This is a genomic window from Kineococcus sp. GCM10028916, assembly GCF_042674865.1.
Taxonomy (GTDB): Bacteria; Actinomycetota; Actinomycetes; order Actinomycetales; family Kineococcaceae; genus Kineococcus.
Genome location: NZ_JBHTFM010000006.1, coordinates 343,720 through 456,857, shown reverse-complemented (window position 1 = coordinate 456,857; position 113,138 = coordinate 343,720). Strand labels below are relative to the sequence as shown.

Annotated in this window: 106 protein-coding genes, 1 tRNA gene and 4 riboswitches (1 of these 111 running past the window's edge); of the genes, 57 read left to right on the top strand and 50 right to left on the bottom strand. The window is 73.5% G+C overall.

Going from position 1 to position 113,138, the window contains the following annotated elements; genetic code table 11:
* Positions 1–77: 77 nt before the first annotated feature.
* Genes ACFQ46_RS09325 through ACFQ46_RS09315 form a run of 3 tightly spaced genes read right to left on the bottom strand, consistent with a single transcriptional unit; the run spans position 78 to position 3,798 of the window.
* Entirely contained in the window at positions 78–857 is a 780-nt protein-coding gene (locus ACFQ46_RS09325) for an amino acid ABC transporter ATP-binding protein (protein WP_380259217.1), read from the bottom strand.
* Positions 854–1,810 carry an amino acid ABC transporter permease gene (locus tag ACFQ46_RS09320; protein ID WP_380259216.1) on the bottom strand — a complete coding sequence of 319 codons (957 nt, stop codon included), beginning with the start codon at positions 1,808–1,810 and terminating at the stop codon, positions 854–856. The genes ACFQ46_RS09325 and ACFQ46_RS09320 overlap by 4 nt, the downstream gene beginning before the upstream one ends.
* Positions 1,807–3,798, bottom strand: coding sequence for an FAD/NAD(P)-binding protein (locus ACFQ46_RS09315; protein ID WP_380259215.1), 1,992 nt, complete (start codon positions 3,796–3,798; stop codon positions 1,807–1,809). Before ACFQ46_RS09315 ends, ACFQ46_RS09320 begins: the two co-directional genes overlap by 4 nt.
* Positions 3,799–3,962: 164 nt before the next feature.
* Positions 3,963–4,057: riboswitch (SAM riboswitch) on the bottom strand.
* 62 nt (positions 4,058–4,119) lie between these two features.
* Between ACFQ46_RS09315 and ACFQ46_RS09310 the strand changes: the two genes are divergently transcribed.
* Complete coding sequence (locus ACFQ46_RS09310; RefSeq protein WP_380259214.1) at positions 4,120–5,046, top strand: RimK family alpha-L-glutamate ligase; 927 nt, start codon at positions 4,120–4,122, stop codon at positions 5,044–5,046.
* On the opposite strand, the gene ACFQ46_RS09305 is transcribed toward ACFQ46_RS09310, so the two are convergent.
* Both ACFQ46_RS09305 and ACFQ46_RS09300 read right to left on the bottom strand, forming a co-directional pair.
* Positions 5,030–6,349: an NtaA/DmoA family FMN-dependent monooxygenase gene (locus tag ACFQ46_RS09305; RefSeq protein WP_380259213.1), complete on the bottom strand. Its 1,320-nt coding sequence runs from the start codon at positions 6,347–6,349 to the stop codon at positions 5,030–5,032. The two genes, ACFQ46_RS09310 and ACFQ46_RS09305, sit on opposite strands and share 17 nt — an antisense overlap.
* Positions 6,350–6,357: 8 nt before the next feature.
* Entirely contained in the window at positions 6,358–7,401 is a 1,044-nt protein-coding gene (locus tag ACFQ46_RS09300; protein ID WP_380259212.1) for an LLM class flavin-dependent oxidoreductase, read from the bottom strand.
* Positions 7,402–7,478: 77 nt separating this feature from the next.
* On the opposite strand from ACFQ46_RS09300, the gene ACFQ46_RS09295 reads away from it, so the two are divergent.
* Positions 7,479–7,712 (top strand): hypothetical protein, encoded by a 234-nt coding sequence (locus ACFQ46_RS09295; RefSeq protein WP_328292737.1) that lies wholly within the window; start codon positions 7,479–7,481, stop codon positions 7,710–7,712.
* 42 nt (positions 7,713–7,754) lie between these two features.
* Here the strand turns inward: ACFQ46_RS09295 and ACFQ46_RS09290 are convergent, their stop codons facing one another.
* Positions 7,755–8,129, bottom strand: a complete 375-nt coding sequence (locus ACFQ46_RS09290) for a rhodanese-like domain-containing protein (RefSeq protein WP_380259211.1) — start codon at positions 8,127–8,129, stop codon at positions 7,755–7,757.
* A gap of 83 nt (positions 8,130–8,212) precedes the next feature.
* On the bottom strand, positions 8,213–9,559 hold the full coding sequence (locus ACFQ46_RS09285; RefSeq protein WP_380259210.1) for an aminotransferase class V-fold PLP-dependent enzyme: 1,347 nt from the start codon (positions 9,557–9,559) through the stop codon (positions 8,213–8,215).
* A 55-nt stretch (positions 9,560–9,614) separates the two neighbouring features.
* A riboswitch (SAM riboswitch) is annotated at positions 9,615–9,729 on the bottom strand.
* A gap of 160 nt (positions 9,730–9,889) precedes the next feature.
* Positions 9,890–9,981: riboswitch (SAM riboswitch) on the top strand.
* 61 nt (positions 9,982–10,042) lie between these two features.
* Here ACFQ46_RS09285 and ACFQ46_RS09280 point away from each other — a divergent pair.
* From ACFQ46_RS09280 to ACFQ46_RS09245, 8 genes are all read left to right on the top strand, one after another.
* A complete protein-coding gene (locus ACFQ46_RS09280) occupies positions 10,043–10,984 on the top strand; it encodes a methylenetetrahydrofolate reductase (protein ID WP_380259209.1) in 942 nt (313 codons plus the stop codon).
* Positions 10,981–13,320 (top strand): 5-methyltetrahydropteroyltriglutamate--homocysteine S-methyltransferase, encoded by a 2,340-nt coding sequence (gene metE, locus ACFQ46_RS09275; protein WP_380259208.1) that lies wholly within the window; start codon positions 10,981–10,983, stop codon positions 13,318–13,320. Before ACFQ46_RS09280 ends, metE begins: the two co-directional genes overlap by 4 nt.
* A 148-nt stretch (positions 13,321–13,468) precedes the next feature.
* Positions 13,469–13,561, top strand: a riboswitch (SAM riboswitch).
* Between the two features lie 179 nt (positions 13,562–13,740).
* A complete protein-coding gene (locus tag ACFQ46_RS09270; RefSeq protein WP_380259207.1) occupies positions 13,741–15,336 on the top strand; it encodes an ABC transporter substrate-binding protein in 1,596 nt (531 codons plus the stop codon).
* Entirely contained in the window at positions 15,333–16,352 is a 1,020-nt protein-coding gene (locus ACFQ46_RS09265; RefSeq protein ID WP_380259206.1) for an ABC transporter permease, read from the top strand. The genes ACFQ46_RS09270 and ACFQ46_RS09265 overlap by 4 nt, the downstream gene beginning before the upstream one ends.
* A gap of 38 nt (positions 16,353–16,390) precedes the next feature.
* Complete coding sequence (locus tag ACFQ46_RS09260) at positions 16,391–17,239, top strand: ABC transporter permease (protein WP_380259239.1); 849 nt, start codon at positions 16,391–16,393, stop codon at positions 17,237–17,239.
* Positions 17,236–18,873 (top strand): dipeptide ABC transporter ATP-binding protein, encoded by a 1,638-nt coding sequence (locus ACFQ46_RS09255; RefSeq protein ID WP_380259205.1) that lies wholly within the window; start codon positions 17,236–17,238, stop codon positions 18,871–18,873. The genes ACFQ46_RS09260 and ACFQ46_RS09255 overlap by 4 nt, the downstream gene beginning before the upstream one ends.
* Positions 18,870–19,367, top strand: a complete 498-nt coding sequence (locus tag ACFQ46_RS09250; protein ID WP_380259204.1) for a GNAT family N-acetyltransferase — start codon at positions 18,870–18,872, stop codon at positions 19,365–19,367. Before ACFQ46_RS09255 ends, ACFQ46_RS09250 begins: the two co-directional genes overlap by 4 nt.
* Positions 19,364–20,503: an LLM class flavin-dependent oxidoreductase gene (locus ACFQ46_RS09245; RefSeq protein ID WP_380259203.1), complete on the top strand. Its 1,140-nt coding sequence runs from the start codon at positions 19,364–19,366 to the stop codon at positions 20,501–20,503. Before ACFQ46_RS09250 ends, ACFQ46_RS09245 begins: the two co-directional genes overlap by 4 nt.
* A gap of 11 nt (positions 20,504–20,514) precedes the next feature.
* Here ACFQ46_RS09245 and ACFQ46_RS09240 read toward each other — a convergent pair whose 3' ends face one another.
* The gene (locus ACFQ46_RS09240; RefSeq protein ID WP_380259202.1) at positions 20,515–21,420 is read right to left on the bottom strand and encodes a neutral zinc metallopeptidase; all 906 of its coding nucleotides are present in this window, start codon (positions 21,418–21,420) and stop codon (positions 20,515–20,517) included.
* Positions 21,421–21,755: 335 nt separating this feature from the next.
* Positions 21,756–22,940, bottom strand: coding sequence for an aminotransferase class I/II-fold pyridoxal phosphate-dependent enzyme (locus ACFQ46_RS09235; RefSeq protein WP_380259201.1), 1,185 nt, complete (start codon positions 22,938–22,940; stop codon positions 21,756–21,758).
* 117 nt (positions 22,941–23,057) lie between these two features.
* Between ACFQ46_RS09235 and ACFQ46_RS09230 the strand changes: the two genes are divergently transcribed.
* The 4 genes from ACFQ46_RS09230 to ACFQ46_RS09215 are packed head-to-tail and all read left to right on the top strand — an operon-like array spanning position 23,058 to position 26,753.
* Positions 23,058–23,705 (top strand): hypothetical protein, encoded by a 648-nt coding sequence (locus ACFQ46_RS09230; RefSeq protein ID WP_380259200.1) that lies wholly within the window; start codon positions 23,058–23,060, stop codon positions 23,703–23,705.
* A gap of 41 nt (positions 23,706–23,746) precedes the next feature.
* Positions 23,747–24,823, top strand: a complete 1,077-nt coding sequence (locus ACFQ46_RS09225) for a glycosyltransferase family 1 protein (protein WP_380259199.1) — start codon at positions 23,747–23,749, stop codon at positions 24,821–24,823.
* Positions 24,820–25,800: a hypothetical protein gene (locus ACFQ46_RS09220; RefSeq protein ID WP_380259198.1), complete on the top strand. Its 981-nt coding sequence runs from the start codon at positions 24,820–24,822 to the stop codon at positions 25,798–25,800. Before ACFQ46_RS09225 ends, ACFQ46_RS09220 begins: the two co-directional genes overlap by 4 nt.
* Complete coding sequence (locus ACFQ46_RS09215) at positions 25,797–26,753, top strand: glycosyltransferase family 2 protein (protein ID WP_380259197.1); 957 nt, start codon at positions 25,797–25,799, stop codon at positions 26,751–26,753. Before ACFQ46_RS09220 ends, ACFQ46_RS09215 begins: the two co-directional genes overlap by 4 nt.
* Here ACFQ46_RS09215 and ACFQ46_RS09210 read toward each other — a convergent pair.
* The gene (locus tag ACFQ46_RS09210; RefSeq protein WP_380259196.1) at positions 26,639–27,784 is read right to left on the bottom strand and encodes a glycosyltransferase; all 1,146 of its coding nucleotides are present in this window, start codon (positions 27,782–27,784) and stop codon (positions 26,639–26,641) included. The two genes, ACFQ46_RS09215 and ACFQ46_RS09210, sit on opposite strands and share 115 nt — an antisense overlap.
* Before the next feature lie 185 nt (positions 27,785–27,969).
* On the opposite strand from ACFQ46_RS09210, the gene ACFQ46_RS09205 reads away from it, so the two are divergent.
* From ACFQ46_RS09205 to ACFQ46_RS09195, 3 genes are read left to right on the top strand one after another with little or no spacing between them, the layout of a single operon-like run.
* On the top strand, positions 27,970–28,866 hold the full coding sequence (locus ACFQ46_RS09205; protein WP_380259195.1) for a WcbI family polysaccharide biosynthesis putative acetyltransferase: 897 nt from the start codon (positions 27,970–27,972) through the stop codon (positions 28,864–28,866).
* A 28-nt stretch (positions 28,867–28,894) separates the two neighbouring features.
* A complete protein-coding gene (locus ACFQ46_RS09200) occupies positions 28,895–29,887 on the top strand; it encodes a hypothetical protein (RefSeq protein WP_380259194.1) in 993 nt (330 codons plus the stop codon).
* Positions 29,884–31,155 (top strand): glycosyltransferase, encoded by a 1,272-nt coding sequence (locus ACFQ46_RS09195; RefSeq protein WP_380259193.1) that lies wholly within the window; start codon positions 29,884–29,886, stop codon positions 31,153–31,155. The genes ACFQ46_RS09200 and ACFQ46_RS09195 overlap by 4 nt, the downstream gene beginning before the upstream one ends.
* Here the strand turns inward: ACFQ46_RS09195 and ACFQ46_RS09190 are convergent.
* Positions 31,098–31,970: an FkbM family methyltransferase gene (locus ACFQ46_RS09190; RefSeq protein WP_380259192.1), complete on the bottom strand. Its 873-nt coding sequence runs from the start codon at positions 31,968–31,970 to the stop codon at positions 31,098–31,100. The genes ACFQ46_RS09195 and ACFQ46_RS09190 overlap by 58 nt on opposite strands.
* A 152-nt stretch (positions 31,971–32,122) precedes the next feature.
* On the bottom strand, positions 32,123–32,362 hold the full coding sequence (locus tag ACFQ46_RS09185; RefSeq protein WP_328292713.1) for a hypothetical protein: 240 nt from the start codon (positions 32,360–32,362) through the stop codon (positions 32,123–32,125).
* 197 nt (positions 32,363–32,559) lie between these two features.
* On the opposite strand from ACFQ46_RS09185, the gene ACFQ46_RS09180 reads away from it, so the two are divergent.
* From ACFQ46_RS09180 to ACFQ46_RS09170, 3 genes are read left to right on the top strand one after another with little or no spacing between them, the layout of a single operon-like run.
* Positions 32,560–33,873 carry an ABC transporter substrate-binding protein gene (locus tag ACFQ46_RS09180; protein ID WP_380259191.1) on the top strand — a complete coding sequence of 438 codons (1,314 nt, stop codon included), beginning with the start codon at positions 32,560–32,562 and terminating at the stop codon, positions 33,871–33,873.
* Complete coding sequence (locus tag ACFQ46_RS09175; protein ID WP_380259190.1) at positions 33,870–34,793, top strand: carbohydrate ABC transporter permease; 924 nt, start codon at positions 33,870–33,872, stop codon at positions 34,791–34,793. Before ACFQ46_RS09180 ends, ACFQ46_RS09175 begins: the two co-directional genes overlap by 4 nt.
* Positions 34,790–35,665 carry a carbohydrate ABC transporter permease gene (locus ACFQ46_RS09170; RefSeq protein WP_380259189.1) on the top strand — a complete coding sequence of 292 codons (876 nt, stop codon included), beginning with the start codon at positions 34,790–34,792 and terminating at the stop codon, positions 35,663–35,665. The genes ACFQ46_RS09175 and ACFQ46_RS09170 overlap by 4 nt, the downstream gene beginning before the upstream one ends.
* A 29-nt stretch (positions 35,666–35,694) precedes the next feature.
* Here the strand turns inward: ACFQ46_RS09170 and ACFQ46_RS09165 are convergent, their stop codons facing one another.
* Together ACFQ46_RS09165 and ACFQ46_RS09160 are read right to left on the bottom strand one after the other, a co-directional pair.
* Positions 35,695–36,705 (bottom strand): polysaccharide deacetylase family protein, encoded by a 1,011-nt coding sequence (locus ACFQ46_RS09165; RefSeq protein WP_380259188.1) that lies wholly within the window; start codon positions 36,703–36,705, stop codon positions 35,695–35,697.
* 24 nt (positions 36,706–36,729) lie between these two features.
* Positions 36,730–37,128, bottom strand: a complete 399-nt coding sequence (locus ACFQ46_RS09160) for an OsmC family protein (protein ID WP_380259187.1) — start codon at positions 37,126–37,128, stop codon at positions 36,730–36,732.
* Positions 37,129–37,212: 84 nt separating this feature from the next.
* Here ACFQ46_RS09160 and ACFQ46_RS09155 point away from each other — a divergent pair, with 84 nt between their 5' ends.
* A complete protein-coding gene (locus tag ACFQ46_RS09155; protein ID WP_380259186.1) occupies positions 37,213–37,386 on the top strand; it encodes a hypothetical protein in 174 nt (57 codons plus the stop codon).
* A 58-nt stretch (positions 37,387–37,444) separates the two neighbouring features.
* Here ACFQ46_RS09155 and ACFQ46_RS09150 read toward each other — a convergent pair whose 3' ends face one another.
* Positions 37,445–38,491 carry an NAD(P)-dependent alcohol dehydrogenase gene (locus ACFQ46_RS09150; protein WP_380259185.1) on the bottom strand — a complete coding sequence of 349 codons (1,047 nt, stop codon included), beginning with the start codon at positions 38,489–38,491 and terminating at the stop codon, positions 37,445–37,447.
* Between the two features lie 223 nt (positions 38,492–38,714).
* On the opposite strand from ACFQ46_RS09150, the gene ACFQ46_RS09145 reads away from it, so the two are divergent.
* Entirely contained in the window at positions 38,715–40,880 is a 2,166-nt protein-coding gene (locus ACFQ46_RS09145) for a SpoIIE family protein phosphatase (protein WP_380259184.1), read from the top strand.
* 25 nt (positions 40,881–40,905) lie between these two features.
* Here ACFQ46_RS09145 and ACFQ46_RS09140 read toward each other — a convergent pair whose 3' ends face one another.
* Both ACFQ46_RS09140 and ACFQ46_RS09135 read right to left on the bottom strand, forming a co-directional pair.
* On the bottom strand, positions 40,906–41,316 hold the full coding sequence (locus ACFQ46_RS09140; protein ID WP_380259183.1) for an ATP-binding protein: 411 nt from the start codon (positions 41,314–41,316) through the stop codon (positions 40,906–40,908).
* A 140-nt stretch (positions 41,317–41,456) separates the two neighbouring features.
* Entirely contained in the window at positions 41,457–42,545 is a 1,089-nt protein-coding gene (locus ACFQ46_RS09135) for a fatty acid desaturase family protein (protein ID WP_380259182.1), read from the bottom strand.
* Positions 42,546–42,824: 279 nt separating this feature from the next.
* Here ACFQ46_RS09135 and ACFQ46_RS09130 point away from each other — a divergent pair, with 279 nt between their 5' ends.
* Positions 42,825–45,101, top strand: coding sequence for a putative bifunctional diguanylate cyclase/phosphodiesterase (locus ACFQ46_RS09130; protein WP_380259181.1), 2,277 nt, complete (start codon positions 42,825–42,827; stop codon positions 45,099–45,101).
* On the opposite strand, the gene ACFQ46_RS09125 is transcribed toward ACFQ46_RS09130, so the two are convergent.
* Together ACFQ46_RS09125 and ACFQ46_RS09120 are read right to left on the bottom strand one after the other, a co-directional pair.
* Positions 45,064–46,935, bottom strand: a complete 1,872-nt coding sequence (locus tag ACFQ46_RS09125; protein ID WP_380259180.1) for a putative bifunctional diguanylate cyclase/phosphodiesterase — start codon at positions 46,933–46,935, stop codon at positions 45,064–45,066. The genes ACFQ46_RS09130 and ACFQ46_RS09125 overlap by 38 nt on opposite strands.
* Positions 46,932–47,297, bottom strand: coding sequence for an STAS domain-containing protein (locus ACFQ46_RS09120; protein WP_380259179.1), 366 nt, complete (start codon positions 47,295–47,297; stop codon positions 46,932–46,934). The genes ACFQ46_RS09125 and ACFQ46_RS09120 overlap by 4 nt, the downstream gene beginning before the upstream one ends.
* A 276-nt stretch (positions 47,298–47,573) precedes the next feature.
* Here ACFQ46_RS09120 and ACFQ46_RS09115 point away from each other — a divergent pair, with 276 nt between their 5' ends.
* Complete coding sequence (locus ACFQ46_RS09115; RefSeq protein ID WP_380259178.1) at positions 47,574–48,320, top strand: GAF and ANTAR domain-containing protein; 747 nt, start codon at positions 47,574–47,576, stop codon at positions 48,318–48,320.
* 15 nt (positions 48,321–48,335) lie between these two features.
* Here ACFQ46_RS09115 and ACFQ46_RS09110 read toward each other — a convergent pair whose 3' ends face one another.
* The gene (locus tag ACFQ46_RS09110; protein ID WP_380259177.1) at positions 48,336–48,629 is read right to left on the bottom strand and encodes a hypothetical protein; all 294 of its coding nucleotides are present in this window, start codon (positions 48,627–48,629) and stop codon (positions 48,336–48,338) included.
* 159 nt (positions 48,630–48,788) lie between these two features.
* Between ACFQ46_RS09110 and ACFQ46_RS09105 the strand changes: the two genes are divergently transcribed.
* Complete coding sequence (locus tag ACFQ46_RS09105; protein ID WP_380259176.1) at positions 48,789–51,383, top strand: SpoIIE family protein phosphatase; 2,595 nt, start codon at positions 48,789–48,791, stop codon at positions 51,381–51,383.
* Between the two features lie 53 nt (positions 51,384–51,436).
* Positions 51,437–52,981 carry a glucose-6-phosphate dehydrogenase gene (locus tag ACFQ46_RS09100; RefSeq protein WP_380259175.1) on the top strand — a complete coding sequence of 515 codons (1,545 nt, stop codon included), beginning with the start codon at positions 51,437–51,439 and terminating at the stop codon, positions 52,979–52,981.
* 12 nt (positions 52,982–52,993) lie between these two features.
* On the opposite strand, the gene ACFQ46_RS09095 is transcribed toward ACFQ46_RS09100, so the two are convergent.
* Together ACFQ46_RS09095 and ACFQ46_RS09090 are read right to left on the bottom strand one after the other, a co-directional pair.
* A complete protein-coding gene (locus ACFQ46_RS09095) occupies positions 52,994–53,197 on the bottom strand; it encodes a hypothetical protein (RefSeq protein WP_380259174.1) in 204 nt (67 codons plus the stop codon).
* A gap of 63 nt (positions 53,198–53,260) precedes the next feature.
* Positions 53,261–53,545 (bottom strand): hypothetical protein, encoded by a 285-nt coding sequence (locus tag ACFQ46_RS09090; RefSeq protein ID WP_380259173.1) that lies wholly within the window; start codon positions 53,543–53,545, stop codon positions 53,261–53,263.
* Between the two features lie 195 nt (positions 53,546–53,740).
* On the opposite strand from ACFQ46_RS09090, the gene ACFQ46_RS09085 reads away from it, so the two are divergent.
* Complete coding sequence (locus ACFQ46_RS09085; protein ID WP_380259172.1) at positions 53,741–54,490, top strand: GAF domain-containing protein; 750 nt, start codon at positions 53,741–53,743, stop codon at positions 54,488–54,490.
* Between the two features lie 47 nt (positions 54,491–54,537).
* Here the strand turns inward: ACFQ46_RS09085 and ACFQ46_RS09080 are convergent, their stop codons facing one another.
* Positions 54,538–55,419, bottom strand: coding sequence for an SDR family oxidoreductase (locus tag ACFQ46_RS09080; RefSeq protein WP_380259171.1), 882 nt, complete (start codon positions 55,417–55,419; stop codon positions 54,538–54,540).
* A 179-nt stretch (positions 55,420–55,598) separates the two neighbouring features.
* Between ACFQ46_RS09080 and ACFQ46_RS09075 the strand changes: the two genes are divergently transcribed.
* Together ACFQ46_RS09075 and ACFQ46_RS09070 are read left to right on the top strand one after the other, a co-directional pair.
* Positions 55,599–55,952, top strand: coding sequence for a VOC family protein (locus ACFQ46_RS09075; protein WP_380259170.1), 354 nt, complete (start codon positions 55,599–55,601; stop codon positions 55,950–55,952).
* A gap of 81 nt (positions 55,953–56,033) precedes the next feature.
* Entirely contained in the window at positions 56,034–56,180 is a 147-nt protein-coding gene (locus tag ACFQ46_RS09070; protein ID WP_328292689.1) for an antitoxin, read from the top strand.
* A gap of 61 nt (positions 56,181–56,241) precedes the next feature.
* On the opposite strand, the gene ACFQ46_RS09065 is transcribed toward ACFQ46_RS09070, so the two are convergent.
* Positions 56,242–56,835 (bottom strand): helix-turn-helix domain-containing protein, encoded by a 594-nt coding sequence (locus ACFQ46_RS09065; RefSeq protein WP_380259169.1) that lies wholly within the window; start codon positions 56,833–56,835, stop codon positions 56,242–56,244.
* A gap of 16 nt (positions 56,836–56,851) precedes the next feature.
* Between ACFQ46_RS09065 and ACFQ46_RS09060 the strand changes: the two genes are divergently transcribed.
* Complete coding sequence (locus tag ACFQ46_RS09060) at positions 56,852–57,979, top strand: NAD-dependent epimerase/dehydratase family protein (protein WP_380259168.1); 1,128 nt, start codon at positions 56,852–56,854, stop codon at positions 57,977–57,979.
* A 4-nt stretch (positions 57,980–57,983) separates the two neighbouring features.
* Here the strand turns inward: ACFQ46_RS09060 and ACFQ46_RS09055 are convergent, their stop codons facing one another.
* Entirely contained in the window at positions 57,984–58,865 is an 882-nt protein-coding gene (locus tag ACFQ46_RS09055; protein ID WP_380259167.1) for an SDR family oxidoreductase, read from the bottom strand.
* Between the two features lie 84 nt (positions 58,866–58,949).
* Here ACFQ46_RS09055 and ACFQ46_RS09050 point away from each other — a divergent pair, with 84 nt between their 5' ends.
* Both ACFQ46_RS09050 and ACFQ46_RS09045 read left to right on the top strand, forming a co-directional pair.
* Complete coding sequence (locus tag ACFQ46_RS09050; RefSeq protein ID WP_380259166.1) at positions 58,950–59,528, top strand: TetR/AcrR family transcriptional regulator; 579 nt, start codon at positions 58,950–58,952, stop codon at positions 59,526–59,528.
* A 43-nt stretch (positions 59,529–59,571) separates the two neighbouring features.
* Positions 59,572–59,880, top strand: a complete 309-nt coding sequence (locus ACFQ46_RS09045) for a hypothetical protein (protein ID WP_380259165.1) — start codon at positions 59,572–59,574, stop codon at positions 59,878–59,880.
* 28 nt (positions 59,881–59,908) lie between these two features.
* On the opposite strand, the gene ACFQ46_RS09040 is transcribed toward ACFQ46_RS09045, so the two are convergent.
* Positions 59,909–60,286, bottom strand: a complete 378-nt coding sequence (locus ACFQ46_RS09040) for a hypothetical protein (RefSeq protein ID WP_380259164.1) — start codon at positions 60,284–60,286, stop codon at positions 59,909–59,911.
* Positions 60,229–61,389: a DHA2 family efflux MFS transporter permease subunit gene (locus tag ACFQ46_RS09035; protein ID WP_380259163.1), complete on the bottom strand. Its 1,161-nt coding sequence runs from the start codon at positions 61,387–61,389 to the stop codon at positions 60,229–60,231. The genes ACFQ46_RS09040 and ACFQ46_RS09035 overlap by 58 nt, the downstream gene beginning before the upstream one ends.
* A gap of 140 nt (positions 61,390–61,529) precedes the next feature.
* Here ACFQ46_RS09035 and ACFQ46_RS09030 point away from each other — a divergent pair, with 140 nt between their 5' ends.
* The 6 genes from ACFQ46_RS09030 (at position 61,530) to ACFQ46_RS09005 (ending at position 69,092) form a co-directional block, all read left to right on the top strand.
* Complete coding sequence (locus ACFQ46_RS09030; RefSeq protein WP_380259162.1) at positions 61,530–62,804, top strand: PP2C family protein-serine/threonine phosphatase; 1,275 nt, start codon at positions 61,530–61,532, stop codon at positions 62,802–62,804.
* 41 nt (positions 62,805–62,845) lie between these two features.
* Positions 62,846–63,688 carry an EamA family transporter gene (locus tag ACFQ46_RS09025; RefSeq protein ID WP_380259161.1) on the top strand — a complete coding sequence of 281 codons (843 nt, stop codon included), beginning with the start codon at positions 62,846–62,848 and terminating at the stop codon, positions 63,686–63,688.
* A gap of 83 nt (positions 63,689–63,771) precedes the next feature.
* A complete protein-coding gene (locus ACFQ46_RS09020; protein ID WP_380259160.1) occupies positions 63,772–66,096 on the top strand; it encodes a putative bifunctional diguanylate cyclase/phosphodiesterase in 2,325 nt (774 codons plus the stop codon).
* A complete protein-coding gene (locus ACFQ46_RS09015) occupies positions 66,093–67,091 on the top strand; it encodes a GNAT family N-acetyltransferase (protein WP_380259159.1) in 999 nt (332 codons plus the stop codon). The genes ACFQ46_RS09020 and ACFQ46_RS09015 overlap by 4 nt, the downstream gene beginning before the upstream one ends.
* Before the next feature lie 49 nt (positions 67,092–67,140).
* Positions 67,141–68,130: an aldo/keto reductase gene (locus ACFQ46_RS09010; RefSeq protein WP_380259158.1), complete on the top strand. Its 990-nt coding sequence runs from the start codon at positions 67,141–67,143 to the stop codon at positions 68,128–68,130.
* Positions 68,131–68,159: 29 nt separating this feature from the next.
* Positions 68,160–69,092 carry a DMT family transporter gene (locus ACFQ46_RS09005; protein WP_380259157.1) on the top strand — a complete coding sequence of 311 codons (933 nt, stop codon included), beginning with the start codon at positions 68,160–68,162 and terminating at the stop codon, positions 69,090–69,092.
* Positions 69,093–69,095: 3 nt separating this feature from the next.
* Here the strand turns inward: ACFQ46_RS09005 and ACFQ46_RS09000 are convergent, their stop codons facing one another.
* Complete coding sequence (locus tag ACFQ46_RS09000) at positions 69,096–70,118, bottom strand: Atu2307/SP_0267 family LLM class monooxygenase (protein WP_380259156.1); 1,023 nt, start codon at positions 70,116–70,118, stop codon at positions 69,096–69,098.
* A 55-nt stretch (positions 70,119–70,173) separates the two neighbouring features.
* Positions 70,174–71,148, bottom strand: a complete 975-nt coding sequence (locus tag ACFQ46_RS08995) for an oxygenase MpaB family protein (protein WP_380259155.1) — start codon at positions 71,146–71,148, stop codon at positions 70,174–70,176.
* 99 nt (positions 71,149–71,247) lie between these two features.
* On the opposite strand from ACFQ46_RS08995, the gene ACFQ46_RS08990 reads away from it, so the two are divergent.
* The 3 genes from ACFQ46_RS08990 to ACFQ46_RS08980 all read left to right on the top strand — a co-directional run bounded on the left by ACFQ46_RS08990 (position 71,248) and on the right by ACFQ46_RS08980 (position 73,342).
* Positions 71,248–72,240, top strand: a complete 993-nt coding sequence (locus ACFQ46_RS08990; RefSeq protein ID WP_380259154.1) for an ATP-binding protein — start codon at positions 71,248–71,250, stop codon at positions 72,238–72,240.
* A gap of 51 nt (positions 72,241–72,291) precedes the next feature.
* Positions 72,292–72,364 (top strand) — tRNA-Thr (locus ACFQ46_RS08985).
* Between the two features lie 24 nt (positions 72,365–72,388).
* Positions 72,389–73,342, top strand: a complete 954-nt coding sequence (locus tag ACFQ46_RS08980) for an N-acetylmuramic acid 6-phosphate etherase (protein WP_380259153.1) — start codon at positions 72,389–72,391, stop codon at positions 73,340–73,342.
* Here ACFQ46_RS08980 and murF read toward each other — a convergent pair.
* On the bottom strand, positions 73,292–74,581 hold the full coding sequence (gene murF / locus ACFQ46_RS08975) for a UDP-N-acetylmuramoyl-tripeptide--D-alanyl-D-alanine ligase (protein WP_380259238.1): 1,290 nt from the start codon (positions 74,579–74,581) through the stop codon (positions 73,292–73,294). The two genes, ACFQ46_RS08980 and murF, sit on opposite strands and share 51 nt — an antisense overlap.
* 119 nt (positions 74,582–74,700) lie before the next feature.
* Here murF and ACFQ46_RS08970 point away from each other — a divergent pair, with 119 nt between their 5' ends.
* From ACFQ46_RS08970 to ACFQ46_RS08950, 5 genes are read left to right on the top strand one after another with little or no spacing between them, the layout of a single operon-like run.
* Positions 74,701–75,324: a M15 family metallopeptidase gene (locus tag ACFQ46_RS08970; protein ID WP_380259237.1), complete on the top strand. Its 624-nt coding sequence runs from the start codon at positions 74,701–74,703 to the stop codon at positions 75,322–75,324.
* Positions 75,321–76,436, top strand: a complete 1,116-nt coding sequence (gene alr / locus ACFQ46_RS08965) for an alanine racemase (protein ID WP_380259152.1) — start codon at positions 75,321–75,323, stop codon at positions 76,434–76,436. The genes ACFQ46_RS08970 and alr overlap by 4 nt, the downstream gene beginning before the upstream one ends.
* Positions 76,437–76,477: 41 nt before the next feature.
* Positions 76,478–77,455 (top strand): D-alanine--D-alanine ligase, encoded by a 978-nt coding sequence (locus tag ACFQ46_RS08960; RefSeq protein ID WP_380259151.1) that lies wholly within the window; start codon positions 76,478–76,480, stop codon positions 77,453–77,455.
* A gap of 26 nt (positions 77,456–77,481) precedes the next feature.
* Complete coding sequence (locus ACFQ46_RS08955) at positions 77,482–78,702, top strand: sensor histidine kinase (protein ID WP_380259150.1); 1,221 nt, start codon at positions 77,482–77,484, stop codon at positions 78,700–78,702.
* The gene (locus ACFQ46_RS08950) at positions 78,699–79,355 is read left to right on the top strand and encodes a response regulator (protein WP_380259149.1); all 657 of its coding nucleotides are present in this window, start codon (positions 78,699–78,701) and stop codon (positions 79,353–79,355) included. The genes ACFQ46_RS08955 and ACFQ46_RS08950 overlap by 4 nt, the downstream gene beginning before the upstream one ends.
* Before the next feature lie 3 nt (positions 79,356–79,358).
* On the opposite strand, the gene ACFQ46_RS08945 is transcribed toward ACFQ46_RS08950, so the two are convergent.
* Positions 79,359–81,530, bottom strand: a complete 2,172-nt coding sequence (locus ACFQ46_RS08945) for a putative bifunctional diguanylate cyclase/phosphodiesterase (RefSeq protein WP_380259148.1) — start codon at positions 81,528–81,530, stop codon at positions 79,359–79,361.
* Between the two features lie 131 nt (positions 81,531–81,661).
* Between ACFQ46_RS08945 and ACFQ46_RS08940 the strand changes: the two genes are divergently transcribed.
* Complete coding sequence (locus tag ACFQ46_RS08940) at positions 81,662–81,997, top strand: hypothetical protein (RefSeq protein WP_380259147.1); 336 nt, start codon at positions 81,662–81,664, stop codon at positions 81,995–81,997.
* 49 nt (positions 81,998–82,046) lie between these two features.
* Complete coding sequence (locus ACFQ46_RS08935; RefSeq protein ID WP_380259146.1) at positions 82,047–82,907, top strand: NAD-dependent epimerase/dehydratase family protein; 861 nt, start codon at positions 82,047–82,049, stop codon at positions 82,905–82,907.
* A gap of 32 nt (positions 82,908–82,939) precedes the next feature.
* Here ACFQ46_RS08935 and ACFQ46_RS08930 read toward each other — a convergent pair whose 3' ends face one another.
* A complete protein-coding gene (locus ACFQ46_RS08930) occupies positions 82,940–83,152 on the bottom strand; it encodes a hypothetical protein (protein WP_380259145.1) in 213 nt (70 codons plus the stop codon).
* Positions 83,153–83,179: 27 nt separating this feature from the next.
* Here ACFQ46_RS08930 and ACFQ46_RS08925 point away from each other — a divergent pair, with 27 nt between their 5' ends.
* Entirely contained in the window at positions 83,180–83,941 is a 762-nt protein-coding gene (locus ACFQ46_RS08925; RefSeq protein ID WP_380259144.1) for a GNAT family N-acetyltransferase, read from the top strand.
* A gap of 80 nt (positions 83,942–84,021) precedes the next feature.
* Complete coding sequence (locus tag ACFQ46_RS08920; RefSeq protein ID WP_380259143.1) at positions 84,022–85,173, top strand: hypothetical protein; 1,152 nt, start codon at positions 84,022–84,024, stop codon at positions 85,171–85,173.
* An 81-nt stretch (positions 85,174–85,254) separates the two neighbouring features.
* On the opposite strand, the gene ACFQ46_RS08915 is transcribed toward ACFQ46_RS08920, so the two are convergent.
* The 7 genes from ACFQ46_RS08915 to ACFQ46_RS08885 all read right to left on the bottom strand — a co-directional run bounded on the left by ACFQ46_RS08915 (position 85,255) and on the right by ACFQ46_RS08885 (position 89,874).
* A complete protein-coding gene (locus ACFQ46_RS08915; protein ID WP_380259142.1) occupies positions 85,255–85,908 on the bottom strand; it encodes a DUF3618 domain-containing protein in 654 nt (217 codons plus the stop codon).
* The gene (locus ACFQ46_RS08910) at positions 85,884–86,318 is read right to left on the bottom strand and encodes a phage holin family protein (RefSeq protein ID WP_380259141.1); all 435 of its coding nucleotides are present in this window, start codon (positions 86,316–86,318) and stop codon (positions 85,884–85,886) included. The genes ACFQ46_RS08915 and ACFQ46_RS08910 overlap by 25 nt, the downstream gene beginning before the upstream one ends.
* On the bottom strand, positions 86,315–87,190 hold the full coding sequence (locus ACFQ46_RS08905; protein WP_380259140.1) for a hypothetical protein: 876 nt from the start codon (positions 87,188–87,190) through the stop codon (positions 86,315–86,317). The genes ACFQ46_RS08910 and ACFQ46_RS08905 overlap by 4 nt, the downstream gene beginning before the upstream one ends.
* A gap of 94 nt (positions 87,191–87,284) precedes the next feature.
* Complete coding sequence (locus tag ACFQ46_RS08900) at positions 87,285–88,007, bottom strand: hypothetical protein (protein WP_380259139.1); 723 nt, start codon at positions 88,005–88,007, stop codon at positions 87,285–87,287.
* A 111-nt stretch (positions 88,008–88,118) separates the two neighbouring features.
* Entirely contained in the window at positions 88,119–88,544 is a 426-nt protein-coding gene (locus ACFQ46_RS08895) for a YsnF/AvaK domain-containing protein (RefSeq protein WP_380259138.1), read from the bottom strand.
* A gap of 40 nt (positions 88,545–88,584) precedes the next feature.
* On the bottom strand, positions 88,585–89,493 hold the full coding sequence (locus tag ACFQ46_RS08890) for a DUF2382 domain-containing protein (RefSeq protein ID WP_380259137.1): 909 nt from the start codon (positions 89,491–89,493) through the stop codon (positions 88,585–88,587).
* 231 nt (positions 89,494–89,724) lie between these two features.
* Entirely contained in the window at positions 89,725–89,874 is a 150-nt protein-coding gene (locus ACFQ46_RS08885) for a hypothetical protein (protein WP_380259136.1), read from the bottom strand.
* Between the two features lie 367 nt (positions 89,875–90,241).
* Here ACFQ46_RS08885 and ACFQ46_RS08880 point away from each other — a divergent pair, with 367 nt between their 5' ends.
* Positions 90,242–91,843 carry a methyl-accepting chemotaxis protein gene (locus ACFQ46_RS08880; protein ID WP_380259135.1) on the top strand — a complete coding sequence of 534 codons (1,602 nt, stop codon included), beginning with the start codon at positions 90,242–90,244 and terminating at the stop codon, positions 91,841–91,843.
* Between the two features lie 101 nt (positions 91,844–91,944).
* Here the strand turns inward: ACFQ46_RS08880 and ACFQ46_RS08875 are convergent, their stop codons facing one another.
* From ACFQ46_RS08875 to ACFQ46_RS08865, 3 genes are all read right to left on the bottom strand, one after another.
* On the bottom strand, positions 91,945–95,172 hold the full coding sequence (locus ACFQ46_RS08875; protein WP_380259134.1) for a GAF domain-containing protein: 3,228 nt from the start codon (positions 95,170–95,172) through the stop codon (positions 91,945–91,947).
* Between the two features lie 195 nt (positions 95,173–95,367).
* Positions 95,368–97,080, bottom strand: a complete 1,713-nt coding sequence (locus ACFQ46_RS08870) for a CHAD domain-containing protein (protein WP_380259133.1) — start codon at positions 97,078–97,080, stop codon at positions 95,368–95,370.
* A 174-nt stretch (positions 97,081–97,254) separates the two neighbouring features.
* Positions 97,255–98,784 carry a GAF domain-containing protein gene (locus ACFQ46_RS08865; RefSeq protein ID WP_380259132.1) on the bottom strand — a complete coding sequence of 510 codons (1,530 nt, stop codon included), beginning with the start codon at positions 98,782–98,784 and terminating at the stop codon, positions 97,255–97,257.
* A gap of 383 nt (positions 98,785–99,167) precedes the next feature.
* On the opposite strand from ACFQ46_RS08865, the gene ACFQ46_RS08860 reads away from it, so the two are divergent.
* Entirely contained in the window at positions 99,168–99,674 is a 507-nt protein-coding gene (locus ACFQ46_RS08860) for a MarR family winged helix-turn-helix transcriptional regulator (protein ID WP_380259131.1), read from the top strand.
* 176 nt (positions 99,675–99,850) lie between these two features.
* Here the strand turns inward: ACFQ46_RS08860 and ACFQ46_RS08855 are convergent, their stop codons facing one another.
* The 4 genes from ACFQ46_RS08855 to ACFQ46_RS08840 all read right to left on the bottom strand — a co-directional run bounded on the left by ACFQ46_RS08855 (position 99,851) and on the right by ACFQ46_RS08840 (position 105,078).
* The gene (locus ACFQ46_RS08855) at positions 99,851–101,491 is read right to left on the bottom strand and encodes an alkaline phosphatase D family protein (RefSeq protein ID WP_380259130.1); all 1,641 of its coding nucleotides are present in this window, start codon (positions 101,489–101,491) and stop codon (positions 99,851–99,853) included.
* 147 nt (positions 101,492–101,638) lie between these two features.
* Positions 101,639–103,480 (bottom strand): putative bifunctional diguanylate cyclase/phosphodiesterase, encoded by a 1,842-nt coding sequence (locus ACFQ46_RS08850; RefSeq protein ID WP_380259129.1) that lies wholly within the window; start codon positions 103,478–103,480, stop codon positions 101,639–101,641.
* A 112-nt stretch (positions 103,481–103,592) separates the two neighbouring features.
* Entirely contained in the window at positions 103,593–104,249 is a 657-nt protein-coding gene (locus ACFQ46_RS08845) for a heme utilization protein (protein WP_380259128.1), read from the bottom strand.
* Positions 104,250–104,286: 37 nt separating this feature from the next.
* A complete protein-coding gene (locus tag ACFQ46_RS08840) occupies positions 104,287–105,078 on the bottom strand; it encodes a helix-turn-helix domain-containing protein (protein ID WP_380259127.1) in 792 nt (263 codons plus the stop codon).
* Positions 105,079–105,165: 87 nt separating this feature from the next.
* Here ACFQ46_RS08840 and ACFQ46_RS08835 point away from each other — a divergent pair, with 87 nt between their 5' ends.
* From ACFQ46_RS08835 to ACFQ46_RS08815, 5 genes are all read left to right on the top strand, one after another.
* Positions 105,166–105,675 carry a VOC family protein gene (locus tag ACFQ46_RS08835; protein ID WP_380259126.1) on the top strand — a complete coding sequence of 170 codons (510 nt, stop codon included), beginning with the start codon at positions 105,166–105,168 and terminating at the stop codon, positions 105,673–105,675.
* 93 nt (positions 105,676–105,768) lie between these two features.
* Complete coding sequence (locus ACFQ46_RS08830; RefSeq protein WP_380259125.1) at positions 105,769–107,403, top strand: diguanylate cyclase; 1,635 nt, start codon at positions 105,769–105,771, stop codon at positions 107,401–107,403.
* A 154-nt stretch (positions 107,404–107,557) separates the two neighbouring features.
* Positions 107,558–108,034, top strand: coding sequence for a DUF1992 domain-containing protein (locus ACFQ46_RS08825; protein ID WP_380259124.1), 477 nt, complete (start codon positions 107,558–107,560; stop codon positions 108,032–108,034).
* 160 nt (positions 108,035–108,194) lie between these two features.
* Complete coding sequence (locus ACFQ46_RS08820) at positions 108,195–108,362, top strand: hypothetical protein (RefSeq protein ID WP_380259123.1); 168 nt, start codon at positions 108,195–108,197, stop codon at positions 108,360–108,362.
* A 22-nt stretch (positions 108,363–108,384) separates the two neighbouring features.
* Positions 108,385–109,233 carry an LLM class flavin-dependent oxidoreductase gene (locus ACFQ46_RS08815; protein ID WP_380259122.1) on the top strand — a complete coding sequence of 283 codons (849 nt, stop codon included), beginning with the start codon at positions 108,385–108,387 and terminating at the stop codon, positions 109,231–109,233.
* 63 nt (positions 109,234–109,296) lie between these two features.
* Here the strand turns inward: ACFQ46_RS08815 and ACFQ46_RS08810 are convergent, their stop codons facing one another.
* The 4 genes in view from ACFQ46_RS08810 to ACFQ46_RS08795 are tightly spaced (at most 55 nt apart) and all read right to left on the bottom strand, a layout consistent with a single transcriptional unit that may run on beyond the window.
* Positions 109,297–110,829, bottom strand: a complete 1,533-nt coding sequence (locus ACFQ46_RS08810) for an alpha-N-arabinofuranosidase (protein WP_380259121.1) — start codon at positions 110,827–110,829, stop codon at positions 109,297–109,299.
* Positions 110,830–110,836: 7 nt separating this feature from the next.
* On the bottom strand, positions 110,837–111,733 hold the full coding sequence (locus ACFQ46_RS08805) for a carbohydrate ABC transporter permease (protein ID WP_380259120.1): 897 nt from the start codon (positions 111,731–111,733) through the stop codon (positions 110,837–110,839).
* 1 nt (position 111,734) lies between these two features.
* Positions 111,735–112,676 carry a carbohydrate ABC transporter permease gene (locus ACFQ46_RS08800; RefSeq protein ID WP_380259119.1) on the bottom strand — a complete coding sequence of 314 codons (942 nt, stop codon included), beginning with the start codon at positions 112,674–112,676 and terminating at the stop codon, positions 111,735–111,737.
* A 55-nt stretch (positions 112,677–112,731) separates the two neighbouring features.
* Positions 112,732–113,138 carry the 3' end of an extracellular solute-binding protein gene (locus ACFQ46_RS08795; protein WP_380259118.1) on the bottom strand. It continues 958 nt past the right edge of the window, so 407 of the gene's 1,365 nt are visible here — the last part of the coding sequence; its start codon lies beyond the right edge, outside the window — the gene reads right to left on this strand; the stop codon is at positions 112,732–112,734.

Sequence of the window (113,138 nt, the reverse complement as noted above, 5' to 3'; positions counted from 1 at the left end):
GGGGTGGGACGGGGTGGGACGGGGTGGGACGGGGTGGGACGGGGTGGGACGGGGTGGGACGGGGTGGGACGGGGTGGTCAGAGGACCTTCGCGAGGAAGGAACGGGTCCGTTCGTGACGGGGGTGGTCGAACACCTCGGTGGGAGTTCCCTCCTCGAGGACGACGCCGTCGTGCATGAACAGCACGCGGTCGGCGACCTCGCGGGCGAAACCGATCTCGTGGGTGACCACGACCATCGTGGTTCCCGAGGCCGCCAGGTCGCGGATGACGTCGAGGACCTCGCCGACGAGTTCGGGGTCGAGGGCCGACGTCGGTTCGTCGAACAGCACCAGGGAGGGTTCGAGGGCCAGAGCACGGGCGATCGCGACCCGCTGCTGCTGACCGCCGGACAACCGCCGGGGGTACTCGTCGGCCTTGTCGGCGAGTCCGACGCGGGCGAGGAGGGCCCGGGCCTCGACCTCGACGGCGGACCGGCGGCGCTTCTGGGCCGAGACCGGCGCCTCCACGACGTTCTCCAGCACCGTCAGGTGCGGGAAGAGGTTGAAGTGCTGGAAGACGAACCCGATGTGCGAACGCCGGCGCAGCACCTCGCGCTCGTGGAGTTCGCGCAGGTGGTTCCCGGCCCGCTCGTAGCCGATCAGTTCACCGTTGACCTCGACGATGCCCGAGTCCACCTTCTCCAGGTGGTTGATGGTCCGCAGCAGCGTCGACTTGCCGGACCCGGACGCACCGAGCACCACGGTGACGGTGCCGGCGGCGACGGAGAGGTCGACGCCGCGCAGCACCTCGAGCGCGCCGAACCGCTTGTGGACCCCCTCGAGCCGGACGACGGGACGGGGCGGGGTGGACGTGCTCATCGCGAGGCCTCCAGGCGGCGGGCGCGGGCACCGCGGACGAGGCGGACGAGCACCACCAGGGGGAGGTCGTCCTGCGAGCGGGAACTGCCCCGTCCGTAGTGGCGTTCCACGAACCACTGCAGCACCGAGAGGGCACTGGTCAGGACGAAGTACCAGACCGCGGCCACCACGAGCAGCGGGATGACCCTGCCGGTCCGGGAGTACACGACCTGCACCTGGTAGAAGAGCTCGGGCAGCGCCATGACGTAGACGACCGAGGTCCCCTTGAGCAGCCCGATGATCTCGTTCCCGGTGGTGGGGACGATGATGCGCAACGCCTGCGGCAACTGGATCCGCCAGAACTGCCGCCCCTGGGGGATCCCCAGCGCGGCCGCGGCCTCCCGCTGACCGGGGTCGACGGCGAGGAACCCGGACCGGACGATCTCGGCGAAGTACGCGGCCTGGTGCAACCCGAGCCCGAGGCAGGCGGCGGTCACCGGGCCGATGAGGTCCTGGGTCCCGATCGACCAGAACTGCGGGCCGAACGGGATCCCGACGCCGATCCGCTCGTAGAGGATCGCGAGGTTGTACCAGAAGAGCAGTTGCAGGATCAGCGGCACCGAGCGGAAGACGCTGATGTAGGTGAAGCTGACCCCGGTGAGCAGCGGGTTGTCGGACATGCGCATGAGGGCCAGCACGGTCCCCAGGACCAGGCCGATCGCCGTCCCCACGAGCGTCAGCTCCACCGTGAACCACAGCGATCGCAGGATCGTGGCGGAGAACAGGAACCGACCCACCGTGGGCCACTCCCAGACGGGGTTCGCGACCAGCGCGTGGACCGCCATCGCGGCGAGCACCGCCACGACGGCGGTGGCGACCCAGCGCCAGGGGTGACGGGCGGGCAGGACCCTGACCGCGGGCGGAACGGTCAGCACGGGCGCCGGTGCCCGGGTCGGTCGGGTGGTCTCGCTCATCGTCCTCGTTCTCCAGGGAGTTCGCTGCGGATCTCGACAGGTCGTCGTGCGGTCGGGACGGAACCCGCAGCACGGAGCAGTTCCGCGGCCAGGCGGTCGCTGCGTCGGAAGAGTTCGGCGTTCGATCGTGGTCGGGCGAAGGCAGCGGCAGCCGCCTCACCGGCCACCCAGGCGCCGGTCGCGAAACGGCGGGGGTGGACGGAGTCGTCCGTCTGCACCAGGCGTCCGCCTCCGTCGACGACGAGGCGCCCGTTGGACCACCGCACCTCGCCGTCCACCAGTTCGTGGGCCCGGACCTCACCGCGCTCGCGCAACCGGGTGAGCAGGACGTCGGAGGTCCGCTCCAGGTCCGGCACCGGCAACCGGGCCTCGACGAGACCCCGTGCCCGCACCTCGTGCGGACCACTGGCCGAGGAGGCGACGAACACGCCGGCCTCCGGGTCCGGCTCGACGTGCACGTCGGCCCCGAGGAACCTCAGGACCCCCGCGCGGGCCAGGGCCGACATCTGCCGCAACCGCTCCGGCGGGGGACCGCTGGCCACGTAGCTGAAGAACCCGTGCCACCAGCCGTCGAGGTCGAGCGCCGTGGATCGTGCGTTCAACCGGCCCGCGGAGTGCAGGCCGAGGGTCACCACGTACGCGGACAGCAGCGCGGCCAGGACGGCCGCGTCCGGGGAGTGCGCCGGGTCGGCCCGTCGTTCCCGGTCGTCCTCGAGGTGGCGCAGGACGCGTTCGTGGACCTCGTCCCCCGACGTCCCCCACCAGCCCTCGAGCGGCCGGTCCAGTGCGGTCACGTCGAACCGGTCGCGCGGGTCGGGTACGGCGCGTTCCACCAGGTGGTCCAGTTCCGCGCTGCCCCAGGGCGACCGGGCGAAGCGGGCGTCGAACTCGGCGGGCGCCAGGACGGTCCGTTCCCGGTGGGTGCGGAACAGTTCCCGGTAGTGCGCCCCGGCCATCTCCTTGACGATCAACGGCCAGAGGTCCGAGCGCAGGTCGAGTTCCGCGCTCCCGAACCGCTCCTCGACGACCCTCGCGCTGTAGTGGTGGGGCAGACCCAGGCCCGTCGGCGCCGGGTACCCGATCTTCGAGCGGTAGGGAACCCCCCGACGCGAACCGGCGAAGAGGCGCGGTTCCGCTCCGCTGGGGTGGTACCGGAGGTGGCCGTCGGGGAGTTCCTCGAACCGGCCCCCGCGGCCCTCGGTGAGCAGCACCACCAGGTCGACGAAGGCGAGACCCATCCCCACGACGACGACGTCGGCGCCCGGGCGCAGCACGTCCAGGTCCTGGTCGGTCGTGTAGCCGGGACGGACGTAGGCGAGACCGTGGCTGCGGGCGAACGTCTCCAGCTTCCGCTCGCGGGGACCCGGGCGGACGTCCAGGTGTCCCTGGACGAGCAGCACGACGTCGACGGTCAGCGGTTCCCCGAGGCCGGCGAGCTGCACCCGCTGACGTCCGTCGTCCGCGTCGTCCGCGTCGTCCCCGTCGAGGACGTCGAGGACCGTGCGGGCGTGGCGGTGGACCCGCAGGTTCGGGGGCAGGCCGTCGAGCGTGCGTCGCCACGCCGCACCGAGGTAGCGGCTCGCGAGCCGGCGGGAGACGAAGGAACCCGGCCCGCTGCGCAGGACCTCCTCGCGCAGCAGGTCCTCACCGGCGGCCGCGGCGTCGTGGACCAGTCCGGCCCGGTTCTCCTGGATCCAGTCCGCCAGCGACGGCCCCCGGGTGACGGGTCCGGTCAGCCCGGTGACGGAGTCGTCCGGGAGCACCGTGATGTCGGCGGCCCGGGAGTTCATCCACAGCAGGGGGTCCTGGGCCTCCCGCCAGGTGCGACCGGCGCCGGAGTCGAAGGGATCGACGACGTGCACGTCGAGGTCCTCGGGGCCGACGTGCGCACCGAGGCGTTGCAGCAGGACGAGGGTGCGAGGACCCGCGCCGACGACGCACAGGCTGCGGACGCGGGTGGGGGTGGGGATGGGGATGGAGAAGGGCACAGGGGAACTCCAATGATCACGTCGACGACGACGCCGGGTTCCGTCCGCGGGATCACCGCAGCGGACGGGGGATCAGGATCCCGCGCACACCGCGGACTGCAGTCGACCGAGGTCGACGTGGCGACGACGTGTGAAGCGCTTCTCGGGTACCTTCACGGCGCGAACTCCCATCGGTCCTGGCGGAAGCACCCGCGCCCGAAGGTTCAGGGGGTTGCTGCGACGTCGACGAGCCAGGTCTCTCGGTCGCTCTGGATGGACGGTGTGAAACTATCGCACGAGGAGACCCGTTGCCAAACTCTTCACGAACCCAGGAGGAAGAGCATGACCATCCCCACCGAGCCGCGCGTCCACGTGGTGCACGAGAACCCCGAGTGGTTCCCGCCCTTCGAGGCCGCCCTGCGCGCCGAGGGCGTCCCCTTCGAGGAGGTCCTGCTGACCGACGGGTCCCTGGACCTCGACGCCGAACCGGCGCCGGGCGTCTACTGGTCGCGGCTCAGTGCGTCCGCGCACACCCGCGGTCACGGGCAGACCAAGGAGTTCACCCGGGCCCTCTTCGCCTGGCTCGAGGGCTGGGGCCGCCGGGTCGTCGGGGGGACCCACGTCGTCGAGCTCGAGGTGAGCAAGGTCGCCCAGCACGCGCTGTTGCGCCGCAACGGGTTCGACGTACCCCGGACCGTGGCCGTCTTCGGCCGCGGGGACCTGGCGGCACGCTCCCGGGAACTACCGGTGCCGTTCATCACCAAGCACAACCAGGGCGGCAAGGGCCTCGGCGTCCGGCGCTTCGACTCCCACGAGGACTTCGACGCCCACGTCGCCTCGCCGGAGTTCGAGGAACCGGTCGACGGGATCACCCTGCTCCAGGAGTTCCTCCGCTCGGCCGAACCGTTCGTCACCCGGGCCGAGTTCGTGGGCGGGCGCTTCGTCTACGCGGTGCGCGTGGACACCTCCGCGGGCAGCTTCGAACTGTGCCCCGCCGACGCGTGCGAGGTGCCGGGCGTGGTCCCGTTCGCGCTGCGGACGGAGATCACCGGAGACCACCCGCTCGTCCGCCGCTACGAGGAACTGCTGCGGACGGCCGGCGTCGAGATCGCCGGCATCGAGTTCCTCGAGACGGCGGACGGGCGGACGGTCACCTACGACATCAACACCAACACCAACTACAACCCCGCGGTCGAGGCCGTCGCCCCCGTGTCGGGTCCCGGCGCCATCGCCCGCTACCTCGGCGGGCTCCTCAGCGGCGACGCGTGAGCGGAGGTCGCAGACCCAGGTGCTCGCGCAGCGTGGTCCCGACGTACGCGGTCGGATAGGCGCCCCGTTCCTGCAGGGCCGGGACGAGCTGGTCCACGATGTCGTCCAGGCCGCCGGGGACGAGGAACGGCGTGATGTTGAACCCGCTGCTGGCGCCGCTGCGCACCCAGAGGGTCAGCTCGTCGGCCAACTGCGAGGCCGTACCGGCGAAACCGCGCCGGGTCGAGGTGTGCAGCACGAGTTCGCGCAGCGAGAACTTGTTCTCCTCCGCCACCCGGCGCCACTCCTGGGCGATCGCCCGGGGGTCGTGACCCTGTCGCGCGGCGCCCCGGGTCCCGTCGATGTCCGCGATGACGGGATCGTGCGCGGGCAACGGGCCGTCGGGGTCGTGGCCCGACAGGTCCTCGCCCCACACCTGACCCACCAGCGAGAGCGCGGTCGCGGGGGTCACCTGCTGCTCCAGGACCCAACGGGCCTTCTCCTCCACCTCGCCCTCGGTGTCGGCGACGACGATCTGGGTCCCCGGGAAGGTGAGGACGTCGTCCTCGGGGCGACCCGCCGCCACGACGCGGCGGCGGATGTCGTCGGCGAACGCCAGCGCGTCGTGGCGGTCGCTCCCGTGTGCGGAGAAGATCACGTCGGCCGAGCGGGCGGCGAAGTCGCGGCCGGTGGGTGAGTCGCCCGCCTGGAAGATCACGGGATGACCCTGCGGGCTGCGGGGGACGGTGGGGGCGATCTCGACGTCGAAGAAGCGGTCGTCGGAGTCCACGGGGGCGAACTCCGACCCGTCCCAGCTGTCCCAGACCCGTCGGGCCAGGTCCACGAAGCGTTCGGCCCGCTCGTAGCGGTCGGCGTGGTCGAGGTAGCCGCCCCGGCGGAAGTTCGCCCCGGTCCAGGCGTTGTCCGTCGTGACGACGTTCCACGCGGCGCGACCACCGGAGAGGACGTCCAGGGACGCGAGGCGGCGGGCCAGGTCGGCGGGGTCGTTGTAGGTGGTGTTCTGGGTGGCGACCAGACCGATGCGGTCGGTCAGACCCGCCAGCGTGGCGAGTTCGGTCAACGCGTCGGGTCGCCCGACGACGTCGAGGTCGTGGATCCTGCCCCGCTGTTCGCGCAGGCGGAGGCCCTCGCCGAGGAAGAACGCGTCGAACAGTCCGCGTTCGGCGGTCCGGATCAACTGCGTGAAGGTCGAGTGGTGCATCTGGGAACCGCTGCGGGGGTCCGACCAGATGGTGCTGTGGTTGACGCCCTGGAAGAAGACGCCGAAGTGGACGACGGCGTTCGGGTAGCGCAGGTCGGTCACGGGACTCCTCAGGCCGTCGCGAACTGGTTGACCGGCCGGGGACGGCCGAGGGTGGTGCGCAACGTCGCACCGGCGGCGGGCGGTTGCAGCAGCCGGGCGACGCGCAGGGCGGGGAAGGTGGTGCGCAGCAGCGTGCGGAGGTCCTCGTCGAGGACGGCGGCGTGCAGCCGGACACCGTCGACGGAACCCGCGAGACCGGAGAGGTACCGCGCGAAGCCCTCACCGGACCCCGTCCAGCGCAGCCGGTCCCGTGCAGGAGCCGGGGCGTCGGCGTCGAGCGCCTCGACCCGCTGCGCACCCGAGGCGGCCGCGGTGTCGAGGGCGAACTCGACCTCGAGCACGACCAGCGGACCACCGGCGCTGCGCCGGGTCCGCTCGCTGCCCGTGAGGACGACGTCGACCACGCCCGGGTCGAGGAGGTCGCGTTCGTGGGCGGCCACGACCGGCTGCCCCTGCGGGGGACGGGGCACGGTGAGCGGGCCCTTGACCGAGAAGTTGGTGGCGACGACGTCGACGTGGTGCAACCGGTCGCGGTCGACGTAGCGTCCCGTGGCGACGTCGCGGACCACCGCGTCGTCCTCCCAGGAGTCCCACAACCTCCGCACGGCCCCGACCACGTCGGTGAGTTCCGCCTGCGGGTCGTCGAGCACGGGGAGGTCCACCGTCCGGGCCACGGCGGGGGTGGACGTCGTCGCGATCCAGCCGGCGCGGCCGGCGCTGGAGTGGTCCAGCGACGCGATCTGCGCCGCCACGTGGAACGGTTCGGAGTAGGTGGTCGCGGCGACCGGTAGCAGACCGATCGTGTCGGTGGTCCCGGCGAGGAAGGCCGCCCGCTGCACCGCGTCCAGGTGCCCGCGGGGATTGCGGGGATCCGGCAGCGTGGAGTCCTCGAAGGTGAGTCCCGTGAGGCCCTGGGCCTGCGCGGTGACGGCGAACTCCTTCAGCCGCGCGGGGGAGAACACGGCGTCGGGGGAGACCCGGGAGCGACGCCAGGCCGCGGGGTGCCACCCGCCGCCGTCGACGTCGAGGAACACGTGGAAGGGGGTCGGCATGGAAATCTCCTGAGTGGTGGGTACGGCAGCCGTCGTCTGTGTCACAGTGCTCTCCACCGATCGACGAGGAGGCGACCATGCGTGACCGGGTACGAGAACTGTTGGCGCACTGGGTGTCGTCGATCGTGGCCGGACTGGCCATCGCGGGGCAGGGGCAGTGGGGGTACGCCTGGTCGCCGCTCGACGACGAGCCGGCCCCCGGCGAGCTGAGCTGGCCGCAGTTCGAGGGGGAGCTGCGCGCGCTCTTCGCCGAGGCCGAACGTGGCGGGATCGGCGACGGGTCCCGGCCCAGCAGCGAGCCGATGCCCTGACGTCCCGCCCCGTCGACCGGGGTGGATGTCGACCGGGGTGGATCAGGTCTGAGCCGGTTCGCCCACGGTCAGCCCCGCGGCCTTCCAGGCCGGGAACCCGCCGTCGACCTGCACGACGTCGGTGAAGCCGGCCGCCAGCAGTTCGGCGGTGACGGGGCCGGAGCCCGCGGGAGAACCGCAGATCACGACGATCTCCTGGTCCTTCCCGGTGAGTTCCGCCAGCGCGGTGTCGGAACCGAGGGCGAACTTCTCCGCCACCTCGGTCTTGGCCACGACGACGGCCTGCGGCAGGTCGCCGGCGGCGGCCCGCCCGGCGTCGCTGCGGACGTCGACGAACAGCGCACCGGCGGCGACGGCGCGTCCGGCGGTCTCGGCGTCGACGAGCGGTGCCTGGGGTGCTGCGGTGGTGTCGCTCACGTCGTGTCTCCTCGGTTCGTGCGGTCGGCCCCGGCGATCGCGCGAGGCCGTCGTCCCTGCGGGCTGAGGCGTCGGGGACGAGGTCACCCCAGGTCCGCGCCGGCGCCGGGCGCGGGCAGGAAGGACGCGGGTTCCGGGCGAGCGTCGGTCGTGGGACCCCAGTGCCCCTCGACGATCCCGTACTCGAGCTCCGGCCCGGCACCGACGAACTGCTCGACCGCGGCCAGCAGCCGTTCGACCTCGGCCGATCCCGTCCCGACCCCGGTGGAGACCCTCAGCCCGCCGTCGGCCAGACCGAGGGAGTCGGCGAACCGGTGGGCGCAGAACCGTCCGTCGCGCACACCGATCCCGTGCTCGGCCGAGAGGAAGGCCGCGACCTCGGAGACCGAGCGACCGGGGACGGTGAAGGTCACGACCCCCACGGCGTCGTCGGGGTGCGGGCGCACGACCTCGACGCCCGTCAGGGCCGTCAGCCCGCCGACGAGCCGTTCGCGCAACGCCTCCTCGTGCGCCTCGAGCGCTCCGGGGGCCAGCGTCGCGAGCGTGCTGCAGGCCTGGGCGAGGGCGACGGCGCCGAGCACGTTCGGGGAACCCGCCTCGTGGCGGTCGGGCCCGGTGGCCCACCGCACCGCGTCGTGGCGCACGTCGAGGGTGGCGCCCCCACCCGCGAGGTAGGGATCGGCGGCGTCGAGCCAGTCGCGACGACCGACGAGCGCGCCCGCCCCGTAGGGGGCGTAGAGCTTGTGCCCGGACAGCGCGATCCAGTCGATCCCGTCGCGACCGAGGTCCACCCTGCGGTGGGGGAGCAGCTGCGCCCCGTCGACGGCGATGCGGGCGCCGGCCGCGTGCGCGGCCCGGGCCAGCCGGCGCAGCGGCAGGACCTCACCGGTCACGTTGGAGGCACCGGCGACGGCCAGCAGCGCGTACCCGCCGCGGGCGAGCTCGGCCTCCAGCAGCGTCGCGGTCTCCTCCGCGTCCGACCCGCCGCGCAGGACCGTGGTCAGGGCTGAGCGCTGCCAGGACAACAGGTTCGCGTGGTGCTCGACGTCGGCCACCAGGACCCTGGAGCCCTGCGGGACGGCCCGGGCGAGCAGGTCGAGCGCGTCGGTCGTGCTCCGGGTGAAGACGACGACGTCGTCGGGGCGCGCCCCCAGGAAGGTCCCGACCTCGGCCCGGGCCTGCTCGAACAGGGCGGTGGAGACGCGCGAGAGGTACCCGGCGCCGCGGTGGACGCTGGCGTAGTGGGGGAGGACCTGGGCGACGCGGGTGGCGACCGAGACGAGGGCGGGCGCGCTCGCGGCGTTGTCCAGGTTCGCGTAGGTGGTCGACCCGCCCTGGGCGAGCGGGACGCGGGTGTCCCTGCCGACCACGGGCAGCAGCGGCGCGACGGGCGCCGGGCATCGGAGGGGGGAGAGGGTGCTGAGCGTCACGAGAGTCTCCTGGAGGAACTGGACCCTGCCGGGAGGACCGGGATCACCCCGGCGAGGTCCGCGCTTGCCGGCGCCACTGCGGCGTCGACCAGGTCGTCACCCGGGGCACCCCGCCGCGGAGGGAGGGTTGCCGGCCAGCGAGCCGGGGCTTGTCGCTGGCGCTCATGACCTGCGGTGAGGTTGCCACGTCGGACCCCGCTGAGCAAGATCGGCGTGTCGCGAACCCGTCGGAACTCCCTCCAGAACCCCACGTGTCGGGTGGTTCCCCCGTTCGGGGGAACCCCGGAACAGCACTTGTGGATCGCATCGACCCCGGTCTACATTCGGTGAACACCATCCAGAGCGGCCGAGAGTCCTGGCTCGACGACGCCGCAGCAACCCCCCGAGCCCGGGCGAGGGTGCTAAAGCCAGGCCGATGGAGTTCGTGATGCGCCCCACCGATGTCCCTGACGCGTACCCGGTTCCGGACCGGGGCCGGCCGCGATGACGCTGGCTCCCCTCGTCGCCGCCGCGACCGGGAGGCCCACCGTCAGTTTCGAACTCTTCCCGCCCCGTTCCGAGAACGGGCGGGAGTCGCTGTGGCGCAGGCTCTCCGATCTCCTCGACACGCACCCCGACTTCGTCTCGGTCACCTTCGGGGCGGCCGGCGCGACGAAGGGACCGAGTCGGGAGCTGCTGGCCCACGTCCTGGGTTCGACGGCCGTGCCGGCGATGGCCCACCTGACGTGCGTGGGGTCCTCGCGACGTGAGGTCGTGGAAATCGCCGGCGAGTTCCTCGACGCCGGCGTCCGCAACGTCCTCGCGCTGCGGGGCGACCCGCCGGTCGGGAGCACGGACTGGACCCCGCACCCCGACGGTCTGGCGACCGCGCGGGACCTGGTCGAACTGCTCCAGGTCGCCGACCGGCGGCGCTCCGCGCTGCGGGGCGGTCGCGTCCCCGTCGACGAGGGTCCCCTGACCCTCGCCGTGGCGGCCTTCCCCCGCGGTCGCGACGCGGAACTGGCGGCCCTGCGCGCCAAGCAGGACGCCGGTGCGCACTTCGCGATCTGCCAGGTGACGTTCTCGGCCGACGAGTACGCCACCTTCGTGCGCCGGGCGCGCGCCGCCGGGGTGAGCATCCCGCTGCTGCCGGGCATCGCCGTGACGGACGACGCCCGCCGGCTGCAGCGCATCGGCGACCTGGCCGGCGTCCCGGCCCCGGAGCAGCTGCTCGCGGCGCTCGACACCGACGACACCGCCCAGCGCCGCCGGGCGTCGACCGCGTTCTCGTCGGGACTCGCGGCGGGACTGCTCGACGCCGGTGCCCCCGGACTGCACCTCTACACGTTCAACGCGGCGGAACCCGCGCTCGACCTGCTCGACCACCTGAACCTGCCCCGATCCACCCAGAGCCGCATCGCTGCGGTAGGAGGTCCCACCCCGTGAGCACCGAGAACTTCCCCACCTGGACCGCCACCGTCCTCGGCTACCCGCGCATCGGCGCCGACCGCGAGGCCAAGAAGGCCCTCGAGGCCCTGTGGGCCGGTCGCGCCGACCTCGCCACCACCGAGGCCGCCCTGGCCGGGGTCCGTGCCGCCACGGTCCGCCGCCTGAACGCCCTCGGCCTGCCGGCGCACGACGCGTCGATCCCGTCCGCGTTCTCGGCCTACGACCAGGTGCTCGACGCCGCCGTCGCCCTCGGCGCCGTACCGCCGCGCTTCGCCGACGTCGTGGGCGAGGACGGCCGCGTCGACCTCGTGGGGTACTCCACGATCGCCCGCGGTCGCGGTGCGGACGCCCCGCTGGAGATGACGAAGTGGTTCGACACCAACTACCACTACCTCGTCCCCGAGATCTCCCCGTCGACGACCTTCCGGTTCGCCGACGACCGCGGGGTGCGGGAGTTCGCCGAGGCGCTCTCCGACGGGTTCCTGACCCGTCCCGTCGTGGTCGGCCCGGTGACGTTCCTGCTGCTGGCCAAGGCGGCCGACGACGCCCCGGAGGGTTTCGCCCCGATCTCCCGGCTCGACGACCTGCTGGCCGCCTACGAGGAACTGCTGACCGCCTACGCGGCAGCGGGTGCGGAGTGGGTGCAGCTGGACGAACCGGCGCTGGTCAGCGACTCCGCGACGAACGGCGTCGAGGGTCTCGCCGACCTCGTCCGTCGCGCCTACGACCGCCTCGCGGCGCTCGAGGGCCGTCCGCGCCTGCTGGTCGCGACGCCCTACGGCGACCCGGGTGACCTCCTGGAACCCCTGGCCGCCACGGCGGTCGAGGGTCTGGCCCTCGACCTCGTCCGGGGCGCGACGCCGGCGCGTCCGGAACTGCTGCACGGCAAGACGGTCGTCGGCGGGGTCGTGGACGGGCACAACGTCTGGCGGGTCGACCTCGTCGAGGCGCTGGCCCGGCTGCGGACCCTCGAGGGTTCCGCCGCCCACGTCGTCGCGGGGACGTCCACCTCGCTGCTGCACGTCCCGCACGACGTGACCCGCGAGACCACCCTCGACGAGCGCCTGCGCGGCTGGCTCGCCTTCGCCGACCAGAAGGTCGCCGAGGTCGTCGTCCTGGGCAAGGCGCTGGGGGACGCCGCGGCGGTGCAGGAAGAACTGACCGCGTCGGCGCAGGCCCGGGCCGACCGACTCGGCGCCCCCGGCGTGGTCCGTCCCGAGGTGCGCGACCGGCTCGCGGCGCTCACCCCGGAGGCCTTCGGGCGCAGCGACTACGCCGTGCGCCGCCTCGCCCAGGAACAGGCACTGGGTCTGCCGGCGCTGCCGACGACGACCATCGGCTCGTTCCCGCAGACGAACGAGATCCGCAGGGCCCGGGCCGCCTGGACGCGGGGGGACCTCGCGACGGCCGCCTACGAGGAGTTCCTCAAGGCGGAGATCGACCGCGTCGTGGACCTGCAGGAGGAACTGGGCCTCGACGTCGTCGTGCACGGGGAACCCGAGCGCAACGACATGGTCCAGTACTTCGCCGAGCAGCTCGACGGGTTCGCCGTCACCGCCCACGGCTGGGTCCAGTCCTACGGGTCGCGGTGCGTGCGCCCGCCCATCCTCTGGGGCGACGTCGTGCGCCCGGCGCCGATCACGGTGCCCTGGAGCCGGTACACGAGGACGCGCACGGCGAAGCCCGTCAAGGGCATGCTGACCGGCCCGGTGACGATCCTCGCCTGGTCCTTCGTCCGCGACGACCAGCCGCTGGGCGACACCGCCCGCCAGGTCGCCCTGGCGCTGCGCGACGAGGTCAGCGACCTCGAGGCCGCCGGCATCGGGATCGTCCAGGTCGACGAACCCGCTCTGCGCGAGCTGCTGCCCCTGCGCACCCAGGACCAGCCCGCCTACCTGGACTGGTCGGTGAACTCGTTCCGCCTGGCGACGGCCGGTGCCGCCGACGCGACGCAGATCCACACCCACCTCTGCTACTCGGAGTTCGGCGAGGTCATCGACGCGATCGACGGCCTCGACGCGGACGTCACGAGCATCGAGGCGGCACGGTCGCGCATGGAGGTCCTCGGCGACATCGCGCGTGCCGGTTTCGCGCGGGGCATCGGGCCGGGGGTCTACGACATCCACTCGCCGCGCGTTCCCTCGACCGAGGAGGTCGTCGGGTTGCTGCGCGCCGCCGTCGCCGCGGTCCCGGCCCGCCAGGTCTGGGTGAACCCGGACTGCGGCCTCAAGACCCGTGGCTACGCCGAGACCACCGAGTCGCTGCGCAACCTCGTCGAGGCCGCCCGCACCGTCCGCGCGGAACTCCCCGCGCACGCCGTCGCGACGAGCTGAGGCCCCCGCCCGACCGGATCCCCGCTGGACGAGCGCCGCCCTCCTGACCCCCCGAGGTCAGGAGGGCGGCGCTCGTTCGGCCCGGGTTCCCACCGACCCGCCCGGCCGGGTTGAGATTCCGGCAGGGGGTCCCTATGATTCCTGCAGAACACCATCCAGAGCGGCTGAGAGACCTGGCTCGACGACGTCGCAGCAACCCCCCGGCAACGGGCGCGGGTGCTTCCGCCAGGAACGATGGAGGAGCGCAGTGAACAAGACGTCCCACGTCGCCGTCCTGAGGCGCATCGTCGACTTCTGCCTCACCGGTTCCACCGGCTGTCGCTGACCCAGCACCCCCGCTGACCGGGAACGTACCGGTCACCCCGCGTCCCCGCCGCAGGCCGGACGTGTCGTCGACGTACCCCTCAGCCTGGAGAACCCTTGCGCACCCGCACGCCCTTGTCCGCCGTCGCCCTCGTCGCGTTGTTCGCCCTCACCGCCTGCGGTGGCGGGAGCCAGGACGACGGCAGTGCCGCCGCCGACGGTGAGCCCGTCGCCGGCGGGAACCTCACCTTCGCCATCCAGGTCGACTCCGGGTGCATCGACCCGCAGCAGGTCGGCAACAACGACGCCCTGAACGTCGGTCGCCAGCTCGTCGACTCCCTCACGGTCCAGGACCTCGACGGTCAGGTCCAGCCGTGGCTGGCCCAGAGCTGGGAGGTCAGCCCCGACGCGAGGACGTTCACGTTCCACCTGCGTGAGGGCGCCACGTTCTCCGACGGGACGCCGCTCGACTCCGCGGCGGTCAAGGCGAACCTCGACGGCATCGTCGCGCTCGGGGCGAAGGCGTCGTTGGCCTCGGCCTACCTCGCGGGCTACACCGGGACGCAGACGCCGGACGCGCGGACGGCCGTCGTGACGTTCTCGCAGCCGAGCGCGCAGTTCCTGCAGGCGACGTCGACGATGAGCCTCGGTCTGCTCTCCGTCGCGACGACCACCGCTGATCCCGCGACCCGTTGCGATGGAACGACTCTCGTCGGATCCGGTCCCTTCGTGGTCGGGAAGTACACGAAGGACAGCGAGGTCGTGCTGAAGAAGCGCACCGGGTACGCCTGGGCCCCGACGGGTTCGAAGCACAGTGGTGACGCCTACCTCGACACGATCACCTACCAGGTGGTCCCCGAGGCGAGCGTGCGCACCGGGTCGCTGCAGTCGGGTCAGATCGACGCGACGACGGCGATCTCCGCGCAGGACCTCCCGCAGTTCGACGGCGGCGGTTTCTGGACCGAACGTCGCGCGAACCCGGGCATCCCCTACAACTTCTTCCCCAACGAGTCGCGGCCGGTCTTCCAGGACGAACGCGTCCGCCAGGCCCTGTCCAAGGCCATCGACCGCGAACAACTGGCGAGCATCCTCAACCCGGGTGACGTGGCCGTGACGTCGGCGCTCTCGGCGTCCACCCCGGACGCACCCGACGACTCCGACGTCCTCGCCCACGACGTCGCCGGGGCCAACGCCCTCCTCGACGAGGCCGGCTGGACGAAGGGTGCGGACGGGATCCGCGCGAAGGACGGCCAGAAGCTCTCCTTCACGATCACCTTCTGGCAGCCCACCTCGGCGGTGCTGGAACTCGTGCAGCAGCAGGTGCGCGAGGTCGGGATCGACCTGCAGTTGAAGCAGGGCACGACGGCCGAGACGACGGCCCAGCAGAACTCCGGCGACTACGACGCGATCTTCTACAACCTGACCCGCTCCGACCCGGACGTCGCCCGCACGATCTTCTCCACCGAGGCGCGCAACGTGAACCACCGCGCGCACAGCGAGGTGGACGACCTGCTGACCCGGCAGGCCGCGACGACCGACCCCGCGCAGCGCGCGGACCTCGTGGCCCAGGCGTCGAAGCTCCTCCTGACCCAGGCCCACTCGATCCCGCTCGTCGAACTCTCCACCGTCATCGCCGCGAGCGACCACGTGCACGACCTGCAGTTCGAGGGTTCCTCCCGGTTGTGGTTCTACGACGCCTGGAAGACCTCGTGAACCTCGGGCTCGCGGGCTACGTGGGCCGCCGTCTCGGTCAGGCCGTGCTGGTCCTGTGGGCGGCGTTCACCGTGACGTTCGTCATCCTCTACCTGCTCCCGAGCGACCCGGTCTCGATCATGCTCGCCGGTGGTCAGGGCGGGGAGCAGGCCGCGGTCGACCCCGCCCAGGCGGCGGCGTTGCGCGCCGAGTACGGACTCGACGACCCGTTGCCCGTGCAGTACGTCCACGCGCTCTGGCGCACGCTGCACCTGGACCTCGGGAACTCGATCCAGAACGGCGCACCGGTGTCGACGTCGATCGCGGACGCGTTGCCGCAGACGGCCCTGCTCGCCGCCTCGGCCTTCGTGGTCGCCCTCGTCCTGGGGGTCGGGATCGCCTTCCTCTCGACGTGGACGCGCTGGGGCTGGGTGCGGACGCTGCTGCTCGCCCTGCCCCCGCTGGGGGTCTCGCTGCCGACGTTCTGGGTCGGGCTGCTGCTCATCCAGGTGTTCTCGTTCCGGATCCCGGTCTTCCCCGCGCTGGGCAACCGGGGGGTCTCCAGCCTCGTCCTGCCGGCCGTCACGCTGGCGATCCCGGTCTCGGCCTCCATCGCGCAGGTCCTCGCCCGGGGTCTGCGGACGGCCCTGGCCGAACCGTACGTCGAGACCGCCCGGGCCAAGGGTGCGTCCCGGGCCCGGGTGCACCTGCGCCACGCGTTCCGCAACGCCACCATCCCGGCGCTCACCATCGGCGGGGTCGTCGTGGGGAACCTGCTCGCGGGGGCCGTCGTGGTCGAGACCGTGTTCTCCCGGGTCGGGATCGGGCGGCTGACGGTGACCGCCGTCAACGGTCAGGACATCCCGCTCGTGCAGGGCCTGGTCCTGCTGGCCGCGACGGTGTTCGTGGTCACCAACCTGGTCGTCGACCTCCTCTACCCGGTGCTCGACCCGCGCATCCGGGTGATCGGTGCCGCGCGCGCCTCGAAGCGCCGGGACCGCAGCGCGGACCGCGTCGTCGTGGGGGCCGGCGCGTGAGCCGGCCCGCACCCGAGGACGTCCTCGACGTCCTCGACATCGACGTCCGCTACCGCAGGCCGGTCAGACCCCGGCGCGGTGTCCCGAGCCGGCTGCGCCGTCCCGACGTGGTGCTCGCCGGCCTGGTCCTCCTGCTGGTGCTGCTCTGGGCGGTGGTCCCGGACCTCTTCACCTCGCAGAGCCCGATCGACGGCGTTCCCGCCGACCGGTTGCAGGGACCCTCCGCGGCCCACCTGTTCGGCACCGACCACCTCGGCCGGGACCTGTTCTCCCGGGTCGTCCACGGCGCGCGGTTGACGTTGCAGGCGACGGTGCTGGCCGTCCTCATCGGGCTCCTCGTCGGCACGCTGGTCGGGCTGGTCTCGGGTTTCGTGCGCGGTGTCGTCGACGACGTGCTCATGCGGGTCATGGACGTGCTGCTGTCCATCCCGGCGCTGCTGCTGTCGATGGCCCTCATCACCGCGCTGGGTTTCGGCACGACCAAGGTGGCGATCGCCGTGGGCATCGGGACGGTCGCGAACTTCGCCCGGGTCATGCGCTCGGAGGTGCTGAAGGTCAGCTCCGCGGTCTACGTCGAGGCGGCCCGGGCCAATGGCGTCCGCACGACGGGTGTGCTCTTCCGGCACGTGCTGCCCAACGCGGCGGGCCCCGTCCTGGCGCTGTCGGCGCTCGAGTTCGGGGTCGCTGTCCTCGCCGTCTCGTCGCTGAGCTTCCTGGGGTTCGGGGCGCCCCCACCCGCCCCCGAGTGGGGTTCGCTCGTGTCCGGCGGGCGCGACTACCTGGCGACCTCGTGGTGGCTGACGACGTTGCCCGGTCTGGTGGTGGCGGCCGTCGTGCTGTCCGCCAACCGCATCGCCCGGGCCCTGGAGAAGGGAAACGCCGCGTGAACGCTCCGCTGCTGCAGGTGCAGGACCTCCGGATCTCCTACACCGGCCGGGCCGGGAGGAAGGAGGTCGTGCACGGCGTCTCGTTCGACGTCCACCCCGGTGAGGTCGTCGCGGTCGTGGGGGAGTCCGGGTCCGGCAAGAGCACCACGGCGCACGCCGTCGTGGGGCTGCTGGCGGGCAACGGGTCGGTCGACGCCGGTTCCGTCCTGCTCGAGGGTGACGAACTCGTGGGTCTGAGCGACACCGCCTGGCGTCGGGTCCGCGGCGCGCGCATCGGCCTGGTCCCGCAGGACCCGACGCTGTCGCTGAACCCCGTGAAACGCATCGGCGACCAGGTCGCCGAGGCGCTGCACGTGCACGGGCTGGCCAGGGGGGCCGCCGCCCGGGCGCGCGCGGTGGACCTGCTGACCGCGGCCGGCCTGCCCGACGCCGCGCTCCGCGCGAGGCAGTACCCGAGCGAACTCTCCGGCGGGATGCGCCAGCGCGTCCTCATCGCGATCGGGCTCGCGGCCGGGCCCCGGTTGCTCGTCGCCGACGAACCCACCAGCGCCCTCGACGTCACCGTCCAGCGACACGTCCTCGACCACCTCGAGGACCTCACCCGCGAGGCCGGCACCGCCGTGCTGTTCATCACCCACGACCTGGCGGTGGCCGCCGACCGGGCCACGCGCGTCGTGGTGATGTCCGAGGGCGAGGTCGTCGAGGTCGGGACCGCCCACCAGGTGCTCACCCGACCGCGGCACGCCTACACCCGGCAGTTGCTCGCCAGCGCACCCAGCCTGTCCAGCGCCCGGATCACCGCCCGACCCCGCGAGCGCACCGCACCGCCGGCACCGCGACCGGCGGAACCGCTCGTCCGGGTGCGGAACCTGGTGAAGGAGTTCCCGCTGCCGGGCCGGGGCAACGCCCAGACCGCCGTCTCCGACGTCAGCTTCGACGTCGGCCGGGGTGAGACGGTCGGGCTGGTCGGGGAGTCCGGCTCCGGCAAGACCACCACCGCCCGCCTCGTCCTGGGTCTGGAACGTCCCACGACGGGCGAGGTCCTGTTCGACGGGAGGCCGACCGTCGGTCTGCGGGGCTCGGCCTGGCGCGAGCTGCGACGGCGGATGCAGCTCGTCTACCAGAACCCCTACGCCTCGCTCGATCCTCGCGTCGCCGTGGGGGAGACCGTCGCGGAGCCGTTGCGCGCGTTCGGCATCGGGAACGGGACCTCGCGACGACGACGGGCGGTGGAGCTGCTCGACCAGGTGCGGTTGCCGGCGGACGCCCTCGAACGGCGGCCCGCGGAACTCTCCGGCGGGCAGCGGCAGCGCGTCGCCATCGCGCGGGCCCTCGCGCTGGAGCCGGAGTTCGTGGTGTGCGACGAACCCGTCTCCGCGCTCGACGTCTCCGTCCAGGCGCAGATCCTGGAACTCCTCGTGCAGTTGCAGGCCGACCACGGGCTGAGCTACCTGTTCATCTCCCACGACCTGGCCGTCGTCCGCCAGGTCTGCGACCGGGTCGGGGTGATGCGCCGGGGTGAACTCGTCGAGTTCGCCCCCTCCGAGGAGGTGTTCTCCGCGCCGCGGCACCCGTACACGGTCGAACTGCTGGAGGCCATCCCCGGCCGACGGGCCCTGGAGGACGTGTCGTGACCGCCGAACCCGTGGACCTGCTGGTCCGGGTCGTCGGACCGCGTGACGACCTCGCGCGTCCGCTGTTCGACGACCTGGCCCGGGAGTACGGGACCCGCTACGGCGGGACCCCCGACCAGGTCCGGCAGGAGCTCGAGCGCTACCCGGCGCACGAGTTCGAGGAACCCCACGGCGTCCTGCTCCTGCTGCTCGAGGACGGCGATCCCGTCGCCGGCGGTGCCTACCGCCGTTACGACGATCGGACCGCCGAGCTCAAGCGGATCTGGACCCACCCGGACCACCGTCGGCGGGGACTCGCCCGCCGGGTCCTCGTGGAACTCGAACGCCGGGCTGTCGCGGCGGGCTACCGCCGCACCTACCTCACGACCGGACCGCGCCAGCCCGAGGCGAAGCACCTGTACCTGACCACGGGCTACCGGCCGCTGTTCGACGTCGCGGTGGACCCCGAGACCATCGGCCCCCTGGCCTTCGAGAAGGATCTGAGCACCCCGTGAAGTTCCTCGTGATGTCCCTCATCGGCACCAGCGGTGACGCGGCCGGTGGGAGGTCCACCTCGCCGCGCCAGCGCTTCCGCGAGGTGGTCGAGACCGCGGAGTTCACCGAGCAGCTCGGCCTCGACGCCTTCGGGGTGGGGGAGCGGCACTCCCCGGAGTTCCTGTCCTCCGCCCCGACCGTCGTGCTGGCCCACCTGGCGGCCCGGACGTCCAGCATCCGGCTCTTCACCACGGTGACCGTCCTGAGCCTGCTCGACCCCGTCCGGGTCGCGGAGGACTACGCCACCCTCGACCACCTCTCCGACGGGCGGTTCGAGATGATCATCGGCAAGGGCAACGACGCCCACCAGTCGGAGCTGTTCGGGTTCGAGCTCGCCGACCAGTGGGACCGCAACCGGGAGAACTACGAGCTCCTGCACCGGTTGTGGCGCGAGGAGGGGGTCGACTGGTCGGGGCGCTACCGTCCGGACCTGCGCGGGGCGACGACCTACCCGCGGCCCCTCGACGGGCCGCTGCGGGTCTGGCACGGTTCGGCGTCCAGCCGGGAGTCCACCGAACTTGCGGCCCGCTTCGGCGAACCGCTGTTCTCGGCCAACGCCTTCCACCCGCAGGCCAGGTACGCCGACCTCATCGCGCACTACCGGCAGCGCTTCGCCGAGCACGGTCACGATCCCGCCCGCGCCCTCGTCGGCGCCGGTTCGGGGGGCGTGCACCTGGCCAGGACCTCCCAGGAGGCCCTCGAGCGGTTCCGGCCCCTGTGGGAGGGGTACATGGCCACCCCCGCGGCGGCGCACAACAGGTCCCCGTTCACCTCCCTCGAGGACGCGGTCGAGCGCGGGCCGAACCTCGTCGGATCCCCGGAGCAGGTCGTCGACAAGATCGGGAACTACCACGGGGCGTTCGGTCACGAACTCCTCGCGATCGGGGTGGACGGCCAGGGCCTGCCGGTCGCCGAGCAGCGGGCGACGTTGGAACTCTTCGCGACCGAGGTCGCCCCGGTGGTGCGCCGCGACTTCCCCAGCCGGGCCTGGGCGGACTTCCCGCGGCCCGCGGGCGGCACCGTGCGAGTCCTCGCCGAACACGGACACGAGCACGAGGAGACGGACCTCGTGGGAGCCGCCGCCCTCCCCGGGTGAGGCCCCTCAGCTCAGAGCGTCGACGCGGCGAACGTGTCGCACTGCGCCGGGTCCCCACCCCGGAACCCCGTGGTGAACCAGCGTTGCCGCTGCTCCGAGGTGCCGTGCGTGTAGGAGCCGGGGTCGGTGCTGCCGTCGCCGAGGTTCGTCTGGATGAAGTCGTCGCCGATGCGTCCCGCCGTGTCCAGGGCGCGGGCGATGTCGTCGTCGGTGAGTTCCTCGATGAGCGGGCCGCCCGAGTCGTCCGGCACCGTCGTCGCGTGGTTCGCCCACGTCCCCGCGTAGCAGTCCGCCTGCAGCTCCAGCCGGACGCTGCCGCTGTCCGGCCCGCTCACCCCGGCCTGGACGGAGTCGCTGGTGCCCAGCAGGTCCTGCACGTGGTGCCCGTACTCGTGCGCGAGGACGTAGGCGTTCACGAACGTCCCGCCCTCGGCGCCGAACCGGGTCCGCAGCTCGTCGAAGAAGGACAGGTCCACGTAGACGAGCCGGTCGGCCGGGCAGTAGAACGGACCGGTCCCCGACGAGGCCGCCCCGCAGCCCGTCGAGACGGACCCGGAGAAGAACACGGTGTCGGTCTCGGTGTAGCTGCCGCCCAGCACCCCGCCCCAGTACGTCTGGATCGAGTCGATGTCGGCGACGAGGGCGCACTCCTCCTTCTGGTTCGCGTCCTCGCCGGTGCGGCAGGACGCCGCGAGCTCGGACCCGTCGGCGCTCTGGCCCGACCCGAGCCCGTCCAGCACGCCCCCGAACTGCGACGTCGAGCCGCCCTGCCCGCCGAGCACCTGGAACAGGACGAGGACGAGGACGCCCACGATCCCCAGCCCACCACCGCCGAGGGCGACGGCCCGCCCGCCCCCGCCGCCGCGGCGGTCCTGCACGTTGCCGGTGTCGAGGCGGGCGTCGCCGCGGTACCTCACGGGAGCATCACAGGGTTCGTCACGGGATCGAGCATGCTGTGCCCCCGCGCGGCGCACCACTCCAGAGGTGTTCGTCGCCCTCCGTGACCGGGCTGGTACGTAGGAGCGTTCGGCCTGCGGCAGAGCCGAAGTCGTCCTACCGTTCGGTGACCACGCCCGACCGCACCTGTGGAGAACGATGCTGACGATCCCGCCCCCGCCGGACCCCGGGAGGGCCGTGCGGCGTGCGTTGCTCCTCGCCGAACGCGAGGCGGCAGCCCGGCGACGTCGGGTGCGCGGGACCCAGCCCCGGCGGTTCCCGGTCCCGCCCCTCGGCAGGGGTCTGGACCCGGTGGTCAGGAGGCGTCGCCGAGGAGACCCAGGAACCGTCCCAGTCGGCTGATGCCCTCGCGGAGTTCTTCGCGCGAGGCGGCGTAGGACAACCGGACGTGGGTCTCGGCGGTCGCCTCCCCGAAGTCGCGACCCGGCGTCAGCGCGACGTGCGCCCGCTGCAGGGCCTGCTCGCAGAACTCCCAGGCGCCCAGGCCGGTCCCGCTGACGTCGAAGTAGACGTAGAACGCGCCGTCGGGTTCGACGGGGACGGGGAGCCCGATCCCGGCCAGTCCGGTCAGCACGATCCGGCGGCGTTCCGCGAGTTCGAGGCGTCGCTCCTCGCACAGGGCCAGGGTCTCCGGGGTGAAGCAGGCGAGCGCCGCCTGCTGCGCGGGTGCGGAGGCGCAGAGGAAGTAGTTCATCGCGAGCTTCTCGACCGCGGGGACGAGCCCGGCCGGCAGGACCGCCCAGCCCAGCCGCCAACCGGTCATGCCGAAGTACTTGGAGAAGCTGTTGACGACGATCGCGTCCGGGTCGACCGCGAGCACCGTCCGCGGCGCCGCGCCGTCGGGTGCGGGGTCGGAGAGGTCGAGGTAGATCTCGTCGACGATCCGCCAGGCCCCCCGGGCCCGCGCCTGCCCGCAGATCTCGGTCAACTGCGCGAACGGGATCGACGTCCCCGTCGGGTTGGACGGTGTGGCGACCATGACGCTGCGGGTGCGCTCGGTCCACGCCCGCTCGACGCCGCCCGGGTCGAGCTGGTAGCGCGACGCCGCGGTGGTGGGCACCGTGACGACGACCCCGCCGAAGGTCTCCACCATCTGCCGGTTGCAGGGGTAGGACGGGTCGGCCATCACGACCTCGGACCCCGGGTCGGTCGTCGCGGCCAGCACCAGCAGCAGGGCGCTGGACGCGCCGGAGGTGACGACGATCCGCGCGGGGTCCACCTCGACGCCGTGCCGGTCCCGGTAGAAGTCCGCGATCGCCCGCCGCAGCGCGGGAGAACCCATCGACGGGGTGTAGGGGAGAGGACGGCCGTCCATCACCTGCCGCATGGCCTCGCGCACGGCCGGCGGGGCCCCGAAGTCCGGTTCCCCGATGCTGAGCCGCACCACGTGGTGGCCCTGCGCCTCGAGGACCGCCGCCTGCTCACCGAAGGCCAGGGCGTGGAACGGCTGGACGGTCTGGGCGCGTTGCGCGAGTTGCACTGGTTCCCCTCGAGCCGCGAACTGGTGGCGCGAGGCTACCGCCCGCCCCGTCCCCGGGCGCTGCCGGACGCGTGAGTCGTGGGTGCGGCCGCTCCGGGCGGAGGCTAGGTTGACGTCGTGCCGATCCGGATCCCGCCGACCTACCGCGCGGCCTGGGTCCCCTTCCGCGAGGCCGGGCCACGGGACGCCGCCGCGGACGTCGCGATCGCCTGGATCGAACAGCGCAGCGCCGAGTCCGGTGCGCGGAGCCTGCTCGTGACCAACGACAAGGTCACCGTGACGGTCAACCAGCGTCTGCTCGCCTTCGCCCGGCGGCACACCGCGGCGACGCCGCGGATGAGCACGGGCGGGGCCCGGGGGGTGCCGGTCCTCGCCTACTGCCCCGACCTGGCCGCCCTGCACCTGGCCGTCCAGCGGGCCCACGGCGCGTCGCTGGTCGTCGTCGAGGGCGCCGCGGGACAGCTGCGCGGCTGGGCCTCGGTGGTGGCGCCCCTGGACCTCGGCGACCCCGGAGCACCCGCCGGGCGCACCGAACCCGCCGACGAGCCGTGGCTGGACACCGTCGCGCTGCTCGCCTCCGAGGAGCACGGTCTGCTCGCGGCACCGGAGCACACCCTCGCGGTCCTGGAGCGCATCGTCCCGGAGCGCTGGACCCTGCTGCCGACGGCGCTCCTCGCGCACGGCGTGACGCTGCACCACGTCCGCCGCATCAACAAGCTGATCGACGCCCTGTCCTCCTCTCCCGCACCCTGCCGCACCGCCTGACGAGCTCGCGCGAGCGACCGGGAACCCGCACCATGACTGCCGTGGAGATCAACGAGGGGACGACCGCGCGGGTCGTCCGGGTGCTGCACGTCCCGGGTGGGCACGGTTACGTCGCCAACGTGCAGGACGCACGGGTCCCGGACGTCACCGTGGTACCGGAACCCGCGCCGTCGGGCGCGTGGGCCCCGTCGCGGGCGCTCGACGCCGCGTGGGTGGTCGGGAACGCCGCGGAGTTCGACGTCCTGCACCTGCACTTCGGGTTCGAGTCGCGCACCCCGGCGCAGCTCCAGGACCTGGTGGATGCGCTGCGGGGCACCGGGAAGGCCCTCGTCCTCACCGTGCACGACCTGGAGAACCCGCACCTCCTGGACCAGTCCGGGTACCACCGCCTGCTCGACGTCCTGGTCCCGGCCGCCGACGGCCTCCTGACGTTGACGCCCGGTGCGGCGCAGGCGGTCCAGGACCGGTGGGGTCGCACGCCGGTGGTCGTCCCGCACCCGCACCTCGCGCCGCCGGAACGCATCGGGACCCCGCGCCCCGCCCACCCCGCACACGTCGTCGGGCTGCACCTCAAGAGCCTGCGGGCGAACCTGCTGGCCCTGCCCGCGGTCCGGACGCTGGCCGACGCGGTGGCCCGGGTACCCGGGGCCCGGTTGCGCGTCGACGTCCACGACGAGGCGCTGCGCCCCGACTTCCCCCGCCACGACGCGGAACTCACGGCGTGGTTGCGGTCCGCCGCGGAGCAGGGACACATCGACCTGCGGGTGCACGGGCGCTTCGACGACGAGGAACTCCTCGACTACCTGCTCGACCTCGACGTCTCGGTCGTCGCCTACGGCCACGGGACCCACTCGGGCTGGCTGGAACTCTGCCACGACCTCGGGACCGCCGTCCTGGCCGGCCGAGCGGGTTTCCTCGCCGAGCAGCACCCGCTGGAACAGGTGGACCTGCACGACGTGGAGTCCGTGCTGACGGGGTTGCGACGCGCTCTCGCGGGCGTTCCCGGGGCCACCGCGGCGGGTCGGTCGGCGCAGCGGCTGGAGATCGCACGCGCGCACCGGGACCTGTACCGGACCGTCCGGGACCGGGTCACGGGTGGGGTCGGGGTACCGCGGTGATCGGCTGGTACGCCCACCACCAGGGGTCCGGCCACGTGCAGCGGCTGCGGGCCGTCGCCGAGCACCTGCGCACACCCGTGACGGCGCTCTCCTCGGCCCCGCGACCGGCGGACTGGGGCGGGGGATGGGTGCAGCTCGAGCAGGACGACACCGAACCCCTCGACCGCCGCCGCGTCGACGCCGGGGGGCGGTTGCACTGGGTTCCCGCGCACCACCCGGGGTTGGCTGCGCGCACCGCCCGCATCGCGACGTGGATCGCGACGACCCGGCCGGCGCTCGTGGTCGTCGACGTCTCCGTCGAGGTGACGCTGCTGGCCCGGCTGTGCGGGGTCCCCGTCGTCGTGGCGGCGATGCTGGGGGACCGTGACGACCCCGCGCACCGGCTGGGCCGCGACGTCGCCCGGGCCCTGCTGGCCCCGTGGCCGGAACCCGCGGACCCGGCCCCGGGGTCGGGGACCCCGGTCGTGCACGTGGGCGCGTTCTCGCGCTTCGACGGGCGCCCCACCGTCGAACCCGTTCCGGGCACCGTGCTCGTCCTCTGGGGCAGCGGAGGCCGCGACGTCAGCGACGACGACTTCCGGCGTGCTCGCGAGGCGACGCCGGGCTGGACCTGGGAGTACCTCGTCCCCGGTCGCGGGGACCGGCCGGTCGACGTCTGGGACGCGTTGCAGCGCAACGAGGTCGTCGTCGTCCACGGTGGCCACAACGCGGTGGCGGAGGTCGCGGCCGCGCGCCGGCCGGCCGTCGTCGTGGCCCAGGAGCGTCCCTTCGGTGAACAGCGCCGACGGGCGGCACTCCTGCGCGCCGAAGGGATCACGGCCCTCGACGAGTGGCCGGAACCCGGAGCGTGGCCGGAACTCCTGGTCGAGGCCCGCGCCGTCGGCACGGGACCCTGGAAGCGTTGGGCGCCCGGCGACGGGGCGGCCCGTGCGGCGCGGTTCCTCGACGACCTCGCGGACCGGGAGGGTGGCGCGTGAGCACCACCGCCGTCCTGGCCACCGCGGTCCTCACCATCGTCGCGGGTCGCCACGACCACCTCCGCGGTCAGCTGATCGGGTTGCAGCGCAGCACCTCCACGCCGCGCTGGCACGTCGTCGCGGCCATGGGTGACCCGGCCGTGCGCGAGGTCGTCGCCGAGTTCGACCGGCCCGGGACCTGCGAGGTCGTCGTCGTCGACGTCCCCGTCGGACCGGACGGGGAACTCCCGCTGGCCCGGGCGCGGAACGCCGCCGCGGCCGAGGCCGTCCGTCGGGGAGCGGAACTCCTGGTCCTGCTCGACGTCGACTGCGTCCCGGCGCCCCACACCCTCGCCGCCTACGAACGGGCGGTCGCCCACGGCGCAGCCGACGCGGGGCCCGCGCTGTGGTGCGGAACCGTCGCCTACCTCCCGCCCGGTGTCGTGGTGCGGTCCGCCCGTGACCTCGACGGCCTCTCCGCCGCAGCCGATCCGCACCCGGCGCGACCCGTCCCGGCGGCCGGTGAGGTCGTCCTCGCCGACGAGTCGCAGTGGTGGTTGTTCTGGTCCCTCTCCTTCGCCACGACGGCAGCGGACTGGCGCCGGTTCGGGGGTTTCTGCGAGGAGTTCCGCGGCTACGGCGGTGAGGACACCGACGTCGCCGCGACGGTGCGGTCGATGGGCGGCGCGCTGCACTGGGTGGGTGGGGCGCAGGCGTACCACCAGCACCACCCCACGCAGCGACCACCGGTCCAGCACCTGGAGGCCGTCCTGCGCAACGCCGCGGTGTTCCACCGGCGGTGGGGGTGGTTCCCGATGGAGGGCTGGCTGGCGGAGTTCCAGGAGAGGGGACTGGCCGCCTACGACGCGGCGACCTCGACCTGGTCCTCGACCCGGCCCTCGACCCTGCCCTCGACCCTGCCCTCAACCCTGCCCTCGGAGGTGTCCGACCAGCGTCCGAGCACCCGCGCGTAGAGGCGCTCGTAGGCGTCGACCACCCGGTCGAAGGACAGGTGCTCCAGCGCGTGGCGCCGGACCTCACGTCGGTCCAGCCCCAGGACGTCGTCGACGGCCGCGGCCAGCGCGGCGACGTCGTCGGGTGGCACGACGCGACCCATCGCGGTCGTCCCGCCCGGGCTCAGCACCTCACGGATCCCACCCCGGTCGAAGGCCACCACCGGCGTCCCCGACATGGCCGCCTCCGCGCAGACCAGCCCGAACGGCTCGTCCCAGACCGGGGTCACCAGGACCGCCGAGGCGTTGCCGACCGCCCCGCTGAGGTCGTGTCCGCCCAGGTGCCCCCGGTAGGTGGCGTTCGCGCCCAGCAGGGGCTCCACCTCGGCGGCGAAGTACGCGCGGTCGGCGACGGGCCCGACGAGGTCCAGGTGCCGGCCGGCGAGCGCCGCGGCCCGCAGGGCGAGGTGCGGGGCCTTCTCGGGCACGATCCGTCCGAACCAGAGGAGTCCACCGCGTCCGGGACCGAGTCGCCAGCGGCGGGGCACGACCCCGTTCGGGACGACCTGCACCGACGCCACGTGCGGTGACCACTGGGCGGCGGTGAAGCCGCTGACGCAGGTGAACGCGGCCGATCCGCCGCCCGCGGCCAGCGCGGACGTGAGCCACGGCGTGGGCGGGGTGTGCAGGCTCGTCACGACCGGCACCGGCAACGTGTCGGCCAGGGCGAGGGGGAGGTAGTGCAGCGAGTTGTTGTGCACGACGTCGACGTGACCGGCGTAGGTCGTGCGCAGGGCGGTCATGACGCGCAGGTGGTCGTGGTGCTCGGACATGAACTCCGCGGCCGGCATCGACGAGTCGGTGCGGGCGAGGTCGTCCGCCGCCCACGACCCACCCCCGAGGACCTCGGGCTGGACCCCCGGTGAGCCGGCGCCCGCGAAGAGGAGGACCTGGTGGCCGCGGGCGCGCAACCCGTCGACGAGCGTGCCGACGAAGGACTCGAGCCCGCCCGCGTACGGCTCGGCGACCGGGTGGCGGCTCGGTCCGAGCACGGCGATCCGCAGCGGCTCCGAGGGTCCGCGACGTGCGTGCGACGCCCGACGCGCCGGTTGGCGGGTCAGTCCTCCCGGGAACCGGTGGGAGGAGGTGTGGGTGTCGAGCACGCGACGATGACAGCACACCCGACGCGGTTCCGCCCCCAGGGGCCCCCGGGGCCTGATGCCCCTATTGTCAACTCGTGACGAGGGAGGAGCACTACGGGGGGTTCTACGGGCTGGTGCCCCTGCCCGTCGACGACGGCCGACCGCTGGTGCTCGTCCACGGCAACTGCCAGGCGGAGTCCCTGCGGGTCCTGCTGGGGACGGACTCCTCCCCGGTCCGCACCGTGCGGGTGCCGCCGGTCCACGAGCTGACCGCCGCGGACCTGCCCCACCTGGACCGGCTGCTGGCCCACGTCGACGTCCTCGTGTCGCAACCGGTGCGCGACGACTACCGCGACCTGCCGCTCGGCACGGCGCAGCTGGCCGCCCGTGCCCCGCGCACCCCGCGGGTGGTGGTCGTACCGGTGCTGAGGTGGGCTGCGCTGCACCCGTTCCAGGTGATCGTGCGCAGTCCGGGGTCGGGTGAACCACCGGTCGTGCCCTACCACGACCTGCGTTCCCTGACGCTGGCCGCCGGGCGTCCGCCGCTGCCCGAGGTCCCCTCGCCCGAGGCGGTGCGGGAGGTGCGCGCGGTGTCGGTGCGGGAACTGCAGGAGCGCTGCGCCCGGCACGGGGCGGTCGAGGTCGCGGACCTGCTGCTCGCCGCCGGCGCCCGCGCGACGCAGACGATCAACCACCCCGGCAACGACGTCCTGCGCGGGCTGGCCGAACGGGTCCTGCGGGCCTGCGGGCTGCCCGCGGCGGTCGACGACCCGGGCCGCACCCTGCTGGACAGCGTCCACGCCCCGGTGCTGCCGGAGGTCCTGTCCGCCCTGGGGCTGGCGGGGAGCGGGCGGCCGGGCTGGACCGTGGCCGGGCGCGAGGTCGCCGACGCGGAGGTCCGCGAGGCCCACCTGCGCTGGTACCGGGAGCACCCGGGGGTGGCGGAGGCGGGGTTGGCCCGGCACGCGGAGGTCGCGGCGGTGCTGTCGTGAGGGTGCTGTCTGTCGTGGTGGTGCTGTCGTGACGGTGTCCCTGGTCGTCGGCCCGGCCGAGCACGGGGTGACGGCGGCGGCGCTGGCCCAGTGGGGGGTCGTGGGCACCGATCCCGGCCGTCGGCTCGTGCGGCGGGTGGGGCGTCCCGACCTCCCCGACGTCCTGCAGGAGCTGGACGGGGCCGGGCCCGGACCCGTCCTGGTGCACGTCACCGACCGGCTCTTCGGCCGGGACGCCGACGAGGCGGCCGCGTTCGTCGAGGGGCTGGCGTCGGCGCGGGACCTGCTGGTGACCCTGCACGACCTGCCGCAACCCAGCGACGGTCCGGTCAACCACCCCCGCCGGGCGCGGGCCTACCGGCGGATGGCCGAGGCGGCCTCCGCCGTGGTGGTGTCCAGCCGGCACGAACAGCGCCTGCTCGCGGCCTGCGGGGTCACCCGGGTGGCCGACGTGGTGCCGCTGCCCGTTCCGCGGTTCGCCCCCTCGCCCGCGGCGGACCCGTGGGCGCGACCCGTGGCCGTGGCCGTCCTGGGTTTCCTCTACCCCGGGAAGGGGCACGAACTCGTCCTGGACGCCCTCGACGGCCTGCCCGCCGGGGTCGGGCTGTCCGCCCTCGGCCGCCCCTCCGACGGGCACGAGGACCTCGTGGTGGAACTCACCCGCCGGGCCCACGCGAAGGGACGGACCTTCGACGTCACCGGGTACGTGCCCGACGCGGAGCTCCCCGCCCTGCTGCGTTCCGCGGTGATCCCGGTCGCCCCGCACGAGCACCTCTCCGCCTCGGGTTCCATCAACGCCTGGATCGGGGCCGGACGTCGTCCGCTGGTGCCGCGCAGCGACTACGTCACGGAACTGCTGGAGCGTCACCCCGACTGCGTCCGGGTCTACGACGACCTGGCGAGCGCCCTGGTCGAGGTCTGGTCGACCCCGGAACTCAGCTGGGCCGACGGCCCGGGCGGACCGACGCTGGAGGAGACCGTCCAAGAACTGCTGGCGATCGCGGACCGGTTGCCCGCGTGAGGACCCCGCTCATCACGGTCGTGGTGCCCTACTTCGAGGACCCGCACGGTCTGGACCTCGTGCTGACCGCGCTGGAACTCCAGGACCACCCCTCCCTCGAGGTCGTCGTCGCCGACGACGGTTCCCGGGTGGAGCCGCAGCCCGGGCCACGTCCCTACCCGGTGCGGGTCGTGTCCCAGCCGGACCGGGGTTTCCGGGCCGCGGCCGCCCGCAACCTCGGGGCGGCGGCCGGCCGGGGTTCGCTGCTCTGCTTCCTCGACGCCGACACCGTGCCGGAACCCGGGTACGTCTCGGCCGTGGTGCGTGCGGTGGCCGGCGGTGCCGACCTGGTGGTGGGGCGGCGGCGCCACGCCGACCTCGCGTCGACGACACCGGGTGAGCTCCGCGACTGGTTCGCGACGGGCGTCCCGGCTCCGCGGGAGTTCCCCGAACCCGCCTGGCTGGCCGAGGCCTACGAACGCACCGACGACCTGCGCGCCGCCGGGGACGACGCGTACCGGTTCGTCATCTCCGCGGTGCTCAGCGTCACCCGGGAACTGTTCGAGGAGGTCTCCGGGTTCGAGGAGGCGTTCACCGCCTACGGGGGCGAGGACTGGGAGTTCGCGCACCGCTGCTGGATCGCGGGCGCCGGGTTCGTGCACGCCCGCGACGCCGTGGCCTGGCACGACGGCCCGGACTTCGCCGGGCGGACCGACGAGGCGCAGGCGCGGTCCTCGCGCAACCTCGAGGGTCTGACGCTCGCCCGGTTCGTCCCCGACCCCGCGGCCCGCGGGGAGGGCCTGGTCTGGTCCCACCCCGACGTCGTCGTCACCCTCGACGACCGCGGCCGCGAACCGGCGGACGTCGTGGCCTCGGTCCGTTCGCTGCTGCGGGGTTCCGACGCCGGGGTCTGGCTGGTCTCGGGGGAGGCGGCGGACCTGCTGGACGACCCGCGCGTCCACCGCGGCCGCCCGTCGTGGGACGTGCTGCGCCGCTGCCGCTTCCGGGTCGACCTCGACGTCCCCGTGCTGCTGTCGGGGAGCACCCTGCGCGATCTCGCGGACGTGGCCCCCGCGCGGGTCGGGGAGCACCTCGTGGTCCGGCGCAGCCGGGACCTGGCCCGCGGCGAGGGGGCCGAGGTCCTCGACGTCCCCGGCGTCACGGCGGCCGAGGCGGTCGGCAGCGACCTGCAGCGGACGTGGGGCCACGAGGACCACCGGCGTCCCCGCCCTCACACGTCGCTGCGGACCCCGTTCGTGCCCAGCGACACCCCGAGCTCGCGGCCGTAGGCCGGTACGACCTCACCGTCCACGTCACCCCGGCCCACCAGTTCCACCAGGCAGCGCACCACCAGGTCGGGCGAGGCGTAGACGTGGTGGGCGAGCAGCGCGAGGTGGGTGAGCTGTTCCGTCGAGAGTTCCCCGAGCCGGCCGAAGTCCTTGACGTAGGCGACGTCGGCCTCGAGGAGCTGCTGGTGGGTCGCGAAGATGTTGCCGTCCAGGACCCCGGGGGAGATCGGCCAGCGCTTGACGGCGGCGAAGGCGTGCGGCAGGAAACCCTGGGCGCGCAGTTCCGCGTCGACGTCGGCGAACAACGGCTGGTCCTGGTAGAGCGGGACGAAGGAGACCTCGGTGTGCACCGCGACGGCGCCGGCGAGGGTCCTCCGGCCGTTCTGGAACACCATGAGCTCCGAACCCTGGACGTCGATCTTGAGCAGGTCCAGCGGTCCGAGGTCGGGGACGTCGTCGAGTCGCGTCGTCGCGACCGGGATGCGCTCCAGCACCTGGCCGTAGCGGGCGAACTCGTTCAGGGCCGAGAGGCGGGCGACGTCCGGTTCGAAGAGGCTGGTCATCCCGTTCATCCAGGTGACCTTGAGCTCGTGCTCGCCCCCGTCGCCGACGGCGTGCTGCAGGTAGCGCTCGTGGGGACCGGCCGCCGCGTGCAGCTTCGCCAGCGCGTCGGCCTGCGGTTCGAACCCGACGACGGTGCACAACCCCGCAGCCAGCATCGGAGCGTAGGGCGGGTCACCGTCGATGGGGTTCGCACCGATGTCGACCACCGCCGTCCGCCGGGTCGCTGCGAGGAGCTCGATCCACGACTGCACGTTGCACCTTCCTGACGACGGCCCGGGTGGCGCCGATGTGCAGGTGAGGTTACGGGAGCGGCGCGAACGCGCGAGGTGGGGACCTCCGCGCTCCGGGCGGGACCGTCGGGTGCGGGGAGGGCGTCACCCGGGGGCCGGGTGACGCCCGCGGATCACTTCTCGTAGGTGTGCAGGGCCAGCCCGACGCCGAAGAAGGTGGGGGCCCAGTGGCCGACGAAGATGCCCCAGCGGTCAGCGCGGTCGGTCCCGGCGTCCTCCGCCTGACGGGAGATCCCCCAGGCCAGGAACGAGAGACCGATGCTCGCGAAACCGGCGGTGTAGGCCCAGTCGGACTTCACACCGGCGTCGTGCAGGTACTTGATCACAGGATTCTCCTCGTCGTCGGTGGGCACGGCGCTGACCGGACGGGGATTCGCCCGCGCGGGCCCTACCCCGACATCGGACCGCGAGACGGCCGGCGTCGCATCTCGAAACCCCTGTGGGTTTGACCGCGCCGCGCCGAGGGCACGCCGATACGGTGAGGCCACCCTTCCCCCCGCTGCCTCACCCAGCGAGTGCCCCAGCGCCCGCGCAGCCCCCCGGAGTCCTGATGTCGCGTTCCACCACCCCCACCCGACGGCCCACCCGACGGTCGGTGCTGGCCGCCGGCGCCGGCACCGCCGGTGCCCTCGGCCTCAGCGCCTGCGGCGGGTTCTCCACCGGTTCCGACGACCCGCCCTCGGGTGGCGACGACAGCACCCTGACGATGATCACGTGGGCCGGTGACGCCGAGCTCAAGGCGTTCCAGACCCTCGCCGACGGGTTCAAGGCCCAGGGCGGTCCGACCGTGGAGCTGCAGGTCGTGCCGTACTCGGAGGTCCTGACCGCCGTCGACACCGGCCTGCGCACCGACAGCCCGCCGGACCTCTTCCGGGTCAGCTACACCGACGTCGCGGCCTACCGGGCGCAGAACGTGCTGGCCGACCTGAAGGACGCGTCCAGCCTGGAGAAGTCGTTCCTCCCGGCGTTCTGGAGCGCCGTCAGCGACGACGACGGCACGTTCGGCGTCCCGCACCACACCGACACCTCCATGGTCCTGGTGAACACCGCCGCGGTCGCCTCGGCCGGGCTCGGGACGCTGCCGAGCACGCTGGACACCGCGTGGACGTGGGAGCAGTTCCTCGACGCCGCCGGCCGGGTGCAGCCCTCGCGCGCGGACACCTACGCCTTCGCGGTGAACTGGCAGAACGCCGGGGCCTACCGCTGGCTGAACTTCGTCGACCAGGCCGGGGGCCGGCTGCTGACCGAGGACCTGAAGGGCGTCGCGGCCGACGACCCCGGGATGCTGAAGGCCCTCACCCACACCCGGGACTTCTTCCGCCGGGGCCTCGTCCCGCAGGCCTCCTCCTCCCGCGGCCAGCCCGCGAGCGACCTGTTCGTGAACCAGACCGTCGCCATGGTCTTCGCCGGGGACTTCCTGCTGGAGGAGATCGACGGCGCCGGGTTCGACTACCAGGCCACGTTCCTGCCCCGCGACGTCAACGCCTCCGCCGACCTCGGCGGCAACGCCCTCGTCGCCGTCGAGGCGAGCCCGCGCAAGGACGCGGCCCTGGACTTCCTGGCCTACTGCGCGGGAGCGGAGCAGATGGGCGCGTTCTGCGCCGCCGCGACCGTCCTGCCCACCCGGACCGACGTGGACCCGGCCACCCTCGACTACACGGTCCGCCCCGACCTGATGCCGTTGTTCGTAGAGCAGGCGACCACCATCCGCGAGCAGCTCGTCCAGCAGGTCGTCGTCCCCGACTTCAGCGCGGTCAACGGGCAGCTCGCCGACCGCCTCGACGCGATCTTCCTGGGCAGCGACGACGACCGGGCGGCCCTGGCGCAGCTCGTCGCCGGGGTGCAGTCGGTCCTCACGTCGTGAGCCAGGGCGTCAGCTCGCTCGCGGTCCGGCCGGCGCGTGGGCGCCGGGCGGCCGCCGTCCGGCGCTGGGGGGTCTCCTACGCGCTGCTCACGCCGGCGCTCGTCCTCTTCGGCCTGTTCGTGCTCTGGCCGTTGGTGCAGGCCGTGCGGATCTCGCTCACGAACTCGACGGGCATCGGTACCGCCGACTTCGTGGGCCTGCAGAACTACACCCGGATGGTGGGCGACCCGTCGTTCTGGCGGGCCGCGGGCAACACCGGTCTGCTGGCGCTCGTCTCCGTGCCGACGAGCATCGCGGCCGGGTTCGGCATCGCGCTGCTGCTGCGGGACCGGTTGCCGGCCCGCGGGATCTTCCGCGCGCTGTTCCTCGCCCCCTACGTGATCTCGGGGGTCGTGGTCGCGATGGCCGGGCGCTGGATCTTCGACGAGAACGTCGGCATCGTCGACCGCACCCTCTCCGGCTGGGGTTTGCCCGCCCCGGACTGGCAGTCGGGCGGGACCGCCGCGGCGGTCTCGGTGTTCGTGATGCTCTTCTGGGCGCGCACCGGACTCGTCGTGGTCCTCTACCTCAGCGCCCTGCAGGGCATCGACGGGGACCTCCTGGAGGCCGCGGAACTCGACGGGGCCTCCCGGTGGCAGCGGATCCGGTTCGTCAGCTGGCCGCTGCTGCGCCCCACCACGTTCTTCGTCACGGTCCTCATGGTGATCGAGGTGTTCCAGGTGTTCGACGTCGTCCGCGTCATGACCGGGGGTGGGCCGGCGGGAGCGACGGACATCCTCGTCACCTACGCCTACACCCAGGGTTTCCAGGCCCGTCGTCAGGGCTACGGCTCCGCGATCGGGGTCGTCGTCTTCCTGGTGATCCTGCTCGCCACCCTGTTGTGGTGGCGGATCCAGGCCCGGAGCGAGGAGGAGTCGTGAGCACCTCTACGCGCACCCACGACCTGCGGGTCCAGCGCTCGACCACGACGACCGCGCGGGGACCGGCCAGGCGGTGGCCGCGGTTCGTCGTCGTCCTCGTCCTGGCCCTGGTGTGGGTCTTCCCGCTGTACTGGATGGTCGTCACGGCCCTCTCCTCCCGCGCCGACCTCGTCGCGGGCCGCGTCTCCCTGCTGCCGCGCGGCGTCGACCTCGGGGGTTTCCGCCGGGCGCTGACGGACTTCCCCGTCCTGCAGTGGTTGCAGAACTCGTTCGCGATCGCCGTGGTGGCCGTCGTGATCACCATCGTCGTGGACGTCACGGCCGGGTACGTGCTGGCCAAGCACCGGTTCCCCGGCCGCTCGGTGGTGTTCTTCCTGATCCTCGCGACCCTGATGATCCCCATCCAGACGTTGCTGATCCCGCAGTTCGACCTGGTCAACGACCTGGGCTGGATCAACTCCTACTGGGCCGTCATCGTCCCGCGGTCCGCGGAGGCCTTCGGGGTGTTCCTGGCCCGGCAGTACTTCCTGTCGCTGCCGGACGAACTGCTCGAGGCGGCGCAGCTGGACGGGGCGGGGCAGTTCCGCACGTTGTGGTCGATCGTGCTGCCGTTGTCGCGGCCGCTCATCGCGGTGCTGCTGGTCATGACGTTCATGTACCGGTGGAACGAGTTCGCCTGGCCGCTGGTCGCGCTGCGCGATCCCGACCTGTACACGTTGCCGGTGGGGTTGTCGTTCCTGCAGGGGCAGTACACGACGGACTACCCGGCGTTGATGGCCGGTGCGCTGGTCTCGATCCTGCCCGTGCTCGTCCTCTTCGGCGTCGCCCAGCGGCAGTTCGTGGCCGGGATCTCCCGCAGCGGGCTGAAGTGAACCGGCGCTGCGGCCCGGGGACCCGCACGTCAGGACGGTAGGCGTTCCAGCGTCGCGTTCGAGGTCAGCAACGGGATCCCCGCGGCCAGCACGGCGCGGTCCCCGGGCGCACCGGGGTCGTAGGGGGTACCGCCCAACCAGGCCCACGCCGCGGGCGTCCGTCCGCAGACCTCGGTGAGCCGACGGACGGGTTCACGCACCTGTCGCTCGACGTCGTCGTCGCTCACCACGTCGGGTGACGCCGCGTGGGTGGCGGTGTGCCCGCACACCTCGTGGTCCTCGGCGAGACGGGCGAGTTCGTCCCAGGTCATGGCGAGCCGGTCCCCGGGGTGCTCGAGCACGCCGTAGTCGTGGGCCCGGGCGAACTCCTGCTGGTCGCCCGGCCGCACGTCCAGGAACTCCGTGGGCGGGTAGAACCAGCCGGTCAGGCCCGTCTCGGCCAGCAGCGGGGCCGCGCAGCGCACCGCGCTGGCGAAACCGTCGAAGAACGCGGGGACGATCCCCGGTCGGCCGGTGCGCCACCGTCCGGTGGCGAAGAAGTCGAGGACGTCGGCCGCGGACACCGGGTCGAAGCGGGCGGCGTAGCCCTGGAGCTCCACCCGGAACTCCTCCTGACGCGAGAGCGGGGTGTCGTGGTAGTTCACGACGCGCAGGAGGCGCCCCCCGACGAGGGCGTCCCGGACCCGGGCCGCCCCGGCGTCGCGTTCGGCCCGGGGAGGTGTCCGCCACCCCTCCGGACGCCACGCGGCCAACCGGTCCGGGACCTCGCTCCCCGCCCGGGCCCGGACGGGCCGGAACTCCAGGTCGGCGAGCACCGCGAGGGCGTCCTGCACGGTGACGTCGGGATCCGCCGCGGCCAGGACGTCCCAGACGACGCCGAGGCGACGGCCGAGGTCGACGTCGGCGTGCGCCGGGTCGTCGCGACGGGGCGGTGGGGGCTGCAGCCCGAGGAACATGGCCACCCCGGCCCGTTCCTCGTCCTCGGCCGCGATCGCGGCGGCGACCCGGCGGACCTCCCCGGGATCGAGCGCGTCAGACATCGAGCACGTCAGACGTCGAACGCGTCAGACGAGGTGCACGTCGAGGCTCGCCGCGTCGATCGTCTTCGTGAAGGGGCAGATCGAGAGGGCCTGCTGCAGGACGTCGCCAGGCTCGGCGCCCGCGTCGGGGAGGGTGACGAGGAGTTCGTAGCGGGCCGAGTAGCCGGGGCCGTCGTCCTGGGCCAGCGTGACCCGGGAACGCACCTGAGCGCCCTCGGTGCTGCCCCCGGCGGTGCTGGTGGCGATCTTCAGGGATTCCAGCAGGCACGTGCTCAGCGCCGCGGCCATCAGCTGTTCGGGGTTCGTGGCGCCGGAGTCGTCGCTCGACGTCGCCTCGCGGACGTCGACTTCCAGCAGACCGTCGTCGGAGCGGGCGGTTCCGGCGGACGCCGTGACGTCGGCCGTGTACAGGTCGGTGGGCATGGTGGCGACGCTACGAGCCGGGGACCGGGGCCGCGCGTTGGAGTTCCCCGCGCGCCGGGACCGTGCGCGGCGCACAGTGGGGCCATGCAGGAACCAGGAGAGAACCCGGAAGTGCCGGACGCCGACGCGGACCCGGGGATGCTGAACCCCCGCGACCTCCGGGACGAGGAGTCCGGCGACGGAGCGCGCGACGACGAAGGGTCGCAGGACCAGGACGGCGATCCGGCGTCCCTCAACCCGCGGGACGATCAGGGCTGATCGACGCGACGACGGCCGGCCCTCCCGCGGGAGGACCGGCCGTCCGCACGTCGGTGCGTCAGTCCAGGGTGCTGACGTCGATGACGAACCGGTAGCGGACGTCGGAGGCCAGGACGCGTTCGTAGGCCTCGTTCACCTGCTCCGCGCCGATGACCTCGATCTCGGCGCCGAGGTGGTGCTCCGCGCAGAAGTCGAGCATCTCCTGGGTCTCGCGGATCCCACCGATGGGGGAACCGGCGAGCGAACGCCGCGCCATGATGAGCGAGAACACCGCGAGCGACAACGGCTTCTCCGGCGCCCCGACGTTCACCATCGTGCCGCCCACGCGCAGCAGCGAGAGGTAGGCGTCGAGGTCGACGACGGCGCTGACCGTGTTCACGATGAGGTCGAAGGAACTCGCGAGGTCCTGGAACGTCGACTGCTCGGAGGTCGCGTAGTAGTGCGCGGCACCCAGGCGCAGCCCGTCCTCCTGCTTCTTCAACGACTGCGACAGGACGGTCACCTCCGCGCCCATGGCGGCGGCGATCTTGACGGCCATGTGGCCGAGCCCACCGAGGCCGACGACGGCGACCTTCTTGCCGGGGCCCGCGCCCCAGTGGCGCAGCGGGGAGTAGGTGGTGATCCCGGCGCACAGCAGCGGCGCGGCCTCGTCGAGCTCGATGCCCTCGGGGATCCGGAGCACGAAGTCCTCGGTCACGACGATGGCCTGGGAGTAGCCGCCCTGGGTGGGCTCGCCGTCCTCGCCGACACCGGCGTAGGTGCCGACGTTGCCCTTGACGCAGAACTGCTCCTCGCCGCCCGTGCAGTACTCGCACTCCCCGCAGGAGTCGACCATGCAGCCGACGCCGACGCGGTCGCCGACGGAGTGCTTGGTGACCTCGGAGCCGACCTCGGCGACGATGCCGGCGATCTCGTGGCCGACGACGACCGGGTAGTTCGTGGCGCCCCACTCGCTGCGGGCGGTGTGGATGTCGGAGTGGCAGATGCCGGCGAACTTGATGTCGATCAGGACGTCGTGCGGCCCGACGTCGCGACGCTCGATGGTGGTCGGGGTCAGCGGCTGGTCGGCGGCGGTGGCCGCGTAGGCCTTCACGGTCGTGGTCATGCGGTGCGTTCTCCTCGCGGACGGCGAAAGGGTGGTGGGTCACGGGGGATCGACTCCGTGACCGACGCCAGTCGAACACGCCGCGGGCGGTCGAGGCCCGCCGGAACGGCCCTCCCGGGGGGCCCTGTCACACCCTCCTTCGTCGGCACCGGTCGAGCGGGGGGAGCGGTCCTGGCGGCCTGCGGCGGCGCGCGCCGGGGCGCGACGCTCGTAAGCTCGCACCGTGAGTCATCAGCCTGCGGGTGCGTTGCCGGGCGGTGTCGGGCAACTTCCCGTCGTGGCGCACGACTACCCGGCGGCGGTCCTGCTCGTCGACACCGAGTCGACCAAGGTCGTCTACGTCAACGACCTGGCCCGCCAGCTGGCCCCCGACGTGCGGCTGCCCCTCGACGTCGAGGACTGGTCGCGCGCGGCGGGACTCGAGGTCGACCCGGGAAGCCCGCTGAGCGCGAGCAGCACCCCGCTCACCCGGGTCGCCGCGGGTGATCCCGACACCGGCCGCCAGGTCAGCGCGGCGTTGCGGTCGGAGGCGACCGAGGCCCGGGAGGCGTTGTGGGCCATCGGGATGCCGCTGCACGACGCGCCGCTGCCGTTGCGGGCGCGCTCGCTGCTGGTGCTGCTGCCGGTGCGCTTCCCCGACGCCGTGGCCGGGGTCCGGGCCGCCGCCGTGGTCGACCGGGCCCACCGCTCGGTGCTCTCCAGCGGTCTCGCGATGGCCATCAGCGACCCGGCCGCGGCGGACGAACCGCTCGTCTGGGTCAGCCGGAACTTCGAGCAGCTCACCGGCTGGGACGCCGCGGAGGTGCTGGGGCGCAACTGCCGCTTCCTGCAGGGGCCGGACACCGACCCCGAGGCCGTCGCCAACCTGCGCGACGGCATCGCCGCCGGCAGGACGGTGAGCCAGGTCCTGCTGAACTACCGCCAGGACGGGTCGGCGTTCTACAACCACGTCGTCGTGTCCCCGGTCTTCGACGCCGAGGGCCGCCTCATCCACCGGGTCAGCGTCCAGAGCGACGTGACCGGCCAGGTGGTGGCCGCGAAGCAGCGCGACGCGGCCCTCGCCGACGCCGCCGCCGCGCGCGCGGCCCAGGCCGCCGCCGAGGACGCGGGCCGCTTCGGGCGGCTGCTGCTCACGCTGAGCGAGGCCCTGACCGCGACGATCACCGTGGACCAGGTCGCCGCCACGATCACCGACGTCGTGGCCGCGGAACTGGGAGCCGCCGGCGGTGGGCTGCTGCTGGCGGACGCGGCCCGCACGCACCTCCGGTTCAGCTCGCTGGAGCACATGCCGGCCGGCATGAACCCCTCCTGGGCCCGGGTATCCTGGGACGAGGACTCACCGGTGGCCGCCGCGGTCCGCACCCGGCGGGCGATCTTCCACCGGGACCGCGAGCAGTTGCTCGCGGTGCACCCGGACCTCCCGGCCCGCGCCGTCCTGCCACCCCTGGGGGCGACGGTGAACCTCCCGCTCGTCGTCGGACGCGACGTCGTGGGCGCCGTCTTCCTCTACTGGGGCCAGGCCCAGGACTTCTCCGCGGAGCAGCGGGCGGCGCTGCAGGCGCTGGCCGGCTACACCGCCCAGGCCGTGCAGCGCGCGACCCTCATCCGCGAGCGCCGGAGCGCCGCGGAGATCCTCCAGCAGTCGATGCTGACCCGGTTGCCCGAGCCGGACCACCTCGAGATCCGCGCCCGCTACGTCCCCGCCGCGGTGGGGGAGTACGTGGGCGGGGACTGGTACGACGCCGTCGTCCTCCCCGACGGGGCCACGACCGTCGTCATCGGCGACGTCACCGGCCACGACATGACCGCCGCGGGGCACATGGGGCAGCTGCGAGGTCTGTTGCGCGCGTTCGCCTTCGACCGCCTGGAACCTCCGTCGGAGGTCGTGTCCCGCCTCGACCGGGCACTCGCGGGTCTGCACGTCGAGGGCCTCGCGACCCTCGTCCTGGCGCGCATCGAGCAGACCGAGGAGGACGCCGAGGAGGGGCTGCGCAGGCTCCGCTGGACGAACGCCGGCCACCCCCCGCCGGTCGTCCTGACCGCCGACGGTGGCACCGAGGTCATGGAGTCCGAGCCGGAACTGCTCATCGGGCTGATCCCGGACACCGTCCGGACCGACCAGGTGCACCTGCTGCCGCCGGGCAGCACGGTGCTCCTCTACACCGACGGGCTCATCGAACACCGCGGCCGGAGCCTGGACGACGGCCTCGCCGACCTCCGCCGGGTCCTGAGCAGCTGCGGCGGCCTCACCCTCGAGGAACTGCTGGACCGGCTCGTGGTGGAACTCGTCGGCGATTCGCCCGAGGACGACTGCGCGATCCTCGCCGTCCGGGCCCACCCGGAGGACCGGCCGCGTCCGCCCGAGGCGGGTCCCGGTCGGATCGCCTGACACGTCACAGGCCGGCGTCGCAGGCTCAGGCGTCGCCGCCGACCTGGAACCACACCTGCTTCCCGGTGACCGCCCGGACGCTGCCCCAGCTGTCGGCGAGGACGTCGACCAGGGCCATGCCCCGACCGCTCGTCGCGTCGGCGTCGACCTGGCGCACGACCGGCTCGGCCGGGTTGTCGTCGGAACACGTGACCCGCACCCCGCCCACCGAGCAGTCCACCGTCACCCGCACCCGGTCCCCACCGCCGTGCCGGACGGCGTTGGCGACGAGTTCGGTGGTCAGCAGGGCCACGACCTGCAGCAGGTCGACGCCGGGCGCCGCGGTCCCACCGCGGGTGGAGGCGGCGGCGCAGTCGTCACCGACGCAGTACTCGTGCACGCGGTGACGGGCCAGCGACACCGACCGGGTCTCGGTGGGGAGTTCGAGCTGAAGCACCTGCTGATCCGTCCCTCGTCGGAGCGCCGGCCCGGGGGAGCGCGATCGTCTCGGACCCGACCGGGTCCGTGCCCACTGTGGGGCCGCTCGCACGGCGGCGCCACCGCACGCACCCGCCGGTCGCCCGGCGGCCCACGGCCTCAGCTGCGCAGCTGTGCCGCCAGCGGGCAGGAGTTCTGCCGCCGCCCGGCGAGGCCCACGGTGTTGAGGTGCGTGACGACGGCCGCGAAGGCGCCGGTGACGCTGGTCTGGGTGTAGGGGATGCCGACCTCGGCGCAGTGCGCGCGCACCAGGGGCTGCACGAGGCGCAGGTTCGGGCGCGGCATGCTCGGGAAGAGGTGGTGCTCGACCTGGCGGTTCAGCCCGCCCATGAAGAAGTCGACGAGGCGGCCGCCCCCCACGTTGCGCGAGGACAGGACCTGGCGGTTCAGGAAGTCGAGCTTCGCGCCCCGGGCCAGCAGCGGCATCCCCGTGTGGTTGGGGGCGAAGGCCCCGCCCAGCAGGACCCCGAAGACGGACACCTCGATCGCGACGAAGGCGGCGGCCTTCCCCGGGGACACCGCCAGCAGCAGGATCGTGGCGTAGACCGCCCACCGGCCCAGGACCATCAGGACGTCGACGTGGGTGCGCTTCATCGCGCCCCGTCGCAACAGGGCCGAGGCGCTGTCGACGTGCAGGTTGAAGCCCTCGAGCATCAGCAGCGGGAAGAACCAGAAGCCCTGGTGCGTCAGCAGCCAGCGGTGGGTGCGGCCCATCCCCTCCAGCGCCTCCGGGTGGAACGCGAGGACCTTGGAGTTGATGTCGGTGTCGCGCCCGATCTGGTTCGGCGCCGCGTGGTGGAGGTTGTGCTTGCCCAGCCACCAACCGTGGCTGAGCCCGCCGAGCAGGCTGGCCAGGCACCGGGAGGCGAGGGCGTTCCACTTCGGGGTGCTGAAGATCTGCTGGTGCGCGGCGTCGTGGCCCAGGAAGGCGACCTGGCTCAACGTCAGCGACACGACCGGGGCGAGCAGCAGCACCCACCAGGTGTCGCCGATGAACTGCAGGGACGTCGCCAGGACGGCCAGCACGACGACGAGGGTGGTGATGCGGCGCCAGTAGTAGCCGAGGCGGCGCCGCATGAGCCCCGCCTCGCGCACGCGCTGCGCGAGCGCCGTGTACGTGCTGGTGCTGCGGTGGGCCGGTCGGGGAGTGCGTGTCTCGCCCGCCGTCGTGGACTGCTCGAGTGCCATGACCGATCTCCGTGGTGCGCGTCGGACCGACGCGCCACCATGGTTTGGGGCAACACATCGCTGTCCAGGTCACAACACCACCTGCGGGCGGGCAGGGCAAGCGGGGCGGGCCCCGCGCGACGTCACCGGTTCGGGCGCTGCAGCCGCCGAGGTCGTTCGCCGATGACACCAGGGTTCCTCCAACAGGCTGGGGATCATCACGATCGAGTCGGTGAGGTTCCCGTGCGCCACCCCAGCAGCCCGTCCGCGTCACCGCGAGCCACCGGTGCCCGCCGCCCGGTGCTGCTCCGCTCCGTGCTGCTGGTCAGCGCTGTCCTCGTCCTGCTCCCCGCGACGGGTGTCCCGGGTGACCTCGCCTCCGCCGGCTCGCGCCTGGCCGGGGTGAGCTTCGCCGTCGCGGTGCTGCGCCGGAAGGCGCGGACGACCGAGGAGGAACGGACGGTCTGGCGGTGGCTCGCCCGCGCCGCCGCCGTGGTGTGGGCGGGGACGGTCGCGCAGTTCGGGGTGAGCGCCGTGGCCGGGGCGAGCGGCCGGGCGGGCCTCGAGCTGCCGGGGGACGTCGTGCTGAGCGCGTCCTGCCTGCTCGCCTGCGTGCTGGTGTACCAGGGACTCATCGTCTGGAACCGGACCAGCACGAGGCTCGCCGATCCGGGTGACTGGTTGAACGGGATCAGCGCCGGTCTGGCCGTCTCGGCGCTGCTCCACCTCGTGATCGTCTGGCGCCCAGGAGGTCACGAGCGGACACTGCCCTGGTGGGTCCTCGAGATGTCGGTGGCCCGTTCCTCGGCCCTGTTCATCGTGCTGGGGACGACCCTGACCGTCGCGGTCATGGCCGGCCTGGTCCGGGACCCGCGGATCTGGGTGATCGCCCTCGGCGTCGTGTTCCTGATGGCGGTGGAGGTGGCGACGGCGTTCGGTGTCCTGCGCGGCGGGTGGTCCTCGTCGGGGTGGGGGCTGTTCTGCGTCGTCGTGGCCTGGGCCTCGACGGTGCGGGCGCGGCCGGTACGGCCCCAGGAGGCCACGACGCAGTCGCTCACCATCGGCACGTTCGTCGTGCTGCTGGCCAGCGTGGCGATCATCCTGCTCGCCACCCGGCTGCCCCCGCAGTCCACGGGCGTCGCCGTGATCTGCGGGGGGCTGGCCGTGGTCGGGGTCAGCACCCGTGTGGTGCGGCTCGTCTCGGACCTCTCGACGTTGGCCCAGACGCGGCAGGACGCGCTCACCGACGACCTCACCGGTCTGGCGAACCGGCGCGCCTTCGGCCAGCAGCTGGACCTCGCCGCGGAGGGCGGCGACGACGTCGCCGTCTACCTCCTGGACCTCGACCGGTTCAAGGAGGTCAACGACCGGTTCGGTCACGCCGTCGGCGACCGGCTGCTGCAGCGCACGGCGGGCCGGTTGGCGGCCGTCGTCCCTGCGGGCGCGGTGCTGGCGCGTCTGGGCGGGGACGAGTTCGCCCTGCTCCTGCCCGGTGCGGACGCGGTGGGTGCCGTGCGCTTCGCGCACGAGCTGGCGGCCGCCGTGCAGGGTGCCGGTGGGGTCGAGGGCACCGGTCAGGTGTCCGCGAGCGTCGGGATCGCCCTCCCGACCCGCGCCGACGACCCGGCGGGGACGCCGGACGGGGGCGAACTGCTGCGCCGCGCCGACGCCGCCATGTACCAGGCGAAGTCGACCGGCGAGGTCGTGCGCCTCTACGACGACGCCATCGACCGCGCCGGCCGCGAGGAGGCGCTGATGGCCGACGAGCTGTCCTGCGCCTTCGCCACCGGGGACGCGAGCCGGCAGTTCCGGGTGCACTACCAGCCGCAGCTCGACCTCTCGTCCGGAGCGGTCGCCGGGGTCGAGGCCCTCGTGCGCTGGCAGCACCCCCGCCTCGGTCTGCTGGCGCCGGCCGCGTTCCTCGACCTCGTCGAACGCGGGGGCCACATGGCCGACCTCACCGAGTTCGTGCTGCGGGAGGCGACGGCGGCGACGGGGCCACGGACGAGCTGGTCCCCGGTGGGGGCGAACGACGTCCGGGTGGCCGTGAACCTGTCCGCGAGCTCGCTGGCCGACCCGGGTCTGCTCGTCCTGCTCGACGAGCTGCTCGCCGAGGGCCTGGACCCGACCGCCGTCGTCCTCGAGGTCACCGAGACGCTGCTCATGAGCAACCCCGAGCAGGCGGTGGAGATGACCCGGGAGATCCGTCACCGCGGTTTCGGGCTGAGCATCGACGACTACGGGACGGGGTACTCGTCGCTGTCCTACCTCGTCGACCTCCCGGCGACGGAGGTCAAGCTCGACCGGTCCTTCACGGTGCGGCTCTCCGGTGACGATCGAGTGCGGCAGATCGTGGCCGGCACCGTGGAACTCGCGCACCGCCTCGGCCTGCGGGTCGTCGCCGAGGGGGTCGAGGACGAGGCGACGCTGGAGGTCCTGCGCTCGCTCGGGATCGACGAGACGCAGGGGTACCTCCACAGCCGACCGCTGGCGCCGGCCGACGTGCCCGCCTGGGTGCGCGGCCGGTCCGCGCCCGCGCTCAGCGGCGGGCGGTCGCGCTCAGCCACCGCGCCGTGAGGGCCTCGGCCGGTTCCGGCTTCCCGCACCAGTACCCCTGCAGGTAGTCGCAGCCGGCGGCGGCGACCTCCAGCGCCTGGGCCTCGCTCTCCACCCCTTCGGCGATCACCCGCAGGTCGAGGCTGGCGGCGACGGTGACCACGGCGGCGACCAGCGCTCGGCGGCGCGGGTCGGTGGCGATCCCGGCGACGAACGACTTGTCGATCTTGGCGAGCCGCACGGGGAGTTCCACCAGCCGGGACAGCGAGGAGTACCCGGTGCCGAAGTCGTCGACGGACAACGGGTGGCCGAGGCGCTGTTGCTCCTGCAGGCCGACGAGGACCTGGGGGTCGATGAAGCTGCTCTCGAGGAGTTCCAGACCCAGGTGCCCGGGGTCCAGGCCGTGGCGGGCCAGGGCCGCGACGATGGTGGGGCCCAGCAGGGGGTCGACCAGTTCGCGGGCGGTGACGTTGACGTAGGCCGTGGCCGGCGCCGCGGAGCCCAGCTGCTCCCGCCAGAGCGCCATCTGCGCGCAGGTCTGGGCGATCACCCAGCGCCCGATCCCCACGATGGACCCGTTGTGGGTGGCCAGGTCGATGAACTCCGCCGCCGGCAGCAGACCGTGGACGGGGTGCTGCCAGCGCACGAGCGCCTCCACGGCGTGCAGCGCGCCGGCGGCGTCCACGATCGGTTGGTAGTGGATCCGCAGCTGCCGCAGGCCTTCGGCCTCGGCCAGCTGGTGCTCCAGCAGACGCAGCGGGGGACGCAGCGGCTGCCCGTTCGGCCCCGTCTCGCGGGCGAACTCGCCCAGCCGTCCGGGAGTGTGCTGCTTGGCGACGTACATGGCGCCGTCGGCGTCGGCCAGCAGCCCGTCGGCGTCGGTGCGCTGGTCGCTGAGGGCGACGCCGATGCTGGCGGAGACGACGAGGTCGACCTCGCCGACGGGAATGGAGCGCCCCAGGGCCTGACGCAGCCGTGCCACGACCGCCTCGACGCTCTGCTGCAGCTCGACGGCGTCGGACTGCGGCAGGTCCTCGCACACCAGCACGAACTCGTCACCGGCGAGCCGGGCCAGCGTGTCGCCCTGGCGCAGGGTGGCGCCCATCCGGGCCGCGACGGTCGCGAGCACCAGGTCGCCCGCCGCGTGGCCGAAGGTGTCGTTGACGCCCTTGAAGCGGTCGAGGTCGACGAACATCACCGCGACGACGCGGCGGTGGCGCTGCGCGGTGTGCAGGGCGTGCTCGAGCCGGTCGAAGAGCAGGGCCCGGTTCGGCAGCCCGGTCAGCGCGTCGTGGGTGCTGGCGTGCGCCAGCTCCCGCTGGGCGCTGCGCGCGGCATCGCGGTCGGCGGCGATCTCCAGGTAGGACGCCGCGAGGTGGGCCAGCAGCCGGACCCACTGCAGCTCCTCGAGCTGCCAGGTCCCGGGCCGGCGGCGGTAGAGGTCCAGAGCCCCCCAGACCCGCCCGTCGCTCACCAGGGGGACGGCCACCACGGAGAGGAAACCCGCGGACACGGTCCGCTCCACGTACTCCGGCCACGCCGTCTGGACGGGGTCGCGCAGGTCGTCGACGACCACCTCGACCACGAAGTTCGTGGCGTCGTGGCAGGGCCCCTCCTGCCGGAGCTGCTGCAGCACCTCGGGACCTTCGAGGTCGTGGTCGCTGGCCTGCACGAACCGGACGTTCTCGCCCTCGGTGATCACGACCCCGGCCCCGTCGACGGCCAGGTGCTCCGCGGTGATGCCGACCAGGCGGGCCAGCAGCTCCTCGGTCCCGACGTCGCCGGCCGCGATCCCGGCCAGCGCGGCGAGAGCGGCCACGAGGGACGGCTCGCCCGACCCGGCGCGGGCGCTCACCGGCCGACCGCGTGCAGCGGGGCCCGCAGATCGATCTCCGTGTCGACCGTGTCGACGTCGTCGGCCCCGAGCCGACCGGTCACCCCGAGGGTGTCAAAGAGCAGGCGGACGACGGGCCGGGCCCCCGTCGTCCGGAACCCGCCCCCGACCGTGCGCGCCAGGCGGGACAGGTAGAGCAGGCTGGACAGGCCGCGGCAGTCGACGAAGGCCGTGTCCCGCAGGTCGACCACGACGTGACGGACCTCGGCGAGGAGGGCGAGGGTGCACGCTTCGAAGGCGTCGGCGGTCTCGGCGTCGAGCTCGCCGCCCACCTCGACGACACCCACTGCGCCGCTCGTGCGGCGGCGGACGGAGAACTCCACGAGTGGCTCCCGGGGTCGGTGCGGGCGGTGCCCCACCCTGGACACCTGAGCCACTGTTCGACCGGGCGCCACGCTAGCGCGGACGGCCGCCGGTGGCGAGCGCTGCCGCGGACCCCGCAGGGCTAGGCTCGGCGCACTGCGTGAGCGCGGAGCCGTTCCCGGTGAGGCTCCCGGTCACAGGGGTTCAACCAGCAGCCCCGGCGCACGGCCGCCGCCCCCGGGTGGTGGTCCCACCCCGCCGTCTGCAGCCGGCGGGCGAGCAGCAGGAGGTTCACCGTGACCACGGACGACCAGGGCGAGGACGTCACGTCCGTCACCCGACCGCGGATGGAACCCCAGGAGGCCTTCGCCGAACTCGGCGCCATCGTCCTGGGCCAGCCGCTGGGCGTGGTCCTGCGGCGGATCGCCGACCTCGTGGTCGCGTGCATCCCCGGAGCCGACGAGGTCTCGGTGACGCTGGTGGACGGGGACAAGACCACCTCGGTGGCCTTCACGGGGTCGCTGGCGGCCTCGTTGGACGAACGGCAGTACGACGACGGGTTCGGGCCGTGCCTGGACGCCGCCCAGACCGGCCAGCACCTGCGCATCGACGACACCGCCGACGGGGAGCTCTACGCCGGCTTCTGCGCCGTAGCCGCCCGCCGGGGGGTCCGCAGCGTCCTCAGCGTCGGCCTCCCCATGCCGCAGCGGGTGGTGGGAGCCATCAACATCTACCACTTCGGCGCCGAACCCCTCGACGCCGAGGCGGAGCAGCTGGCGTCCGCCTTCGCCGGCTACGCGGCCGTCGCGCTGGCCAACGCGGCGCTCTACGCCTCGACGGCCGACCTCGCGATCAACCTGCAGACCGCCATGAACAGCCGCGCGGTCATCGAGCAGGCGAAGGGGGTGCTCATCGGCCGCCTCGGCTGCACGCCCGAGGAGGCCTTCACCCACCTGGCGACCCAGTCCCAGCACCAGAACCGCAAGCTGCGCGACATCGCGACGGAGGTCGTGGAGAACGCCACCGGACGTCCCGGGCACTAGCCGGACCCGGAGCGGTCAGGGCCGGAAGAGGTCCTGGCCGACCACCGCCCGCCGCACCGCCTCCGCCGTGCTGGGAACGTCGTAGCGGGCCCGCAGCGACCGCACCACCGCGACCACCTCGTCGAGGTCGCAGCGCAACCGGGTGGCGATCTCCGTGCCCGAGTACCCGAGGACGAGCATCCGCCCGGCGGCGACCTGCAACGCGCTCAGGTCACCCGGCGGGTCGTCGGTGGTGGGGTGGGGATGCGTGGGGTGGGGGTGCGTGGGGTGGGGGTGCGTGGGGTGGCGGTGCGGGGGGTGCTGGGACACGGTTCGACCTCGTCCTGCGGCGGAGCCCCCGGCCGCTGCTCGACCGGCGTCCGCCACCCCAGCGTTCCACACTCCACCCGTCCGTGGTGGGCAGGACGCGTGCGACGATCGGGAGGAGGGTGCGCGTCCGCCGCCCGTCAGGTGGAGGGGTCGACGTCGGTGAACGAGGACGGACGGGCGCTGGCCGCTCTCGAGGCCGACACCGCCCGCCTGCGGTCGGCGCGACGGCTGGTGACCACGACCGCGAACCCGGCCCTGGACCGGCTCGCCGAACTCGCGGCGCGCCTGCTGGGCGCACCGGCCGGCCGGGTGTCGCTCCGCTCCGACGTCCAGACGCTCTCCGCCGCAGCGGATCTCGACGCGCAGGGCCGCGGCGCGGGCGCCCTGGTGGACTCCCTGGGCACCGTCACGGCGACGGCGGGGGAGCCGCTCGTGGTCACCGACGCCACGGCCGACGACCGCGTCGCCCTGCTGCCGCCGGTCACCTCCGGCGCCGTGCGCGCCTACCTCGGGGTCCCGATGCGCGGGCAGGACGGCCACGTCGTCGGCGCGCTGTGCGTCTTCGGCCCGCAGGCCCGGGACTGGAGCGGGACCGACGTCGCCGTGCTGGGCGACCTGGCCGCCGCCGCGGTCACCGAGCTCGAGCTCACGGCGCTCGCGGTCGACCTCGAGGCCGCCCGGGTGCGCTCGGAGCTCGCCGTCGCCGCCGGCGGGATCGGCACGTTCGACTGGGACCTCGTCACCGGGGAGCTGCGCTGGGACGAGCGGCTGCTGGAGATGTTCGGGTACGCCGCCGACGACTTCGGCCGCGACATCGAGGCGTTCAACGCGCGGTTGCACCCCGACGACCTGCCCCGGGTCGGGGCCGCGCTGCAGCGGGCGGTCGCGGAGTGCGGGCCCTTCGAGGCCGAGTACCGGGTCGTGCGGCCCGACGGCAGCACCCGGTGGGTGCGGGCCCGGGGGCAGGCGCTGGCCGACGAGGCCGGGCGCAGCGTCCGGGTCCTCGGCGCGGCCTACGACACCACCGCCGCCCGCACCGACGACGCGCGGGTCGCGCGCGTGCTGGAGTCGATGGCGTCGGCGTTCTTCTCCCTGGACCGGGACTTCCGCTTCAGCTACGTCAACGCCGAGGCCGAGCGCGTCCTGGGCCGTCCGCGGCAGGAGATGCTCGGTGCCAGCGTGTGGGAGCTCTTCCCCGACGCGGTGGGCTCGCCGTTCGAGACGCACTACCGCGGGGTCGCGGCGAGCGGTGAGCCGGTGACCTTCGAGGCGTACTACCCGCCGCCGCTGGACGCCTGGTTCGAGGTGCGCGCGTGGCCGGACCCGGACGGCGTCTCGGTCTACTTCCTCGACGTCACCGCCGGTCGGCGGGCCCGCAAGGAGCTCGAGGCCGCGCACGCGGCGGCGGCCGCGGCGGCCGAGCGGCTGCGCCTGATCGTGACCGTCAGCGAGGACCTCACGGCGACCCTCGACGTCCAGGAGGCGGTGGCCCGCCTGGCCCAGCACCTCGTCCCGGCGGTCGCCGACTGGTGCCTGGTGACGCTGGTGGACGAGCAGGGCGGGCTGCGCGACGTCGGCTGCCACCACGTGGACCCGGCGCTGCGCGACGTCGTCCTCGCCTACCGCGACACCCGGCTCTCGGCGCTGGCCCTCGACTCCTACCTCTACCGGGTCTGGCGGAGTGCGCGGCCGGCGGGCGTCACCCGGGGGGCGACGGCCGAGATCCTGCGCGTCCTGGCCGCGGACAGTCCGGCGCGGGAGCTGATCCGGCGCCTGGCGCCGGAGTCGTTCCAGTGCGTGCCGCTGCGGGCACGCGGGCGCACCGTCGGGCTGATCACGCTGTTCCACGGCGTCGAGCGGGGCGAACTCGGTGCGGAGGACCTGCTGCTGGCGACCGAGATCGCCGACCGGGCCGGGTTGGCCCTGGACAACGCGCGGCTCTACGAGGCGCAGCACCGGATGGCGGAAGGGCTGCAGCGCAGCCTCTTGACGTCCCCGGTCGAACCGGACCACCTGCAGATCGTGGTGCGGTACCAGCCCGCCGCGCACGCGGCCAAGGTCGGCGGGGACTGGTACGACGCCTTCCTCACGCCCGACGGCTCCACCGTGCTGGTGATCGGCGACGTGATGGGCCACGACATCACCGCCGCTGCCGGGATGAGCCAGGTCCGCTCGCTGCTGCGGGGCATCGCGTACACGACGGGCGCGAGTCCCGCCGGGGTCCTGTCCGGGCTCGACGCGGCCATGGCGGGCCTCGCGGTCGACACGACCGCCACCGTGGTCGTGGGCCGGCTGGAGCAGAGCGAGGACGAGCGGCACCGCGACGTCACCCGGTTCCGCTGGTCGAACGCCGGGCATCCGGCGCCCGTGCTGCTCACCCCGGACGGCACGGTGAGCCCCCTGGCCTCGGTGCCGCCGCAACTGCTGCTCGGCATCGACCCCTCGACCCCGCGGGTGGACGCGGCCATCGCGGTGGACCGCGGGTCGACGATCCTGATGTTCACCGACGGCCTCGTCGAACGCCGCGACCGTTCCCTCGACGAGGGGTTGCTGCTGCTGCGCGAGGCCGTCGCGGACCTGGCCGATGCCACGTTGGACGAGCTCGTCGACGGGGTGCTGGAGCGGATGCTGCCGGGCGAGCACGAGGACGACGTCGCCCTCGTCGCCGTCCGGTTGCACCCGCTGGGGAGTCCGCGCCCGGTCGAGGCCGGCCCACGACGAACCCCTCCCGCCACGCCGCCCGTTCCGCGCTGAGCCCCCGGGCGGGTCGTCGCGCGCGGGACGGGGAACCTCGGCAGGGTGTGCGCGTGAGCAACCACAGCGACCAGCAGCACGACGACCACCCGGCCACCGGCGGCAGCGAGAGCCGCAACGAGGACCCGGCGGGGGCCGGCGGCGGCCACGGCGCGGCCGGAGCCGCTCAGGACGGGCGTTCCGGGCAGGACCCCGTCGCGACGCTGCTCATCCTGGGGGCCAGCGGCGACCTCGCCTCCCGGCTGCTGATGCCCGGCCTGGCCCGGCTCCTGGTCTCCGGACGCAACGAGGACCCCGCGCACGGTCACGGCTCCTCGCTCGAACTGGTCGGCGCCGGCGCGGAGGACTGGGACGACGACCGGTGGCGCGAGGTGGTGACGAAGGCCTTCGGTGACGCCCTGGACGTGGGCGAGGAGTCGGCGGACGCCGCCCGGACGGTGCGCGACACCAGCCGCTACGCGCAGGTCGACGTCACCGATCCCGACGCCCTCCTGGCCCTGATGAGCTCCTGCGCCGCTCCGGTCGCGGTGTACTTCGCCCTCCCGCCCGCGATCACGGCGAAGGCGTGCGCGGGGCTCGTCGGCCGGGACCTCCCGGCCAGCACCCGGCTGGTGATGGAGAAGCCCTTCGGCTCCGACGAGGCCTCGGCCCACGAGCTCAACCAGGTCGTCGCGCAGCTGGTCCCGGAGGAGCACGTGCACCGGGTCGACCACTTCCTCGGCACCTCCACGGTGCTCGGCACCGTCGGGGTGCGCTTCGCGAACCGGATCTTCGAACCCACCTGGAACGCGGGCCACGTGGAACGCGTCGACGTGTTCTACGACGAGGACCTCGCGCTCGAGGGCCGCGCCGGGTACTACGACCACGCGGGCGCCCTCATCGACATGATCCAGAGTCACCTGCTGCAGGTGCTCGCGATGCTGGCGATGGACGCCCCCTCGGCGCTGGACGAGCGGGAGTTCCGCGACCGGAAGGCGCAGCTGCTGCGGGCGACCCGCCTGGCCGGTCCTCCCGCGCAGGCCAGTCGACGGGCCCGGTACACCGCGGGTCGCCTCGGGGACCGCGACCTGCCCGACTACACCGCCGAGCAGGGCGTGGACCCCGCCCGCCAGACCGAGACGCTGGCCGAGGTCGTCCTGTTCGTCGACACCTGGCGCTGGGCCGGGGTCCCCTTCCGCCTGCGGTCCGGCAAGGCCCTCGGCCGGGCCCGCAAGGAGGCGGTCATCACCTACAAGCCCGTCCCGCACCTCATGGCCGGCCTGCTGGGCACACCGGTCCCCACCCGGCTCCGGCTCGGTTTCAAACCCGACACCGTGAGCCTGGACCTGAACGTCAACGCCCCGGGGGACCCGTTCGACCTCGACGAGGCGACGCTGACCGCCCGCCTGGGGGACTCCGACCTCCCCGCCTACGGGGAGGTGCTGGCCGGCGTGCTCGACGGCGACCCGTTGCTCTCGGTGCGCGGTGACACCGCGGAGGACTGCTGGCGCATCCTGGCCCCGGTGATCGCGGCGTGGAAGGCCGACGAGGTGCCGCTGGAGACCTACCCCGCGGGGAGCGACGGCCCCGAGGCGACCGCGGACTTCCCCGCGGTCTGAGGCCCGGACAGCTCAGATGAGGCCGCGGGCCCGCACGGCCTGCACGGCGGCCGCCGTGCTGTCCACGCCCAGGGCGCTGCGGATGGCCACCAGCCGCTCGGCGAGCTCGGAGAGGCTGCACCCGAGGCGCTCGGCGACCTCGGCGGCGCTCGCGCCGTCGAACCGGCTCAGCAGGCGCACCTGGTCCTCGTCGAGATCCTGGCGTTCTCCGCTCATCTCCACCTCACCGGTCGGTCGCTGGCCCCCTTCGGGGGGCCAGTCTGGCACCAGTGGTCCCCGTCAACCAGCGACCTCCAGGCGGTCCCGCAGCGCCGGGGGGAGAGCGGCGCGGGCGGCCACCGGATCGGGGTGGGCCCGCAGCAGGGCCGCCAGCGTCGCCAGGGGCAGGCCGTCGCCGAGCACGACGTAGCCGTGCTCGCGTCCCACCAGGTCGTCGCAGGCGATCCCGTCGGTCGTCATCGTCAGCCACGGGTCCGGGGTGTCGGGCATCCCGTTGCCCCACACGTCGCCCAGGAGACCACGCACGGCCAGGGCGCGATGACGCAGGGGGTGCTCGTCCGACACCCGAGAGTTGTACCGCGCCCGTGCGGGTCCTGCACAGGGCTCCAGCACCGTGTCCCGGTTTCCGGCTGCAGGTCTGCGATCCGTCTCCTACCGTGCCCTGCAAGGCAGGACGGTCGAGGACGAGGAGAGCTGCGCCGTGCACGAACGGAGAACACCGGGTCCGACAGCGGTCGGACGGCACCGGGGAACCAGGGCATGAACTCGTTGGCCGAGCGTTTCTGGGGTGCGTGGGGAGACGCCCAGGAAACCCTGGACGCGGACCTGCTGCCGTCGGCCCTGGCCCGGATCACCGCGCGGCTGCTGCCGTTCGACGCCGCGGGGCTCAGCCTGCACGGGGAACCCGACACCCGGGTGCCGCTGGGGGCCAGCGACGACGCCGCCGCGACGGCGGAGAGGTTGCAGTTCACCCACGGCGACGGCCCCTGCTTCCTCGCGATGCGCGACGGGCGACCCGTCGTGGCCACCGAGGACCGCTGGCGGGAACTCTGGCCGGTGCTGGCCGTGGACCACTTCGCGAGGACGTCCTTCCACGGCGGCCTGTCGGTGCCGCTGCGGGTGGGGTCCTCCCGTTTCGGGGTCCTCGACCTCTACACCCGGTCGTCGCGGACGCTCGACGGTTCCACCGTGATCGACGCGCAGGTGGTGGCGGCGTTGGTCACCTCGGTGCTGCTGCAGCACCTGCGCGGCGTGGACCCGACCGGTTTCGAACCGGAGGCGGCCGGGGTCCACGCGGACTGGTCCGACAGCCCCGAGGCGATCCGCCGGCGACAGGTGTGGGTGGCCACCGGGATGGTGGGGCTCAGCCTCGCCGTGACCAGCGAACAAGCCCTCTCGATCCTGCGGGCGCACGCCTTCGCCACGTCGACGACGCTGGACGACCTCGCCGACGACATCGTCCAGCGACGTTTCGACGTCGAGGAACTCGGCAGCGGTACCGCGTCCTGACGATCAGGACCATCACGACCACCAGGACGCGGTCACCGCACGACGCGTCAGTTCCCGCCGGCGACGCGGATCACGGCTCCCGTGCTGTAGCTGGACTCCTGCGAGGCGAGGAACACGTAGGCGGGGGCGAGTTCCGCGGGCTGTCCGGCCCGGCCCAGCGGGGTCTGGGTGCCGAAGTCCTCGACCTGGTCCTCGGGCATGGTCGCGGGGATGAGCGGGGTCCACACCGGGCCGGGGGCGACGGCGTTGACGCGGATGCCCTTCTCCCCGAGTTCCTGGGCGAGGTTCAGGGTGAAGTTCACCAGGGCGGCCTTCGTCATCGCGTAGTCGAGCAGCGCGGGGGACGGGGTGTCGGCCTGGACGGAGACGGTGTTGACGATGGCGGACCCCGGGGCGAGGTGCGGGACCGCCGCCTTGCACAACCAGAACGTGGCGAAGACGTTCGTCGTGAACGTGCGCAGCAGTTGTTCCGTGGTGAGGTCCTCGATGCCCTCGACGCTCATCTGGTAGGCGGCGTTGTTGACGAGGAGGTCGAGGCCACCGAACTCCTGGACGGCGCGGTCGATCACGCTGCGGCAGAACTCCTCGTGGCGCAGGTCGCCGGGCACGCTGATCCCGCGACGGCCGGCGGCCTCGACGAGGGCCACCGTGGCGTCGGCGTCCTCCTGTTCCTCGGGGAGGTGGACGATGAGGACGTCGGCACCCTCGCGGGCGTAGGCGATCGCGACGGCGCGGCCGATGCCGGAGTCGCCGCCGGTGATGATCGCGCGCCGCCCGGTGAGCTTGCCGGTGCCGACGTAGCTGTCCTCGCCGTGGTCCGGGGCGGGCGTCATCTGCGACGTGGTGCCGGGGTGGGTGATGTTCTGCCCGGGGGTGCTGTCGGGGTGCTGCGTGGTCGGGTCGGTCGGGGTGTGCTGGTCAGGAGCCATGGTGTTCCTCTACCCGCAGCGCGGGGTTCGCACACGGGCTCCGCCGCCGTTTCCGGGTGCAGGGTCGCGGGGGCGGGGTCAAGGTGGCTCTGGCCGCGTCCGGCGGCCGCCGGTGGAGCAGCACGCCGGGGCGTCCCTGGGGACGTTCTCAGGAACGGGACCACTGCGGAGGAGCAGAGATGGCGACTGGTGTGGCGAGCGTGTGGGTTCCCGTCGACGACATGGACCGGGCGGTGCACTTCTACGGCGAGGTGCTCGGCCTGACGGTGACCTCGACCGGGCCGGACTGGAGCGAGGTCGACGCCAACGGCGTCATGGTCGGTCTCAACGCCCGGGAGGGCACCTCCGCGACCGCGGACGGCGGGGCGGTCATCACGTTCCAGCCGGACGGAACCCTCGACGAGGAGGTGTCACGCCTGATGGGCGAGGGCGTCCGCTTCACCGGGGGGATCAGCGAGCACGACTGGGGTCGCATCGCGCCGTTCAAGGACACCGAGGGCAACGACCTGCAGTTCTACGCCCCGCCCGCCTGAGGGTTCCGTTTCGAGTGGCGGGGCCCGCGGTGCGGGCGCAGAGTTCGACCTGAGTTCCACCCGACGACCAGAGGAGTGACCATGCCCGACTTCGGCGACATCACCGAGAAGGCCAGCGACGCCGCGATCGACAAGGCGGGGGACGCGGCCGACGAGAAGACCGGCGGCAAGCACGCCGAGCAGGTCGACAAGGCCCAGGAAGCCGCCGACGGCAAGATCGGCGAGTGAGAACTCCGCTCAGCTGAACGTGAGAGCCCCGGCCGTCCGGCCGGGGCTCTCGTGCGTGGTGTCAGCGGCGGGCCACGGCCACCAGGTACCGGGTCGCGCGGTCGCGGCGGTTGGTGAACGTGCAGTCGGCGGCCGGCCCCAGTTCGAGGCAGTCGCCGGCGCCGAGTTCGTGGCGCCGCCCGTCCTCCACGAGTTCCAGGTCACCGGCCAGGACCCAGACCTGCTGGTGGATGTCGCGGTAGGCGTCGGCCGGGTAGGTGATCGAGGCGCCCGGCGGGAGTTCGATCTCGGTCAGCTGCAACGGTCCGCCCGCCAGCGGGGACCGGGAGACCCGGCGGTAGCCCGACGCGGGATCGGTCCAGACGGGCGCCTGGCCCGCGCGCAGCAACCGGCCGCTGTCCTCGCGCGGTCGTTCGACGCGCGCGAACAACTCCGACAGGGTCAACCCGAGCGGGGGGCAGAGGCGTCCCAGCAGCGCCGCCGACGGTTGTGACTCGGCCCGTTCGAGCTTCACGATCGAGGCGCGGGAGACGCCGGAGGCCTCGGCCAGCGCAGCGGTGCTCAACCCGCGGCTCAGCCGGGACGAACGGAGCACCTCGGCGAGTCGCGGGGTGAGTTCGTCGTCGGCCACGATGGGCAGCATAGCGACAGGCATGCGTACTGTGGTGCTCATGTCGTCGACCCCTGAAACCCTGCCCGACCGGGCGCCCGTCCCGGTCCGCACCCCACCGCCCGGTGCCCACGCCCTCGTCGTCGGGGCGACCGGGATCACCGGCGGAGCACTGGCCGAACGCCTCGTCGCCTCCGGCTGGCGCACCTCGGGCCTGTCGCGACGCCCGCCCACCGTCGACGGGGTCGAGCACGTCGCCGCGGACCTGTTCTCCCGCGGCGATCTGGAGGAGAAGCTCGCCGGGCTGGCCCCGACCCACGTGTTCATCACGGCGTGGGCGCGCCAGGACACCGAGGCCGAGAACGTCCGGGTCAACGGGGCCATGGTCCGCGACCTGCTCGCGGTGCTCGGCCCGCAGGGCTCGGTGCGCCACGTCGCCCTCGTGACCGGGCTCAAGCACTACCTCGGCCCGTTCGAGGCCTACGGGCAGGGCGACCTGCCCGACACCCCCTTCCTCGAGGACGCCGAACGCCTGCCCGTGGAGAACTTCTACTACGCGCAGGAGGACGAGCTCTTCGCCGCCGCGGCGCGTCACGGTTTCGGCTGGTCCGTCCACCGCGCGCACACCGTCGTGGGTTTCGCCGTCGGCAACGCCATGAACCTGGTGCCCACCCTCGGGGCCTACGGCGCGATCGTGCGGGCGAGCGGGGGGAAGTTCACCTTCCCCGGTTCGCTCACCCAGTGGAACGGCGTCGTGGACATCACCGACGCCGACCAGCTGGCCGACCACCAGCTCTGGGCCGCCACCACCCCCGAGGTGGCGGACACCGCGTTCAACGTCGTCAACGGCGACGTCATCCGGTGGCGTCGCCTCTGGCCCCGGCTCGCCGCCCACCTGGGGGTCGAACCGGCCGGGCCGGAGGAGACGCCGCTGCCGTTGGAGCAGCAGATGGCCGACGCGGAACCGGTGTGGGACGGGCTCGTCGCCGAGCACGGCCTGGTCGAACCCGACCTGCCCAAGGTGGCGTCCTGGTGGCACAGCGACAGCGACCTCGGCCGTGACGTCGAGGTGCTGGCCGACATGACCCGCAGCCGGCTCGCCGGGTTCACCGGATACGTCAGCACCGAGCGGGCGCTGCTGCGCCTGGTCGACCGCTACCGCGCGGCGGGCGTCCTGCCCCCGGCCTGAGCCTTCAGGGTTCGAGGTTCTCCAGGTCCGCGAGCAGGCTCGGGTGCACCGGTTCCCAGCCGAGCCCTGCGCGGGTGGCGGCGCTCGAGGCGGGCTGGTCCATCGCGAAGATCGGGCCGAACGGACCGAACGTCTCCTCCGGCACCGCGGCGACGGGCAGGCCGAGGCGGCGACCGATCACGGCCGCGATGTCGCGCACCGCGTCACCCTCGTCGGCGACGGCGTGCCAGGCGGTTCCGCCCGGTGCGTCCTCCAGGGCCAGCCGGAACAGCGACGCGGCGTCGCCCGCGTGGACGGCCGGCCAGCGCTGGGTCCCGTCGCCGGGGTAGCCGGCCACCCCGGTGCGGCGGGCCGCGTCGGTGAGCATCCCGGCGAAGCCGCCCCGGCCCTGGTCGTGGACCGTGCGCGGCATCCGCACGGCGCTGGCCCGCACCCCACGCTCGGCGAGGCGCAGGATCGCCGTGACGGTCGCGCCGCGACCGCCGACCGGGCCCTCGGTGGGCAGCGGGTCGGCCTCCGTGGACGCCCGTCCCGGGATCCACGGGGTTCCCGAGACCGTGACGAGGGGACGGTCGCTCCCGACGAGCGCCTCGCCGAGCGTGGTCAGCGCGGCGGTCTCCTCGGCGACCCCGGCGACGACGGAGTCGGCGGTGGAGTAGTCGCGGCTGAAGGCGAGCTGGATCACCCCGTCGCTCGCCGCCGCCCCGGCGCGCAGGACGTCGAGGTCGCTCAGCGAGCCGCGCAGGGGTTCGGTGCCCGCGGCCGTGAGGGCGCGGGCGGAGTCCTCGGAACGGGCGAGGGCGAGGACGGTGTGACCGTGGGCCAGCAGCTCGGCCGTGACGGCCGATCCGATCGTTCCGGTTCCGCCGGTGAGGAAGACGCGCACGGGAGGGCCTCTCGAGTGATGGGACTCTTGTCTCATCACCGTACAGCCTGATGGGACAAAAGTCCCGTCACCTATGATGTCGTCATGGCTCGATGGGAACCCGGCGCTCGCGAACGCCTCGTCGTCGCGGCCGTGGACCTGTTCGTCGAGCAGGGCTACGACGCCACGACGGTCGCGCAGATCGCCGACCGGGCCGGGGTCACCAAGAGCACCTTCTTCCGCCACTTCCCGGACAAGCGGGAACTCCTCGTCGCGGGGCAGGAGACGCTGAGCGGCCTGCTGGCCGACGGGATCACCACGGCACCCGTCGAGGCCGCCCCGCTGGCGGCCGTCGCCGCGGGTCTCGAACGCGCCTGCGCCGAGATGGGCCCCGCGAACCGCGAACTCGGACCCCGCCTGAAGGCCGCCGTGGCGGCCAGCGCGGAACTGCGGGAGCGGGACGCGCTCAAGAGCGTCGGGATGGCCGCGGCGATGACGGAGGCCCTCGTCGGGCGCGGAGTTCCCTCGACCGCCGCCCACCTGGCCGCCGAGATGGGCGTCATGGCCTTCAAGCTCGGGTACGCCCGGTGGGCCGACGCTGCGCCCGACGAGGCCGGGGGGTTGTGGCCGCACGCGTCCACCGCCCTGGAGGAACTGCGCGCCGCCGGCGCCGCACTCGGTTGACGTGTCCACCGGGGTGAGAGCCCCGTCGAGGAGGAGGAACGAGATGATCGTCCGGGTCGGGGACGACGGGTCCGTCGCGGTCGAGGACGTCGAGGTGCTCGACCGGTTCCACGTCGAGGCCTCGGGGTTGACGATGGCGGCGGTCGTCGCGGCCCTGGAGTCGGCCGGAGCCGGCACCGGGCACTCGGCGGGGCAGGTCGCCGTGGAACCCGGGTTCCTGCGCCTCGCCGCGGGGACGTCGGCGTCGGAGGAATGGCAGCGGGGTTTCGACGGGATGCTCGGCTACGCCCGCTCCCGGGGTTGGGTGGACGAGGCGGGCCGCCTGCTGGCCCACGTCGAGCACCTCGGCTGAACCCGCCGCGTCGCCGGGGCTCGCCCGGTCAGTCCCCTCGGCGCAGCGGCGGCGCGTCGAGCGCGCAGCTCATCTCGTGCGGGGCGGGTGCCTCGCTCCGGTCGGTGCCGGTGCGCAGCGTCAGGGCGGCCAGCACTCCCCCTGCGGCGCAGACGATCGCGGCGATCACGACGGCCGCGTGGAAACCTCCGAGCAGGGCCGCCGGACGCAGGTAGTCGTCGCCGCTGATGCCGGCGGCGGCGGGGAGCACCGCCACGGCGACGAGACCCGCGGTCCGGGCGACGACGGTGTTGGTGGCGGAGGCGATCCCCGCCTGCGCGTCCGGCGCGGCGTCCAGCGCGGTCGAGGTCAGCGGGGCGACGGTGACGGCCAGCCCCAGCCCGAAGACCAGGACCGCGGGGAGCACTTGCGTCGGTAGGACCCCGAGGCGTCGAGGCGGGTGAGCAGCAGCAACCCGGCCCCGGCGATCAGCGGCCCCACGCTCAACTGCAGCCGGGGCCCACGACGCGCGGCGAGCGCCCCCGACCGCGACGACAGCAGCAGCATGACGACGGTCACCGGCAGCAGGGACGTCCCGGCGGCGAGCGGGCTGTAGCCGACGGCGGTCTGCAGCACGACGGGCAGCAGGAAGAACGTCCCGCCCAGCGCGGCGTAGACGACGAACGTCACCGCGTTCACCGCCGAGAACTGCCGTCGGCGGAACAACCCCAGCGGCAGCAACGGGTTCCGCGCCCGGGCCTCGCGCAGCAGGAACGCCCCGAACAGCAGCACCGCGGCCAGCAGGCTCCCGAGGACGGCGGCGGAGGACCACCCCCGGCCGGGACCCTCGACGAGTCCGTAGGTGAGGGCGGCCAGGGTGGCGGTGATCGTCAGCGCGCCGAGCACGTCGAGACGCCCGTCGCCGTGCGGCGCCCGGGACTCCGGCACGTGGCGGGAGGACACCAGCACGACGACGACCGCGACGGGGAGGTTGATGAGGAACAGCCAGCGCCAGGACCCCACCCCGAGGATCCAGCCACCCAGGAAGGGGCCGACGGCGACGGCGACACCCCCCAGACCCGACCACGCCCCGACGGCCCGGGAGCGGTCCTCCGCGCGGAACGCCGCGTGCAGGACGGCCAGGCTCCCCGGGGTCAGCAACGCGGCACCCACACCCTGCAACGCCCGGGCGGCGACGAGGACCGGCGCGTCCGGGGCCAGCCCGCACAGCAGCGAGGCCAGCGCGAACCACACGACACCGACCTGGAACACCCGTCGTCGCCCGAAGCGGTCACCGAGGCCACCGCCGAGCAGCAGCAGACCGGCGAGGGTGAGGGTGTAGCCGTTGACGACCCCCTGCAGCGCGGCGAGGTCGACGTGCAGTTCCCGCCCGATGGTGGGCAGGGCGACCCCGACGACGCTGGCGTCCAGCGAGGCCAGTCCCGACCCGAGGATCGTGGTGAGCAGGATCCAGCGTCCGGGACCGCTCGCGTACGCGACACCGGTCCCGGTCGGGGAGGACTCGGTCACGACCCACCTCTTCCTCCGGCCCCGTCCGGGGCGTCGTCCAGGGAATCGTCCAGGGAATCGTCGCCAGCATGTCAGGACGGGACCGGTGACGGACGCTCGTCGGCAGCGTCGACGGACCCCGCCCCGGTTAGGTTGGCCGGGTGAGTGAGGACACGCCCGGACGGGCGTTGCGCGCGGTGCTGGACGCCGCCGAGGACGCGGCACCGGTGGACGCCGTCGAGGCCGTCACCGAACGGCTGGGTGCGGTCCTCGGCGCCACCGACGTGTCGTTCCTCATGAGCGACCTCACCGGGCGGGCCCTCGTCCGCCTGGGGGACCCGTCCCGGGAGGGGTCCTCGCCGCTGCCGCTGCAGGCCCACGCCCCGGCGAGCGAGGCGATCCGGACCCAGACGGTCCGGGTGCTGCCGCTGGAGGGGAAACGGGAGCGCTGGCAGGTCCACGCCCCCGTGACCGAACGGGGCGAGGTCGTCGGACTGCTCCAGCTCACCCTGCCCGGGGAGCCCGACCCCTCGACGGTGGCGGAGGTCCGGGCCACGGCGCACGCCCTGGCCTTCGTCGTCATCGCCAACCGGCGGCACACCGACCTCTTCGAGTGGAGCCAGCGCAGCACACCGTTCACCCTCTCCGCCGAGATCCAGCGCCGGCTGCTCCCCGCCGCCTCGACGTGCGAGGCGTCCTCGTTCAGCCTGGCCGGCTGGCTCGAACCGGCGGCCAGCGTCGGCGGGGACACGTTCGACTACAGCGTGGCGCGCGACGTGCTCCACCTCAGCCTGACCGACGCGATGGGCCACGGGGTGGGCGCGGCGCTGACGGCCACCCTGTGCGTCAACGCGTTGCGCCTCGCGCGGCGCGGTGGGGCGGGTCTGGTCGAGATGGCGCAGGCGGCCGACGCGGCGCTCCTCGAGCACCACGGTGACGGACCGGGAGGGCCCGAGGGGTTCGTCACGGGCCTGCTGGGACGCCTCGACCTGCGGACGGGCGTCCTCAGCCTGGTCAACGCCGGCCACGTCCAGCCCCTGCTCGTGCGGGCCGGGGAGGTGGTCGAACTGGGCCTCGCGGCGGACCTCCCCTTCGGCCTCCTCCCGGGCAGCGGCTACCGCGCGAGCGAGGTGACGCTGCGGCCCGGGGACCGGATCGTGCTGCTGACCGACGGCATGCTCGAGCGCAACGCGGAACACCTGGACCTGGGCGCCCAGGTGGCGGCCGCCGCGCCCCTGCACGTGCGCGAGGCCGTCCGCGCGCTGGCGGACGCGGTCCTGCGCCAGACCGGCGGAACGCTGGAGGACGACGCCACGATCCTCGTCGTCGACTGGTTCGGGGACCACGCCAGCCCCCGGTCCACCTCCGCCGGGGCCGACCCCGCGCGCGCCAGCCACCCCCTCGAGGGAGGTCCTCAAGGACGCGCCCCGCGCTGACGAAGCACCCTCGTGCACCTCCTCCCGCAGAACCGTCCCTCGTGAGCGCCGTCCTCGCCCTCCTCGCCAGCGTGCTGTGGGGCACGTCGGACTTCCTGGGGGGCAGCGTCAGCCGACGGCTGCGGGCCGTCCAGGTACTCGCCGTCTCCCAGGTCCTCTCGGCGCTCGTGCTGCTGGTCGTCCTCGCCGCGAGCGGACACCTCTCCCACGTCCCGGACGGGAACTGGATCGGCTGGTCGGTCCTGGCCGGTGTGACGTGGGCCGCGGCGATGGGCGCGCTCTACACGGCGCTCGCCATCGGGACCATGGGCGTCGTCGCCCCGATCGCCTCCTGCGGCATGCTCGTCCCCTTCGTCATCTCGGTGGCCGGCGGTGAACGACCCGCGACGCTGCAGGTGCTGGGGGCGGCGCTCGCGGTCCTCGGCGTCGTCGCCACCGCCGGACCGGACGTCACGGCCGCGAAGGAGGGGCAGGGCCGGGCGATCACCCTCGCCCTGATCGCCGCGGTCCTCTTCGGCGTCGAGATCTACGCCCTGGCCCGGGGGAGCGAGGTCTCCGTGCCGGGTTCCCTGCTCGGCATGCGGCTCTCCTCGGTCGTCGTGGTCCTCGCGGTGGCGCTGGCGAAGCGACGGCAGTCGCCGCCGGTCGTCCGGGGCGACCTGCCACCGCTGCTGGGCCTCGGGGTCCTCGACCTCGCCGCGACGGCCGCCTACGCGGTGGCCTCCAGCAGCGGACTGGTCAGCGTCGTCGCGGTCCTGGCCTCGCTCTACCCGGCCGTGACCCTGCTGCTGGCGCGCCGGTTCCACGGCGAGCGACTGAGCGGCGTCCAGTCGGGTGGGGTCGTGGTGGTCCTCGTGGGCGCCGCGTTCTGCGCGCTGGGCTGACACCTGTGCAGCAAGGCACCCGTTCGGCGGGTCGAGGTGGGGGCCCGGGGCACCGACAACTCCTGTGACCCCAGGAGGACCTCGTGTTCGTTCGACGCGGGCAGACCCGGCCCACGCTGACGCGTTGGTCGCTGCCGTTGCACGCCGTGCTGCTCAGCCCACCCCTCGTCTTCGCCCTCTCGACGATCCCGGGGGTCCGACCCCACGAGGGGTACTCGTTCCTGCTCGACGGGCTGCTGAACAACCTCGCCTACGAGTCGGCGGCGGCGCTCTGCCTCCTGCGCACCCTGCAGATCGCCGGGCCGCGTCGGGGCGGGTACCTGCTGAGCGCGGCCCTGGCGGTCTACGGTTCCGGCAACGTGTTCTGGACGATCTTCGTCCGTCCCCTGCCCGACCAGCCCTACCCCTCCGGGGCCGACGTGGGGTTCCTGCTGTTCTACCCCTCGATCTTCGTCTCGCTCATCCTGCTCGCCCAGCGCCGGGACGCGCGCCACGCCCGCAGCCTCTGGCTGGACGGTGTCGTCGGCGGTCTCGCGGTCGGCGCCGTCGCCGCGGCCGCGGTGATCGGGCCGATCGTCTCGGCGTCCGGTTCGTGGGCGGCGGTCGCGACGACGTCGGCCTACCCCGCGCTCGACCTGGTCCTGCTCCTCGTCCTCGCCGCGGTCCTCTCCCTCTACGGCTGGCGCCCGCCCAAGGGGTTGTGGTTGCTGGCGGCGGGGCTCGTCGTGTTCGTCGTCGCCGACCTCGCCTACCTGTTCGAGACCGCCCAGGGCACCTACACCTCCGGCGGTCCCACCGACGGGGTCTGGGTCCTCGGCGTCGTCCTCATGGGTTTCACCCCCGGCTGGCCCTCCGCGCCCAGCGGTCCGCGACTGCCCGGGTGGGCGCTGCTCTCGATCCCGGTCCTCTCGACGCTCGTCGCCCTCGCCGTGTTCGTCGTCGACCACCTGCACCCCCTGCACCCGGTCGCGGTCGCCCTCGCCGCCGCCGTCGTCCTCAGCGCGCTGGGCCGGCTGCTCTTCACCTTCCGCGAGGTCACCCGCCTCGCCGAGCACCGCGAACTGGCGATGACGGACGAACTCACCGGCCTCGGCAACCGCCGGGCCCTGTACCGGCGCACGCCGGAACTCCTGGCCGCGGCCGGACCCGACACGCCCGTGGCCCTGCTGCTGCTCGACCTCGACGGTTTCAAGGAGGTCAACGACAGCCTGGGTCACCAGGCCGGCGACTCCCTGCTGCGCGACGTCGCCCGGCGCCTGCGCGAGGTCGCCGACGCCCCGGACACCGTCGTCGCCCGCCTGGGCGGTGACGAGTTCGCCATCGCCCGGATCGGGGCCGGGTTCGCGCCCGCCCAGGAACTGGCCGACGCCATCCACGAGTCGCTGATGCAGGCGTACACCCTCGAAGGGGTGCAGGTCCGGGCCCGCACGAGCATCGGGATCTCCGTCCTGCCGGTGGGTTCCGCGGAACTCCCCACCCTGCTGCGCCAGGCCGACGTCGCGATGTACCACGCGAAGACCCGCCACCTCGGCACGTTCGCCTACACCGTCGACGTCGACGAGTTCGCGTCGGGGGAGCGGTTGGAGACCGCGGAACTCCTCCGCGCCGACATCGCCGCGCGCCGTCTCCTCCTGCACTACCAGCCGAAGGTCGACGTCGCCACGGGCGCCGTGGACAGCGTCGAGGCGCTCGTCCGCTGGCAGCACCCGCGGCGCGGCCTGCTGATGCCGGACGCGTTCCTGCCGGTCGTGGAGACCGCGGGACTGATGGAGGACCTGACCCGCGCCGTGCTCGAGCAGGCCCTCGACCAGGCCGCCGCGTGGTGGCGGGCCGGAAGACCCCTCGCGATCGCGGTGAACCTCTCCGCGTCGTCGCTGGGGGACCAGGACCTGCCCGATCGGGTCTCGAAGATGCTGACCGAACGACAGCTGCCGGCGAGACTGCTGGAGATCGAGATCACCGAGGACTTCCTCATGGTGGACCGGGAACGGGCCCAGGGGATCCTCGAAGGGCTGCGCGCCAGAGGCATCCGGATCGCCGTCGACGACTACGGCACCGGGTACTCCTCGCTGGCCTACCTGCGCGAACTGCCCATCGACGACCTCAAGCTCGACAAGTCCTTCCTCACCGACCTCATGGCGGACACCCGGGCGCTCGCGATCGTGCAGTCGACGATCATGCTCGCGCACTCCCTCGGCCTGCGGCTGGTGGCCGAGGGCGTCGAGGACGAGGCGACGAGCCGGGAACTCGCGGCCGCCGGGTGCGACGTCCTGCAGGGCTGGCTCTACGCCAAGGCCCTCCCCGCGCACGAACTCGAACGGTGGCTGACCGAGCACGACCCGAGCGCGGTGGCGAACCGCCCGCTCACCACGCCCGTCCTGACCGCTTCTCCTGGAGGTCCCTCGTGACCACGTCGTCGGTGCGTCGGCTCGCACTCGACCACACCGTGCTGGAGGGCCGGGCCGAGGTGGCCGCGCACCTGGTGCGTTCCCACGACCTGCACGGCGGTCCGGGAACTCCCGCCACGGCCACCACGGCCTGGTTGCGCAGGGTCCTCGACGTCGCGCCGCCCGCCGCCGTCTGGGCCGTGCACGTCCGGCAGGGGCAGGACGAGGCGGCCGTCGTCGTCGTCGACCGCGTGCACGACAGCGGCCGGGTCAGCGAACTCCTCGCGGGAGGCGGTGGGTACGCCGCGTCCTTCCCGGCCACGTCCCCGGAGGTCGCCGACCGGCTCGGGGTGGTCCTGGCGGAGCACGCGCGACTGCGGGGGAGCGAACTGCACCTGGCCGAACTGCCCGACGACCCGCGCGTGCACGCCCTGGCCGCCGGGGCCGGGGCCCGGCTGCTCGACCTGGACCCGGTGCCCTTCGTGCGGCGCCCGCAGGACGACGCCCCGCTGGTGAGCGGGGGGATGCGCAAGAACCTGCGCAAGACGCACAACCGCATCGTCCACGACGGGGTGCACCTCGAGTTCGAGTTCTCCGACGACGCGGCGACGTTCGAGGCGACGCTGCCCGACCTCGAGGCGGCCTACCGCGACCGCGACGCGGCGCACGGTCTCGTGTGCGCGCTGGACACCCCGTCCGGACGCGACACCTGGCGGCACCGGCTGGCCGCGCTGGGCGACCTCGGCCGGCGTGAACTCGCGGTCCTGCGCCTCGACGGCGAACTCGCGGCCTACGTCGTGGGCGTCCGGGACGGGGCGCGCTACGGCGTGTTCGAGGGACGGTTCGTGACCCGCTGGGCGCGCTACTCGCCGGGTCGGTTGCTGGAGCACGAGGTCCTGCTCCGGGCGTTCGCCGAGCACGGGGCCGAGCTGGTGGACTGGATGACCGGGGTCGCCCCGGAGACGCTGCTGGCCGTCACCGGTTCCGAGCGGCGGTTGGTGCTCCGCGGCTGGTGACCGCCACCCCGGTGGTGCGGGGGCCACCCGGCGGCGGAGACTGACGGGCATGGAAACCCTCGAGGTCACCGGGCTCGGCCCGGTCTCGCGCGTCGGGCTGGGCACGTGGCAGTTCGGTTCGCGGGAGTGGGGCTACGGCGCGCAGTACGCCGACGGCCCCGCGGGTGAGATCGTGCGCCGTGCCCTGGAACTCGGGGTGACCCTCTTCGACACGGCCGAGGTCTACGCCTTCGGGCGCAGCGAACGGATCCTGGGTGAGGCGCTCGGGGGGCGCCGGCGCGACGTCGTCGTCGCGAGCAAGGTCTTCCCGGTCCTGCCGCTGCCCGCCGTCGTCCACCAGCGGGCGGTGGCGAGCGCGCGCCGTCTCGGTCTCGACCGGATCCCGCTCTACCAGGTGCACCAGGCGAACCCGGTCTTCCCGGACACCGTCGTCATGCCCGGCCTGCAGCGCTTGCTGGCCGAAGGACGCATCGGCGCCGTGGGGGTCTCGAACTACTCCCTCGCGCGCTGGCGGCAGGCGGACCGGGCGCTCGGCGTCCCGGTGGTCAGCAACCAGGTGCAGTTCTCCCTGGCCCACCCCGGGCCGCTGGAGGACCTGGTGCCCTTCGCCGCGGCGAACGACCGGATCGTCATGGCCTACAGCCCGCTGGCGCAGGGGCTGCTGGGTGGGAGGTACTCCGAGGCGAACCGCCCCGGTGGGGTCCGGGCGGCGAACCCGCTGTTCGCGGTCGACAACCTGCGGCGCGCCCAGCCGCTGCTCGACACCCTGCGCGAGGTCGCGGCCGGGCACGGGGTCCGCCCGGCCCAGGCGGCGCTGGCGTGGCTGGTGGCCCAGCCCCGGGTGGTCGTCATCCCGGGGGCCTCCAGCGTCGAGCAGCTGGAGTTCAACGTCGAGGCCGCGCAGGTCCGGCTGGAACCCGCGGCGCTGGCGGCCCTGACCGAGGCGGCGCGCTCGTTCAACCCGGCGTCGCCGGTGCGTCTGCTGCGCGACGCGGGGATCGCCCGGCTGGCGGGCGCGGCCGCGCGCGGAACGCGCTGACGGCGCCACACGTCCCCGTCGTGCAGCGGGTGACCGGACCGGATTCCCGTGCCGCGGGCGGGCTCGCCCTCGCGGTGCTCTCCGCGGTCAGCTTCTCCCTCTCCGGCCCGTTGGCGCGCGGCCTCCTCGACACCGGCTGGAGCCCTGGCGCCGTGGTGAGCGCACGCATCGCCCTGGCCGCGGTGATCGTGGCGCCCTTCGGCGCGCGCTCGCTGCGCGGACGGTGGGACCTGCTGCGCCGCAACGCTGCCGTTGTCCTCGCGTACGGGGTCCTCGCCGTCGCGGGTGCCCAGTTCTGCTACTTCTCCGCCGTGCAGCGGTTGCAGGTGGGACCGGCGCTGCTCATCGAGTACACCGCCCCCGCGGCCGTCGTCCTGTGGTCGTGGCTGCGCGAGGGGCAGCGACCACGGCCCCTGACCGTCGTCGGGACGGTGATCGCCGGACTCGGCCTGGTCGCCGTGCTGGACCTGTTCTCCGGGGTCGAACTCGACGGGATCGGGGTCCTGTGGGCGCTCGGGGCCATGGTCGGCGCCGCGGCGTACTTCGTCCTCTCCGCCGACGAGGACAACGGGTTGCCGCCGCTGGCCCTGGCCGGCGGCGGGCTGCTCGTGGCCGCGGTGCTGCTGGGGGCGCTCGGGGCGGTCGGCACGTTGCCGCTGGAGGCCGGCAACGACGACGCCGTGTACGGCGGGCGCCCCGTGCCGTGGTTCGTGTCCGTCCTGGGCCTGGGGCTCGTCACCGCGGCCTTCGCCTACGTCACGGGGATCGCCGCGAGCCGTCGCCTCGGGTCCCGCCTCGCCTCGTTCGTCGCCCTGCTCGAGGTGGTCTCGGCCGTCGTGCTGGCCTGGGTCCTCCTCGACGAACTGCCCCGGGGGATCCAGCTCGCCGGCGGGGCGCTGGTCCTCACCGGCGTCGTCGTGGTCCGCGCGGGGGAACGGGTGGCCCCGCCGGCGATCGCCTGAGGGTCAGGCGACCGCGGGAACCACCGCACTGCCGAGCAGTTCGATGCTGCGCATCAGACTCGCGTGCGAGGTCTGCGGGTTGGTCATCTGCAACGAGATGCGTTCCACCCCGCCGAGCGACGCCGCGATCCGGGTGAGCTTCCCGGCCACCGTGCCGGGGTCGCCGATGACGAAGGCCCCGTCGGGTCCGGCCTGCTGCTCGAACTGGGCCCGGTTCGGCGGGGCGAAACCCCGTTCCCGCCCGATGCGGCCCATCATCTCGAACCAGCCGGGGAAGAACGCGTCCCGGGCCGCCGCGGAGGTGTGGTCGACGAACCCCGGCAGGTGCAGGCCCACCCGCAGGGTCTCGGGGGCGTGCCCGGCCTCGGCCCCGGCGCGGCGGTAGAGGTCGACGAGCGGGCGGAACCGGGCCGGTTCACCACCGATGATGGCGACCACCAGGGGCAGCCCGAGCAGGCCCGCGCGGACGAAGGACTCCGGGGTCCCCCCGACCCCCACCCACACCGGCAGCGGGTGCTGCACCGGACGCGGGTAGACGCCCTGGTCGACCAGCTCCGGGCGGTGGCGGCCGGACCAGGTCACCTTCTCGGAGGCGCGCAGCCGCAGCAGCAGGTCGAGCTTCTCCTCGAAGAGGGAGGCGTAGTCGCGCAGGTCGAGACCGAACAACGGGTAGGCCTCGGTGAACGAACCCCGGCCGACGACGAGGTCGGTGCGGCCGTGGGCGATGAGGTCGAGGGTGGAGAACTCCTGGAACACCCGGACCGGGTCCGCGGCGCTGAGGACCAGGACGGCGCTGGCGAGGCGGATGCGGGTGGTGCGCGCGGCGGCCGCGGCCAGCACCACGACGGGGGCGGAGTCGTAGAACTCGGGTCGGTGGTGCTCGCCGATCCCGAAGGCGTGGACCCCGGACTGGTCGGCGAGGACGATCTCGTCGAGGAGGTCCTGCATCCGCTCCTCCGGCCCGACCACCCGACCGGTCGCCGGGTCGGTGATGGCCGAGACGAAGTTGTCGACTCCGACGTGCATGGGCGGTTCTCCTCGGGGTGGGCCGGCCCCCACCGTACGACGCCCTTCCGGACCGTCAGGCCGGGTACCGGGCGGGGTGCGCGTCGAGCCAGTCCGGCCGGGGCGCCGACCCGGTGCGGAACCGGGCCGCCTCCTCCGAGGGGCTGAACCGGCCGAGGGTCAGGTGCAGCGCCCGCAGCTCCCACCGGGCGCGGAGGAGACGGGCCCGGGCCGCGGGCGAGCGGTCACCCCGGCCGGGGACCCCGGCGAAGCGCGCCACCGACGGTGAGACCACCAGTTGCGCCGCCCGCCCCAGCTCGGCGTAGAAACCCCGTTCGACGCGGTTCAGGCCGCTCGGGTCGGCGATGAAACCCAGGAGTTCCGCCGGCACCGGTTCCAGGTGCGGCTCCAGCTCCCGCAGGGCCTCCGCCAGCCCGGCCCGCGAGGACGGGAGGTCCTCCGCCCCGAGCGCCCGGGCGCTGCGCGCCCAGTCCGCGACGTAGTCGTCGCCCCAGGTCCGGCCGAACCGCGGTGCGAGGTCCTGCCCGACGGCGGTCTGCGCGGCGAGGAAGGCGTCGGTGAAGGCCAGGTGGACCCAGCGCAGCAGTTCGGGGTCGGACGCCGAGTAGGCCCGGCCCGCGGCCGTCGTGCCGCGGACCCGTTCGTGCATCGCCCGCACCCGCCCGGCCTCGCGCTCGGCGAGCTCCGCCGAGCCGAACGTCGTCAGGACCAGCCAGCGGGCCGTCCCGGCGAGCCGGGCCCACGGGTCGCTGCGGTAGGAGGAGTGACGCTGCACCCCCGCCGAGGCCAGCGGGTGCGCGCCCTGCCCGAGCAGGGCCGCGATCCCGCCGACGAGGGTCGAGAGGTCGCCGTGGACCCGCCAGACCACGCCCTCGGGGTCGAACCACCCGGGACCGGTCCCGACGAGGGCGATGTCGCGCACCCAGTCCGGTGCCCCGGTGGGGTCGCCGGAGACCCGGCTGCGGAAGGCCTGACGAACGCGCCGGGCGAGGTCGGAGGTGGGGCGCGAGGGGTCTCGCAGGGCGGGCACCCCGACAGCGTCACCCCGCGACGGGGGTCGCGCACCCCGCGACCGACGCGGCGAAACGTCGACGGACCGTCGAGCGTGCCCCCGTGCAACACTCGGAGGGTGGAGGGATCGGAGCGCTTCGTCCAGGTGCACCTGCTCGGACTCCCCGTCCAGGCCCGCGTGCGGTTCGGCCAGCACCTGCAGGAACTCACGCGCGAGCTCTCCCTCATCCGCATCGCGGCCCAGGACGGCGAGGGTCCGAGCCTGCCGCTGCGGTTGCTGCAGATCGCCGCGGAGCTCGACACCACCTACGTCGCCTTCCGGGCGGCACCGGACGCCGTGATCGCCGCCGCGCTCGCCGCGGGGGACGACTTCTGCGACGTCACCTACACCGTGCCGCTCAGCGCGGGCGTCTTCGTCCAGGGGCTGGGCCGGGTCCTCGAGGAGGCCGACGCCTTCTGCCGGTCCGAGCAGCTCCTCAGCCTGCCCGCCTCCCAGGAGGTGGTCGCCTACCGGCGGTGGTTCGTCGAGGAGTCGGTGCGTCAGCTGGCCGGTGAGGAACCGCGCGCCTGGCGTCCCCCGGCCGGGACCTCGTTCGTTCCCGGCCCGCGGCCGTCCGCGCACTCGCTCGCCCCGCGCCCCGGCCCCCGGCCCGACGGTGCGGGCGAGAGCGCGGGGGACCTGGTGGGGGAACCGATGGTCATGGAGTCGATGGCCAGCAGCGTCGCCTCGGCCCGCCGCTACGTGCGCGGGGTGCTGCGCGGTCTCGACGCCGAGGACCTCGAGGAGGCCGCGGAGCTCGCGGTCTCCGAACTGGTCACCAACGCCGTCCTGCACGCTCGCACCGACTTCTCCCTCGCGGTCCGGGTGCTGCCCTCGGGCCGGGTCCGGATCGAGGTCCGGGACTCCTCGCCGGCCCCCCTGCAACCCCGGCACTTCGCCACGACCGCGACCACCGGCCGGGGTCTGCAACTGGTCGCCTCGCTCTCGACGAACTGGGGCGTGGAGCAGCTGTCCCCGGGCCCGGGCAAGGTCGTCTGGTTCGAACCGCGGGTGCTCGACGCCGAACCGGTGCTCGACCTGGCCGAGTGGGACCTCGACACCCTGCTCTGAGGGGCCACGGACGGTGATCCCCGTGTGCCAGACTTGCGGGGCACGACCCACGCCCCAGTAGCTCAGAGGCCAGAGCGCCCGCCTTGTAAGCGGATGGTCGCCGGTTCGACTCCGGCCTGGGGCTCCCCGCGTGTGCGAGCCTGAGCCGGTGACCAGCCCGACCCCGGCGTCCGAGACCGCAGACCTGCCGACCGAGCAGCGCCACCCCGGCACCGCCCACCTCGACGAGGTCGACAGCCTCGAGGTGCTGCGGATGCTCAACGACGCCGACCGCGGGGTCGCCGACGCCGTGACGGCCGTCCTGCCGCAGCTCGCGGCCCTCGTCGACGCGACCGTCGCGGCCCTGCGGCGCGGGGGCGGCGTCCACTACGTCGGCGCGGGCACCTCCGGGCGGCTCGCGGTGCTCGACGCCGCGGAGCTGCGCCCCACCTTCACCCTCGAACCCGGCCGGTTCGTCGCCCACCTCGCGGGGGGCGAGCGCGCCCTCACCGACGCGGTCGAGAACGCGGAGGACGACGAGGACGCCGGAGCCGCGGCGGTGGCGTCGCTCGGTCCCGACGACGTGGTGGTCGGGATCGCCGCGTCGGGACGGACCCCCTTCGTGGCCGGGGCGTTGCGCGCGGCCCGCGCCCGCGGAGCCACCACGGCGCTGGTCGCGAACGTCCCCGCCCCGCGCCTCGCGGGGCTCGCCGACCACGTCCTCGCCGTCGACACGGGTCCCGAGGTCCTCACCGGCTCGACCCGGTTGAAGGCCGGGACGGCGACGAAGATGGTGCTCAACGGGTTCTCGACCGCCGTCATGGTCGGGCTGGGCCGCACCTACTCGAACCTGATGGTGTCCCTGGTCGCCACCAACGCCAAGCTGGAGGCGCGCAGCGTCCGCGTCCTGCAGGAGATCACGGGACTGACCGCGGCCGCCGCCGCGGAGACCCTCGCCCGGGCGGATGGTGAACTGCCCACCGCGCTGGTCGTGGCGCTCACCGGCCGCGACCCCGCCGCGGCCCGGGAGGCGCTGGCGCGGACGGACGGTTCCGTGCGCGCCGCCGTCGCGCTACCGGGGGAGCAGGGCGTCGGCGACGCGTTCCAGCCGTTCCGTCCGTGACGCCTTGACCAGCACGACGTCGTCGGGGGACAACCTCTCCCGCAACACCTCCAGCGCGGCCCCGGGGTCCGCGACCCACGTGCCGCCCGCCGCGAGGTCCTGCGCGCCGGGACCGACCCCGACGACGTCGACCCCGAGGCGGCGGGCCAGCGCGCCCACCATCCGGTGCCCCCTCCCGCTCGCCTCGCCCAGTTCCCGCATGGCGCCCAGGACGGCCACCCGGTGCCCGGAACCGCCCACCGCGGCGAGGGCCCGCAGCGCGGCGGCCATCGAGGCGGGAGCCGCGTTGTAGCAGTCGTCGAGCAGCAGCCCGCCGTCGTCACGACGTCGGGGTTGCAACCGGCGTTCGCCCGCGCCCGTGCGTTCCAGCCCGGCCACGACGGCCTCCACGGGGGTTCCCGCGGCCAGGGCGAGGGCGGCGGCGCAGGCCGCGTTGGCGACCTGGTGCGCGCCGACCACCCCCAGGCGCACCGCCACCGGCGTGTCCCCGGGGTGCAGCAGGAAACTCGCCCGGCCGACCTCGTCCAGCGTCACCGCGCTCCAGCCGACGTCCCCGCGGGTTCCGAACGTCACGACCCGCGCCCAGGTGTGGGCGGCCATCGCCAGCACCCGCGGGTCGTCGGCGTTCAGCACGCAGACCCCCGAGGTCGCCTGCGGCAGTTCGCGCTTCGCCGCCGCCAGCAGGTGCGGGCCACCGAACCGCTCGAGGTGGGAGTGCCCGAGCGCCGTGACGGCGCTGAGGTCCGGCGGGGTGATCCCGGCCAGGTAGGTCAGGTGCCCGACGGCGCGGGCCCCCATCTCCACCACCAGGTCGCCACCGCGGGCGGGCAGCCGCAACGCGGTGAGGGCGACCCCGAGCTCGTTGTTCTGGTTGCCGTGCGTCGCCGTCGCGCCCGGCAGGATCGCGGCCAGGAAATCCTTCACCGCCGTCTTGCCGTGCGAGCCCGTCACGGCGAGGACCCGGGGCGCCCGGCGCGCGACGACCGCGCGAGCCAGCCGGCCGAGCGCCACGGTCGGGTCCGCGACGACCACCGTCGGCGCGGACGTCGGCCGGGAGCCGAGGACGGCGTGGGCCCCGCCCGCGTGGTCGTGGCCGTCGACCCGCGTCCCCGCCACCGCGACGAAGAGCCCGTCCTCGACGGCACGACGCGTGTCGAGGTAGGCGGACCCGCGGACCAGGAGGTCGGGGTCACCCACGACGAGGCCGTCCACGGCGGTGGCGATCTGCTGCAGCGTCATCTCGAGCACACCCCGACGCTGCCCCACCGGCGGGCGGGGACGCCTCCACCTCGAGGACCGGACGTCGGTACCTGCGGGTGATCCCGCGGTACCCGTCGTCACCGCAGGCTGAGGACGTGATGAACGTCGAACTGCTGATGAGCGACCCGGTGGTGGTCGCGGTCCCCGTGCGGGAGGACGGCGATCCGCTGGTCGTCCTGGGCCCCGGGTTCGGACCCGCCGGCGCCCGGGTGCGCCGCGCCGTCGCGGCCCGGCTCGCCCTCGCCCAGGACGGCCTGCCCCGGGGCACCTCGTTGCGGGTGGTCGAGGGTCTCCGGGAACTCTCCGCCCAGCGGGCGATCATCGCCACCTACTCCGCGCAGGTCCGTGCCGCCCACCCCGACGCCGACGACGACCTCGTGCACCACCTCACCAGCCGGTTCGTCGCCCCCGTCGCGGTCGCCCCCCACGTCGCCGGTTCCGCCGTCGACCTCACCCTCGTCGACGAGCGGGGCCGGGAACTCGACCTGGGCACCCCGATCGACGCGACGCCCGAGGACTCCCGCGGTGCGTGCGCCACCGCCGCGCCCGTCGGTGCGACCGCCCGCCGCCACCGCGAGGTCCTGGGGGACGTGCTGCTCGCCGCGGGGTTCGTGAACTACCCCACCGAGTGGTGGCACTGGAGCTTCGGGGACCGCTACTGGGCCGCCGTCACCGGAGCGGAGCACGCGCTGCACGGTCCCCTCGAGGAGGTGCGGTCGTGAACTCCACCCTCGCCGCGGCGCCCCGCACGGGGTCGGCGACCGTGGGGCTCGACCTCGCGGCCGTGACCCGCAACACCCGCCTCGTCCGGGGTCGCACGTCGGCGGCCGTGATGGCGGTCGTGAAGGCCGACGGGTACGGCGTCGGGGCCCTCGCCGTCGCCCGCGCCGCCCTGGCCGGCGGGGCCACGTCGCTCGGGGTGACCGGCGTGGCGGAGGCCCTGGCGTTGCGCGCGCAGGGCGTGACCGCGCCCGTGCTGAGCTGGCTGAACCCCTCGGACACCGACTTCCGCCCCGCCGTCGCCGCCGGTGTCGACCTCGCCGTCCCCGGTCTCGCCCACCTGCTCGGCATGCCGCGCGGGGCCCGCGTGCACCTGCACCTGGACACCGGGATGACCCGCGACGGCGCCGCGGTGGGGGAGTGGGCACGGTTGTGCGAACAGGCCGCCGCCGCGCAACGCTCCGGCCGCCTCCACGTCGTCGGGGTCATGTCGCACCTCGCCTGCGCCGAGGACCCGCGGGAGAACGCGCTGCAGCGCAGCCGGTTCGAGGACGGTCTCCGCGTCGCCCGGCGCGTGGGACTGGAACCCGACGCGCACCTGGCCGCCACCGCCGCCACCTTCGCCGACCCCTCCTCGCACCACGACCTCGTGCGGATCGGCGCCGGTCTGCTGGGCATCGACCCCACCGGGACGGTTCCGCTGCGCGGGGCCGTCACGTTCCGGGCGCCGCTGACCGCGGTGCGCCGGGTGCGGGCGGGAACCCCCGTCGGCTACGGCCGCACCTGGTACGCGCCGCGGGACACGACCCTCGGGCTCGTCCCCCTCGGCTACGCCGACGGCGTCCCGCGCGACCTCGCCGCCGAGGCCGAGGTCAGCGTCGCCGGCCGTCGCTGCCGCGTCGTCGGGCGGGTGTCGATGGACCAGACGGTCGTGGACCTCGGGCAGCTGGCGGACCTGCCCGCCCCCGAACTCCTCCTCGGCGCCGACGTGACCGTCTTCGGCCCCGGGGACGACGGCGAACCGCGACTGTCGGACTGGGCGCGCTGGAGCGGCCGTCTCGACGCCGAACTCCTCGTCGGCCTCGGCCGCCGGGTCCACCGCAGCACCACCTGACCCACCCGCACCGCGGGGGGAGAGAAACGGAGTTCTCCGACGTGAACAGTTCCACCCTGGACCAGGGGCAGATCCGGGTCGCGGTCGTCGGCGGCGGCCGCAACGGCGAGCACGACGTCTCCCTCGCCTCGGCCGCCGCCGTCGCCGCCGGGCTCGAGGAGACCGGCCACCACCGGGCCGTCCGGTTGACCGTCGACCGCGACGGTCTCTGGCGCGACGACGAACTGCGCCCGCTCGGCCTCGCCGGGGCCGTGCGCGTCCTGCAGACCTGCGACGTCGTGTTCCCCGTCCTGCACGGGGTCCACGGGGAGGACGGGACCCTCGCCGCGCTCTGCGAACTCGCCGGGGTCCGCTACGTCGGTTCCGGCGTCGGCGCGGGCGCGCTGGCCCTGGACAAGTGGGCGACGAAACTGATCGCCGGGGCCGTCGGCGTCGCCACCGCCCCCGGCCGGCTGCTGGCCGGTTCCGCGGACCGGGAGGAACTCCTCGCCGCACCCTGGGGCGGACCCGTGGTGGTCAAACCCGTCACGGCGGGTTCCAGCCTCGGGGTGTCGTTGGTCCGGGAACCCGGCGAACTGCCCGCGGCGCTCGCGAGCGCCGTCGCGCTGGACGACCGGGTGCTCGTGGAGGAGTTCGTCGTGGGCCGGGAGTTCTGCGTCGCGGTCCTGGCCCGGCCGGACGGGACGCGGCGGACCGCGCCGATCGAGGAGGTCGTGCGGGACGGCATCTTCGACCACGCGGCGAAGTACGGCGGCCACCCCGACATCCGGCTGCCGGCCGACCTCGACCCGTCCGAGGCGGGCGCGCTGGAGGCGGCGGCGGTCGCCGTCTTCGACGCCCTCGGCTGCCGGGGACTGGCCCGGGCGGACTTCTTCCTCACCGCCGACGGGGTGGTGCTGAACGAGGTGAACACGACACCGGGGTTCACGGCGCACTCGGCGGCGCCGTTGATGTTCGCGGCGGGCGGTCTCGGGTACGGGGACCTCCTCGACGTGCTCGTCCGCGACGCCCTGGTGTGAGCGCCCGGGAGACTACGGTGGTCCCGATGGACGACCTCGACGAGACGACCCCGGCGCGCCGGTTCGGTCCCGACGTGCTGCTCGGCCTCCTCACCGCCGGTGCGGGTCTGGCGGAGATCTGGGTCCGGACGGACTCGGGCTACGAGAGCGCGAGCCCGTTCTTCGTCCTCCTCGTCGCGCTGACCGTGGGGATCGCCCGGCCGTTGCCGGGGATCGCGTTGGGCCTGACCTGGCTGACGGGTCTGCTGCAGCTGACCCACTCCGTCCCGATGCTGCTGTCGCAGGCCTTCATGCTCTTCGTCGCGTTCTCGGCGGCGCGGTGGGGTGGTCCCCTCGTCCTGGGGTTGTCCGGCGTCTCGATCGTCACGGGCACCCTCGTGGCCGCGGGGGCGTTGTTCAGCGGGTACTACTACCCGGGGATCCTCGTCCGGCGTCAGGTGGAGTTCGCCTTCAACCTGTTCGGGACGGCGGCGACGCTGGTCGTCCTGCTGCTCGTGCTGGCCGCCGCCTGGCTGGCGGGGCTCGCGCTGCGTTTCCAGGGCAGTGCCGCGACGTCGCGTCGTGAACGCGTCGCCGCCGAACGGGAATCGGCGCAGGCCCACCTGGAGACCGCGCAGGCGTACGAGATCGCGCGGTTGCGCGAGGAGCAGGCCCGCCTGGCCCGCGACGTCCACGACGTCGTCGGGCACTCCCTGGCCGTGATCCTGGCCCAGGCGGAGTCGGGTCAGTTCCTCCCCGACCACGACCCGGCGGCGTTGAAGGCGACGCTCGGCACCATCGCCGGGACGGCCCGGGCGTCGTTGCGCGACGTCCAGCAGGTCCTCTCGGCCTCGGCGGAGCCGCCGGCGCCGGGGCGGTTGCAGAGCCTGGTCGAGGGTGCGCGGGGGACGGGTTTCCGGATCGTCTCCTCGACCTCGGGGGCCGAGCGTCCGTTGCCGCCGGAACTCGCGGCCGTCGCCTACCGGGTGCTGCAGGAGATGCTGACGAACGCCCTCCGGCACGGGGACCGCGACGCCCCCGTGACCGTCGTCCAGCGGTGGCCGGGGGAGTCCTCCGGCCCCGGGAACCAGTGGTTGGAGCTGCACGTGAGCAACGGGATCCCCGCTGCGGGGGGCACGACCTCGGCGGGTGGGCGGGGCGTCGAGGGGATGCGGCGGCGCCTCGAAGGCGTCGGTGGCGGCCTGGAGGTCGCGCCCGGCCCGGCGGGGCGGTTCTCGGTGACGGCGCGGGTTCCGGTGCGCGCGTGATCTCGGTGCTGCTGGTCGACGACCAGGACCTGTTCCGGGCCGGGGTCCGGGTCATCGTCGACGCGCAGGAGGGGTTGCACGTCGTCGGTGCCGCGGGCGACGGGCTGGAGGCGGTGCGCCTCACCGAGGAACTCTCGCCCGACGTCGTGCTGATGGACCTGCGGATGCCGGAGATGGACGGGGTCGAGGCGACCCGGCAGATCTTCCTGCCCGAACGGGTGGCGCGGCGGGCCGCGCCGGTGCGGGTGATCGTGCTGACGACGTTCGACCTCGACGACCGGGCGGCCACGGCCATCCGGTACGGGGCGAGCGGGTTCCTGCTGAAGGACACCACGCCCGCGCAGCTCGCCGACGCCATCCGCACCGTCCACGCCGGCAACGCCGTCCTGGCCCCGGGGGACCTGACGCGGCTGCTGGAACGCGACCTCACCGCGACGAGACCCCCGCCGCCGCAGTTCCTCGCCCTGACGGTGAAGGAGCGCGAGGTGTTCGACGCCGTCGCCCGCGGGCTGTCGAACGCGGAGACCGGCCGGCTGGTGTTCGTCTCGGAGTCGACGGTGAAGACGCACGTCGGGGCGATCCTGCGCAAGCTCGGGCTGCGGGACCGGGTGCAGATCGTGGTCTTCGCCTACGAGAACGGGTTGACGGGGTGAGCGTCACACGACCGCGGGAGTGCGTCCGCGCAACCACCGCAGGAACTCGCCCGCCGGGACGGGCCGGCTGTGCAGGTAGCCCTGCGACTCCTCGATGCCGAGCCCGCGCAGCAGCTCCAGGGTGCCGGTGTCCTCGACGCCCTCGGCGACCACCCGCAGACCGAGGTGGTGGGCGAGGTCCACGGTGCCGGCGACGATCGCCGTGATCCGGTCGTCGACGAGGGCCCGGGAGGTGAACGCCCGGTCGATCTTCAGCTCGGTGGCGGGCAGGTTGGCCAGGTAGGCCAGCGAGGAGTAGCCGGTGCCGAAGTCGTCGATGCTCAGCGAGAACCCGCGGGCGGTGATGTCGCGGCACGTCGCGAGGGCCCGTTCGGGTTCGTTCATCAACGAGGTCTCGGTGACCTCGACGACGATGCGCGAGGGGTCGGTCCCCTCGGCCAGTTCGTCGAGGAGTTCCAGCAGCTGCGGGTTGGACAGGTAGGTGCTCGACGTGTTGATGGAGAGCCGCAGGTCGTGCCCGGCCGCGCGCCACCCCGCCAGGTCGGCCACCGCGCGGCGGGCGACGTGGACCGTCAGGGCCGGCATCAGACCGCGTTCCTCGAGGACGTCGAGGAACGCGCCGGGGGCCAGCAGACCGAGGCGGGGGTGGTTCCACCGCACGAGGGCCTCGACGCCGACGACCTCGTCGTCGACCAGGGACACCTGCGGTTGGTAGTGCACCTCGAACGCGTCCGCGGCGCCGGGGCCGGCGTCCGCACCCAGCGCCTCGTGCAGTTCCTCCGACAGCAGCACCCGGCTGCGCCAGGCGCGGTCGGTGACCTCGTCGTGCAGCGCGACGCCGAGCCCACCGACCTTCGCCGTGTACATCGCCCCGTCGGCGCGGCGCAGCAGCTCTTCACCGCTGAGGCCGTCGGCGCCGGTGCTGGTGGCGACCCCGACGCTGGCCCCGACGGTGTGGGCGACGACGGAACCGAGCACGACGTCGACCCGGGACACGGCGGCGAGCATCGAGCCGGCCGTCGTCACGGCCTCGGCCGCGTCGGCACCGGGCAGCAGGACGGCGAACTCGTCGCCGCCGAGGCGGGCCAGCAGCGCCGGGTGGGGGAGCACCGCCCCCAGCCGCATGGCCGTCGCGGTGAGCAGCTCGTCACCCGCGGCGTGGCCGTGCTGGTCGTTGACCTCCTTGAACCGGTCCAGGTCCAGCAGCAGCACCGCGAACGGCGAGCCCTCCCCGGCGCTGCGGCGCAGGCGGTCGAGGAACTCGCGGCGGTTGGCGAGACCGGTGAGGTCGTCGGTGCGGGCCTGCCGGCGGGCCCGGTCGTGGTCGGCGAGGTCGCGGACCAACCGGACCAGCCGTGCTCCCGACCCGGCGATGGCCGCGGCCCCGAACCACAGGGCCCAGTGCGCGGGCCCCAGGCCCAGCCCGGCGCCGACCAGCGCGACGAGACCGAGCACCAGACCGGTGGAGCTGACCAGGGGGACCGACAGGATGCGGTGCTGCTGGTGGCCCAGCGGGATCGGGGGCAGGCAGGCGGCGACGGCGTAGGAGAGGGTCAGGCACGCCCACGCCGCCCAGCAGGCGAGGACGACGCCGAGCTCCGGGCCGTGCAGCAGGTAGACGACCTGGGTCACCAGGACGGACCCGACCGCGCCGGCGACCATCGTGGCCCGGCCGCGCAGGCGCCGGGGCAGGGTGAGGGAGAAGAACGCCACGGCGGTGAGCAGGACGGCGAGCGAGGCGACGTGGACGACCCGCAGCTGCTGGGCCGGACCGGCCGTCGCGTCGGGGAGGGCGAGGGCGACGTTGGCCAGCCCGGCCAGACCCAGGACGCAGCTCGCCCCGGCCAGCCAGTCGACGCGCCCCGAGGGACGGCTCTTGTCGTGGGCCCGGTACCACTGCGAGATGCCGTGGTAGAGGAAGAAGCAGCCGGCGGTGCTACTCACCCGCAGGACGAGGACGGCACCGGGACCGACGCGGCCGACGGACGCACCCAGCAGCACCAGGACCGTCTCGAGCACGCTGCTGGCGGCCAGCAGGCCCAGACCGAGGCGGTAGGACGCCCACGTGTCCCGCGCCGGGGTCCGCGTCCGGCGCTCACGGGCCGCCCGCCGGGCGACGACGAGGAACGAGGCGACGACGACGAGGGTGCGCAGCACGATGAGAGCCGCCAACACGTCGATGTCCTCCCGGTGGTGCGTCGTCCGTCCCCACGTCCTCGGCAGTGCGGTCGCCGGAGTTGAGGGTCCGAACGGGTCCGCACCCCCCTCCGGAGGCGCGATGTTCGAACATCGACCAGACTGCTGACGTGAGTGAGAACGTGCAGGCGACCGGGAACCACGACCGCGGCCCCGGTTCGGGTACCTGGGGTGGCACGGGCTACGTCCGGCAGGAGCTGGACCCGGCGCTCGCGGCCTGGTGGCAGGCGTTGCCGATCCCGACCCGCACGGCGCTGGCCGCGGTGCGTCCCGGTGAGGTGCTCTCCCGGGAGGCGGCGGCGGCGCTGGCCGCGACCGGACTCGTCTGCCCCGAGGTCGTCGTCGTCGAGGACGGACGCCGGGTGCGACGTCGCATCGCCTCCCGCGACGTCATCGCGACCGTGCTGCGGGTGCGCCTGAACCACTCCGAGCGTCGCCTCGTCTGACCCCGCCGCACCGGGTGCGGTCCCCCCGCCGAGGCGGTGGGATGGGCCGGTGAGCAGACGGTTGGTGGTGACGGGCGCCGGTGGGGCGCTGGGGGCGCGGTTGGTCCCGCGCGCGGTCCGCGCCGGGTGGGAGGTCCTCGCCCTGGACACCGGACGAACCGTGCCGGAGTCCGAGGGCGTCGAGCCCCGCTCCGTGGACGTCACCGACCCGGTCGCCCTGGCCGAGGTCTTCGCGGGGGCGGGTGGCGTCGTCCACCTCGCCGCCCGGCCGAGCCCGCTCGGGCACGACCCGCACGACGTCCTCTCCCTGAACGTCGGCGGCACGTGGGCGGTGCTGCTGGCCGCCGAGACCGCCGGGGTGGAGCGGGTCTGCCTGGCCTCCAGCATCAACGCCACCGGCGCCGCGTTCAGCGCCGCCCCCCGCTACGACTGGTTCCCGGTCGAGGAGACCCACCCCAGCTACAGCGAGGACCCCTACGCGATCTCCAAGTTCCTCGGCGAGCAGGCGGCCGACGCCTTCGCCCGTCGCCGTCCCGCGGCGGTCCTCACCAGTCTCCGCTTCCACGGCCTGCGCGAGCGGTACGAGCAGGACGACCCGGGACGGGAGGCCGAGCGGCGCAAGGACCTCTGGGGCTGGGTGTCCTTCGCCGCGGCCTCCGCGGCGTGCCTGCGCGCGCTGGGGCGCAGCCGGCCCGGGCACGTCGTGGCCAACGTCGTCGGCGCCCGCACCGTCAGCCCGGTCCCGACCGCCGAACTCGCGGCGCGGTTCCACCCGGGGGTTCCCTGGCGGTCCGCCCCGACGGGGAACTCGTCCTTCTACGCCACCGACGTCGCGGCGCGCGAGCTCGGCTGGGACGCCGCCGACGACGACCCGGTGATCACCGCCGCCGAACGACCACGGACCGCCTGACCGCGCCGCCACCACGGGCAGGTGGAGGGCGGTCAGCCGGGCTCCGCGCGCAGTTCCCCGAGAGCTGCGGCGAACTCCGGGGGCTGGGCGTAGGCCCCCTGTCCGATCGAGGGGGCGTGCAACCCGGCCGCCTGCAACGACCACGCCAGGTGCGGGGGGAGGGGCTGGCCGTCGGCGATCCCGGCGACCGTGCGCCGGGTTCGTGCGTCGGCCTCGGCCCACCACTGCGAAACGCGCTGGTCCACGGCGCCAGCGTCGCACAGGCTGTGGCCGTGGAGATCCCCGGACCGCTCGTGCGCACCGCCCACGCCGACGCCTGGGCCGTGAGCTCGGGCGGTCGACCCGGTGGCGCCCACGCCGAGTTCGGCGGCGCCCGGACCGCCTGCAGCGGAACGGACTTCGCCCAGTACAACGCGGCCGACCTGGACGACCCCGCCCGGACCGACCCCCTCGCCGTCGCGGCCTGGTTCGCGGCCCGCGCCACCCCGTGGGCCTGGCGGCTGCCGGCGTCGACGCCCTGGCCGGACGGTTGGCCGGGCGGGGAACCGATCGTCCGGCAACGCCTCGCGGGCCTGTGGCCCGCGAGCTCCCGGCCGGTCGACGTCCCGGCCGGGACCTCGGTGCGGACCGCGTCCGCGGGGCAGCCGGGGGACCTGGACGCCGTCGTGGCCGTCGACGTCGCGGCCTTCGGCGGACCGCCCGGGGCGGCCCGGGAGTGGCTCGGCGGGCTGCTCGCGAACGGGCGCGTCGAGGTCGCGATCGCCCACGTCGACGGGGTCCCCGTGGCGAGCGCCCACACCGTGCGCTCCGACGGCCGGGCCGGGCCGGCGGTGCTGCTGGCGGGGGTGGCCGTCCTCCCCGCGGCCCGGCGGCGGGGGATCGCGGCGGGGTTGTCGTCCTGGCTGCTCGGGCGCGCCTTCGCCCGAGGCGCCGCACTGGCCCACCTGCAACCCGACGACGACCGCGCCGCCCGTGTGTACGCGCGGCTGGGGTTCACCGAGGTCGAGGCGCTCGACGTCCGCACCGCCGGCTGAAGCGCCACGCCGTCGCGGAGGTGGCGCCGCGGGCCACCACTACGCTGGGGCCTCCGACCGTCCCCGGCCCAGAGGTACCCGTGCCGAAGAAGAAGAAGTCCCACGGCCACCCCGCGCAGCGGGCCGCCACCGGCACCCAGATGTCCCCGTTGCGGGCCGGCGGCAAGGTCCTCGGCGACCTGCAGGTGCCGTTCCGGCGCTTCCTGGAAGCCGAACTCCTCGACGACGCCGAGGCCGGCGAAGCACCCCTGGAGGTCGGTGACCTCGAGGCGAGGCTCATGGAGTCCCTGGGCTGGCTGGTCCTGTCCCTGGAGCTCGACCCGACCCCGGCCGCCGCGCGCCGGTTCCACCCCGAGGAGCTGCAGGAACTCTTCACCGAGATCGTCCCCGCGGTGGCCGAGCACAACGAGCTCGACGCCCAGGAACTCGTGGACGAGAGCCGCGTCGCGTGGACGTCCTACCTGATGTTCCTCGGGGAGACGGAGGAGTGGGCCGGTGAGCCCGAGGAGCTCGCCGACTGCCTCGACGTCGCCTCCGGGGGGGTCGCGGGCACCACCTCCGGGCGGGGCACCGTCCTCGACGCCCTGCAGGCCGCGGAGCTCGCCGTCCCCACCGAGACCCGGCTCGAGGACCTCTCCTCGCTCCCGGTCGTGGCGGCCGGACTCGCCGCCCTCGGCGAACTGGCGCTCGGCGTCGAGGCGGGGGAGCCCGAGGCGGGTCCGGCGATCGACGTCCTCCGCCGCCACCTCGAACCCTTCGCGCCCGCCCTCGACCCCCTGGTCGAGTGGGCCGAGCTGCTGACGAACGAGGTCGTCGTCGTGGTGGACGGGAAGACCACCGTGCCGGCGCTGGACGACGTCGACCACCGCTGCGACGTGGCGACGACGATCCTGGCCTCGGCCGTCAGCGGCACCCTGGCCGCGTCGGAGTCGCCGGCGGCGATCGTCGGTGCGCTCTCCGCCGTGACCGCGTCCGTGCTGGACCCGATGACCTCGGGCCGCCTGCGGGAGCTGCTCACCGAGAGCGGCGACGAGGACGAGTTCGAGACGACGTCGGCGCTGCTCGCGCGGATCGTCGACCTCGGGGTGCTGTCGTCGGTGGAGCCGTGGACGGCCCGCCCCGGTCTGGCCGGTGCGGTGCTGGACGTCGTCGACGGGTTCTTCGGGCCCGGCGAGGAGGACACGGACGACACGGACGACACGGAGGACGCGGGCGGCGTGACCGACGCCTGACCGACGCCCCCGGACGCACGAGAGGGCACCGGCGACCGCGAACGGTCCACCGGTGCCCTCTCGTCGTCCGTCCCGCCGCCGTCAGGAGCGGGCGGTGTCCTTCGCGTTCTGGGTGACGTCCTGCGCCGCGCTGGTCCCGTGGTCCTTCACGGTCCCGGCCGCGTCCCGGGCGTCGCCCTGCACGGTCCCGGCCGCGTCCCGGGCGTCGCTCTGCACGGTGCTCGCCGCGTCCTGCGCGGTCTCCTTCACGGAGGCGGCCGCGTCCTTGGCCTTGGCGCCCAGCGAGGAGCCGATGTCGGACGCGGTGGCCTTCGCCTCGTCGAGCAACGGCTGACCCTGGGTCTTCGCCTTCTCGAGCACCGCGCCGGCGGCCTCGGTCTCCTGCTCCGAGGCCGGGATCAGCGCGGAGAGCAGCCACCCGGCGCCGAAGGCGATGAGCCCGGCCGCCATGGGGTTGCCCCGGGTGCGCTGCTTGACCGCGGCCTTGCCGTCGGAGGCCCCGCCGCGGCCGGAGTCGGCGGCGTTGCGCGCCGTGTCGGCCACGTCGTGGGCGCTGCCCATGACGCGGTCCTTCACCCCGGCGATGCCGGTGGCGACGTTGGCCTTGGCCTTGTCCACCTGGCGCTGGGCCACGTTGGAGGGGTTGAGGCGGTCGGTCAGCGCGTCCAGGTCGTTGGAGAGCTGGCTCCGGGTGCCTTCGATGTCCTGCTTCAGCTGTTGCGGTTCTTCAGCCATTGCACGTCCTCCTTGAGGCTCTGCTGGGTGTTGTCCAGGGGCGGGGGGATCTTGCGGAGTTCCTTGCGGCCGGTGACGGCGAGGACGGCGGCGATCACGGCCCACACGACGGTCACGATCAGCGCCGACCAGCCGTAACCGATGAGCCCGCCGAGGGCGATGACGACCAGGGCGGAGAGGGCGATGAGGAACAGGTGCCCGGCGACGCCTGCGCCGGCGAGCATGCCGACGCCCTTGCCGGCGGTCTTGGCGTCCTGGGTCGCCTCGGCCTTGGCCAGGGCGATCTCCTGGCGCACCAGGGTGGAGAACTCGCCGGTGATGCTGCCGACGATGTCGCCGAGGGACCTCTCGTCGCCTTCCTGCCGGTCCGTTCCTCCCGGCGGCGTGGCGGCCGTCGCGCCGCCGCTCACGGCCGGGTGTCCGGGGTGACGAACGGCGCGTCCTCGTCGAAGAGCGGCGTGGTGGGCCGGGTGCGGGTCACGATGGCGTCCGTCTCGGAGTACGGCGCCGAGGTGGGCACGGTGGTGGGGGTGGCCTGCACCTGCGGAGTGGTGACCGGCGCGGTGACCGGCGTGGTCTCGGTGGCGGTCGTCGCGTCGTGGTGGGACTTCGCCCCGCGCGTCAGCCGTCCTGCGACGACCCCGGCCAGCACGGCACCCAGCAGGAAGGTCCCGGGCTTGCGGCGGGCGAAGGTGCGCGACTGCTCCAGCAGGTCCGCCGCGTCGTGGTTGGTCAGGTGGGAACCCCAGCTGGAGGCCCGGTCCCCGACCTGGCGGACGACCTGGGTCGCGTAGCCGGAACCACCACCGGCGCCGGCCATGTCGCTGAGCTCCGAGCCCGCACCGGTGAGGAACTCGGCGAGGCGGTCCCGGACGCCGTCGGACTGCTCGCTCAGCTGGCGACGGAGGTCACCGAAGAGGTCGGCGGCCTGGTTCTTCGCCTCGCCCAGGACGTTCCCGGCCTGTTCCTTGGCCGTGCCGGCCACGTTGGCGGCCTGCTCCTTGGCGGTCCCGGCCACGTTGGCGGCCTGTTCCTTGGCGGTCCCGGCGACCTCGCCGGCCCGCTGCTGCGCCTGGTCCTTGACCGCTGCGGCCTGCTCGGCGCGGCCACCGGTGCCCTCGTGGGCACCGCCGTCGTTCACCTCGTACCCGGTGGAGGACGGTGCGGCGGCGTGGGCGCCCGTCTGGGGGTCAGCGGGGGTCGTGTGCCCGGTCAGTGCGTCGTAGGCGATCTCCGACGGCTTCTGGTCGGTGCCGAACTCTGGTCCCGTTCCTTGGGACATGCGTTCCTCCTCGTGCGATGGCGGAGTTCTCTCCGCAGTGGTGGGTTGACGTGTCGGTGGGTCCGGCCCGCCGGGGTGCGCAGGGAGCGCGCGGTCAGCGGCCGAGTCCGGCCCGGTCCACCCGTCGGTGGAACCTCATGCCGGCCAGTCCGCCCAGGACCGCCCCGACCAGCGCGACGACCGCTGCGGCGACGACGGTGATGACGGCCCCGGCGGTGAGCGACCCGGAGTCGATCGGGATGCGGGGGAAGCTGTTCAGCCGCCCCAGGACGTCGTACTTGTCACCCGCGACGGCAGCCAGGACGGCGACCACCACGGCGATGACCACGGCCCAGGCCCAGACCGCGAAACCCTGCTTGACCCCGTCGAAGCGGGCCATGCGTCCTGCGACGTACCCGCCGCAGAAGTACGCGACCAGCAGGACGACCAGGACGGCCACGGCACCGGCGATGCCGATGGTCGCGGCATTCGTGGTGGCGGAGTCCGCCGCCTGCGACACCGCGCGCCCCAGGTCACCGGAACCGGGCAGCCCGACGGCCGTTCCGGTCGCTGCGATCAGGGCGGTCAGCAGGACAGCCGTCCCGGTCGCGGTCAGCCAGCCGAAGAACGCCGAACCGACCTTGATGCCGCCGTGGGCGTTCTTCTCCCGGTTGAGCACCGAGGTGCGGTCCATGGGGGTGCGCGACGTGTCGGTACCCGCCCTGTCGTCCTTGCGGTGGATCACCTGGGGTGCGTCGTCGTGGACCCGGGGCCGCCCGTGGTGGTCGTCGTGGCCACCCGTGGCGGCGTGAGCGCCGTCGCTGCTCGGTGTGCTCATCTGTGGCTCCTCGTCAGGGTTTCCCGGAGAGGTGTCCGGAATGCGAACGGCGCCCCGGACGGTGTCGTCCGGGGCGCCGGTGTTCTCCAGCGTGCTGTTCCAACGAGCGTGTCACGTACGGGTGACGTCGACCACCTCGGTGGCGAGTTCCACCGCGACCACCTCGTCCCGGGTCGCGGTCCTGACCGCCACCCAGACCCGTTCGACGGGGACGACCCTGAGGGTGACCTCGGGAACCTCCTCGTGCAGGACGATGACGAGTTCCGGGGAGACCTCGCCGTCCGTGACGGGGAACTCGTCCGACAGGGGCTCGTGGGTGACCACGAGCTGCTCCACCCGGACGGGGACCTCGATGGTTCGCGTGGTCGTGACGATCCGCTTCGTGAAGCGCACCTTCTCGACCGGGACCCGTCGGGTGGTGATGCTCAGTCGTTCCTGGTGCAGCACCACTTCCGCACCGACCTCGGCGCCGACATCAGCTGCGGCGGAGGGGTTTCCGGCGAGGAAACCCTCCTGGGCCGAGTTCGGGTTCTCCATCGTGTGTCCTGACGTCGAGGTCGGTGCGAGGCGGTCCGGGTCAGTCGCGGGGGTCGTGCTTCCCCGTGGTGCCGGTCTTGACGGTGCTGTCGGCGTCGAGGTCGATCTGCTCCTCGCGCAGCTCCGCCTGGACGGTCTCGGTGCTCTCGACGGTCTTGGTGCCGACCTGGACGCGCTCGACGGGGACGACGTCCTTCTCGGCGATGGCGCGCTCCTCGGTGAGGACGACTTCGTGCTCCTCCTCGGTGAGGTCGCCACCGGAGAGGGCCGCGCCGCGGTTCGCCTCGGTGATGGGTTCCCGGGTGACGACGACCTCTTCGTGCGAGACCGGCACGGTGCGGGAGACGTTCTCGGTGGTGATGTACTTGCGCAGGCGTGCCCGGCCCGCTTCGCGGGTCTCGGTGCCGACGCGGAGTTCTTCCTTGGAGCGCGTCATCGCGTTGTCGGTGTCGGGGCCGGACGTGTCGTGTCCGCGGCCCGAGCCCTCGGTGAACTCCTGCGTCGTCCCCGCGGTGCCGCCCGTCGTCTGCCCGGTGGTCCCGAGGGTGCTCTCGCGGTCGGTCGAGGTGTACTCGCCCGTCGCGTACTCACCCGTGCGGGTGTTCGCGTCCGAGGTGTCGCCGACGGACCCGTAGGTGTCGTTCATTCCGTAGTAGCGGTAGAGGTCGGCCTCGTCGGTCTCGCTGAGTTCCGCACCCGGGTCGTGGTGGGGGGCGTTCTTCACCATGGCCTTGTCGAAGGGAACGGTGACGGTGTCGCCGGACACGGTGGCCTGGGCCAACGGCAGCAGGGAGACGTTCGAACCGAAGAGCCCGGTCTTCACGGAGATCCACTCCGGGTCGCCGCTGCGGTTGTCGAGGTAGACCTCGTCGACCTTGCCGATCTTGTCCCCGTCGCTGCCGGTGACGGTGGCGTTGAACAGGGTGTCGGGGGTGTAGTCGCGGTTCATGGGTGTTTCCTTCCGGGCCGTTTTCCCGAGACGTCCGCCCCGGGTCGTGGAGCAGTGCGTGAGCCCTCGGTCTGGACCCGGTGTCGTTCCGGCTGGCCGTGGCGCTCCACCTCGGAAACGTGTTCCGTGGCCGTGCGCCGGTCGATCGCCTCGCCGGTCGTGCTGAGGACGATGCTGGCCCTCACTGACGCGTTCGCAACTCGAAGCACGACAGCGGGCCCGTAGGAGGGCTCAGACCTGCCCGCCGGGGGACACGGGGACCATGTCCCGCGGGCGTCGTGCGTCGGGGGACGCGGGCGGCGTCAACCACACCGCCTCCATGCGGATGGCGGCGCAGACCGCAGCGGCGACCAGTGCGACGCACGTGAGGACCGTGAGCACAGGTGTCCCTCCTCAGGTCGGGAGCGGGAGCGGGAGCGGGGGCGGGGCTGCCCTGGGGGCGGCCTGGTGACCGACACGCTGTCGCCGGTGCGGCGGCTCCGCACCCCGGCCGGTTCCCGTTCCCGGGACACGGTTCCTGAATCACCCTTCCGGCCCATCGGGTGTGACGAACCGTGCGAAGGACGCACGGAGGGTCACCGAGGAGCCGGGTGGGGCACGCGAGGCCGTTCGCGTCCCGTGAAGGTGAACTCCCCGTGAACTCCGTCTCAGCGGCTCGCGCGGCCCGGATCACCGTCGATGTGCAGTGGTGCAACGCTGAACCGGTCGGCGTTCGAAGGGTGGCGACGTCAACATGGGTCAGCAGCAGGTGCTTTCGGATCGAGCGGGTGTCGGTGAAGCGGGCGGCTGGCTCGCCAACCGCCGCGTGGGGACCCGGCTGCTGGCGGCCACGGCGCTGGTCGCCGTCGCGGCCCTCGTCGTCGGTCTGGTCAGCCTGTCGGTGATGCAGAGCCTGCAGACGCAACGCCAGCGCGAGGTGGGCCGTGCCGTCCCCTACATCACCGGTCTGCAGCAGGCCGCCCTGGCGGCGAAGTCGGCGGCCACCGACGAGCGGGGCTTCTTCATCACCGCCGACCAGAAGTACGTCGACGAGAGCCTGGGACGCCAGAAGGGTTTCGACGCCGCGATCGCCACGTCGCGCGCAGCCGCCGACAGCGCGGCGGAGCGAGCGACCCTCGACACCGTCCAGAAGGACGTCGACGCCTGGTTCGGGGCCCTGAGCGCGGAGTACACCCTCGCCGGCACCGACCGGGACGCGGCGGTCACCGCCTCATTCGGGGCCAACCGCGACGCTCGCAAGGCCTACGAGGCCGCGCTGAGCGAGGAGACGGAGCGGGCGAGCACCGCCCTCGCCGCTGGGCAGGACTTCGCCGCCACGGTGCGTCACGGTCAGCTCGTCGTCCTGACGCTGCTGCTGGTCAGCCTGGCCGTCGCGGTCGGGGCCGCCCTCGTCGTCCGCCGCAGCATCGTCTCCCCGCTGCAGCGGGTCACCGACGTCCTCACTCGGGTCGCGGACGGCGACCTCGGGGCCACGGTCGACCTGTCCAGCCGCGACGAGATCGGGACCATGGCCCGCGCCCTCGACCACTCCACCGTCCGCTTCCGCGGCGCCATGCAGCAGATCACCGGGAGCGCCGGTCAGCTGGCCGCCTACGCCGGGCAGCTGACGCAGGTGTCCACCCAGCTCTCCGTGGGCGCGGAGCAGTCGGCTGACCAGTCCCAGGTCGTCTCCGCTGCGACGGAGGAGATCTCCGCCAACATCGGCACCGTGGCCGCCGCGGGCGACGAGATGAGTGCGGCCATCCGCGAGATCGCGGCCTCGACCGCCGAGGCGTCCTCCGTGGCCGCGGCTGCGGTCGCCTCCGCGAGCGAGGCCTCCGCGACGTTGGACCGCCTCTCCGCCTCCTCCCGGGAGATCGGCGACGTCGTCAAGCTCATCACCTCGATCGCCGAGCAGACGAACCTGCTCGCCCTCAACGCCACCATCGAAGCGGCCCGGGCCGGCGACGCCGGAAAGGGTTTCGCGGTCGTCGCCGGGGAGGTCAAGGAACTGGCCCAGCAGACCGCCCGTGCCACCGAGGACATCACCAGCCGGGTCGGGGCCACGCAGACCGACGCCGTCGCCGCCGCGGCCGCCATCGCCGACATCGGTGAGGTCATCGCCCGCATCGACGCGTTGCAGGCCACCATCGCCGCGGCCGTGGAGGAGCAGTCGGCCACCACCTCGGAGATGGTCCGCAACGTCACCGAGGTGTCCAGCGGGTCCCAGGAGATCGCCGCGAACGTCTCCGGCATGGCGGCGTCCGCCGCCGAGGCGACCCGAAGTGCAGGCGACACCGCCAGGACCGCGAACGAGGTGGCCGACACGGCGCGGGAACTGGAGGGTCTGGTCAGCGTCTTCCGCTACTGACCCCGCCGCGACACCGCGGGTCAGCCGGGCCCGTCGCTACCCACGAGGGTCGACCGACGCAGGGGCGGACCCACTCAGGTGCAGTGGTCCGAGGCTGGTCGTCAGTCGGCGGACAGCTCGACCCACACCGTCTTGCCGACCTCCTCGTCGCGCACGCCCCACGCGGTGGCCAGCATGTCGATCATCGCCAACCCGCGGCCGTCCAGTGCATCGGGATCGCTGACGGTCAGCACCGGGTGGCGAGAGTTGTCGTCACTGACCTCGACCCGCACCCTCCGCGAGGTGGCCTCGACCAGCAGCCGGACCTGACTGCGCCCGTGCAGGAAGGCGTTGGTCACCACCTCGCTGACCAGCAGGGTCAGGGTGTCGCACAGGTCTCCGCACTCCGCCAGGCTGCAGCAGTAGTCGTGGACGAAGGTCCGCGCCTGCCCGACGGCGGCCGGTTCAGGATCCAGCACCAGCACAGCTCGGCGGCGGTGCTCACCCGAGTCCTCCGAGGACGGCCCCGTCTCCTCAGGGTCGGCGCTGTCCACGGTGGGGGTTTCGCGCGGGTCGCACCTCGGCCCGGCCTCCACCGGCCGCGGCCGGTCCTCGGGGTGGACGCGCACCGCGAGCAGGGCCACGTCGTCCTCGACCTGGTCCCCGACCCGGGCCAGCAGTTCGTCGCACAGCTCATCGACGCTGAGGTGAGCCAGCTCGGCGACGCTGCCGGCCAGCCAGTCCAGCCCGGCCTGCAGGGTGGCGCCGCGCCGCTCGACGAGACCGTCGGTGCAGAGCAGCACCGTCGAACCCGGCGCCAGCAGAACCTGGTGGTCGTGGCGGGCGGTCTCCGGCGCCACCCCGAGCATCAGGTCCGCCGGGGTCTCCAGGAAGCTCACCGCACCCTCGGGGTCGATCAGGAGCGGGGGCAGGTGGCCGGCGTTGGACCAGCGCAGCAGCCGGGTCCCGGTGCGTCCCTGCTGCGGGACCTGCTCGATGCGGGCCAGGACCACCGTCGCGGTGGTGTCCACCCCGAGGTCGTGGGCGGCGTGGTCGAGGATGGTGAGGATCGCCGCAGGCGGGTCGCCGACGGCGTAGCCGATGCCGCGCAGCAGGTTGCGCAGCTGCCCCATGGCCGCGGCGGCGACGCGGTCGTGGCCGGTGACGTCGCCGATGACCAGGCTGGTGTTGCCGTCGGTGGTGATGAACGCGTCGTACCAGTCCCCCCCGACCTGGGCTTCCTCGGCGGCGGGGGAGTAGCGCACCGCGATGTGCAGGTGGTCCGGCTCGGGCGGGCTGGTCAGCAAGGACCGCTGCAGCGTCTCGGAGAAGCGGGCGACCTCGGTGCTGGCGGCGCTCTCGGCCTCGTGGGCGCTGATGCGTTCGAGCGCCTGCGCGGTCAGGGCCGCGAACGCCTCCAGCAGGCCCTGCTCCGGCTCGGTCCAGGTGCGTTCGGTGGCGAAACCCACCGACAGGCACCCCAGCAGGTGCCCCCGGGCGACCAGCGGCACCGCCGCGGAGGCCTGCACCCCGGCGTCGGCGTGGATCTGCGCCGAACCGGGGAAGGCCGCCTCGGTCTCGCCCCGGTCGGCCAGGAAGTAGCTGACCCCGGTGGCCGCGCTGCGGATCGCCGGGAGGGGGAAGTCGGCCGGGACCCGCTGGACGGTGGTGCGGACCTCGGAGTAGCTGTCGCTGAGGAAGGTGGCGACGTGGATGCCGTCGTCCTCGCGCAGGCACAGCCCGCAGCCGTTGGCCTGCAGGAGTTCACGGCCCTGTTCGCCCAGGACGGCCAGCACCGCTTCCTGGTCCTGGGCGCCGGCCAGGGCGTGGGCGATGGACACCAGCGCCGCCTGACGTGCGGCCGAGACGCGGGCGGATTCGGCGGAGGCCCGTTCGGCGTCCCGGGACCGCAACCGCTGCAGGGCCTGGGCGCACTGGGCGGCGAAGGTGTCCAGCAGGTCCCGCTGCTCGGCGGGGAAGGTCTGCGGTCGTCGCCAGCCGGCCGTCAGCACGCCGATGACCCGCCCGTCGGCGTGCAGCGGGATGGAGGCCCAGGCCTGGCAGCCGGTGGTGGCGTTGGCCCTGACCACGAGCGGGGACATCGCCGCGCACGCCGCCTCGTCGGCCAGCAGCACCCGCTGTCCGGTCCGGGCGGCCACCGTCACGGGCAGGTCGGCCGACAGCGGGAGACGGCCGAAGTCCGCGCGGGTGCCTTCACCGAGGCTGGCGCTGATGTACGACAGCAGCTGGTCGGCGTCCTCGGGGTCGAAGACGGCCACCGATCCCCCATCGGCCCCCAGGGCGCTCAAGCCCTGCTCGGCCACGGTGGTGACCAGGTCGTCGATGTCGTCGGCCTGGGCCAGGGCCAGGGCGATCCGTCCGAGCGCCGACAGCTGCTCACTAGAGCGCCGGGCGGCGGCCTCGGCCTCGTGGCGGGCGGTGATGTCCAGGAAGTACAGCGCGAGTCCCGCACCTCCGGGACCGGTGGTGGGGGTGGCGCGGATCTCGAACCAGGTGTTCAGCGGGGCGGGGTAGTAGGCGTCGAAGGAGACCACCTGACCGGTCTGCACGGCCAGGCGGTAGTTGGTCTCGTAGAGGGTGCCGACGGTGGCGGGGAACAGCTCCCACAGCACCTGACCGGTCAGGTCGTCCCCGGCGGCCCCGAGGACCCGTCGTCCCTGGGTGTTGACGTAGCTGATCCGCCACTCGTGGTCCATCAGCAGGTAGCCGATGGCCATGGATTCGCTGATCTGGGTGACGTGCTCGGCAGCGGCGCGCTCGGCGTGCTGGGACGTGGTGACCTGGACGGCCGCCCGGCGCAGGGTCAGCTCCCGGGTGGCGGTGGTGGCGAGGTCGGCCAGGACGTCCAGCTCGTGCCGGGTCCAGTCCCGGGGCTGGGTGTCGATGGCGCACAGCGACCCGACGGGGACACCGTCGGGGTCGTGGAGGGGGAAGCCGGCGTAGGCGATGACCCCGAGGTCGTCGATGGCGGGGTTGTCGGCCAGGACCGGGTCCTGGCGGGCGTCCCGGACCACCAGGGGGGCGTCGTGGGCCACCACGTACTGGCAGAAGGAGTGCGACAGCCCGGTGCAGCGTGCCTGCTGCCAGGGGGCGGGCAGCCCTTCGGCCCCGGGGAAGACCTGCCCTTCGGTGCTGACCAGGCTGACCAGGGCCACGGGGACACCCAGCGTGGTGCGGACCAGACGGGCGTAGCGGTCGAAGACCTCGTCGGGTCGGTCCGGTGAGGGGACCTCGGACGGCAGCCGGGAGGGCAGGTGGGCGGGGAGCACGTCACTCACCCGTCGGACGGCCAGGTCGGTCTGCGGCCGGTCCCCATCCCCTGCGGTCACTGCCCGATCATGCCAGTACCGCAGCAACGCCCACCGCGATCGTTCGGATCGCCGCGGCTCCGGTCTCCAGTCCGTTCCTGCCGCTGGTGGAGGCAGTGCGCGACCGCGACCGCGAACGAGGTCGCCGACACGGCGCGGGAACTGGAGGGCCGGGTCAGCGTCTTCCGACGCCGACCCGACCCGGCGCGCGTCCGGTCACCGCAGCCAGCGGTGGAGGCGCTTGGCCTGCAGCGCGTCCCAGGCGTCGTCGACGTCGGACTCGCTGAGCCGGGCGTGGGTCTCCTCCTGCGCGAACAGGCGTCCGTAAGCGAAGGCCACCTCGGGCTCCGCCCGAGCGGCCAGGTCGGCCAACCGCTCACGGGTGACGACGGAGTCCTGGTGCTCACCGAGGACCTCCTGCACCGCGGTCGTCGCCGCGGCGAACCGCTTGGCGTCCTTCCCGAACACGACGGCGACCGCCTCGGCGGCGTAGCGCACCTGCTTCGCGGCCTTGCGGGCCTCGTGGAACAGCTCGTCCCGTTCGCGACCGGCGGGGGCGTCCTGTGCGGCGGCCACCAGCCCCGCCAGCGTGCGGTACGTCCGGGCGACGCGCTTCGGGAGTTCCCGCCCGGCGGGGCGACGGGCCTTCGGGCTCGTCGCCGGGTGCTCGACGAACTCCTGGAGGGTGTCCAGCAGGCGTTGGTAGCGCTCGGAGTCCAGTTCCAGGAGCACCTGGTCGTGGGCCCGGCGGTAGTCCGACCCCAGCTGCTCGGCCACCCGCTGCGGCACGGCCCCCGTCGCCGCGGGGTCGTCCGGCTGGTCCTCGGGGGCGACGTCCAACGACGCGACCGCCTGCACCAGGCGGTCGCGCAGGACCTCCGCGTCGCGCGCCCGCCCCAGCTCGGCGGCGAGCCAGCGCAACTCGTCCCGCAACGGTTTCGTCGGTGCGCCCAGCAAGGGCTGGAACGTGCGGAGCGCGCTGCGCAGGCGTCGGGTGGCGACCCGCATCTTGTGCACGCTGTCGGCGTCGTCGGCCCGGACGCGGGCGTCCTGGTCGAAGACCTGCTGGACCTGTTCGCGCAGGTGCAGGAAGAGCACGTCGCCCGCGCTCGACGCCGTCGACAGCTCCTTGCGCCGAGGGGTCGTGCCGCGGGACAACGTCCGGGGTTCCGCCGGGATCGCGGCGGACGGCGTGGTCACCTCGACGGGGACGACCTCCGCGGTTTCGGCGTCGGCGTCGGCCTCGGTGCCAGGGTCGGTGTCGGTGGTGTGGTCGTCGGCCGCGGGTTCTGGCGGCCCTCCCGCCAGGACGCGCCCGACCTTCGAGGGACTCGTCGAGACGACCAGACCGGCCGCACGCAGCGCGGCGTCGACGGCGTCGAAGACCGCACGGTCGCCGTCGAGGAGTTCCAGTTCCACCTCGCGCCACGTCTGCCCCGCACCCGGCTCTCCGGAACCCCCGGCCGGCAGCAGCCGGTGGGCCTCGACCCGGTCGTCGGCGAGTTCCAGCAACCGTCGACCACTCGCGTCGAGGACCGTCTGCACGCTCCGGTGCGTGGACAGCCGGACCACCGGTACGAGCGCCTGCCCCGCGGTGAGGGCCTCGACGAGGCGGCGCAGCGCGACGGGGACGGTGCGGACCGCGCGTCCCAGCGGTACCCGGCGTTCGAGGCGGGCGCCGTCGTCGCCGGGGGTCTTCAGGTGCCACCCGGCGTCGACGCCGCCGGTGCGCCGGCGCAGCGTCGTCCTCGCCCCGGAGAGGCGCAGGTCGGGGGTGTCGAAGTAGACGGCGTCGAGGACGAACTCGCCGCGGTCACCGACGCGCAGCCCGGTCGCGTCGACCTCGGGCAGCAGGGCCGCCAGCGGCGGCAGCTCGGCGTCGGGGGCGAACTCGTACTTCACTTCGATCTCTTCGTGGGCGTCGACCATCCCGCTTGTCTACCCGCCCGCGGACGTCGGCGCACGATCATGCTCGCTACCTGCACGCTGTGGAGTTGACCGACTACCTCGCGTACGCCTCGGGGACACTGCAGAACACGCCCTCGGCGGTGACGAAATCAGCGGAGACGAGGGTGGTGCTCTCGTCGTTCGGTCCGATGACGTTCACGACAGGATGTCGCGAGTGACGGCGAACTGCTCCGTCACCACTCCTCCGATGACGGACTGGGTCTGGTTGATGGCTCCGACCGCGGCGTGGATCTGAGTCAGCGACGCGGTGACCGCCTCGACCCGGTCCTGGATGCTGGCCACCTTGCTGCTGACGCTGGCCGTTGCCCGTTCGGTCTCCCCGGACAGTTCCTTGACCTCCTCGGCGACGATGGCGAAACCGCGTCCGGCCTCACCGGCTCGGGCCGCCTCGATGGTCGCGTTGAGTGCGAGCAGTTTCGTCTGCGCGGCGATGGCCTGGATCGCCCGGACCACCTCGTTGATCTCGTTGCTGGCCTGCTGCAGGGCGGCTACCTCGACGTTGGCCTCCGCGGCCAGGGCTTCGCCGTGGGCGGCGACCCCTGAAGCCGTGACCACGTTGCGCTCCACCTCTTCGATCGAGGACAGCAGATCGGTGCCGGCCGTGGTGAGGCGGTCGGCAGCGGCGAAGCGTTCCATCGCCTGACCGATGAGGAACGCGGTGTTGCGCAGAGCGCTCTCGCGGCTCTCGGACATCACCAGGGTTCTGGTCGCGAAGAAGTCCATGGTGCCGACCACCCGACCGCCGACCGCGATGGGCAGGCAGACGCCTGACTTCACCCCGGCACGCTGGGCCACGGGCGCGCGGACGCAGTCGGTCATCTCCCCGAGGTCCTCCACGAAGAGGAGGTCCTGCTTCGCCCAGGCGCGTCCGGACAGACCCACGCCCTTGGCGAAGGAGGCGGAGAGGGTCACCTGCCGGAACTCCGTGCCCGCGTCGCCCGACTCCCGTTCGAAGCGCAGCACCTGCTGGGCGGGTGGTGCGCTCTCGTCAAGGCGCCAGAACGACCCGTACTGCCAGTCGAATTCGCGACGGATGGTGTCGAGGGCCACCTGCAGCGCGTCCTGCTCGCTGGCGGCGGAGGTCAGTTCGCGGATGAGGGTGGACACGGCCGCGACGTCCTGGGCCGCCTTCTCCTGGCGCACGGCTTCGTCCAGCCGGGCCACTGCGACGGAGATGAGCGTGGCGACGCTGCGCAGGACGGCCATCCGCCCTGCGGAGGGGGTGATCTGCTCGGTCGTGAAGAAGTCCATGGTGCCCACGACGTGCCCGTCCCGCAGGATCGGGAAGCTGATGCCGGCCCGGATGCCGTCTCGTTGAGCCACCGGGGCGCGCACGCAGTCGCTGAGCTCGGAGAGGTCGGCGACGAAGACCAGGTCACGCTGGCGCCAGGCGCGTCCAGACAGGCCGACCCCCTCCGCGAAGGTGGCCTCGAGAGTCACCCGGCGGAACTCCGCCCCGGCCACTCCGCTGTCCTGGGCGAACCGCAGCACCCTCGCGGTGCGGTCCAAGCGCCAGAAGGAGCCGTATGCCCAGCCGAAGTGGCCGCGGACGGTCTCCAGGGCGATGCGGATCGCGTCCTCAGGAGTTCGCGCCTTCTCCAGCGACGCGACGACCCCGGTCATCGCGTCGAGGTCCGCTCCGGCTTCGGCGAGCTGATGGGTCAACGAGGTGACGGTTCTCGTCGCCTGCCGAGCGAACATCTGGGTCCCTCCGGAGCTGTGTGTGGTCGAGGGCGATCACCGGGTCGGAACAGCCCTGGTTCTTTCAGCACTGAAGGAATCGGCGCGATCCACCACGACCTGTACTGCTGCGTCCGGGCGAGCCCTGGACCGGGGTGAGCGTGGACACCTTCCGGGGATGCCGCGTCCAGAGCCCCCGACGTGTGCCCTGTTCCGCCGCCGCACGAGGGGGCCGGACCACGTCTGGATGCTGATCCGGTCACATCTGGATGTTTCACGTCTCAAAGGGTCTGAGGTCCGCGACCGAGGAGAGGTTCATGGCCGCCACCACCGCTCTGTCCGATGGACTCTCGAACAACGGTCGAACAGTGGCTCCTGTCGCCTGGGCGTACGGGAACCGACTGCCGGGCGTGCACGAGGGGCACGACGTCATCGCCCGGTCGCCCCTCACGGGTTCGGAGGTCGGTCACCTCACCCTGCAGGCAGGTCTGAGCCTCCTGGACCTCCTCGATGAGGTTGCTGTGCAGGTCGGTTTGCAGGCGAGTGACCTCCGGGCGATGTACCTCCTGCGGATCGTCGGCGAACTGAGCGCAGGGGAGCTCGCCCGGCGCGTGCTGGTGCCGCAGTCGTGCGTGACTCTCATCGCGAAGCGCCTCGAGGCCGAGGAGTTCCTGGTCCGCCGGCGCTACCACGTCGACGGGCGGAAGGTCGTCCTGTCTCTGACCTCGGCGGGCGAACGGGCCATCGACGAGTACGCGGTCCTGGTGCGCAGCCGGATGCGGGAGTTCTTCGCCCCGCTGTCGGCGGCGAGCGCTGCAGCGCTGGCTGCGCTGCTCGGTGAGGTCGTCGAGCCGGTCGGGACCCAGCCGGTGTGAACCGTTCGACCGGCGGCAGCAGCAGCACCTCGGTCGTGGTGAGCGGCCCGGCCTCGACGCTGCTGCTGTGACCGAGCTGTCAGCTGTCGACCCGCGGTCGGTAGTCCGCCCGTCGCCCCGGGGAGCGGTGTCGCCGGCGGGGCGGCGCCTCGACGACACCGCCCCGCCGGCGGCGCTCAGGCCTCCTGCAGCCCGGGGTGCCCGGCCTCGACGACGAAGGTCGCGCGGGTGCCCGCCGCGGCACCCGGCTGCGACACCCGGTCGAGCACCCGGAACTCGGCGCGCATCTCGTGCCGGTCCAGGCGAGCGACGACGTAGCCGCGCTGGTTGTTGGCGAGCTTCAGGTCGGGGTTGTCGGCCAGTTCGCTGTCGCGGGTCGCGTAGTCGTCACCCCCGTCACCCCCGGACGTGATCGAGGTGGCGACCAGTTCGACGCCCACGGGAGCGGAGCCCGGGTCGGTGGCGACCCGGGAGAGGTCCGCCGCGTAGTGCTTGTGCACGTCGCCGGAGAGGACGACGGGGTTCTCCACCCCGCGTTCGGCGAACTCGTCCAGCAGACGCTGGCGGTTGGCGGTGTACCCGTCCCAGGAGTCGGGGTTGAAACCCCGGTCGACACCCGGGACGTAGTCGTGCTCGTGGAACATGACCTGCTGGGCGATGACGTCCCACGTCGCGCCGGAGCGTTCGAGACCGTCGAGCAGCCACGCCTCCTGCTCCTCGCCTATGATGGTGCGCTGGGGTTCGTCGCGTTCCGGGCCGGCGGTGGGGAAGCTGTCCCCACCGGACTGGTCGTCGCGGAACTGGCGGGTGTCGAGCACGTGGAAGTTCGCCAGCCGTCCCCAGGTGAGACGGCGGTACAACTGCATGTCGGCCCCGGTGGGGCGGGCGTCGGCGCGCAACGGCATGTTCTCGTAGTAGGCCTGGTAGGCCGCGGCCCGGCGGGCCGTGAACTCCTCGAGCGTCGGCACCGGGACCTGTTCCTCGGCGACGAGTGCGGCGTAGTTGTTCTCCACCTCGTGGTCGTCCCAGGTGACGATCCACGGCGCCACCGCGTGCGCGGCCTGCAGGTCCGGGTCCGCCTTGTACTGGGCGTGGCGCTGGCGGTAGTTGGCCAGCGACACGGTCTCCGGGCCCATGTGGTCGCGCACGTTGCTGCCCGACGGCGAGACGTAGGTGTCCGCCTGGTACTCGTAGATGTAGTCCCCGAGGAAGACGACCACGTCCGGCTGTTCCTCGGCCAGGCGGCGGTAGGCGGTGAACCAGCCGTGTTCGTACTGCGCGCAGGACGCGAACGCCATGGTCAGCGGTGTGCCCCATGAGTTCCGGGCGGGCGCGGTGCGGGTCAGGCCGACCGGGGAGACCTCCCCGCCGGGACCCGCGAGGCGGAAGCGGTAGAAGAACTCCCGTCCGGAGGGCAGACGGTCGACCTCGACGTGGACGCTGTGCCCGAGCTGGGACGGGGCGACCGTCCGGCCGCTGCGCACGATGCGGCGGAACGCGTCGTCCTCGGCGAGTTCCCACTCGACGGGGACGTCGCGGTCCGGCATGCCGCCCCGCCCGTCCTCGGCGTAGGGGTAGGGCGCCAGTCGCGTCCACAGGACGATGCCGTCGGGCGTGGGTTCCCCGGAGGCGACGCCGAGGGTGAAGGGGTTGCCCAGGCGTGAGGCGAAGGACTTCGTCGCCCGGCCGGGGCTCTGGGTCGCGGACGCGCTGTGCTGACCGGCCACGAGCAGGCCGGTGCCGGCGGCTGCGCCGGCGAGGACGCTGCGGCGGCCCAGGCCGCCGGCGGGGGTGCTGACGAGGGGGAACGTGGTCACGGGGATCCTCACGAGGCGGGTGGCTGCGGTGCACTCCGGATGCCCCGAACCCTTCCCGTGCTGGGCCAATCCACAGCTGACGCCGAACAACCCCTCGGTGAACGCTACGCAGATCCTGTGTGCCCGGTCCCGCCCCGCGGGCTCCGCTCAGGACCACCGGAGTTCGGGTGCGGGTGCGGGTCGGGCCACGTGGTAGCCCTGCAGGGCCATCACCCCCAGACGCCGCAACTCGGCTTCCTGCTCCGCGGTCTCCACCCCTTCCGCGGTGATCCTCAGACCGAGGCCGACCGCGAGGTTGGTCAGCATCTGCACGACCGCGCGGTCGCTGTCCCGCTGCAGCATGCCGTGGACGAAGGACCGGTCGATCTTCATGCCCGAGACGGGGATCGCAGAGAGGTTGCGCAGGCTGGAGGCCCCCGCTCCCATGTCGTCGATGACCAGCGCCACACCGGTGCCGGCCAGGGTGCGCAACTGGGGGGCCGCGATCTCGAGGGTGGAGAGCGACGCCGTCTCCGGCAGCTCCAGGCGCAGGTGCTCAGGACTGCACCCCGAGCGGGCGACCGCGTCCAGGATGCTCTCGGCGAAGTCGGGAGTGGACAGGGACGCGGGGGACACGTTGACGTTCACGAGGGGTGGGGTCTGGGCTCGGGTCCGCTCCCGCTCCCGCAGCCAGGCGGCGAGCTGGTCCAGGGCGGTGCGCATCACCCACCGGTCCAGGGACACCTCGAGGCGCTCGGCGTGGGCACGCTGCAGGACCTGGTCGGCGCCCAGCAGCCCACGGTCGGGGTGCCGCCAGCGCACGAGGGCCTCGGCGCTGAGCAGGTGTCGCGTCTGGGCGTCGACGATCGGCTGGTAGTGCAGCTCGAGTTCTCCGCGCTGGAGGGCCTGCTGCAGGGACAGGACCGGCGTCACCCCGCCCACGGCGAGGTCGTCGCCGACGGTGGAGGTCATGGTGATGCGGTCACCGCCGGCCTGCTTGGCGCTGTACATGGCCATGTCCGCCTCGCGGACCAGCGTGTCGGCGCCGACGGCTCGTGGCAGCGGGACCGACAGGGCCGCACCGAGGCTGGCGGTGCTGCGGGCGCGAGGATCGAGGTCGGGGTCGGGGCGACGCACCGCCTCCAGGTGGCGGGTGGCGATCGCGTGCAGGGCCCGGCCGGCGCTCTCCTCGTCGTGGGCCTGCACGAGACAGGCGATGACGAACTCGTCACCGCCGAGGCGGGCCACGACGTCCTGGGGTCGGGCCTCGGCCCGCAGTCTCTTCGCCACCGAGCGGATGAGGGCGTCGCCCGCGTTGTGCCCCAAGGTGTCGTTGACGGTCTTCAGCCGGTCGAGGTCGATGAAGACGACCCCGACCCGGGTCGGTACGGCATCGACCACCTCGGCCGCGCCGGCGATGAGGCGCTCCAGCTGGGCGAAGAACGCGCCGCGGTTGACCAGTCCGGTCAACGGGTCCCGGCTGGCGTGCCAGGCCATCCGTCCGGCCGCGGCCTCCATGAGGACCGCGACCGGGAGCGCCTTCCACTGCACCGTCCCGTCGGCTGCGCTCCGGCGGACCGTCAGGTCGTCGTTGCGGCGGTGGGCGGGACGTTCGAGCACGACCTCCAGGCCCGCGCCGACGCCGGCGTCCGCGGGCAGGACACGGGCGTCGAAGTCGGTGACCTCGGCCACGGTCCGGCGGGCCAGCAGGGCCCGCCCGAACCCGAAGGGCCCGCCGAGGGCGTGTTCGAACCGCTGGCGCTGGATCGTCCCGACCTGTTCGGCCACCCGGTCGAGGACCACGACGCTGGTGTGCTCGTGCGCGGCGCCGGCCCGCAGGCGGCGGTCGAGTTCCGCGCAGGTCGTGCTCGCGTCCACGACCCAGACGGGTTCGGCCAGTTCCCACAAGGAGGTCGACTCCCGGGCGGGGAGAGCTGAGAGCCGCACGGCGTCCGTGATCGTCATGTCCAGCTGATCGGTCGGCGTCCCGCCGTCGGCGAGCTCGTGCACCTGGTGTTCATCCTCCCCGGTCAACGATCACCCGTTCGCGGCACGTTCGCGGCCACCGGGTGACGGTTGCCGTCTGCCCGGGGAAACGAGGTCCGCGCACCCGGCGACCGTCTCATCCCAGGGTCCACGTCTTCAGGTGTTCGCACACCAGGCTGCGCCACCACCGCCCGCTCCAGTCGGAACTGGCGGTGCGGTACAGGGTCACGGTGCGACCCCGGAAACCCTGCGGTACCTCGACGTCGAGACCGGTGACGAACTCGCCCACCTCGTCGTGCAGGTCGGGACGTTCGTAGAGGTCGTGCGAGGCCAGGGACAGGTGGGCCAGGAAGCCGGTGCGGTCGAAGCCGTGGACCTGCGGGGAGTTCATCGGCAGCCGCAACGGCGCCACGGCGGCGTCGACCGCGGCGGCGAGGTCCACGAACTCGGTGTTCGGGCTCCCGTCGGCGCGGTGGTGCACGTCGTAGACGAAACCCACCCCGCTGGGCCGCACCCCGCGGTTGTGGACGTCGAAACCGGGGCGGCCCGCCAGGGCGGCGTCGAGGGCGGTGACGACCGCGTCCTCGTCGCGGCCCAGGTGCTGGCTGCCCACCAGGGTGGCGTGCGGCGGGAACGCCCCGGCCGAGACGAACCCGTACTGCGCCCGGAGCTGGGCGGTGATGGTCGTCACGGCCAGGCACGTCCGCGGGTCGGGCCGCAGGTAGACGCCGTAGCGGTAGGGATCGCCCACGTCGCGGGCCCGTTCCCCGGGGCGCAACGCCTCGCCGTGCATGCGGCGAACGTACCCGGCTCGCGCCGGACCCGGGACGTCAGGTCGCCCCGGAGCGGCGGTACGCGCCGGGGGCCATGCCGAGGACCGCGCGGAAGTCGTGGGTCAGGTGCGCGTGGTCGGCGTAGCCGAGGTCGGCGGCGATGCGGGCCAGGTCGGCGCCGGGATCGTTCCGGACGCGCTCGGCGGCCTCCTGCAACCGGCGGCGACGGATCATCGCCGCGGGCGGGAGGCCGACGTAGCGGCGGGCGAGGCGTTGCAGGGTGCGCGGTGACGTCGCGAGCCGGAGGGCGAGGTCCTCCACCCGGAGGACCTCGGGGTCGGAGTCGATGAGCTCGGCCATCGCGTTGGCCAGTGACGCCTCCGCGGACGGTTCCCCGACGTGGGCGGCGAGCCAGTCGGCGAACGCGGCGGCTCCCCGGGCGGGGAGACCGTCGGCCGGGCCCGACGTCGCGTCCCGGACGGCCGCCAGCAGGTCGGGCAGGTCGAGGCGCCGGTAGGCGTCGCGCAACGCCGTGGGGTCGTCGGTGAAGGCGGGCACCGCCGCCGGCAGCAGCTGCGCACCGACGGCCCAGCCGCTCCCGCTGAGGTCCTGGTGCGAACGCCGTGTCGTCGGCCCGGCGAGGCCGACGAAACCACCGTCGCGGCTGTCCACGACGAGGTTGCAGGCCGGGAAGGCCACGACGTGCTGGCGGGAGACCCGGCCGGCGTCGACGTCCCACTGCGGGACCCAGAACCAGCGCACCAGCCCGCGCACCGCCTCGGGGGCGGGTACCCGGGTGAAGCGGGGCAGGCGCGCGGGGTAGAGGATCCCGCGGTCCGCTCCGGTCACGTCCGCACGCTACCGCCGGGGTCGTGGCGCCGGGGTTGGCGCGAATCTCCAAGCCCGACCCGGGCGGCGGCGCCTAGCGTCGCGACCATGAGCGAAACGACCGGTCGCCGGGCCGCGCACGGCGAGCACACCACCCACGGGGTCCCGCACGGTTTCAGCGGCATCACCCCGTTCCTGACGATCGCGCGCGCCCGGGAGGCCGTCGAGTTCTACCGCGACGTCTTCGGCGCGCGGGTCGTCGACGTGACCGAGATGGGTGGCGTCGTCGTCCACGCCGAGCTCGCCCTGGGCGGCGGTCACCTGCAGCTGGGGGAACCGAACCCCGACCACCACCTCGTCCCGGCTCCGGACGGCGACGACGACTGCTACTCCCTCGGGTTCCACTGCGCCGACGTCGACGCCGTGGCGGCGCGCGCCGAGGCGGCCGGGGCGACGATCCGCGAACCCCCGACCGACTTCGTCTCCGGCGACCGCTTCGCCAGCGTCCGCGACCCGTTCCGGGTGCGGTGGTCGGTCATGACGCGCGTCGAGGACCTGTCCGAGGAGGAGAGCGCCCGCCGGGTCGCGGAGTGGGCCGCCGCCGCCGTCGCCGGGTGACGTGACGTCCCCGCCCGTCCGCCGCGCACTTCAGTCCGCCCCCCGGTCGGTCGACACCCAGGAGGAGGGTGTCGAGCGCGGAGGGGGCAGGCGGTGGACGGACCAGCGACCACGGTGATCGTCGACTCCCCGTCCCCGGAGGTGCTGCAGGCCGCCCTGCACGACGTCGCGTTCCTCGTCGGCCACGACGTCGAGGCCGCCGCGAGCCGTGCGGGGTTCCTCCTGCACCAGGTCCGCGACCACGTCCCCGGTCCGGAGCGGACGGGGCTCGGGTGGCAGGCGGAGCTCGTCATCGCCGACGCCGCGGGCCGCCGCGGTGACGCGGAGCGCCTCGGGGTCGTCGCGCAGGCCGCGCTCGCGTGGGCCGACGGGGCGGGAGACGCGTTCGTCGCCGCCCGCGCCCACCAGTTGCTCTCGACCCTGCACGAGATCCTCGGCGACGGCGGACTCGCCCTCGAGCACGCCGTGCAGGGCGTGGAGCGCCTCCCGGCCGACGCTCCCGCGTGGGTGCACGGTGACCACCGGTCCCGGCTCGGCATCACCCACGAGGTCCTCGGCGACTTCGACGAGGCCCGCACCCGGTTCACCGGGCTGCTGCGGGCGGCGGAGGCCCAGGGCGACCAGAACCTGCGGCTGCGGACGCTGAACAACCTCGCCTACCTGGAACTCCGCGCGGGGCGGGAGGCCGAGGCCGCGGCCCTCGCGGCGGAGCTGCTGGAGCACTCCCGGCGGACGGGCCGGGCGCTGAGCGCCGCGGCCTGGGACACGGTCGCGCACGTCCGCATGGGGGCGGGCCGGTGGGACTCCGCGGAGGCCGTGCTGCGCGACGCCCTCGGCGACGCGCGCCTGATCACGGAGGCCGGGGACGTCGCGAGCCTGCGCATCAACCTCGCCCGGTGCCTGCGCCACCTCGGCCGCTTCGCCGAGGCGGCGCAGAGCCTGGCCGCCGCGGCCGAGAAGTGCGCGGACCTCTCCTTCGGCGAGGTGGGGGCCGACCTGGTGCTCGAGCAGTGCGAACTGGCCGCGGCCACCGGTGACTTCGAGGGCGCCTACCGGCTGCACCGCAGGTTCTACGACCTCACGATGGAGCGCGTCTCGGCGGCGAAGCACCACCGGGCCCGGGTCCTCGCCGCGATCTACGCGACGACCGAGGCCCGTCGCGCCGGCGAGCACTACCAGCGGCTGGCCGAACGCGACCACCTCACCGGGCTGTTCAACCGCCGCTACGTCGAGGACGTCGTCCCGGCGCGGGTGGCGGCGTCCGGTGGACGGGGGTGGGCGATCGCCCTGCTCGACCTCGACCACTTCAAACGCGTCAACGACACCCACTCCCACCAGGTCGGTGACGAGGTGCTGCAGCAGTTCGCCCGCTACCTGGAGCAGTTCTGCGGGCCGGGTGAGATCGCCGCCCGCCTGGGCGGTGAGGAGTTCCTGCTGCTGCTGCGCGACGACCACGACCACGACCACGACGACGACGACGACGATGACCAGGGGCGCGCGCGCGTCACCGTCCTCCGGTTGCTGGAGGCCGTGCGCTCGCATGACTGGAGCGTCCTCGCCGTCGGCCTGCGCGTCACCTGCAGCGCCGGGCTCGTCCCGGTCGGCGGTGGCGGGTCCGCCCTGGTCGACGCGCTGGCCGTGGCCGACCGGAACCTCTACGCCGCGAAGCGCGCGGGTCGTGACCGGTTGCGTTCCGACGCCCCGCGCAGGCGCCGCGACCCGCGCTGAGCCGCGCCGGGTCGATCCGCCGGTCTTCCCCGGCGCTGCGGATCACCGCTGGCGTTCCGCGTTGACCGGTGGCGGAGCGCTGACTACTTTCGGGACCAGGGTTCGCGACGGGTCACGACGACGGGTCACGACGACGGGTGAGGTGGGTGGCGCGGTGAGCGAACGCAAACCTCCCGGCACGTCCTTCGAGGACTGGGTCGAACGCCAGGTGCGCGAGGCGCAGGAACGTGGCGACTTCGACCACCTCCCGGGGGCCGGAGCGCCGCTGCGCGGCCTGGACCGCGACTTCTCGGCCGAGGAGTGGGCGGCGGACAAGGCCCGCCGCGAGGGCTACGACGTCAGCGCCATGCTCCCGCCCGCGCTGGCCCTGCGTCGCGAGCGGGAGGACATCCTGCGCGACCTCGGTCGGCTGCACTCCGAGTCGCTGGTGCGGGCCGAGGTCGAGGGGTTCAACGACCGGGTGCGTGAGCTCTACCGACGACCCAGTGACGGGCCCCTCGTCGTGGTGGCGCTGCTCCAGGAGTCCGTCGTGCTCGAGGCGTGGCGTGCCGCCCGACCCGCTCCGGTCGTGGCGGCCCCGGTCACCCCTCCGCCGCGTCGCCGGAGGTGGTTCCGCCGCGACCGCGGGTGAGTGATCCGCTGCGCAGCGGAGCCGCAGTGCGCCCAACCCGGGGGGGATCCCCCGAACGTGGGCGTACCCCGTCGCGGCCGGCGCATCCTGACGTGCGTCGCCACCCGCGGCGCTCGGGGAGGAGGACCTGTGGACGACCTCCCCGCGCTGAGCGAGCGGGGTGCTGGGTCTGGTGGCCGGGGGGTTGCCCGCCGTGGTGGTCGCCCACACCGTGGGGCTGGCGCTCCCGGACCTCGCGCACGAACTGGCGCTGCTGCGCGAGCGCTACGGCGTGGACAGCACCGCCTCCGCCGTGGCGCGGGCGCGCGCCGTCGGTGACCTGGACTGATCCGGTTCCGTAGGGTGCGAGGGTGCTCGAACTCTCCTGCGTGGTCCTGAACGACCTGCACCCCACCGCCTTCACCGAGACCGCGCGCGCCGTCGAGGCCGTGGGGTTGCGCACGGTGTTCTGCTACGACCACCTGTCCTGGGAGTCCCTGCGCGACGGGCCCTGGTACAACGCCGTGCCGTTGCTGGCGGCGGCCGCCACGGTCACGACCACGGTGCGGCTGGGCACGCTCGTCGCCTCCCCGAACTTCCGTCACCCGGTGACCTTCGCGCACGAGGTGATGACCCTCGACCAGCTGAGCGGGGGGCGCCTCGAACTCGGCGTGGGGGCGGGGACGGCGAGGCACGACGCCACGGTGCTGGGGGTCGCGGAACTCACCCCCGCGCAGCGGCAGTCGCGCTTCGAGGAGTGGACGACGCTGCTGAGCACGGTCCTGGCGCAGCGGGCCACCGACGTAGCGGGGGCGCGGTACACGGCGCTCGACGCCCGCAACGTCCCCGGTCCGGTGGCCGGCTCGATCCCGCTGACGGTGGCCGCGGCCGGTCCGCGGGGGATGCGCTTCGCCGCCGCCGTCGGGGACACCTGGGTGACCTACGGCGACCGTCGTCCGGGGTCCGAGGAGACCGTCGAGCGGTTCACCGCCCCGGCTGCCCGCTTCGCGCAGGTCCCCGGTGCGGCGGGCGTCCGGGCGATGGCGCTGCTGAGCCTGGACGAGGAGGCGGCCTACCGGGACTACCCGCGGTTCGCGGCCGCCCTGGAGGCGGCGGGCTTCGACGAGGTCGTCGTGCACTGGCCCCGCGACGACGGCCGGGGGATGCCCGTCGACGTCCTCGACACGGTGCTGCGGACGCACGGGCTGGGCCGGACGTGAGAGCGCTCGGGTGCGACCTGTCCGGCCGCACCCGAGCGCGTCGAGGGGTGTTCCCCGCGATCCTCAGGCGAGGGTGAGTTCCACCGTCGCGAAGGAGTGCGGGGGCAGGTCGACGACGAGCGTGTCGCCCTCGCGGCGGGCGCCGTCGAAGGCGACGGGCGCCACGGCGGAGGGGTCCTGCACCGTGTTGTGCGCCTGCAGGGAAGGAGCTGCGAGGATCTTCGCGGTCGCGACCTGCCAGTCACGTCCCCGCAGGTCGAGCCGGACGGTGCCGCCGCCCTCGGCGTCGAGGTTGGTCAGCGAGACCAGCGCGCTGCCCTCCCGCGAACTCACCGAGGTGGTCAGCGTCGCGTACTCGCCGACCTCGCCGCGGTAGCGGGCGTCGGAGCTCACGACCTGCACCGGGTGGCTGGTGGCGTCCTGGTGCCCGGCGTTCATCGCGAACACGTGGTAGGTCGGGGTGAGGACCATCTTCGCGCCGTCGGTCAGCACCATCGCCTGCAGCACGTTGACCGTCTGGGCGATGTTCGCCATGACCAGCCGGCGGGCGTTGGCGTGGAAGACGTCGAAGTGCAGACCGGCGACGAGCGCGTCGCGCAGGGTGTTCTGCTGGAACAGGAACCCCGGGTTGGTGCCGGGTTCCACGTCCCACCAGGTGCCCCACTCGTCGCAGACGAGACCGATGGTGGCCTCGGGGTCGTAGGCGTCCATGACCCGCGCGTGCCCGCGGACGATCTCGTCGATGCGCCAGGCGTTGAGGATGGTGCGGTGGTACTCCTCGGCGTCGAACTCCGTCGCCGAGCCCTTGTGCTGCCAGTCGTCGCTGGCGTGGGTGTAGTAGTGGAACGACAGGGCCTGCCAGCGCGTGTGGTGGCGTTCCTCGACCGGCCCGCCGAGGGTGCTGATCGACTTCATCAGCGTCTCGGTCCAGTGGTAGTCGTCCCGGTTCGGCCCGGCCGCGATGCGGTACAGCTCGTTGCCGTCGTGGTTGCGGGCGTAGGTCGAGAACTGGCTGGCGAGCTGGGTGTACTGCTCGGCGGTCATGTTGCCGCCGCAGCCCCACGACTCGTTCCCGATGCCCCAGAAGGGGACCTTCCAGGGTTCGGTGCGCCCGTGCTCGCGGCGCAGCCGGGACATCGGGGCGTCGCCGGAGCGGGTGAGGTACTCGACCCAGTCGCTCATCTCGGCGACGGTGCCGGAGCCCACGTTGCCCGAGACGTAGGGCTCGGCCCCCAGCAGCTCGCAGAGCTGCATGAACTCGTGGGTGCCGAAGGAGTTGTCCTCGACGACGTCGCCCCAGTGGGTGTTGACCATCGAGGGGCGTTCCTCGCGCGGGCCGACGCCGTTCATCCAGTGGTACTCGTCGGCGAAGCAGCCCCCCGGCCAGCGCAGGTTGGGGATGCTGATCTCCTTCAGGGCCTGCACGACGTCGTCGCGCACCCCTGCGGTGTTCTGGATCGGGGAGTCCTCCCCGACCCAGAACCCCTCGTAGATGCACCGGCCCAGGTGCTCGGCGAAGTGGCCGTACAGGTGTCGGCTGATGGTCGCGCCCGCCACGTCGAGGTCGACGACGCCGTGCAGGTTTCCGGTGCTCACAGGTGGATCAGCCCTTCAGACCGGTGCCGGCGACACCTTCGACGATGCGCTTCTGGAAGATGAGGAAGAGGATCACCAGCGGCAGCGCCCCGAGCAGCGAGGAAGCCTGGATGTCGGAGTAGCGCTGACCGAAGGAGCCCTGGACGGTGGCCAAGCCCACGGGGATGGTCATGAGCTTGGGGTTGGACACCACGAACAGCGGCAGCAGCAGGTTGTTCCACACGTTGACGAAGGTCAGGATCCCCATGGCCGAGATGACCGGCTTGGACAACGGCATGATGACCGAGCGGTAGATCCGCCAGTAGCCGGCCCCGTCGAGGCGGGCGGCTTCCTCCAGCTCCACCGGCAGGCCGTCGAAGAACTGCTTGAAGACGAAGACGGCGATGACCGCGGGCACCTGCGGGAGGATGACCGCCCAGTAGGTGTTGAGCAGGTGGACCGCCCCGAGGCCCTCGAAGATGGGGACGATGAGGACCTGCCCGGGGATCATGATCCCCAGGAGCATCAGGGCGAAGACGACGTTGCGCCCGCGGAAGCGCAACCGGGAGAGCGCGTACCCCGCCATCGAGGCGAAGACCACGGTCAGGACCACGGTGATCGCGGAGGTGAGGAAGCTCGCCAGGTACCAGTTCCAGATGTCCCCGCCTTCCAGCAGGGCGAGGTACGAGGCCAGCGTGGGGTCGGTGTCCTTGAGGATGGCGGGGGTGCCGAGGGCGGAGACCGCGTTCGTCGTGAGGGAGGTCTTGATCGCCCACAGGCTCGGGACGAGCCAGATGAACGCGAAGATCCCCAGCACCACGCCGCAGACGATGTTGAAGGTCCGCGTGGAGTTCCCCGACTGCCTCCGGGGGGCGCGGGCCGGGGGGGCTGCGGCGGAGATGCCGCCGACCGTCGTGGTCGCCATGTCAGACCGTCCTCTCCTGCTTGCGCTCGATCAGTTGGCGGATGACGGCGATCGCCAGGATGACGATGAAGAGCAGCACCGCGGCCGCCGACGCCGCACCGCTGCGGAAGTCGGTGAAGGCGGTGTTGGTGATCAGGCCGATGGCCGTCTGCGTCGAGGTGCCGGGTCCGCCGGAGGTCATGAGGTACACCTGGTCGAAGATCTTGAGGCTGGCGATGATCTGCAGCACGACGATCAGCGAGGTCGTGCGGCTGAGCAGCGGGATCGTGATGTAGCGGATCTGCTGCCACGGGGTCGTGCCGTCGATCGCCGCCGCTTCGTAGAGCTCGCGGGGGATGTCCTGCAGACCGGCCAGGTAGAGGATGAAGTTGAACCCGATCGTCCACCACAGGGTGGCGATCGCGACGCCGATCATGGCCGTCTTAGGGTCGGCCAGGATCGGGGCCGGGACCGCGTTGCCGAGCCAGGTCTGGATCTGGGCGAAGAGGCCGTTGCCGGGAGCGAAGATGAACACCCAGATCAGCGAGATCGTCGCCGACGGCAGGATGAACGGCACGAAGAAGGCCAGCCGGAAGAACCACTGCCCGCGCTGGACCCGGTTGGCGAGGACGGCGAAGACGAAGGCCAGGACGACGAGCGGCGGCACGGTGTAGAGCGTGAACTGCAGGGTGTGCCACATGGCGTCCCAGAACTCGCGCTTGGTGAGCATCTCCTGGTAGTTCGCGAAGCCCGCGAAGCTGCCCAGGCCCGACTTGGCGATGCTCGTGTTGAAGAAGCTCGAGATGACCATGTAGATCGTGGGGACCACGAGGAAGAGCCCGAAGAAGACCGCGAACGGGGCCAGGAACAGCCACGCGGGCTTGTTGTCGGCGAACCGTGCGTGGTTGCTCTCCCGGACGCCGAGGTTCGCGGCGCGGGGGGACGCTGTGGTCTGGGTGCTCACCGGGAGACCTCCAGGGGGATGGGTCGCGAGCCGGTCGCGACGGGGGTTCCGGCGGTCACAGCGGGTTCGCCGTGCTCGCGTAGGACTGCAGCTGGGACCGGATGGAGGAGATCGCGGCCTTGGGGCTGGACAGCCCCTGCTGGACCAGGCCGATCTGCGCGCCGACGATGTTCTCGAAGTTCGACCCCGAGCCGGAGTACCACGCCGGGGCGTCGTAGACGGCGACGTCGGCCGCGGAGGCGTAGTCGGCCTGCGGTTCCAGCGACTCGTACTCGGAGCTGTCCAGGGTCGGCAGGTAGGCCGGGACGTGACCACCGGCGGCCCAGGTCATGCTCTGGTCGAGCATCGACTTGATGAAACCCATCGCCCGCTTCACCTGGGCTTCGGTGCGCTCCATCTTCGGCAGGACGAAGGTGTGCGAGTCGGCCTGCGCGGCCGGCTTGTCGAAGATCGTGGGGACCG

Coding starts and splice junctions, on each gene's coding strand:
- ACFQ46_RS08970 (WP_380259237.1), top strand. CDS start 74,701: ATGAACGTCGAACTGCTGATGAGCGACCCGGTGGTGGTCGCGGTCCCC.
- ACFQ46_RS09280 (WP_380259209.1), top strand. CDS start 10,043: ATGACGCTGGCTCCCCTCGTCGCCGCCGCGACCGGGAGGCCCACCGTC.
- ACFQ46_RS09295 (WP_328292737.1), top strand. CDS start 7,479: ATGCGTGACCGGGTACGAGAACTGTTGGCGCACTGGGTGTCGTCGATC.
- ACFQ46_RS09095 (WP_380259174.1), bottom strand. CDS start 53,197: ATGAGCGGAGAACGCCAGGATCTCGACGAGGACCAGGTGCGCCTGCTG.
- ACFQ46_RS09010 (WP_380259158.1), top strand. CDS start 67,141: ATGGAAACCCTCGAGGTCACCGGGCTCGGCCCGGTCTCGCGCGTCGGG.
- ACFQ46_RS09000 (WP_380259156.1), bottom strand. CDS start 70,118: ATGCACGTCGGAGTCGACAACTTCGTCTCGGCCATCACCGACCCGGCG.
- ACFQ46_RS09135 (WP_380259182.1), bottom strand. CDS start 42,545: ATGGCACTCGAGCAGTCCACGACGGCGGGCGAGACACGCACTCCCCGA.
- ACFQ46_RS08900 (WP_380259139.1), bottom strand. CDS start 88,007: ATGAGCACACCGAGCAGCGACGGCGCTCACGCCGCCACGGGTGGCCAC.
- ACFQ46_RS09300 (WP_380259212.1), bottom strand. CDS start 7,401: ATGCCGACCCCCTTCCACGTGTTCCTCGACGTCGACGGCGGCGGGTGG.
- ACFQ46_RS08890 (WP_380259137.1), bottom strand. CDS start 89,493: ATGAACCGCGACTACACCCCCGACACCCTGTTCAACGCCACCGTCACC.
- ACFQ46_RS09320 (WP_380259216.1), bottom strand. CDS start 1,810: ATGAGCGAGACCACCCGACCGACCCGGGCACCGGCGCCCGTGCTGACC.
- ACFQ46_RS09075 (WP_380259170.1), top strand. CDS start 55,599: ATGGCGACTGGTGTGGCGAGCGTGTGGGTTCCCGTCGACGACATGGAC.
- ACFQ46_RS09065 (WP_380259169.1), bottom strand. CDS start 56,835: ATGCCTGTCGCTATGCTGCCCATCGTGGCCGACGACGAACTCACCCCG.
- ACFQ46_RS09060 (WP_380259168.1), top strand. CDS start 56,852: ATGTCGTCGACCCCTGAAACCCTGCCCGACCGGGCGCCCGTCCCGGTC.
- ACFQ46_RS08955 (WP_380259150.1), top strand. CDS start 77,482: ATGGACGACCTCGACGAGACGACCCCGGCGCGCCGGTTCGGTCCCGAC.
- ACFQ46_RS09050 (WP_380259166.1), top strand. CDS start 58,950: ATGGCTCGATGGGAACCCGGCGCTCGCGAACGCCTCGTCGTCGCGGCC.
- ACFQ46_RS09155 (WP_380259186.1), top strand. CDS start 37,213: ATGCAGGAACCAGGAGAGAACCCGGAAGTGCCGGACGCCGACGCGGAC.
- ACFQ46_RS09165 (WP_380259188.1), bottom strand. CDS start 36,705: ATGTCTGACGCGCTCGATCCCGGGGAGGTCCGCCGGGTCGCCGCCGCG.
- ACFQ46_RS08895 (WP_380259138.1), bottom strand. CDS start 88,544: ATGGAGAACCCGAACTCGGCCCAGGAGGGTTTCCTCGCCGGAAACCCC.
- ACFQ46_RS08835 (WP_380259126.1), top strand. CDS start 105,166: ATGAGCGAAACGACCGGTCGCCGGGCCGCGCACGGCGAGCACACCACC.
- ACFQ46_RS09160 (WP_380259187.1), bottom strand. CDS start 37,128: ATGCCCACCGACCTGTACACGGCCGACGTCACGGCGTCCGCCGGAACC.
- ACFQ46_RS08870 (WP_380259133.1), bottom strand. CDS start 97,080: ATGGTCGACGCCCACGAAGAGATCGAAGTGAAGTACGAGTTCGCCCCC.
- ACFQ46_RS08845 (WP_380259128.1), bottom strand. CDS start 104,249: ATGCACGGCGAGGCGTTGCGCCCCGGGGAACGGGCCCGCGACGTGGGC.
- ACFQ46_RS09180 (WP_380259191.1), top strand. CDS start 32,560: ATGTCGCGTTCCACCACCCCCACCCGACGGCCCACCCGACGGTCGGTG.
- ACFQ46_RS09070 (WP_328292689.1), top strand. CDS start 56,034: ATGCCCGACTTCGGCGACATCACCGAGAAGGCCAGCGACGCCGCGATC.
- murF (WP_380259238.1), bottom strand. CDS start 74,581: ATGACGCTGCAGCAGATCGCCACCGCCGTGGACGGCCTCGTCGTGGGT.
- ACFQ46_RS08805 (WP_380259120.1), bottom strand. CDS start 111,733: ATGGCGACCACGACGGTCGGCGGCATCTCCGCCGCAGCCCCCCCGGCC.
- ACFQ46_RS09045 (WP_380259165.1), top strand. CDS start 59,572: ATGATCGTCCGGGTCGGGGACGACGGGTCCGTCGCGGTCGAGGACGTC.
- ACFQ46_RS08905 (WP_380259140.1), bottom strand. CDS start 87,190: ATGTCCCAAGGAACGGGACCAGAGTTCGGCACCGACCAGAAGCCGTCG.
- ACFQ46_RS09325 (WP_380259217.1), bottom strand. CDS start 857: ATGAGCACGTCCACCCCGCCCCGTCCCGTCGTCCGGCTCGAGGGGGTC.
- ACFQ46_RS09150 (WP_380259185.1), bottom strand. CDS start 38,491: ATGACCACGACCGTGAAGGCCTACGCGGCCACCGCCGCCGACCAGCCG.
- ACFQ46_RS09080 (WP_380259171.1), bottom strand. CDS start 55,419: ATGGCTCCTGACCAGCACACCCCGACCGACCCGACCACGCAGCACCCC.
- ACFQ46_RS09310 (WP_380259214.1), top strand. CDS start 4,120: ATGACCATCCCCACCGAGCCGCGCGTCCACGTGGTGCACGAGAACCCC.
- ACFQ46_RS08915 (WP_380259142.1), bottom strand. CDS start 85,908: ATGGCTGAAGAACCGCAACAGCTGAAGCAGGACATCGAAGGCACCCGG.
- ACFQ46_RS09085 (WP_380259172.1), top strand. CDS start 53,741: ATGAACTCGTTGGCCGAGCGTTTCTGGGGTGCGTGGGGAGACGCCCAG.